We start from the raw sequence: 114608 nt of genomic DNA on the forward strand, positions 1-114608 counted from the left end.
TGGCCGTGCACGGCCAGGTGGGACACCCAGTGCGCGAGCAGGCTGGCGGCCCATAAACCGCCCGACGCCAAGGCGACGTCGAGGACGAGTTCCCATGCGTCGGTGTCGGCGTCTGCGTGGCGGGAGAGGACTGCCAGCGTCGCCAGGCATGAAATGGCACCGTAGAGCCGCTCCCGCAGAAGGACCACAACGTGCTCTACGGCGGCCGCGTCCACGGGCACGGGGTTGCCGGCCGTGTCCGCATCGCCGATTCCGGGCATCAGGTCTCCATCCAACCGCGGTACGACGAGGGTTGGTTCGTTAGTCGGCGCCGCGGACGTAATCCGCTAAGAAACAGTCGATTACCCACGTTTTAGCCGGATCTGCCATCGCACGAAACTGAGGTAAACCGCGCTAATTGCGGCCAACATTGCCGTGTCCAACAGCCACGCTGCGCTGGTGTGTTCCCAGTGGGAGTCCTTGGGGGTGAGTGGGCCCGGTACCAGATCGATCAGGTTCACTGTGGCGGCCGAGGCGGCGAATCCCCAGCGAGCTGGGGTGACCCACGACATCTGGTCGAGGACGGCGCGGTCGGTCACCGGAATCATCCCGCCGGAGAACACGAGTTGGGACATGATCGCCACGACGAGCAGCGGCATGATCTGCTCGCTGGATTGCGCGAGAGCCGACAGCGCAAGCCCGACGATCGCCGACGCAACGCAGGCGGCCGCGACCCCGACGAACAGTTCCAGCGAGGGTGATCCGAGAACCGCCCCACCCTGGGTGGGAGCACCCTTGCCCACGACGACGATGACGGTCACGATGGCCGCCTGGACGACGGCGAAGACCGTGTAGACACTGACCTTCGCCAGTAGATACGCCGTGGTCGAAAGACCGACAGCCTGCTCGCGTTGGAAGATGGCCCGCTCACCGATCAGGTCTCGGACGGTGAGTGCCGTGCCCATGAAGATGGCACCGACGTTGAGAAGCACCAGGATCTGACCGGGTTCGTTGGGGGCGTCCCCCCGCGGATCCGGGGTGCCCAACCCGGTCGTGCCGGGCACCGCCAAAGCCAAGACACCCATGATGAACGGCAGTGCGGCCAGGAAGGCGAAGTAGCCGCGGTCGGCGACGATCAGTCGAGTCTGGCGCCTGACGATCGTGGAGAACTGGCGTCGGATGCTGGTGCGCGCCGGCTTGCCGAGATCCGCGGGTTCACCGGCCGGGGGCTGGGGCGGTGGCGGTCCGTGCCGGCCCAGGAACCGGCGGTGTGCGCCTTCGGGATCGTCGGCGACGGTGCTGAAGATGTCAGCCCAGTTCGTGGTGCCCATCGCGGCGCCGATCTGGTTGGGCGCTCCGGTGAATGCGGTCTTGCCGCCAGGCGCGAGCAGCAGCACCTGGTCGCACACGTCGAGGTAGGTCAGCGAGTGTGTCACCACCAGGACGACGCGGCCCGCGTCGGCCAGTTGGCGCAGCATGGTCATGACCTGGCGATCCAGCGCCGGATCCAGACCGGAGGTGGGCTCGTCCAGGATCAACAGCGATGGGCCGGTGAGCAATTCGAGTGCCACCGACGCCCGCTTGCGCTGTCCACCCGAGAGTCTGTCGACCCGCGTTTCGGCATGCTGAGTCATCTCGAGCTCTTCGAGTGCCTGCGCGACGACGTGCTCACGGTCGTCGGGCGTGCTGTCCGGCGGAAGTCGCAACTCCGCGGCGTATAGCAGCGCCTGTCGCACCGTCAACTGACCGTGGACGACGTCGTCCTGGGGCACCATTCCGATCCGGCTCCGCAGGTTGGCGTACTCCGCGTGCACGTCGTGACCTTCGAAGGTCACGGTCCCGGCGGTGGGCTGAGTGTAGCCACCGACCAGTCGGGCGAACGTCGACTTTCCCGCCCCGGAGGGACCGATGATGGCGGTCAGCGTGCCGGGGCGCGCCGTCAGTGAGATGTTCTCGAGCAGAGTCTTGTTGGTCTCGATCGTCCATGTCACCCCGCGGACGTCCAGTCCACCGGTGCGGGTGGCTGATTCGGTCTCGGTGCGGCGGATGAGCGTGCCTGCGGTGAAGGTCAGGTCGACGTTGCCGATGGTGACCACGTCGCCGTCCCGCAGGGGGGCCTTCTCGACCCGCACTCCGTTGACGAACGTCCCGTTGATGCTGCGGGCGTCGCGGATCTCGGGTCCGGCCGCCGTGACGATGAGCGTCGCATGGTGACGGGAGGCGAGGACGTCTGGGACGACGACGTCGTTGTCCTGAGCGCGACCGATCGTGATCGACTCACCGCTCCCTGCCATCCCAGTTCGATTGGGGCGCGCGACGTTCATCATGCGCGTCGCCGCGTTCGATGACGGCGCCTCGGCTTGATCGTCGTTCGTCCCAACGACGGATTGCCCGGCACGGATCGGGGTCGTCGGGGGCGTCGGGCCCGAGAGCTCTTCTGGTCGGTCACTCTCGAACAGCAATCGAGGTCCGTCGGGCGCACCCAGGTCGATCGTTCTGACACCGCGGATCTCCGCGGAAGAGACCCGCCGACCGTCGACGAAGACCCCGTTGAGGCTCCGGTTGTCGAAGGCGATCCATCCGATGGCGTGCTCGAACCGCAGAACCAGATGTACCCGCGACACCAACGGGTCGACGACGCGAACGTCGGCGCGCAGGTCGCGCCCGACGAACACGTCCTGACCCGGCGTGAAGGTGCGGTCCGCACCACCGTGTCGAACGGTCAACGCGGAGGGGGACGGCCGGCTCATTGCGGTCACTTCTTCCTCTCGAGGCTTCCGCGGCCGTGGCACGGGTGCCACGACTAGCTGGAGTCCTTCAGTGACGCTGCGGCAAGCCGCGCACTGAGCTGAACCAGGGCGCGGCGACCCAGCAGGCGAGGAATGACCGTCGCCACCTTGTTGAGCCTGCCCACCGCCAGGCTTGGCGGGGGGCGTCGTGAATCAAGTGCCCGCAGGGCGTAGCCCGCAACGAATTCCGGCGTGTGGACACCGGCGCCGGGAGCCTTCGTACCGGAGACGTCGAAGAACTCGGTACGCGTGGCGCCGGGACACAGCGCCATCACGCGCAGTCCGGTGCCGAGGGATTCCTGCCACAGCGCTTCGGTGAAGTGCAGGACGAACGCCTTGCTGGCCGAATAGACCGCCATGCCCGGGAATGGTTGATAGGCAACGGCACTGGCAACGTTGACCAGTACTCCGACTCCCGCAGCCCGGAGCGGCTCGATGAACGCGTGGCTGATGTCGACCACCGCGGCAACGTCGACGGCGATCTCCCGCTGCAACGACTCGGGTTCCTCCAGGTGAAACAGGCCCGTGGTGGCGAACCCGGCGTTGTTGATGACACTGGTTACCGACACCCCACGGGCCGCGAGCTCGGCTGCGAGGTGGGTGCCGGGTGACCCCGTGGCCAGGTCCAGTGCCACGATGTCTATGGCGACCCCGTGGGCGGCGTCCAATTCTTCGGCGAGGGTGCACAGGCGGTCTGCTCGGCGGGCGACGAGGACGAGGTTGGAACCGCGGGCGGCGAGCTTGCGGGCGAAGGCGGCGCCAATGCCGGAGCTGGCGCCGGTGATGAGAGTGGTCTGGTTGGTGAAGTCGACGGCGTTCAAGGTGGTCTCCGCTTTCATGACGATGCGGCGCCTCGCGAGACCCGGTCGGGCCGGTAGGAGACGCCGCATCGAATGGGTGGTTACACGAGGTGGAGCAGTTTGAGATCGTTGATGTACTTGTCGATCAACGTCTTTGACATGTGCGGGGGTTCGAGGCCGACCGCGTGTAATGCCGCCTGGAATCGACCGCTGGGTACTGCACTGCCGGCAGCAACCTGTTGGGGATGGCGATAGGCGTCCATCACGTTGATCAGCGAATGCTGACGCTGCTGTTCGGACAGTCCCCGCATGGCGGTTTCGCAGCGGGTGACCCACTCGTCGTATTCATCGACGCGCTGAATCGGGAAGCCGGCTTCGATGACCCAGTCCACGATGGTGTCCAGGGAAATACCGTCGTCGTAGCCGCCATCGGTGTTGTACGTGCGGAACGTCCCTTCTGTCATGTCGACGCCGAGGTCGGCGATCGACTCGGCCAGGAAGTCCACGGTCAACCCCGAATAGTTGGCGCGCGGGCGCCCGTCGGCACCATTGGCGGCGTAGAACGTCTCGGGGGCGATCCCGGTGGAGACGACCGTCAGCAACAATCGGGTGAAGATGTCGGGAACGTTCAACAACCCCGCGTATTTCCGGTCGGCGAGGATCATCCCCGAGCGAAACACCGCGACCGGTAATCCACACCAGTCGTTGACCTCACGCATCAGGACCTCGCCCGCCCACTTCGTCAGGGCATACCCGTTGCCGTATCCGTCGTCGAGCTTGGCGACGGATACGGCCTCGCGGATGTCGGCGTCCTCGGCGATGACTTCGTTGTGCAGGGTGGTCACGCCCATCGAGGACACGTAGTTGATGGGCTTGAGCTTGACGGTCAACGCCAACCTGATCAGCTCGGCGGTGCCGACGACGTTCGCGTTGAAGAGTTGGTTGTATGGCAGGACGTGATTGACGTGCGCGGCGGGGTGCACGATCAGATCCACGGTGTGCGCCAATCGGTTCCAGGTGGCCTCGTCCAAGCCCAGCCGGGGTTCGCCGAGGTCACCCGCGAGCACCTCCAGGTTCTCGGAGGCCAGCGCTCGGAACGTGTCGATCAGCTCCGGATCGCTGTCCAACGCGGATTCGATGCGCTCGCGTGCCTGTGCAGCGTCGCTGCCACGGGCGATGCAGATCAGCGTGCCGCCGCAATCAGCCTGACGCTGTAGCCATTCCAGCGTCAACCGACTACCGAGGAATCCGGTGGAACCGGTGAGCAGGACGGTATCGGTGGTGCCGTCGGGAGCCGGCAGCGATCGAGCGGTCGTCAACGTGTCCGCGTCGATGAACTCGTCGAGGGTGATGTCGCGGGCGTATACCTCAGTACTGCCCGCGCCGTGCACCGACGCGAAGGTGGTTTGCGTGACGCCGGAGGAGCGTTGCGTCTCGATGTACTCGGCCAGTCGGGTCAAGTCGCTGGCCGGGTTGATGATGACCCCGACGGGCACCTCGATGCCATAGATGTCCTCCAAGAGGTTGGAGAAGCTCAACGCCGACAGGGAGTCACCGCCCAGGTCGCCGAACCGGGAATCGGCGTCGACGTCGGCGGCGGACAGGCCGAGCAGCGCCTGAACCGCGCGGGTGACCGTCTCGATGACGGGTCGGTCCGCACCACCGGTGCGCAGCGCCTTGGTCTCGTTGACCTGATCGTCGGCCAACTCGGAGTACACCGACTCGAGGCGATCCCCGTAGCGCGCCTTGAGGTTTGGTCGTTGCAGCTTGCCGATTCCGGTCAGCAGCCCGTTCTCCTGGCTGAACGGTTCGGTCTCGATGATTACCTTGCGTGGGACCTCGTAACCGTTGAGGCCGTTGTCGGCGGCGATCCGCTGTAGCGCCCGACTGATGACCGATTGCACGCGGTCGGCGTTCTCGTCATCGGTCAGCTGTGTGATCAGGTCGTCGCTGGGCACCACGACGGCGAGCAGGTAGGACCGTTCACCGCTGCCGTAGACGTAGATCTGGGCGATCTGTGGGCTCATCGTGTACAGCGACTCCAGCCGGGACACGGCGACGAACTCACCCTGGGCCAGTTTCACGACGTTGTTGCGACGGTCCACGAACACCAACTGGTCGGGGCCGATCTCGGCCATGATGTCGCTGGTCTTGTAGTAGCCGTCCTCGTCGAGCATCTCCGCGCTCAACTCCGGGCGCTTGTAGTAACCGTCCATGAATTGCTCTGTCTTGACCAGCAATTCGCCCCGGGGGTGGGGCTTGTCGGTGTTGAAGTAACCCAGTTCGGGGACGTCGACGAGTTTGTAGTCGATCACCGGCGGACGCTGCACCTGGCTGTCGATCAGGACGCTGCCGATCTCGGAGGCGCCGTACCCGATGGTCAGGTGCACGCCCAGGGTCGACTCCATGAAGGCTTCGGTCTCCTTGGGCAGGGGCGCGGATCCGCAGAACGCCGACAGCACCCGTCCACCGAGCACCTCCTCCCGCAACCTCGTCTTGACCTCCGCCTCGATGGCGGCCGGATCCGATTCGTTGCCGGCGTAGCGGTCCACGTCGCTGAGGTAGCGCTGGAACACGATCTCGCAAATGCGAGGCACCAGGCTCACCATCGTCGGGCGCACCAGCGTGAAATCGGCGAGCAGCGTCGACATGTCGCTGCGCGCGGTGAAGTAGACCGTGCCGCCGTTGGCGAGGGACGAGAACACCTGCGAGCGGCCGTAGGAATGGCTCATCGGCAGATAGCTCAGTGTGATCGACGGAATCGGTGATTGACCCAGCCACATGCCCCGGAAGGTGCGCTCGCTGCCCATCACGCCCTTCGGCGTGCCCGTGCTGCCGGACGTGTAGGTCAGTGTGGCAAGGGGATTCTCCCCTTCCTCCGGTACGAACAGCGGAGCCGCCGGTTGCTCCACGCCCTGGCGCACGACGGACTCGAACGTCTCGAGGCGCACCGGACTCTGGGCCTCGGCGAGACGCCGTGCAGCCTCGTCGAACCCGTCTCGTTGGTCGTCGATACGCGCGTCGTAGTCGAAGACCACCACCCGCGCCGGTGGCGTGGCAGCTTCCAGCACGACGTCCACGGCGCCGGCGAGGTAGTCGATGCCGACCGCGAGGATCTTCGGGAGCGTCTCGTCGACGATCGCGGCGCGCTGGGACACCGACGCGCTGGTCTGCAGGGGTACTGACACCGCGCCGGAGTGAATGCAGGCCAACTCGGCGGTGGTGTAGTCGATGCCGGTGAACCCGAGTAGTGCGACCACGTCTCCGCTCACGAGGGGATCGGTCGAGTCGTGATGCCACTGAGCAGCCAAGGCCGATGCTCGGGCCCATAGTTGGCCGTAGGTCACCGTCTCGAACTCCGACCGGAGCTCGAACGTCGTGCGCCCGGTGGCGTCGTCGGTGACTGGCGTGCGCACCCGCTGTCCGGCGGCGGGGCGGTCCGCATAACCCTCCATCACCGTGGCCAGCATCTTCGACACCGGCAGCCCCGGCTTGCTCACCGCCTCGACCACGGCAGGAAGCGGGAAGGCGTCGGCGAATTGCGCATCGGTGTTGCGGAGATCGTCGATGCGGCTCTTCGTGTCGGAGACGGCGTCGGTGGCCATGGTGAGTCCTTTCGAGAGTGTGTTGGGGGTGGCCAAGCGCTAGCTGAGTACCGTGTTGGGGATCAGTTCGTCGAGTTCCTCGAGCGTGTACGGGTCGTTCTCGTAGGGGTCGCCCTTGGTGATCGTGTTGCGATCCTCGTACTCCGACCAGACGCTGACCCGTCCGCCGCCTGAGTGAAAGACCTTGCCTGACACGGCCGCCGCCTCCTCTGTGCATAGCCACGTCACGATCGGCGGCACATGCTCCACCGGTCCCGGGCCCTTCTTCGCCGCGGCGAACATCTCATCGGACAGCCGACCCTCGGTGTGCGCCTTCTCCAATTCGGGCAGCATCATCTCGTAGGTCCGAGTGGAAGCGCCGGGCGCAAAGACGTTCGCCGTGACCCCGGTGCCGGCGAGTTCGGTCGCCAGACCCTTCATCATCGAGATCGTGCCGCCCATTGCTGCGGCGAAGATGGGGTTGCCCACACCGCCGCGGGCGCCCTCCGACGCGACGGAGACGAATCGGCCGTAGCCGCGCTCGACCATGCCGGGCACCGTCAGGCGGGCCAGCCAGAACTTCTGACCCAGAAACAAGTTCATCAGACCCTGGTACTTGTCGTCGTCGATCGTGATCTGGCCATCGAGCACCGCGCCGGCGATGGCGAGCACGACGTCGACGGGTCCGAACGCGTCCTCGGCGGTCTTGACCAGGTTGGCGCAACCCTGCGGTTCGGCGACCGAGTCGTAGTTGGCCACGGCTTGCCCGCCTGCGGCGATGATCTCGGCGACCGTGGCGTCAGCGGCTGCCGAACTCTTGCCGGTGCCGCCGGCGGTGGTGCCGAGGTCGTTGACCACCACGCGTGCACCCTGGGCGGCAAGTGACAGCGCGCATGCCTTGCCGACGCCGTTTCCTGCGCCGGTCACGATGGCGACGCGTCCGGTCAATCTCTCACCCATGTCTGCTCCTCACTCCAGGCGGTAGGACGTCTCGCCCGCGACACGGCGCGGGTGGACGTCGAAACCGTTGTGTCATCGACGTTCTGCGGTAGATCGACGGCTGAGCGGACGGGTCGCGTCCGGATGGCCGTCCGGATCTTTTAGTGGTAACACTCTGTAACCACTAATTCGACTGTAGGACGCGGTCCCGTCGTCGTCAACAATGGGTGGGCGTGATCACACGTCACGACACACCGAGACGGGCACGGCGCCGAACCGGCGTGGACGGCCGGGCTAGCCTGAGGGCGAAGGAGTTTGACTGTGAGAGCTGATAGCGGTGGCGTCGCCGGGACGGTGGGCTGAAAATGGACGCCCGCAGCGAGCGGTGGACTGGCTTCCGTGATCAGCAACGCGACGACATCGCGAAGGCAGTCATCGCCGCGGTCGCCAATGCGCACGGTGACCCACTGAACGTGACCGAAGTGGTCGAACTCGCGGGAATCAGCCGCAAGACGTTCTACAAGTACTTCGACACGCTGAGCGCAGCGCTGATGTACACCCAGGACCAGGTCCAGCGGCAGATGACCACCCTCGCCAGCGATTCGGTCACCGACGCACCCAACGGACGCGAACGATTCCTCGGGATGCTGTCCTACTTCGCCACGGTCGGCCGCCAAAACCCCGAGTTGATCCGCTTCGTCAACTACTTCGACTACACGTTCCGTCGCGCAGGACTGGGGCCCACGCAAGGCGAGCAGGGCTACGGCGCCGAAGAGATCGGAATGGCGTTCCGGGACGGCCAGTCCGATGGATCCGTGCGTCCGGAGTTGGACTTCGCCACCAATGTCTTCGCCGCGGGCAACTCGATCATCGGATTGGTTCAGCGATCGCAAGTCGTAGGCCGCCCCGATGACCCCGAACTGATCCAGGCATCCATCGATCTCATCGTCGACGTATGGCGTCGACACCTGACCCCCGCCCCGGACACCAAGACCCGTCCGCAACGGACTCGGGCAGGTAAGCGAACCGTGTGATCAGGGACTCCACTCACCCCTGCAACCGACTGGTAACACCGTGTAACCTGATGATGGACCGTCGTCTGCGCTGCCAGCAGCCGGATTCCCCGGCACACCGGCAGGCGGCATCGGAAAGGACTCCACCATGGCGAACTCGCCAGCATCGTCCCCCAAAGACGTGACCCGGTTGTTCGACGTCGTTTCCCGGGGATATGACACCCCATGGATCCAGCGTCGGTTCTACCAACCCGCACAGGACGCCATCCTCGAGGAATTGGCCAACCGCGGGTCGCGCCGAATCCTCGACGTCGGTTGCGGCACCGGAATTCTCACCGCGCGCATCCAATCCACGCTCTCGACCGACGACGTGTCCGGAATCGATCCGTCGGAGGGGATGCTGGCCAACGCGAGAAGGCGCTCCTCAGCCGTCAACTGGCTCAGCGGCGCCGCAGAGCACCTGCCGTTGCCCGATGGGTCGGTGGATGCCGTCACCTCCTCGACGGCGTTCCACTTCCTCGACCAGCCCGCCGCACTCGCGGAGTTTCATCGCGTGCTCGCACCCGGCGGCGCGGTCGTCATCGGGTCGATCATTCAACCCGCACCTCTGCCCCGGGACCCGTGCGGGATACTCGCGCGCTGCACACCAAGCGGTTACCGTGCCTCCGACCGGTTGCCGAACCTGCTCAGCGAGGCCGGGTTTCACACCGTCGAACGACGGTCCATCGACTCTCTCGCGAGCAGCTGGCCGCTCTTCTATCGAGTCACGGCGGCGCTCAAGTGAGGACCCCACGCTCGCCAGTCGACGACGTCGCGGCGACCGGCAGTCGCGTCCGCCATCCTCTACTACAATTGAGCTTCCTGGCTGGACGAAGCACACGACGCCTGCTCACCGACGCGGTGGTGGGCGATCGACGGCCCTTTCCGCGACGTGTCGAGGACCTCGATGCCAGCGCAATGTCGACCATCACGGGACGCCACGTGTCAGGAGTACGAATACTCGACGGCACGAAGGGAACCAGCTCGCGATCGCGGCTCGGCCTTACCGGCATCGACGTCCCAGAATCGGTGTTCGTCAAGATGGCTGCCGCCGACACGAACACCAGGATGCTCGGCGAACTCGCCCGACTCGGCGAGAACGAGGCACGGTTCTACCGCGATCTGGCCAGTGCCCTTCCCGGTGCGGTGCCGCAGTCCTTTGGTGCTGAATTCGACTCGTTGACCGGCAGATTCGTCATCGTCCTGGAAGACCTGACCGCCGGAGCGCCGTGCCGCTTCCCTGACGTCGTCCATCCTCACGACGAGAATGAGACACACCTGCTCGCGGAGCTTCTCGGACGCGTACACGGGACCTTCTTCGACAAGTTCTCGACGGGCGCCAGCCGCCGGCCCGAATGGTCGTGGTCGCCATCCGAGGATCCCAACAAGACACTGGTGCCCGCCATCATGAAGCTCTCCGCACGCAGGCTTACCCAGCGGACGGCGGTTCCGGTGATGTCGGGCCGCTTCATCTGGGAGAACCATCGCGCCGTCACCCACGTCATCGACCACGGGCCACAGACCCTCGTGCACGGCGACCCTCACCCGGGCAACACCTACTTTCGCAATGGCCAGGCGGGTCTGCTGGACTGGCAAGTCCTCCGTGTGAGCCATCCGGCGCGAGACCTTGCCTACGCCATGATCTTTGGCATGACCACGGCCGCACGCCGCGACCGCGAACGCGACGTACTCGAGGTCTACCGCCAATCCCTGGCGGCTGCAGGCGGTCCTGAGCTCCGACGTGACGACCTGTGGCTCCGATACCGCCAGGCCGCCGCGTATGCCTTCGTCTCCTCGCTGACCACCGCCGGCCTTGGCGGAATGCAATCCGAGGCGATCGCTCTCGAGGGACTTCGGCGAACCGTCGACGCCCTGGATGACCTCGACACCGTGACAGCCCTTCGGGCGGCCATGTGAACCCGGGGGCCGACCCGCGGGTTCAGATGTGGCGCCGAACGCTCGCCGCAACCGCCGACCACCTCTGGCCGCTGATGGACTTGTACAAACCGTACGTCGACGGATTGGACAACCTGCCCGCCGACGGTCGATTCCTTCTGGTGGGCAACCACACTCAGTTCGGTCTCAACGAGATCGTGTTGATTCCCTACTTCGTACGCAAGACCATTGGCACGCAGGTGCGCCCACTGGCCGATCGTCAGCTGGCGCGCAACGGGCGGCCGGCGCCCCTGTTCACTGCATACGGTGCAGTCGTCGGGTCACCCGAGAACGCGAGTGATTTGATGCGCGCCGATGAAACGATCCTGGTGTTCCCCGGTGGGGGTCGAGAGATGCCCAAATTCAAGGGCGAGGAATACACGCTTCGCTGGCACAACCGGTATGGCTTTGCGCGCTGCGCCGTCGAGCACGACTACCCCATCGTCCCCGCCGCGCTCGTCGGCGGTGACGATGTCCTGAGCAGCTTCGTCGCCCGCGACAGCCGGTGGGGTCAGGTCAGTGAATGGATGAGTGAACGCCTCACTGGCCGAAAGGACATGGCCTTCCCACCCCTGCACGGGATCGGCCCCACGCTGATCCCGCGACCGCGCCGCAGCTATCTGCGCTTCGGCGCGCCCATCGCCACCACCCGACCGGAACGCGCCTCCGAGCAGGAGTGGGTAGCCGCGGTCAAGGAGCGGGTGCAGACCGAACTGCAGAGCACGTTGTCGGACCTGCAAGGGATCCGCGACGACGATCCGTACCGAGAGCTCAATCCCCTGGCGTGGCGCTCGGCTGTAATGGCGCCAGACACGCGCAACGCGGGCTGAGCACGTATCGCTACCTAGGCGACGGCGCCGTGACGTCGACGACGGCGATGTCCGTGGTGACCGATGCACATCCCGGTGCGTTCACCGTGACGGTGATGTGTCCCGCGTTGCGGCCCGACCGCACCACGGCCAGCGCGCGCCCCTGGTAGGTCCGATGCCGGTGGGTGCTGAAGCCCTCTTCGGTGATGGGCTGTGCGCTACCGAAGCCCAGCAGGCTGCCCGCTCCGCTGACCTCGACCGTGACGTCGCGGTCGGCGAGCGGCCGCACGATCCCCTCGGCATCGGTCAGGCTGATCTGCAGATAGGTGAGATCTGTTCCGTCGGAGCGCAATTCTCTGTTCTCGCACAGCACTTGGAGACGCAGCCCGGAGCCTGCACTTCTCAACGCGTCGCGGCCGAGCTCCGCGCCGTCCGCGCCGTAGGCCACGGCGGTCAGTGTCCCGGGGCGGTAGGGCACGGTGAACGTCGCCTGGAAGCGGTGGCGTACGCCGACGGGTTTGGAACCGAGGAGTACACCGTCCAGTAGGAGTTCGACGCGGTGGGCATCGGCGTAAACCTCGACGACTGCCGGGCGTCCTTCGTATCCCTGCCAGCTCCAACTGCGGATCGAGTTGGTGGCGCGCCAGGCGTTTCCCTTCTGCGTCTTTCCGGCGTGGTTGACCGGCTGGACGGCGATGTACGGGTCGGCGCGCAGGTGCCAGACGATCTCGTTGACATAGGACTGGGTCTGGCGGTGGCCGGTGATGTCGACGACCGGCTCCCCCGCCAGCAGCGCCGGGTATGGCGCATACAGCTGCCGCCGCTTGCCGGGCTCGATGACGGCGATGCCGGCCTCGCCGATGTAATCCCATCCAGTCCAACTAAATTCGCCGATGACCTGGGGTAGCTTCTCGATCTCGGGCCAGACCGAGACGACGTCTGGGGGATTTGTCTCGCTGCCGACAATTACCCGGTGTGGATGTAGTCGCGCGTCTTTGAGGTATCGGCCGGACATGTAGTTGTAGCCGGCGACGTCGAGCGCGGCGTAGGCGTCGCGGGTGCGCTTGTCGACCAGTGGGAGTCGCACGATGTACTTCAGCGACTTCTCCAACGTGCCAATGAGGAGGTTCAGGGCCGCGATCAGGTTCTTGTTCGCGTCGTGCCCGCCTTCTTCTCGAGCGGCGGCGTGCTTCTTCGCCTGCTTCTCGTCGTTGGTGGGCGAGATCAGATTGAGAAAGCCGTTGATGCAGTTGGTGACCAGTCGCGTGGGATCCAGTTCACGGGCCCGGTCGGCGATCACCCCGTTGAGCCGAATGCCCTCGGCGGTGGCGGTTTCGGCGATCTCGTTGCCGATCGCATGCATGATCACCGACGGGTGGTTGGCGTTCTTCGCGACGAGGGCTTCGAGGTCGCGTTCCCACCACTGCTCGAATTCCGCGGAGTAGTCGAAGCGAGCCTTGGGTCGCCACCAGACGTCGGTCAACTCGTCCATTACCAGCACGCCGTGTCGGTCGCAGGCGCGCAGCGTTGCCCGCGAGGCCGGGTTGTGTGCGCTGCGGATCCCGTTGTATCCAGCGGCCTTGAGGATGCGGATGCGCCGGTCTTCGGCGGCATCCAGGGTGTGGGCACCGATCACGCCGTTGTCGTGGTGGATGCAGGAGCCGCGCAGCTTGACGGTCTGGCCGTTGATGCGCAGTCCATGGTGCGCGTCGACCGACAGTGTGCGGACACCGAATTCGGTGTGCGCCTCGTCTTCGACCTCGACGACGCCGGCCAATCGCGCAGTGACCGAATACATCTGGGGATCCTCCGGTGACCAGAGCTCGGCGTCGGGCACCGTCATCAGCTGACGGATGGTCCTGGTTTCACCCGGCTCCAGGAACAACTGCTCGGTGAGCGGTCCGACCGTGACTCCGCTCGGGCTGGTGAGTTCCGTAGCCAAGGTCAGCGTGACGCGCTCGGGCCCGTCGTGGGTCACCTCGGTGCTGACCTCGACGGTGGCGTCGTCGCCGTCCACCGCCGTCGTGACGATGCGCAGACCGTCGGCGGTGATGCGGGTGCGGCGGCCGACGAGCAGGTGCACGGGGCGGTAGATGCCGCTGCCGGTGTACCAGCGGCTGTTGGGCTGTTGGTCGTTGTGCGCGACGACCTCGACGACGTTGTCGGCGCCGTAGTTCAGGTACTCGTCGAGTGTCACCTGGAAGATCGCGTAGCCCGAGGGGCGGCCACCCGCCAGGCGACCGTTGATGAAGACCTCCGAGCGTAGGTAGACGCCCTCGAACTCGATCGCGACCGTGCGATCTCGCCACTCATCGGGGACGGCAACGGTTTTCGTGTAGCGGTACACCCCACCCGGAAAGAACCCAGTGTTGTGGCCGCCGGGTGCGTGCGGGTCGCGCGGCTCGTACAGCATGGCGTCGTAGGGAACCGTCACCGGTCCTAGCGACTCGTCCTGGCCTTCCTTGCGGACGTACCAGTCGGCGTTGAAGTCCTGACGGATCACGAGACCTCGACCGTGGGCAGGTAGACGCGTTCGGACGGCCGCAGGAAGCGCCGCTCACCGCGGACCTCGACGGAGCCCTCCAACCGGCGATCGTCGGAGGACGCGCCGACGAACAGGTCGACGGTCGCCGGCTCCACGGCCACCCGGTGATCCAGGCCGCTGAAGGCGAACTGGTCGGCCGAGACGGCGAACGTCACCCGGGCCGATTGACCTGGGTCGAGTTGCACCCGAGCGAACCCGGCGAGCTGCTGAGCGGGACGAGTAACCACGGCGGCATTGACCCGCGAATAGAGCTGCACCACTTCCGATCCCGCTGCTTCGCCGACGTTGGTCACCGTCAGCGCCGCCTCGACGACGCCGTCGGTGCCAACACTTGGGGTCACGTGCAGGTCAGTCAACTCGAAGTTGGTGTAGCTGCGACCGAAGCCGAATGGGTACTGCGGAGTGGCCGACATGTCGCGGTAGTGCATGCCCCGGATGACGGCCTCGCGGCGGTAGCCGCTGTCGGCGCGCTGGTAGTGGTAGATCGGGATCTGCCCACCGTGCCGCGGCATCGTATAGGGCAGCTTGCCGCCGGGGTTCACGTCGCCGTAGAGCACCCGCGCCAATGCCCGGGTGCCCGCCTGGCCTGCAAAGGACGCTACGACCAGCGCTGAGGACTCCAGCACCGACGCGGGCAGCGGGTAGGGCCGGCCCTGGATCAGGACGGTGACCCGTGCCGTCCCGGTCTCGGCGATCGCGTCGGCCAGGGCCCGCTGCACGGCAGGTAGGGCGATGTCCGCAGTGTCGGTGCCCTCGCCTTCGGTGCCGCCGCCGATCGCGGCGCTGTGCCCGCCGAGCGCGAGGATCACCACGTCGGCGTCACGGGCGGCGGCGACGGCCCGGTCGAAGGAGTTTCCGTCGAGGTGCTCGGTCAGTCCGCAGCCGGGTTCGACGACGACCCCGACGGCATGCTCGGCGATCTCCTCGGCCAGGGAACGAACTCCGTAGCGCAGCCGGACGTAGTCCTCGGCGTCCAGATCGGCGGTGTCCGGTCCCTCGGGTTCGGCCTTGAAGGAGTCGGTGCCCTCCAGGTTGCCGAGGCCTCCAGATGCCATGAAGCGGTACATCTCTCGGCCCACGGGATAGGTGTAGGTCGCGAACTGTTGATGGGCTTCGTGTCCGAGTGGCCCAATGACTGCTACCTTCGCCGACGTCCGTAGAGGCAGGACGCCGTCGTTCTCGAGCAGGACGACGCTGCGTTCGGCCAGTTCGTCGGCCAGGTCGGTTCCCTCGGCGGTCGTCGCCGTGACGGTGACCGGGCCCTCGGCTGCGTAGGGGTGCTCGAACAGGCCGAGCTCGAACTTGGCGGTCAACAGCCGCAGTACCGAGGTGTCCAGTTCGGCCATCGGGACGCGGCTGGCGTCGACTTCGGCGGCCAAGGTCTCCCCGTAGGCCCAGATGTAGGGCGCTTCCAGGTCCAGTCCAGCGTGCAACGCCATGCGGGCCACGTCGCCCTTGCCGGTGGCCACGCGCTGGCGGTCCAGCGCGTGCTGCATCGCCATGTAGTCGGCGATGACGAATCCGTCGAAGCCCATCTCCTCGCGCAGCAGATCGTGCAGCAACTCGCGGGAGACGCCGGCGGGAATTCCGTCCACGTCGCCGTAGGACGTCATCACCGATCGCAACCCGGCCGCGTTGATGGCCGCCTCGACGGGAAACGCCATGACCTCACGGGTGAATCGGCTACCCGCTTCGAAGGAGGAGGCGTTGAGACCGCCCTGGCCCAGCCCGAAACCGAGGAAGTGCTTGGCGGTGGCGAGCGCACCGCGAGTCAGGTCGTTCCCTTGGATGCCCTTGACGAACGCGATGCCGAACGCCGCGGTCAGCAGGGGGTCTTCGCCGTAGGTCTCGTGCACGCGTCCCCACCGGGGGTCGAAGGCGATGTCCAGTACCGGGGACAGTGCGTGGCGCAGGCCGAGGCGGACCATCTGTTCGCGTACGACGTCGGTCATCTGCTCCACCAGGTCCGGACTCCAGGTCGCAGCCAGCGCGATCGGGGTCGGGAAGACCGGATGCCGGGGCGCGACGACACCGTTGAGCGCCTCGACCTGGAATAGCGCCGGAATGCCGAGTCGGGTGCGCTCGACGAGGAACCGTTGAATGTCGTTGACGCCGCTGGCAATTCGGGATGGATCCTCGGTCTGCGGGCACACCATGCCACCGATTCCGGTGGGGAGCATCGTCGTCGCGGCGTCTTCGACCAGGTGTCCTTCGCTGAGCAGCAGCATCGACATCAGACACGTCAGTTGTCGTGCCTTCTCGGCAACCGTCATCTGCTCGAGGAGCAGACGTGCCCGCTCGTCGGGCGCGAGCGCGGCGTTGCGGTGGTCGTTGGCCATTGTCACGGTCTCGTCCTCCAGGTCCTTCGAGTTGGATGTGCGTGTCGGGTCTGACGATCAGTTCCCGAAGACTTAGTGGTAACACCTTGTTACCGATACCTCGAACCTAGGCAGGCATGCCCTGCTCGTCAACCAAGGGTGTCGACGATCACGCGGGCGTAGACCCCTCGTGCGAGCCATCGACCGCGGCGATGTTTGACGCAGAACGGGACCCGGCCTACCGTGAATATTACTAGTAACACTATGTAACCGGTTCGCCGAAAGGACCGTGAGGAGCAACATTGATGAGCCCCCAAATGCCCACCGGCCACCACCTCTATCAGGACCCGTCGGTCTCCATCGACGAGCGCGTCGAAGATCTGCTCGCGCGGATGCCACTCACCGACAAGGTCGGATTGTTCTTCCACACCCTCGTCGGCGTGGGCGACCCCGACCAACCCCACCCAATGTTCGGCTTCCCCGCCGTCACCGAACTCATCGACTCGGGCATCACGCACTTCAACATCCTCGGTTCCGCACCCGACGGTCGTCAATTTGCGAAGTGGCACAACCAGATCCAGCGCATTGCCCTGGAGCGTCCGCTGGGCATCCCGGTTACGTTCTCTACCGATCCCCGGCACCACTTCACCGACAACCCCCTGACGCAGATGATGGCGGGCCCCTTCTCCCAGTGGCCCGAGATGCTCGGCCTGGCGGCCATCGGCTCCGAGCAGCTCGTCGAGACCTTCGCCGACATCGCCCGCCAGGAGTATCTGGCCGCCGGCATTCGGGTCGCGCTGCACCCTCAGATCGACCTCGCCACCGAGCCTCGCTGGGCGCGCATCAGTGCCACGTTCGGCGAAGACGCCGACCTCACCTCGCGTCTCGTCGGGTCCTACATCCTGGGCTTTCAGCGCCGCGACTTCGGCGCCGACTCCGTCTCGACGATGACGAAACACTTCCCCGGCGGCGGGCCCCAGAAGGACGGCACCGACCCGCACTTCGCCACCGGCCGCGAACAGGTCTACCCCGGCAACAACTTCGGCTATCACCTACAGCCCTTCGAGGCCGCGATCGCCGCCGGAACCCGGCAGATGATGCCGTACTACGGGATGCCCGTAGGCACCGAGTACGAAGAGGTCGGCTTTGGATTCAACCAGGGGATCATCACCGGACTCCTACGCGAGCACCTCGGATTCGACGGCATCGTCTGCACCGACTGGGGGCTGATCGTCGACCACGCCGACGCCGGCGACATCGGGACGGCGCGCGCGTGGGGCGTCGAGCACCTCAGTGTGCCCGACCGCGTCCTCAAGGCCATCAACGCCGGGGTCGACCAATTCGGCGGAGAGGAGTGCGTCGATGTCCTCGTCGCACTCGTCGACGACGGCAAGGTCAGCGAGTCAAGGATCGATCAATCCGCCCGACGCCTGCTGCGCGAGAAGTTCCTGCTTGGACTCTTCGACCGTCCTTTCGTCGACGAGGACGCCGCCGCGGCGACCATCGGACGCAAAGACTTTCGCGCAGCCGGTCTGCAGGCTCAGAAGCACGCCGTGACATTGCTCGTCAACCGTCCGGCCGCCGACGGCGGCCCGACCCTGCCGCTACGTCGCGGGATCAAGGTCTACGCCGAGGGGATCTCACCGGAAGCACTGAGCGCGTATGCGACACCGGTGGCCGATCCGACCGACGCCGAGGTGGCCCTGGTGCGACTGCAGGCGCCCTACCAGGCGGGCGGCGACGGCTTCGCGGCGTTCTTCCACCAGGGCTCGCTGGAGTTCCCCGTCGAGCGCCTCGAGACGCTCGACGCCCTCTGCGCGACGGTACCGACCGTGATCGACGTCTACCTCGACCGGCCCGCCGTTCTCACCGAGATCGCCGGTACCGCAGCGGGTCTCGTCGCAAACTATGGTATCGCCGAAGCCGCGCTGCTGTCGGTTCTATTCGGTGAGTCCGACCCGCGAGGTCGGCTCCCGTTCGACCTCCCGCGCTCGGATGCCGCCGTTATCGCCAGCGATGGCGACGTCCCCTTCGCCACGGAGGATCCCGTGTTCCGGTTCGGTCACGGCCTGCGGTACGCGGCGACGTCGTGACCGCCATCCCCGACCCCAACGAGGCCGTACGAAACACCAGCCGGCAGAACCGCATTCAAGTCGCGAAAATTCGGTTGCTCGGACGTCTGCTTGGCAACGGCGAGTGGCTGGCCAAACTCGTGGTGAAGGCAGCCAAGCGGCCGAAACGCCGTGGGCGAGAGCCCGCCGAGGCCGCCCCGCCGCGGCGCGCGGTCCGCGGACTCGACGTGCGGCACAGCAAGCACGCCGGGTGGCCGGTCTGGTCATTGGTACCGTCCAAGCCGTCCACCCGGATCATCCTGTACTTCCATGGCGGCGGCTACGTCGGTCAGGCCAACAAGATGCAGTACACATGGTGCGCCGACGTCGCGCGCAACACGGGCGCGACCATCGTCGTGCCGATCTACCCGCTCGCCCCCACCGGGACCGCCGCCACCGTCGTCCCCGTCGCGGCGGACCTTATCGAGTCGCTGATCACCGCGTACGGAGCCGAAAATATCACCCTCACCGGTGATTCCGCCGGCGGCGGGCTCGCACTGGCCGCCGTGCAGGAATTGGTGCGGCGCGGGTCCACCATTCCCGGCCGCTTGGTACTGATCTCCCCGTGGCTCGACGTCACCATCGGCGACCCCGCCAGCATGGCAATCGACGTTCCCGCTGCCGGTGTCAAGATACTGCGCGCCGGTGGACGGCTCTGGGCCGGTGACGCCGATCCCACCGACCCGAGGGTCAGTCCTCTGTTCGGATCCATGGTGGGCTTGCCGCGAACCATCATTTTTGGCGGGACCTTCGACGTTCTGCACCCCGATACCGTGCGGCTGCAGCAGCGCGCTAGCGCCGAGGGCGTGCACGTGGAAACCGTCATCGCAGATGGCCTCGGACATGTCTGGCCGTTGTACCCATACTTGCCGGAAGCCATAAGGATTCAACCGCAACTTCGCGAGACACTCGTGGGCGGCCCCTAGCGGCGGGCGGTCCGAGTCCGAGAACCCGTCCGCTTCGAGAGTATTGGCTGTCAACATCCCGAAGGCGAGTCTGTCCGCGTGGACGGCGACCGACACAAACGACCTGTACTTCCGATTCCTAGTTGCGTCCCAGGATTCGGGAGCCGCGGCGTTCGTGTCGTTACTTGACTCGACATCGCCGTCGTCAATCAGAGCCCACACCCCTTGGTCACCGCCGTAGCCCTCAACGAACTCGCTAGTGAAGGAGTCTTTGCGATTTTCTTGAGTCGCTGTAAGTGCCCGACTGCATCACGCGAGATCGAGCACCTAGCTCTTGAACGCGGAAGTACGCGCCCGCGGCGCTTCCCTCTGTACGAGATCGCACACCTTACTGACGATCGACGTGCGAAACCCGCTGATCTCCAAGTCCTTTGACGCTTGGTCCAGCATGGAGAGTCGGCGGAGTTTGTCGGCAGTGCCGAGCATGGCTCCTTTTATAAGCAGCGACGTGCGACGAGACTCTGCCTTCAAGGCTTGATCGAGCGAGACCCGCTCCCCCTCCTGCTGACGCTTGAACGCACGCTCGTTCCTGAACTTGAAGTAGCCGACAATGGCGGTCGCGACGGCGAGGCAGCCGGCCAGGATGCGAACCCCGACGACCGAACTGCCCGGCGGGATGAGGCTGATGGCAAAGGTCGCCCCGGCAGTCAGAACAGAAAGCGCCGTCAGCCAGAGGTTGAAGGCGACTGCATGATCCTAAACAGCCTTCGTCTGCTCCGCCCCCACCGCGGCAGCATGTCACACAGCATCGGACCAAGCCCGGCAATCAAACACAGTATGCAGTGTGTCGGCGCAGGTCCCTCTCTCTTGGTGCAGGAGTTCGAGCCTCTTGGCACACTCTTGGCACAGCCGTGGGTTTCAGAATCGGACTTGTCGAAGCTGAAACGAGCTGACCTGCGTTGATAATGGTGGGCGCGGAGGGGATCGAACCCACGACCGCTGGTGTGTAAATGTGTGGCCACACGTCTAGGGAGTGTCTTGCCGTGACGCCTCGTCTGGGAAATGGCCACGTAACCAGCCCTTTTCGTCTACCCAGTCCAGTTTGGTGACGGCCCGTTTAGGCGCGTCTTGGTCACTTCTTGGCCACGCGGGGGTTTTGGTCGATCAGGTGTTCGACTGAACCTCCCGACGCGGTCACACCGCTGTGTCCGAGGCCTTTCCTAGACTCCGGCCCATGGGTAAGTACCGAGGTGGGCAAAAGCCGTGGGAGAAGGACGATCCAAAGGGCCGTCGGCTCGACCCTGGCCAATATGCAGAGCTGAATGCCGTGTTCTACACCGCCGACCCGGTGGAATTCATTAGGATGCGGATCGAGTCGCTATCGCTGATGGCCAGCACCGACGAGCAACTGGGATCGCTTTTCGAAGCAAACCGGATCGTCGGAGCGGCCCACTTTGGACCAATGCCGCCGCCGCCCTTAGACGCCCGCCAGCGGTACATCCGCATGGAGGCGGTGATGATCGCCAACCACGCCTCCGAGACACTGTTGCGGCTGTTCTTCGCCCACGTGGAGCACCCCGAGTGTCCCTGGCTGGGGATGTCGGCCTCAACTAACTTCGGTGAATACAAGGGCAAGGTGGCCACCGCGCTGGACCGCGGGTTCGACCGCGAGGCCATCGCAACGGTGTTCCTGGGCGGCGTTGGTCGAGTCGATTCCGTCGTTCAGCTCACCGACGCCGAGTTCGAAGACGCCATCGACGGCTTGCAACTGCTTCTGACCGATTGCGCGAACCGAGTGCTCGATGACGCCTTCCTCTACAACGCCGTCAAGCACGGCGTTAGCGCCGTCGCTGTCGACGACGATGAGGCCAAGATGACTTGGCAGCCGCTGAACGGGGAGCCGGAGATCATCCATGAAGGGCCCACTCACGTGTATCTCCACAAGGCGGCGTCGCACAATGCGGCAAAGACCGAAGCTCACTGGTGGCTCACCATGGAGGACTCGAATCCTGGACGGGAGCTCTCGGTCTCGGTGCTCATCACCAGGGCGCTCGGCTCGCTCTGGGACGTCGCCCGCCGCCGCTACCTTGGGGAGAGCGGCACTATCAACTACGTCAGCAACGGGGCCGTCGGGATGACGGTCTACGGCATAACCATGGGGGCAATGAACCGCCTCAAACGCGCGGTGCACGAACTTGTCAAGGCTAAATCTGACGGCACCGTGGACGGCAGCCAGCACCACGTCGTCCCCTACGACATCCCCCGGGAGTGGTCGCTGGCCGGTGCAGCGGCCGCCGTCGAAGAGCGGACGGTTGCGCTACCCGCCAGAGAGCGTGATCGGCAGGTGTATTCCACCGGTGAGCTGTCCTTCCTGCCGATCACGCCGCGTGGATTCCAACGGGGAGGGTGACGCTACGCCGTCTCGGTGAACCTTGGCTTCCACGCGTCGCAGCTCTCGCAGCTGGAGAAGCTGACCAGCGTCACCTGGCCGAGGGCGAACGCCACCGCGTCAGCGTTCGACACGTGACGTAACGCGGCCTGGGCTTCGAGGTCGGTCAGCGGCGGCGGCGGTGAACACCTAGGGCACTGGCAGCCGATCGGCTCGGCTCCTGGGGTGGTCATCTGTGCGCGGAGCTCCGCCCGACCCACCAGCGCCAACCGGCCGCCTGACGGGGCAGTGCGGCACGCCGTCGAGGTCGGCGCGGTCATCGGCCACCCACTCGTCGGGTCATCCACGCGGGCGGCGGCGACTTGCGACCCTCTCGCGCTCGACGGGCGGCGTCGAGTGGGCTGACGATGTGCATGCCCTGGCCGATGGAGTGCGCCAGGACGTCGTAGGCGACCACCGCTGCCGCCACTCGGTCGGGCTGGTGTTGACCGGCTTCCCAAGTCACCGCCTGGGCCTCGAAGTCGGGCAGGTACCCGGCCACCCTGGCCCGACCGGTCTCCAGCGCGGCGAGCAGGCCGGTGGCCCGTGTGACCGCATCGCCCTTGCCTCGGTCGGTGCCCTTCGGGGGCCAACCCGTGACGCGCACAGGGTGATTGAGGGTGTACTTCGGCAGAGACTCGGTGACCAGCCTGGTGTAGGTGGCCCTGGCACTGAACGCCTCGATGGCGATCTCACTGGCCCCGACGTCTCGGGCCAGCTCGACGGCCCGGCGGCTCCACTGGTCGCTGGTCATGTGGCCGCTGACGTCGGCGATCAGGGCCACCACGCCGTCGGCGCTGAGACTGGCGGCGATGATGCCGGTCTCGTCACCCTGACCCGAATCGGCGGGGTCGACGCCGACCACGATCTTGACCACGCCTGGCGGCGCTGCCGGTAGACGCCACTGCTCGATCCACGCCGTCTTAATCAGCCCGCCTTGTGGGGTGCTGGGTGCGCCGAGGTACATCGCGGCCCAGGCCCTTGAACCCACCTCGGCTTCGATCTCGCGGAACTGAGCGGCGGTGCGGCCCACGGCGCTGGTCATCGCGATGCCGGTTCGTTCACGCAACAGCGCGTCGGGCACCCCGGCGGTGCTTATGGCGGGGATGTTCACACACCGCCACCGACTGCCAGGTGCGTCGAGCAACCTGCCCGCGATGTCTTCGCTGTGCCATCTGGTGGTGACGACGATGGCCGACCCACCGGGCATCAGCCGTGTCATCAGGTCGGCGTTGAACCCCGCCGCCAGCCGCCGCCTGTATGCGTCGGAGTCAGCGTCAGCGGCCCCACGGATGGGGTCGTCGACGACGAGCACGGTAGCCCCGAATCCGGTGGTGCTGGACAGGATTCCGCCCGCCAACATGCCGCCGCGGTGCCCGGCCACCCGCCAGCGCCCGACACTCTTGCGGTCCGCTGCCAGCTCGATGCCGACCACCGCGGGGTTCTCGGCGATGAGACGCCGGGCGGCGGCGCTGTGTTCCTCGGCGAGCTGATCACCGTAGGACTTCACGATGATCTCGGCGTCGTGGTCACGGGCCAGCTGCCAGACCGGGAACACCTGGGAGGTGAGCACGCTCTTGCCGGTCCGCGGCGGCATGGTCACGATCAGCCTGGAGTCGGGCGTCTCGACGGCGCGGACCAATTCGTCGGAGAGCATCTGGATAGCCGGGGTGATCACGTAACCGGGGATCAGCCAACGAGCCAATTCGGCCGGCGAATCTGGGCGCCGACGGCCTCGCGCTGCGCCGAGAGCGCGAGCGGTCGTCAGGGTGGTCACCGTGGTCACGCGGCGCTCCTCACGGGAACGAAGCCCAGGTCTTCGGGGGTCCAGAGGTCGGCGCGCCGCCATTGATGGCCGCAACGGTCACAGGCGTACTCGCACACCAGGCGCTTGCCGCCGTTCCAGGTGACGGCGTCGGGCTCGTTGAGAGAGCACCGGCGAACGCAGCTGTCCGCGAAGTGGCCCGCCGGGTTGCAGGCCGGGCAATAATCACCAAGCCAGAAGTCATGAAATGGGCTGGGCTGGCGAGCGGTCAGGGCGGTCATGGTCACCTCTCGGTGGGGTGGTCGTTGGGGTAAGGCGCGTCTCCGTCGGGACTCGGTCGTGGTGGTCGGTGTGGGCGTGGTGGTCAATCAGGCCGGGGTGGGCGTCCTGGTGCCGAAGGCGGGAACCGTCCGGCCACCGCTGCGGAGGCTGGCTAACTGGACCGAGGTGTAGCCGCCGCCGTCGGTGATTCCCAAAGCTGAGCAGGCGTCGGCCTGGGTGGCCTCACCATCGCTGTACAGCTTCTTCGCAACAGCAAGGACCGCTGGCCAGCAGCGGTCCAGAAGCGGAACTACATCGGCACCGAGGTGGGTGCCACCAGCGAGGCCCAGCGTGGCGGCGTCCCGGCAGCCATTCCCCGCGAAGACGTCGAACAGGTCGCGCTGAGTGGGCCGACGACCGGCGCGGAAGCGGGCCTCGCTCCAGGGTCCGGCGTAACTAATCTCCATCTCGCGATGAGCCGGAATGGTGTCACTGAAATAGGTGGTCAGACCCTTGAAGCCGCCGGGCAAGTCGCCGACGATTGCCGTGATCACCTCTGCCCCCGCCACCACGGAGGCGATGAGATGTCCGCTCTCATGAACGGCCACGGCGAGCCGGTCGTGGTCGACGGGCACCGGCTCGCGGCGCGGCGGCTTCGGCGCGGGCGTGTTCAACGGCGTCGGTGTCTTCGGGCCACCACCGGCCGCCAGGGCCGCTCGCACGGAGGCGCTGGCCACGGTGGCGATTAGTTCCAGGTCATTCATGGTCGAGCCTTTCGGGTCTGGTCATCACCGTCATCACGAGATGTCGGATCAGCGTCGGGACGCCACCGTCCCGACGCTGATCACGGCACCCGCGAGGAGTCGGGCGTCTTCGAGGGGAAGGTATTGCGCGCCAAACGTTCTCGGTGTTTTCGGACCTTGGCGTCGGCGCGGGCCGCGGTGGCGTCGAGGTGGCGGGCGATGCACGCCGAGCAGGTGTAGCCGTGAACCGAACCCCGCCACTGCCAGGCAGGGCCACCGCAGCTCTGACACCGCGGGCCGCGGTACTCGCCGTCGGCGCTCACGACTCGATCACCACAGAGGCCACCACGGCCTCGCAACCCACCAGCACGGTGCGTTCGGCCACGGCCACGAACGTGTTGTGCTTCTCATCGATCGCCGTCCGGACCTGAGGCTGGTCGCGCCAGCCGAACAGCGGGGCGCTGGTGGCGATGAGGGTTTCACCGAGGCCGTCGGCGTACCCGCCGTCAACGACGAGGGTGTGCCCGCCGGGAGTGATCCACTTGGTGCCCAACCGGCTGACCAGGCGCACCGACACCAGGCCGGGAAGCATCGTCGGGGAGGCGTGAACCAGACCGACGACGTTGGCCTTGGCGAGCTGCGTTTCCAGCCAGGCCAGGGCCACCGCCGCGTCGTCGACCGTGGGGATGGTGGCCAGCTCGGCGGCGTCGAGCCTGAGCCGGTCGGCCAACTGGCGGGCCACCATGGCCGACTCCCGCAGCCGCAACGCCTGGCTGGCTCGGGATTCCACCTCGCGGCGGCTTGGCTCGGTCAGGTCGCAGCTGTCGAACGCCCACACCACCACCGGGTCGAACGGGTCGAGGACGCCACCGCGCTGCCCCTCCTTGCGGGGGCCGTCGAGGGCAGGCACCGAACACCACGGTGCATCCCAGATGCCGGTCTGGCTCGCGCCGGGGAAACTCGTCCCCCTGATCTCGACGCCGTTCAGGTGACGGGAAGGGCCGGTGACGTCGGTCCAGCTGACCTCGGCGTACAGCCCGCCGGGGGCGGGGTTCTGAGGCGGCGCGTCGAACACCGTCGGCAGCGGGGCCGAGTGCGTGGTGACCGGGAAGTCGGGCAACGAGCTCGGGGCGGTCACAGTGAAATTCCTAATTTGGCGAGTTCGGCGCGGGCATGATCAGCCGCGGTGATGTCCTGAGCACGTCTCGACCGGGGTTGGTCGTCACGGTCCAGACGGCGTTCCAGCGCGCGGGCGGCGTGGTCGACCCCGGCGAGAGCGCGTAGTAGGCGCTCGCTGACGACCCCGGTCAGAGCATTCCCTAGAAGCCGGTCCAGGTCGTGGTCATACATTGCCGCCGCCGCTGCCAAACGATGGCCCCAGAGCCCCTCCGCAACGCTCTCGGCATCGATCTCGGGCAGCTGAGGCCGCTGGACCAGCGTGCGCACCGCGGCCATCGCCCGTCCCCGCTCCTCCAAGCTCAGGTGCCGAGTCTGGTTCTGCGCCTTGGCCTCGGCTACCAGGCCTGAGGCGACGAAGATCAGCTCACCCGCCGCGTCGGCCAGATCCTCGACGTACCGGATGTAAGTCCTGGGGGCACCTCTCTCGGCAACGCGGTTGGCCAGCGAGACGCAGATGTCACAGGTCTCAACGGTGAGCGACCAGCCGCCCCTGAGATGGGACCCGAGTCCTTGCCGACGCCGCTCCCGCAGCTCGCCCTGGGTGAAGGTCGGCGCGGGCGCGGGCTGTTGACGGGCCAGCGCCGCGGGTGTGCGGTTGCGGGCCTTGACGGTCATCGCGCTACCCCCTGCCGAAGCCGAGATACCAGGGCATCGACGTGGCCGGGCGCGATCTGCCCGGCCTCGGCGTCAATGGCGCGGGCGACTCGATGGAACGCCAGACCTTCGCGGGCCGCGATCACCCGCGGGTCGTCGTCCGGCACCTGACGGGACTTGAGAGACGCCACCACTGCCGAGTAGCTGGCCGCTGACCGGACTGCCGGGTCGTCGGAAATTAGAACACCCATGACCACAACGTACACACGACGGTGCCACGGTGCGACGCCGAAACCTGTTGCGTAACAACAAGTTACCCGACTTAGTCGGTATATTCGAGGTCCTGTGGGCCTGGTCGGATTGGGCAGGGACGACGAAACCCCGATCCAAAATCGGATCGGGGTCGTGGGCGTGTCGGGCGTGTCTAGGCCTTCTCGGCCAGCACCCGGTACACCGTGGCGCGGCCGACGCCGAGCGTCTGGGCGATCTTCTCGACGGGCTCGCCGCTGGCGCGCAACGCTTCGGCCTGGCGCACCTGGTCGGCGTCGAGCGCCTTCGGGCGACCGATGGGCAGGCCGCGTGACTTGCGTGCCGACCGCGATGCTTCACGGCGCTCGCGGCCCAGTTCCAGCTCCAGCTCGGCCAGCGACGCCAACACGCCCGCGATCATTCGGCCGGTGGCGTTCGAGGTGTCGATGCCCTCCCGCAGCGACCGGAGCACGATGCCGCGCTCACCGAGATCGCGAATCGTCAGCATCACCTCGGCGGCGTTGCGGCCGAGCCGGTCGATGCCCACCACCACGATGGTGTCACCGTCCTGGGTATAGCTGAGCAGCGCGGAGAGGCCAGGGCGCTGCTCCTTGGTGGAGGTGCCGGTGAGGACGTCGGAGTACACCCGATCAAGATCAACCCCGGCCGTCTTCAGCGCATCGCGCTGCTGATCGAGCGATTGATGCCCGGTGCTCACCCGGGCGTATCCGAAGACCCGTCCGCCACCCATTAGGCCACCGCCTCGGCGGCCTCGTCGACCAGGATGCGGTCGTAGTAATCCCTCTCGAATGCGAGCCACTTCTCGGCCAGGTACTCGGGGCGGGCGCGGTCGGCGGCGTCGTCGGTGGCCCACTTGGCCTCCATCTTGGCCATGTAGACGGGGTCCCTGAGGCGGGCCGCCCTGGCGGCGTGGCGCTCGGTGTTGGTCATGTCGTTATCGTATCTCAAAAGTCGACACCACTTAATATTGATACGAGACGACTTATGAGATTTCTGACCTGGTGGAATGCCCCACCTGGAGGGTCGGAATCACCCGTTCCAAAACTAAAGAATTGAGACGCCCTAGTCGGCTCGGCTGGGCCGCCAGCCGGGAGCACCCGTGGTCGCGGGCGGGGTCACCACGGACACCGTGGTGGGCTTCACGCGCTGAGTGCCGTTACCGAGGCTGACGACGGGCATGGTCGCGACGGCGTTGTTCTCGGGGTGAACGCGCCAGTCGGGGCCACCGAGGTTCGTAATTTCCATGCTCCTAGGTTACCGGCGTCGAGTGCTGGAATCCGTTGTGCGAATTAGTGATAACCCAAAACTGTTCAACGCCGACGAGTCGCGCCGGGCCGCCAATGGGCCAGCGGATCGTATTCGCCGCTGGCCGCCCCGGCCTTGCGCACCGGCGTGACGACGGGCACAGGAACTGGCTCCGGCAGCGGCACGACCGCCGCCACCTCGGCGACGGACTCAGGGTCTACGGAATCGGGCTCCAGCGCCACGGTGAGCGTTGAAACCGGCTCCGGTGCAGTCTCGTCCACCTCGGGCTCGCTGATCAGCTCAGGGGCTTCCCGACGCGCCATCACCGCTGCCCACTCGCGGAGTTCGTCAACCGGGACGCCGCCGACGGCCAATACGCCGCGGGCGATCTCCACCTGGAGCGCGAACAACGGATCGTCGGGGCCGACGACGTTGCCGACCAGGGCGCGCAGCTCGGTTTCCAGTTGGGCCTCCATGTCGGCGGGCGTGAGTCTGCCGTCGGCCACGTCACGGGCGACGGATGACGCCGCCTTGATCGCGTCCTCAGGGGTGATGATCGTCATTCGGTGATCTCCTCGATCTCGGCGTCGATGATGTTGCCGGACAACTGGTGTTGCGGCTGTCGCTGAGCGACCAGGGTCAACAGCTCGGATTCGAGGCGGTCGATGACGGCGGTCACGTCGGTGCTGACGCTCACGTCCACTTCGGTGCGCTGCGGTGCATAAGCCCCTGCTAGCTTGGCGCGCTCGGTGACGGTCGCCCGAATCTCCTTGGCGTACGCCAAAGCGGTGTCGTCGTCGCCATCCTCGATCGCCAGGAGGTAGCGAGTGAACCCGTTCCGTTGGATGAGCTGGAGGGCGGCGTCGTGCTTCCGGCGGGCTTGCTCGATGGTCTCGGGCGGCGTGCGGTCTCGCAGTCGAAGCACCGCCTGACGCGCAGCCTGGCGGCTTCGGTAGTCCAGCGAGTCCGCGATCTCCTGCCACGTCGCGCCGGTGGCAGCCAGACGCTCGGCCTGCTCCGCTCGGTGCCGTGAGTCGAGTCGATTGGTCACGGTGAACAGTTTGACAACAGACCGTGCAGAGGTCGGCCGCCCGCGGGGGTGCCGCCGCCCCTGGCCGTCAACGGTCAACGGTCAATGGACGCGAGGGCGACGCGTGAGGATGCCGCCGCTCCTCGCGTGAGCATTCGTCGGCGGGCACGGTCAGTCTTTCGTCTCAGGTCCCCTACCCCCAAGTCCCCTATTTCATAGGGGGGACGACACTTGGGTGGGGTTGGGCTTGAGTTGGGTCTGCGGTTGGGTCCGGTTGGGTTTTCGCAGGTCAGGCCCGTTGGGTCGGTACTTGGGTGGGGGTGGGTCCCCACCTCACCGCGTGGAGGCCAGACCCAAGGCAGACCCAACCCCACCCGTACGGCGGAAAGTGCGCTGACCTGCACTTTTGGCGTTGGCGCGTTCGGCCAGACCCACTCCCCGGCGGGTCCCAGGTGGGTGGGGGTGGGTTTATGCAGCTCAGACGGCCTTTCGGCAGCTGCATGCGCACATCTGAGCGGCGGCCCCTGCACCATGGCTCCTCGAGCCTTCACGCCGCGGACGCCGCGCCCTGGCCGCTGCTGGCGTCACCGGAGAGCGCAGTCATGGCGGCGGGGTCCGGCGGCCGAACTTCCTTCGGCTCGTAGTACACGTGGGTCAGGTAGTCACGCTTGGCCACGACCAACCACCCGTGTTCGACCAAGAGCTTCACCGCCTCGGTAGCCGTGTGCCTACTGCACACCCGGCGCACCTTCCGCATGGCTCCCGTGGCGGTCCGCTCCTCGCCGATCACCTCGTTGGCCATCTCAGCCAGCCGCGTCTGTGTGAGCCCTTCACCGGGGATGCAAGCCTCCTGGGCGAGTTCGTATACCTGCTTGGCGTATGCCGCGCCCTTGCCGGTCCACTTCTCCATCGGGAGATCAGGGTCGAACTCACCGCTGAGCGGGTCAGCGCCCGGCCCGATCACCAAAGAGTCTTCGCCGCCGGGCAGTTCGACCTTGACCGCCGTCAGCGGATACGGCCCCTTGACCGCGTCGTCCTTCATCTTGCCGACCTCGATGGTGACCGACATCGCCTTCGGGTTGTCGCGCAGCGCGATCAATTGGACGTCGACCGCGTTCAACCACGCCACCGAGCCGCGCGCGTTGCGTGGGTCAGCCTTGGTGGTGTGGTGCAGCACCAGCACCGCAGCGTCGGTGTGCCGCATCAGCGTGTCGACCTGGGCCACGGCCCGCCCCTGATCGGTGGCCGAGTTCTCCTCCAGCCCAACGGTGCAGCGCGCCTGGGTGTCGAACACCACCAGCCGCGCGCCCGTCTCGACCACCTTGGCCGTGACGTCGTCCATGTCGCGTTGAGAGCCGAGCTGGGCTGCGCCCTCCAGCACGGTCAGCTTGTCCATCACCTGGCGACGGTCGACGCCGCGCTGTTTGCACCACGCCCTGACGCGCTTGGCGATGCCGCGCACGCCTTCGCCGACCACGTACAGCACCGGCACAGGCTCAACGACCCCAAACCGGGCCGACCCGGCGAACGGGGTGCCGCTGGCCAGTGACAGCGCCATGTCGAGGGCAATGAAGCTCTTCAGCGACTGAGACATCCCGATCAGGTGCACCAGCGACGAGGCCGGCAAAAACTCGGCCACCAGCCACTCGGTACCGGGCAGGTTCTCCAGGTCATCGAGGGTGCGCCAGCGGCGGCTCACCGGATTCTGGACGGCAGTACCACCCGACCTGTGCAGAATCCGCGCGTCGGCCAAATCGGCCCAGGCGGCGCTCATCTCGGCGGCCGTGGCCGCGGTGAGCGTCTTGACGGCCTCGGGGTCCACGCCCAATGATCCGACCAGCTCGGTGGCGCTGACCAGATAAGGGCGCTCGTCGCGGCGGGTCTTGCGGGCGGCGGCACCCATGTTCCACGTGTCGGTGTTGTGCTGCTCGATCATGCGTCGGGCGCGGTCGGCCACCCCAGTACCGCAGCCCCGTTCGATCTCCGCCAAGCCATAGGGCGTGTGCGGCGGCACACTGACCGCCTTGAGCGCCTGTTGCTGCTGCGACCGCTCACGCTTGCGGGCGTTGGCCCGCTCGGTCAGTTGCGCCAGCGCGGCCTCGGGGTCGACCATGTCGTAGAGCACCGACTCGGCAACGAACTCGGCCACCTCGGCGCGGGTGATGCCGTCGAGTTCGGGGCACAGCGCCGCCGCCAGCCCCGACGGAATCGCGTCCAGTTCCTCGAACCGGGTGCCCTCGCGGTCGGTCGCGGCGTTGGGCGCAACGACGCCGATCCCGTGCCGATTGCCGAAGTCTCGCAGGGCCTCCCACTGCGGCGCGCTGAGATACGGCTCGATCGCGTCGCCGGGCTCAGCGCCGAGGCGGTCAGCCACCATCAACATGGGGAGCGCCGTCGCGGGATCGGCCTTGCCGGGGTCCTCGGCCAGATCACGCGTCGGCCGATAGCCAGCCGGGTCGGCGACGTCGGCGAACGGATCGGCCTCACTGTGGCCGTTCATCGTCGAGCGGGCTTCGTCACCCGTGCGGGTATTCTGGGGCATGTCTCCTACTTCGCTGGTAAGGGGAATTCGTTGGGAGCGGTGCCGCACCGGCATTGCGAGTAGAAGCCACTTCTCGCGCCGGGGCGGCATCGCTGCGTTACGGGTCAGTGCGTTGTGGGGTCACGGTGTTCGCAGCCAGGTACTCGGCGAGATCGCTGGCCCGGTAGAGCACTCGGCGTCCGTCACGGATGAAGCGCGGCCCGGTGCCCGCGAACCGCTCCTGGGCCAGTGAGCCCTCGGTCTTGTGCCGGAACTCGGCTACGTCCTTCGGCAGGAACAGGGCATCGGGGTTGTCGAGGGTGACGGCCATCGTGGTTCCTCTCGATCAGCGTCAGTCAGTCGGTGTCACCGGAGATTACGTGCGCACCATGCAGACCTGCCTGCGCAACGGGTTGAGTTATCCGACTCGAACGGGGTTGTGCCGCTCGGATATTCACGTTCGGTCGCCGACGCCTGCGGGCGGGACAGACAACAGCGCCGACGCCGCCTCGGGCTTCGGGCAGGTCCGCGACCCGCACCACACCCGGGTGTCCGGCAACAGGATCAGCGACTGGCCGCAGCCCATGGGGCAGTGTCCGGCCACCACGCGGCTCATCGGCTACCGCCCCTCGGCCGGGTCGGCGGCCAGCACCCCGCCGGGAGCGTCGTAGCGGGCGTGAAATTTGGCGTGAACCTCGGGGAACGCCATCCGCAGCCGGGCCGCGTTCTGGGTGTCAGCCTTGCGGATTCCCGCCATGACGAGGGCGAAAAACGGTGGGTCATTGGCCCCGATCTGCTGCGACGCCCGATAGTCGAAGTGGCTCACGCGGCACCCCGGCGGTGTCGCTCTCCCCCGCCAGCAGGTTCAGCAGCTTGGCCGTCGGCACACGCTTCCGCTTCGCGCTCAAGTGGATCACGGGCAATCGGCCCGCTTTGGCCATCGAATAGGCGAAAGCCCTTGACACGCCGAGGTATTCAGCGGCGGTCTCGATGCTCACGGTGGGCGGCCCCTGGCGGAGCCGCTCGACTGATGGGTATGTCTTCGTGGTGTCGGTGAAATCAGGCATGTCTTTAGCGTGGCGTCTTTAGCGATAACTGTCTAGACATTTGGCTATCTTTAGAGTTATCGTCTTTTCGTGACTAGTGATAACCCCGCCTTCACACCCATCGCGGGCGACGTGATGGCCGACGACATCCGCCGCGTGAGCGGTAAGCGCGGCAGCGACGACGGCCTGATCGAAATCCCCCTGTACGGGCACGATTTTCACTACCAGGTGCGGATCGACCGCAGCAGCGGAACGCCGCGCCTGGTCGAGCTGCGGATGGTGTGCGGCGAGGGCGGTGACATCGACCCCGCCGCTGTGCGCAACGTGCCGGTGCGCCGACTCGCCAAGGCCGCTGCCAAATTCGTCTCGCTGACCGAGCATGGCATCGCGGACGCCGGTGACGACTACGACCCAACCGGCCCAGCCAGACCCGACCTCGAACCAGGCAAGCGCCGCCGCAACCTCGGCGACGAGCACTACCGCCAGGTCGCCGCGCAGATCGGATGGGCTCGGGAAATCGGCCTCGCACCACGGGATTACGCCGCCGACTACTTCGGGGTAGCCCTGCCGACCCTGGACCGCTGGATTGCCGAGGCCAAGAAGCGTGGCTTCCTGCGCCGTGACTGGGCCACCGCCACCACTGACACCAAGGGAACCGACCAGCCATGACCACCGACCCGCAGCCAGCCAAGCGCACCCGCCGGGCCGAACCGGTCACCAAGCACGTCGCCAAGAACGGCGCGGTGACGTACCGCTTCCGCGTCGACCTCGGCATCGGCCCCGACGGCACCCGTCTTCGCCAGCAGTTCACGTACCCAACGCTCGCCGAGGCCCGCAAGGAGTACCGCCGCATCACCACCGAGGTGGCGGCGGGCACATTCGTCCAGCGCGACAAGACCACCGTGGCGGCGTTCTTGACCGGATGGCTCGACGCCCGGCGGGACGTCCGACCCGGCACCCTGGCCGGGTACCGTCACGCCCTCAAGCCGGTGATCGACCACCTTGGCGGAATCCCGTTGCAGCACCTTCGAACTGCCGACCTCGATGCCTTGGTGACGCTGCGCATGGCGGGCCAGGCCGTCGCCCAGCGAGACAAGCGCGGGCGGCGGTCAGCTGAGGTGCTGGGCTGGTTGCGGGCGCGGCCCGACGGTTCCAGTTTCGGTCAGTTGTTCGCAGAGTTCGGCAGCCCTGGTGAGCGGGCACTGGCGCGCCTGGTGCGTTCGGGAGAGGTCATCAGGCCCGCTCGGGGTCGCTATGCCGCCGCCCGTCCCGCCGACCCCGAGCGCCCGAAGGTGGCCGGTGGCGTCACCGCCCGCACCGTCGTGACGATGCTGGTGGTGCTGTCATCGGCGCTCGATGACGCCATGGCCCAGGGTCTCGTCGCCCGCAACGTGGCCCGACTGGTGAAGCGACCCAAGGTGACCGCCGTCGAGATGGCCACGTGGTCGCCGGAGCAGGCCGTGACGTTCCGCGCGCACGTGGCCGAGGACCGCCTCGCGGCGTGCTGGCTTCTCACCCTGGCCGGGCTTCGCCGGTCTGAGGTTCTGGGCCTTCGGTGGGAAGACGTCGACCATGACGCCGGGACCATCACCGTGGCCCAAGGCCGGGTCGTGGTCGGCGGCGGCACCGTGACCGGCGCGCCGAAGTCCACCCGCTCAGCACGAACGCTCCCGATGCCGCGTGACGTGATGACCGCATTGCGGGCGTTCAAGACTCGGCAGGCCGAGGAGCACCTGGCCCTCGGCGCGGGCTGGCCCGACACCGACCTGGTGGCTGTCAACGCCGACGGCTCCCCCATCCGGCCCGAGACCTACTCCAAGGTATTTACCGCTCACTGCGCGGCGGCGGGGGTGCCTGTCATCCGTTTGCACGACGTCCGCCATACCGCCGCCACCATGCTGCTCGACGGCGGAACGACGCCCTCGGCCACCGCCAAGTGGCTAGGCCACGATCCGGCGATCACACTGCGCGTCTACGGCCACGTCTACGACGACGCGCTGGCGTCGGCGGGCGACGCGTTGCTCGGCAGATCGCGGGCGAATTCCAAATCCGCCACGCATCCTGCAAACACCACATCAGTCGTCCCGTAACGCTACTTTGTGTCCTGGGGTCCGTTGGGGAGGCTCCGATCACCGAAATCTCAGGAGCCCATGTTGACGCCCGATAAAGGTGAGAAGAACGAACAAGCCGAGTCCGAAGGGGGCGCAGTTCTGGACGACGTCCCTACCCCACCGGATGACCAGGAAGCCGACGACGGCACCAACAGCACCCAGGGCGGCGACGATAAACCCGAGGGCGATCAAGGAGACACCGCTAGCAGCTTCACCATTGGATTTGCGCAGGCCGCGTTCGACGGCCTCTATGCTCCAACTGAATTTGATGATGCATTGAGGAAGTCGTGGCGTGCCGGCACGGAAATCACGCGCTACGGCCGCCATTGGACACTTTCCAAGATGTTGTCCGAAGACAACGGCGGATATTACGGAAAAATCGGGTTCGTTAATTCTGACCAATTGGAAACGCTCGCATTTGATCAAGAGACACTAGATTTTGTTCGTGGCCAAGCGCCATCGGGCGTAGTGGTCCCCTTTGTCATCGCACAAGACGGATTAATCAGCTACCAGCTGATTAGCGGAATCGTGCGTGACAATTCTTTCATTGGCGCCCTGGAAGCACTCCTGAACGCGGGGGCCAATGTTCCGTACACGTGGACCATCACCCCGGTGGCCTTTCCGATTAACTATAACGAATGGCGTAAAAGCGTTGACCGCGTTAGTCGTTTTGACATTAAACTTGAGCGTCCAAACCCCCACTATCATGGCGACGTAATCGCCGAACAACTAGTCGAGGAGCTACGAACGGAATATGTGCGACTGTCGGGGGTCGAGCGCAACAGCGAAACGGGCGTAGACACCGACTCAGACGTATTTCGACAGGCACTCGACCACGTGCTACGGAACTACGGCGAGGCCACGCTGACCGGCGTAGACTCCGAAGGTGCACGATCGGTCTTCGTGAAGGTGCGCAATGCCGCATCCCGACTCTCAGCACGCGTGCGCGTCTCCGCCACAACTGAGGGACCTGAAGTCCCCGAGCAGGCGCTACGGGCAGCCAGAGCAAGCCTTCCGGTCGCTGTCACCACAAGTAAAACCGCGGAGGAAAGTGCAGACTAGGCCAAACAGCTCTTGGTGGCGGACGGCGTGCTCATGGGACGCCGCCCTCAGCTTGGCCGCTGGCTTAGCGATGTTCACGCTGCTCGCCCGCAGCGATCGGCCTCTCTTGGACGGCAAACCCTACCTAGCTGCCGCCATGGGCCTGGGCGGGACCATAGGCATCGGCTGGCTGGTCGGATCGCGCTGGTTGACCGATCACCTCAACAAAGACGAGTACGGCGAAATCGTTCGTGCGTTTGACGGCGACGCGAAGATGACGCAGCGCCCCTATTACCTCGTTGCGTTTGCAGCCTTCGTTTTGGTGCTGGGCTCGGTCGGTGTGATCGTCTCGTATGAAAATATGCCGCGCCTCGCTGTGGCTGGGTGTTACTCCGCGCTCTTCGGCCTAGCGGTCTATGCGGTGCTTGGGTCCGTCTCACTCGGGCTCATGACCTACCGACACAGCACCCGCGCCTCGCGCGTGCGCACCATCAAAGAGCAAGCAGCGCGTGACTCTCGCCTGCAAAAATCTGCGCGTGCATCCACTGGAGAACAGGGCGGATAGTCCATTGGCCAATTCTTGGCCACTTGGGGGGTTCAATAATGAGCCGGAGCGATACCCGACACCCTTCTGACCTGCACGAGTTGTTGGTGGGCGCGGAGGGGATCGAACCCACGACCGCTGGTGTGTAAAACCAGAGCTCTACCACTGAGCTACACGCCCGTGCTCGGACAAGCTACACGGCCGAGCGCCACGACGGGAAATCCCGTCAGCCGCCTCGGACCGCCGCCAAGGCCTCCGCCCAGACGGATTGGTCGCGCGTCTCCCCCGGCCCTTTCATCGCGGCGTACCGGACGACGCCGGCCCGGTCGACGGCGAAGGTGCCCCGGTTGGCGAATCCGGCGTCGTCGTTGAACACCCCGTAGGCCTGGGCGACCGCGCCGTGCGGCCAGAAGTCCGACAGCAACGGGAACGTGAAGCCGCTCTGCTTCGCCCACACCTTGTGGGTGGGCGGCGGCCCCACCGAGACCGCGAGGGCCTGGATGCCGTCGTGGTCGGCCAGGTGGGTCTGGATGTCGTCGAGCTCGCGCTGGCAGATGCCGGTGAAGGCAAGCGGAAAGAACACCAGCAGTACGTCCGTGACGTCACGGTGCTGCCGCAACGTCACGGGTCGACCGTCCTGGTCCTTCAGCGTGAAGTCGGGCGCTGGGGCGCCCACGTCCAGCACGTTCGTCAGCGCCGCCCCGTGGGGCCCGACTTCGGCTGGACCAGCCTGCTGGCGATCCAGTCTCCGAGGTTGGCCGAGGAGGTCTGCATGAGACCGGCCGTCGGCGCGGATTCGGCGATGTCGGACGGCTTGACGTGTCCTGGGTGTCCGGTCTTGGGCGTCACCACCCACACCACGCCGTCTTCGGCGAGGGGCGTGATGGCGTCCATCAGTCGGTCGACGAGGTCGCCGTCGTCGTTGCGCCACCACAGCAGCACCACGTCGATGACGTCTTCGGCGTCCTCATCCAGCAGTTCGGCACCGCATGCGTCTTCGATGTCGAACCGGATGTCGTCGTCGGTGTCCTCGTCCCAACCAAGCTCTTGGACGAGCTGATTCTTCTCGATGCCCAGCTTTCGGGCGTAGTTCGGCGAGTCCGCCGCAACCACCTGTTCCTCCTTCAGCCAGCGTGTCATCTTTTCCTATCGTCGCACGCCGCGGGCGTTCGCTCGACGCCTGGCACACGGAAAGTCTCAATATGCGGCCTCACAGGCGGTCCCCGCCGCGGTCTTCGCATCGTTGAGTTGGCGGATGCCGACGTTGAATTCGTCGGGTCCTGGATTGCCTGCCAGCACTCCGGCCATCTTCCGCGAGGAGTCCGCCCAGCCGTTCAGCGCGTCGGTCAGTTCTGGCGACAGCGGCCCGGACAAACTGCCCGTGACCTGGTCAGCGCTGCGGTTGAGCGCGTCAACGGCCGGTCCGGCCTTGCCCGGTGCGTCCGGCGCGTCGTTGTTGAAGGCGTCCACGTAGGCGTTGATGGCGTCGACGGCGGCCACGCTGCTGGAGCCGAACGCGTCGCAGGACGTGTGCACGGCAGCCTTGGTCACCGCGACCTGCCGTTCGGATTCCGATGCGGCAATCGAGGACGCGACGGACGCGCGGTACTCGGGTGCTTCGGCGGCGTCGTAGGTGGCGGTTCCCTGGGTGATCGACGTGCATCCGACGACGATCATCGCGAGCCCGGCGACGACCCCGGCGACGAGGCCAACGGCGCGTAGCCGCCCGGCCCGTCCCCATGTCGTCACGCCTTCAGACCGTACCGGTTGGCCGGATTGGTCGTCGGTTCCCAGTAGGCCCCACCCCGCCCGAGCATCTACGGCACGATAGGGGCACGATGGACACGTCGCTATAGAGGACGACGAAAATCACGTGTGACGGGGCCACGAGCCCCCGATCACGTCTACCGAGGAGTTGCAGTTGACCACCGAGTTCGCGCGCCAGGACCTGGCCCAAAACTCTGGCACCGCAAGCGAACCCGACCGGGTCCGCGTCATTCGCGAGGGCGTTGCCTCGTACTTGCCCGACATCGATCCGGAAGAGACCAGCGAGTGGCTGGAGTCCTTCGACGCTCTGGTCGAGCGGTCCGGACCGGCCCGCGCGCGGTACCTGATGTTGCGCCTGCTGGAGCGTTCTGGCGAACAGCGGGTCGCCATCCCGGCGCTCACGTCGACCGATTACGTCAACACGATCCCGACCGAGCTGGAGCCATGGTTCCCCGGTGACGAGGACGTCGAGCGGCGGTATCGCGCCTGGATCCGGTGGAACGCCGCGATCATGGTGCACCGCGCGCAACGCCCCGGAGTCGGTGTGGGCGGCCACATTTCGACCTACGCCTCGTCTGCCGCGCTCTACGAGGTCGGCTTCAACCACTTCTTCCGCGGCAAGTCCCACCCCGGTGGCGGCGACCAGGTGTTCATCCAGGGCCACGCGTCGCCCGGCATCTACGCGCGCGCGTTCCTCGAGGGCCGGCTAACTGCGGACAAGCTCGACGGGTTCCGCCAGGAGCACTCTCACCCCGGTGGCGGCATCCCGTCCTACCCCCACCCGCGGTTGATGCCCGACTTCTGGGAGTTCCCGACGGTGTCGATGGGCCTCGGCCCGATGAACGCCATCTACCAGGCGCGGTTCAACCACTACCTGAACGACCGCGGCATCAAGGACACCTCCGATCAGCACGTGTGGGCGTTCCTCGGCGACGGTGAGACCGACGAGCCGGAGAGCCGCGGATTGGCCCACGTCGCCGCCCTCGAGGGTCTCGACAACCTGACGTTCGTCATCAACTGCAACCTGCAGCGCCTCGACGGACCGGTGCGCGGCAACGGCAAGATCATCCAGGAGCTGGAGTCGTTCTTCCGCGGTGCGGGCTGGAACGTCATCAAGGTGGTGTGGGGCCGCGAGTGGGACGCCCTGCTGCACGCCGACAAGGACGGCGCCCTCGTCAATTTGATGAACACCACGCCCGACGGCGACTTCCAGACGTACAAGGCCAACGACGGCGCCTACGTCCGCGACCACTTCTTCGGCCGTGACCCGCGCACCAAGGCACTGGTCGAGCCCATGACCGACGCCGAGATCTGGAATCTCAAGCGCGGTGGGCACGACTACCGCAAGGTCTACGCCGCCTACCGGGCCGCGATGGAGCACAAGGGTCAGCCGACGGTGATCCTGGCCCACACCATCAAGGGCTACACGCTTGGCAAGCACTTCGAGGGCCGCAACGCGACCCACCAGATGAAGAAACTGGCCCTGCAGGATCTGAAGGACTTCCGCGAGGCGCAGCGCATTCCGATCACGGACGCTCAGCTCGAGGAGAACCCGTACCTGCCGCCGTACTACCACCCCGGGCCCGACGCCCCCGAGATCCGCTACCTGCTGGATCGGCGCAGGACCCTCGGCGGCTTCGTGCCTGCGCGACGCAACAAGACCAAGGCGTTGCCGTTGCCGAGCCGGGACGTCTACAAGTCGCTCAAGAAGGGGTCGGGCACGCAGTCCGTCGCGACCACCATGGCGATCGTCCGGACGTTCAAGGAGTTGTTGCGGGACAAGGAGATTGGCAAGCGCATCGTGCCGATCATCCCGGACGAGGCCCGTACGTTCGGCATGGACTCGTGGTTCCCGAGCCTGAAGATCTACAACCGCAACGGCCAGCTCTACACCTCGGTCGACGCGGAGTTGATGCTGGCCTACAAGGAGAGCGACCTCGGTCAGATCCTGCACGAGGGCATCAACGAGGCGGGGTCGACGGCGTCGTTCACCGCGGTGGGTACGTCGTACTCGACGCACAACGAGCCGATGATTCCGCTGTACATCTTCTATTCGATGTTCGGCTTCCAACGCACCGGTGACGGGCTGTGGGCGGCGACCGACCAGATGGCTCGCGGCTTCGTCCTCGGCGCCACCGCGGGTCGTACGACGCTGACCGGTGAGGGTCTGCAGCACGCGGACGGTCATTCGATGCTGCTGGCGGCCACCAATCCCGCCGTGGTCGCCTACGACCCGGCGTTCGCCTACGAGATCGCCTACATCGTGGAGAGCGGTCTGGCCCGGATGTACGGCGAGGACGCCGAGAACGTCTTCTTCTACATCACCATCTACAACGAGCCGTACGTCCAGCCGGCCGAGCCCGAGAACTTCGATCCTTCAGGCCTGCTCAAGGGCATCTACCGGTACCGGGCGGCGAAGGAGAAGCGCAGTAACGTCGCGCAGATCCTGACCTCCGGCGTCGCGATGCCCGAGGCACTGCGCGCCGCGGATCTGCTCGCGTCGGAATGGGACGTCGCGGCCGACGTGTGGTCGGTGACCAGCTGGGGTGAGCTCAACCGGGACGGGATCGCCGTGGAGAAGGAATTGCTCCGCCACCCGGACAGGAAGGCCCCGGTCCCGTACGTCACCAAGGTGCTGGAGTCCACCGCGGGCCCCGTCGTCGCGGTGTCGGACTGGATGCGTGCGGTTCCCGAGCAGATTCGGCCGTGGGTGCCCAACACGTATGTCACGCTCGGCACCGACGGTTTCGGCTTCTCCGACACCCGTCCTGCCGCGCGCCGGTACTTCAACACCGACGCCGAGTCGGTCGTGGTGGCGGTGCTGGAAGCCCTCGCGCGTGACGGCGAGATCGATCCGTCGGTGGCGATCGCCGCTGCGAAGCAGTACCAGATCGACGACGTGATGGCGGCTCCGGTGCAGACGTCGGACCCCGGACCGGGGGCGTAGCCCGCTCCGGCCCCGTCGAGTGTGCGGTGAGATCGCGGGTGGACGCGAAATCGCGATCTCACTGCACACTCGACAAAGAAGTGACCCGACGACTTAGAGGTTTCCACCAGTAATCGGGCGTATGTTTTAGAAGTGGCTGACAAGAAGGTCGACGATCCCCGGGCATCCTCACTCGAAGTGCTGGAATCCGTACCCGAATCGCTCGTCCGCCGCGTGAAGCAGTACTCGGGGCGACTGGCCACCGAGGCCGTCCACGTGATGGGTGAGCGGCTGCCGTTCTTCGCCGACCTGGAGGCGTCCCAGCGCGCCAGCGTCCAGCTGGTCGTGCAAACGGCGTTGGTCAACTTCGCCGAGTGGATGCGCAACCCGCGCGGCGACGTCGGCTACACGGCGGAGGCGTTCGCGCTGGTGCCCCAGGAGCTGACCCGCCGGATCGCGCTGCGACAGACCGTCGACATGGTGCGGGTCACGATGGAGCACTTCGAGGAAGCCGTGCCCATGCTGGCGCGCAACGAGGACCAGACCACGGCGCTGACCATCGGGATCCTGCGCTACAGCCGCAACCTGGCGTTCGCCGCGGCGTCCGGTTACGCCGACGCCGCCGAGGCCAGGGGGGCGTGGGACACCCGGATGGAGGCCAACGTCGTCGACGCGGTAGTCCGCGGCGACATCGGCCCGCAGCTCCAGTCCCAGGCCGCCGCCCTGAATTGGGACGCCACGGCACCGGCGACGGTGCTCGTCGGATTTCCCCAACCCGGCCGCGCCGAGTTCGCCAGCGAGGACGTCCACGAGATCGTCACCCGCAACGGGCGGGCGGCGCTGTCAGACGTGCACGGCACCTGGTTGGTGGCCATCGTCTCGGGCCACCTGACCCCGACCGACAAGTTCCTCGGCGAACTACTCGGGGTGTTCGCCGACGAACCGGTGGTCATCGGCCCGTTTGCGGCGTCACTGGTGGCCGCTCACTACAGCGCCGCCGAGGCCATCGCAGGCATGAACGCCGTCGCCGGCTGGAGCGGGGCGCCGCGACCGGTGTCGGCGCGCGAACTGTTGCCGGAACGGGCCCTGCTCGGTGACCCGTCGGCGATTGCCGCACTCGATTCCGACGTGATGCGACCGCTCGCCGAAGCCGGTCCGGCACTCACGGAGACCCTCGACGCCTACCTCGATTCCGGGGGTGCAATCGAAGCCTGTGCGCGCAAATTGTTCGTTCATCCAAACACCGTCCGCTACCGTCTCAAACGCATCGCGGACTTCACCGGGCGCGATCCCACACTGCCTCGCGACGCCTACATTCTGCGGGTGGCATCGACGGTCGGGAGGCTCGGTCGGCAGACGACGCACGCCAGCACGACAAACGCTTCGGTGGCCCAGGCAACACCCCGACCCGACCGTGATGTTGCTTCGTTTCTCGGATGACAGGTCGCAATCCGATCTCGTTGCAGTCCCATCACATGCACTTTTGTAGGTTCCCCACAAAAACATAAGACCAGGTTCATAATCTCTTACACCGCGCAAAACCGGTTTCACAGTGTTTTCTTAATCCGTGCCCCAAACACCCGTGCTTGCGCTGCTCGCTCCCGGACAGGGATCGCAGACTCCCGGCATGCTCTCGCCGTGGCTGGAGCTGCCCGGCGCGGACGAACGCATCGCATCATGGTCCGAGTCGATCAACCTCGACCTGGCCCGGCTCGGCACGACGGCAACCGCCGAGGAGATCACCGACACGTCGGTCACTCAACCCCTCGTCGTCGCAGCCACCCTGCTCGCACACCTCGAGATGACGAAGCGCGGCCTGTTGGCCGGAGCCGACACCGTCGTCGCGGGCCACTCGGTCGGCGAGATCGCGGCATACGCCATCGCCGGCGTACTGTCCGCCGACGACGCCGTCAGCCTGGCCGCGACCCGCGGATCCGAGATGGCGAAGGCCTGCGCGGTCGAGCCGACCGGAATGGCCGCGGTGCTCGGCGGTGACGAAGCCGAGGTGCTGGCCCGCCTCGACGCACTCGACCTGGTGCCCGCCAACCGCAACGCCGCCGGACAGATCGTCGCCGCAGGCGCCATCTCCGCCCTCGACAAGCTGGTCGAGGATCCGCCGGCCAAGGCTCGGGTGCGCAAGCTCGCCACGGCGGGTGCCTTCCACACGCACTTCATGGCATCGGCACTGGACGGCTACTCCGCGGCGGCCGACGCCGTCACCGCGAGTGAGCCCACCACCAGCCTGCTGTCCAACGCCGACGGCCAGCCGGTCGGTTCGGCGGCGGACGCCATCGCCAAGCTGGTCGCCCAGCTCACGCAGCCGGTGCGCTGGGACCTGTGCACCGAGACCATGCGCCAGCGCGAGGTCACCGCGATCATCGAGTTCCCGCCCGCGGGAACGCTGGTGGGCATCGCCAAACGAGAACTTCGGGGAGTACCGACGTACGCCGTCAAGACACCCGCGGACCTGGACGGGCTCTCCGAGCTCTAAGCCAGAAAAACTCATGTCGGCACTCCAGCAGGGGGTGTCGACCCACCGAGAAACACAGAATAGAAGGAGCCATAGTGGGCGCCAGCCAGCAGGAAATCATCTCGGGTCTCGCAGAGATCATCGAAGAGGTCACCGGCATCGAGCCGTCTGAGGTCACCCCCGAGAAGTCCTTCGTCGACGACCTGGACATCGACTCGCTGTCGATGGTCGAGATCGCCGTTCAGACCGAAGACAAGTACGGCGTGAAGATCCCGGACGAGGACCTCGCCGGTCTCCGCACCGTGGGTGACGTCGTCGCCTACATCCAGAAGCTCGAGGAAGAGAACCCCGAGGCTGCCGCCGCACTGCGCGACAAGTTCACTTCGTGACCCGCCCTTCCACTGCTAACGGGTCCTTCCCTAGCGTCGTCGTGACCGCCGTCACGGCGACCACTGCGCTCGCTCCGGACATCGAGAGCACGTGGAAGGGTCTGCTGGCGGGCGAGAGCGGCATCCGCGTGCTTGACGACGACTTCGTCGGCAAGTGGGATCTCCAGGTCAAGATCGGCGGGCACCTCGCGGAGCCCCTCGATCCCCTGATGTCCCGACTGGAACACCGACGCATGTCGTATGTCCAGCGGATGTCCAAGTACGTCGGCAATCAGTTGTGGGAAAACGCCGGTAGGCCCGAGGTCGATCCCGACCGTTTCTCGGTCGTGATCGGCACCGGACTCGGTGGCGGCGAGAAGATCGTCGAAATGTACGACGCGATGAACGAGGGTGGCCCCCGCAAGGTGTCCCCCCTCGCCGTCCAGATGGTCATGCCCAACGGTGCGGCCGCGGTGGTGGGCCTCGAACTTGGGGCCCGCGCCGGCGTCATCACGCCGGTCTCGGCATGCTCGTCCGGTTCGGAGGCCATCGCTCACGCATGGCGCCAGATCGTGATGGGTGACGCGGACTTCGCCGTCTGCGGTGGCGTCGAAGGCATGATCGAGGCGCTGCCGATCGCGGCGTTCTCGATGATGCGGGCGATGTCCACCAGGAACGACGACCCCGAGGGTGCGTCTCGACCGTTCGACAAGAATCGCGACGGCTTCGTCTTCGGCGAGGCGGGCGCGATGATGATCATCGAGACCGAGGAGCACGCCCTGGCACGCGGCGCCAAGCCGCTGGCCCGGCTGATGGGCGCCGGCATCTCGTCGGACGCCTTCCACATGGTGGCTCCTGCGCCAGACGGCCTCCGGGCCGGCCACGCGATGAAGCGGGCGATCGAGACGGCGGGCTTGTCCCCCAAGGACGTCGACCACGTCAACGCGCACGCCACGTCGACCTCGATCGGCGACGTCGCCGAGGCGAACGCCATCCGGTCCGCCGGTGTGGAACACGCCGCGGTGTACGCCCCGAAGTCGGCACTTGGCCACTCCATCGGTGCCGTCGGCGCCCTGGAGTCGATCCTGACGGTGCTGGCGTTGCGCGACGGCGTCATCCCGCCGACGCTCAACTACGAGACGCCCGACCCCGAGATCGATCTCGATGTCGTCGCGGGTGAGCCTCGATACGGTGACTACCAGTACGCCATCAACAACTCGTTCGGGTTTGGTGGACACAATGTCGCCCTGGCCTTTGGGCGCTATTAAGCACCCTGGGCACGGAGAGGATTGGCAGAGTTGACCCGTCTAGCCACGGGGAGCGGTCTCCCCAATGTGGTCGTCACCGGATGTGCGATGACGACCGCATTGGCGACCGACACCGAGGGCACGTGGAAGCGTCTGCAGGACGGCGAAAGTGGCATTCGCACACTCGACGACTACTTCGTCGACCTGTACGACCTTCCTGTTCGCATCGGTGGTCACTTGCTCGAGGACTTCGAGAGTGAGCTGACGCCAGACGAACTGGGTCGACTCTCCTATCTCCAGAAGATGTCGACCGTCGTGGGACGGCGCGCCTGGGAGGACGCGGGCTCGCCGAACGTCGACACCAAGCGTCTGATGGTCTCGATCGGGACCGGCATGGGCAGCACCGAGGAGCTGCTCTACGCCTACGACGACATGCAGGAGAAGGGCATCTCTGCCGTCTCCCCGATGGCCGTACAGAAGTACGTGGTCAACTCCCCCGCCGCCGCGGTCGCCCTCGACCGGCACGCCAAGGCAGGCGTCATCACTCCGGTGTCGGCGTGTGCCTCCGGCAGCGAGGGAATCGCCAACGCATGGCGCAGCATCGTCCTCGGTGAGGCCGACATCGCCATCTGCGGCGGTGTCGAAACCAGGATCGAAGCGGTTCCGATAGCGGGGTTCGCCCAGATGCGAATCGTGTTGTCCACCACCAACGACGACCCCGCCGGGGCCTGCAAGCCGTTCGACCAGAATCGCAACGGCTTCGTCTTCGGCGAGGGCGCCGGATTGATGATCATCGAGACCGAAGAGCACGCCAAGGCACGCGGCGCCAACATCATCGCGCGGCTGATGGGCGCCGGGATCACCTCCGACGGCTACCACATCGTCGCCCCCGACCCGACCGGCGACCGGGCCGGACAGGCCATCACGCGGGCCATCCAGCTCGCCGGCCTCCAGCCGGGCGACATCGACCACGTCAACGCCCATGCGACCGGCACGCAGGTCGGCGACGTCGCCGAGGGCAAGGCCATCAACAACGCGCTGGGCAGCAACCGGCCTGCGGTCTACGCACCGAAGTCGGCGCTCGGCCACTCCGTCGGCGCCACCGGCGCGGTGGAGTCGATCCTCACGGTGCTGGCATTGCGGGACGGCGTCGTCCCACCAACGCTCAACCTGGACCACCTCGATCCAGAGATCGATCTCGACGTGGTCGCCGGCGAACCACGCCGCGGCAATTACGAGTACGCAATCAACAACTCATTCGGATTCGGCGGACACAACGTCGCGATCGCCTTCGGGAAGTACTGAGATACAGGAGATTAGAGATGACGACGATGGCGCCCGAGACGGTAGACGAGTCCCTAGACCCGCGTGACCCCCTGCTCCGCCTGCGTACGTTCTTCGACGACGGCACGGTGGAACTCCTCCACGAGCGCGACCGCTCGGGGGTGCTGGCGGCGTCCGGCACGGTCAACGGCGTGCGTGCCATCGCATTCTGCACCGACGGCACCGTGATGGGCGGCGCCATGGGCGTCGAGGGCTGCGCCCACATCGTCAACGCCTACGACGCCGCCATCGAGGAGCAGAGCCCGATCGTCGGCATCTGGCACTCCGGTGGCGCGCGTCTGGCCGAGGGCGTCAAGGCCCTGCACGCCGTCGGTCTGGTCTTCGAGGCCATGATCCGGGCGTCGGGTTACATTCCGCAGATCTCCATCGTCGTCGGATTCGCCGCCGGCGGAGCGGCTTACGGGCCTGCGCTCACCGACGTCGTCATCATGGCGCCCGAGGGCCGCGTCTTCGTCACCGGACCCGACATCGTTCGCAGCGTCACCGGTGAGGACGTCGACATGGCGTCCCTCGGTGGACCGGACACCCACCACAAGAAGTCGGGCGTCTGCCACATCGTCGCCGACGACGAGGCCGACTCCTACGAGCGTGGCCGCCGGTTGATCGGATTGTTCTGCCAGCAGGGACATTTCGACCGCACCAAGGCCGAGGCGGGCGACTCCGACCTGCGTGCGCTGCTGCCGGATTCGGCCCGTCGCGCCTACGACGTGCACCCGCTCATCTCGGCGCTGCTCGACGAGGACGCCCCGTTCGACGAGTTCCAGTCCAAGTGGGCGCCGTCGATGGTGGTCGGCCTCGGCCGACTGGCCGGCCGCAGCGTCGGCGTGCTCGCCAACAACCCGCTGCGTCTCGGCGGCTGCCTGAACTCCGAAAGTGCCGAGAAGGCAGCTCGATTCGTTCGCCTGTGCGACGCGTTCGGCATCCCGATCGTCGTCATCGTCGACGTGCCCGGCTACCTGCCCGGCGTCGACCAGGAGTGGGGCGGCGTCGTCCGCCGCGGCGCGAAACTGCTGCACGCGTTCGGTGAGGCCACCGTTCCGCGCGTCACGCTGGTGACGCGAAAGATCTACGGCGGCGCCTACATCGCGATGAACTCGCGTTCGCTCGGCGCGACGAAGGTCTTCGCGTGGCCGAACGCCGAGGTCGCCGTCATGGGTGCCAAGCCCGCCGTCGGCATCCTGCACAAGCGCGCGCTTGCCGCCGCCGCGCCCGAGGACCGCGAGGCCCTGCACGAGCAGCTGGCGGCCGAGCACGAGCGGATCGCGGGCGGCGTGGACAGCGCCATCGAGATCGGTGTCGTCGACGCGAAGATCGACCCGCCGCACACCCGCAGCGTGCTCACCCAGGCGCTGGCCGAGGCTCCCGCACGTCGCGGTCGCCACAAGAACATCCCGCTGTAAGTCAGTCCAGCGCAAACGAACCGATGGTGACGGCACCTGCCGGACGGTAGGTGCCGATCACCACACCGGTCGTTGAGACCGAGCTCGTCACCAGCTCGAGGCTGGCGGGTACGACGCCGTCGGCGAACAGCCGTTTGCCGGTGCCGACGAGCACCGGGAAGATCCACAGCCGGTATTCGTCGATCAGGTCGTGGCGGATCAGCGTCTGAAGCAGGTCGGCGCTGCCGTGCACCTGCAATTCGGGTCCGTCGGTGTCCTTGAGCGCGGCGATCGCCGTCGGCACGTCGTCGTCGAGCAGCACCGAGTTGTGCCATTCCAAGGCGGGGCGCTGTCGCGAGGCGACGTACTTGGTGGCCTCGTTGAGGGGTTTGGCGCCGTCCTCATCGGTGGCGCGCGGCCAGTGCGCGGCGAAGATGTCGTAAGTGCGTCGGCCCAACACCAGGTCGAAGGGCACCCCCATGGTCTCTCCCATGGTCTGGTTCATGTGCTCGTCCCAGAAGTTCACCGACCAGCCACCCAGGTCGAATCCCCCGTCGTCGTCCTCATCGGGTCCGCCGGGGGCTTGCATGACGCCGTCGAGGGTCAGGAACGTGTTCGTGATCAGTCGTCTCATGGTCGTTGAGACACGCCGCGGCGGCGAAACTCATCGCAGTTCGGCGAGGAACTCCTCGGCAGCGTCGACGGCCCTGGCCCGGTCCGCGGCCACCAGCCCGATGCGGGTGCGGCGGTCGAGGACGTCGTCGACCGACAGTGCCCCCTCCTGGGTGACGGCGTACTCGAATTCCGCTCGGATGACGTCGATTCCGTCGGCCACCGCCTCGCCGGGTCGGTCGCAAGTGGCTTGCGTGACGACGTTGGGCGCCTCGGCGCCGTAACGCGCGAACAGCGACGACGGCAGCTCGAGCGATGCCCGCAGCGTCGACACCGGGTTGGCGGGCGCACCGACCAACGGCAGATTGCCCGTGCGGCACGGGCCCGCGGGCAGTCCGCGCAACGCCACCGCGCGGTCCAACACGTCTTGGGCCATGTAGCGGTACTCGGTGAGCTTGCCGCCGATCACGCTGAGCACCCCGTTGGCCGATTCCACCACTGCGTGCTCACGCGACACGTCGGCCGTGCGGCCGGCGCCGGTGTCGATCAGCGGCCTCAACCCGGCGTACGCGCCGACCACGTCGTCGGCCGTCAGCGCGGCGTCGAGTGCGGTGTTCACGGTGTCGAGCAGAAACGACACCTCGGCGGCCGTGGGTTCTGGCACGTCGGGGATTGGCCCCGGGGCATCCTCGTCGGTCAGGCCGAGGTAGACCCTTCCGAGCTGTTCTGGCATGGCGAAGACGAAGCGGTTGGTCTCGCCGGGGATCGGAACCGTCAGTGCCGCAGTCGGATTGCCGAACGCCGCAGCGTCGAACACCAGGTGCGTGCCGCGGCTGGGACGCAGCTTGATCGACGGGTCGACGTCGCCGGCCCACACCCCGCTGGCGTTGACCACCGCGCGGGCAGTCACGTCGACGGTCTCGCCGGTGAGCTGGTCGGTCAGGCGCACCGACGTGCCGGTGGCGTCCGACGCGGCGACCCGGGTGAGGATGCGTGCGCCGTGCTGGGCGGCGGTGCGGGCGACCGCGACGACCAGCCGGGCGTCGTCGATCAGCTGCCCGTCGTAGGCCAGGAAGGCGCCGTCGAGGCCGTCACGGCGCACGGTCGGCACCAGGTCGACGGCTCGCGCCGCGTCCACTCGCCGAGACCTCGGCAGGGTCGAGGCGGGCGTACCCGCCAGCTTGCGCAGCCCGTCGCCCGCGGCGAAGCCGAATCTGACCAGCGCCCGTGAGGCGCCGCTCATCGACGGCAGCAGCGGGACCAGCTGGGGCATCGCCGTGACGAGGTGAGGAGCGTTGCGCGTCATCAGGATTCCACGTTCGGCGGCGCTGCGGCGAGCGATTCCCACGTTGCCGGTCGCGAGGTATCGCAGGCCGCCGTGGACCAGTTTCGAACTCCACCGACTGGTCCCGAAGGCCAGGTCGTGTTTTTCGGCCAACACGACGGACAGCCCGCGGGAGGCCGCGTCCAGCGCGATGCCGGTTCCGGTGATGCCGCCGCCGATGACGACGACGTCGACCTGGGCGGTGTCGCCGAGCGCGCTGAGCTCAGCGGTGCGGCGGGCGGCGTTGAGGGCAGGACTCGTCATGGTGCGAGGTATCCGTTCAGGGCCAGGGTCAGCTGGGTGACCAGGTCGTCGGCGGGCAGGATCGCCTCGACCATCTGCGCCGCGAGAATCGTCGACTGAGTGATCAGCAGGCACATCACGGCCAGTTGCCTGACGTCGCCGGGCCGCACGCTGCCCTCGTCCTGTGCGGACTTGATCTCGCCGGCAACGGTGTCGAGGAGCATCTGCTGGCTGGTGCCGAGCCGCTCGGAGAGATAGGACATCGCGAGGTTGGGGTCCTGCCGAAGGACGGACATGACGACGTCGTCGCGGCGCACCAGCTGGGCGACGCCGACGACGCGGTCGACGAGCGGTTTGCGTCCGACGCCTGCGCTGGGTGCGGCGTCGAGGGCGTGGGTGATCCGCGCGGTGAGCAGGGCGGCGAGGATCGACCGGGTGTCGGGATGGCGGCGGTAGACCGTGGGTCTGCTGATGGCTGCGCGGCGGGCGATCTCGGCGAGGGTCACGCGGTCGACGCCGAAGGCCAGCACGCAGTCGGCGGCCGCGTCGAGGATGCGCTCCTCGACCGTTGCGGGCCGATCCTCGTTACTGATTGACATGATCTGTAATACTGTAACGCATGATCCGATCGCACGACCAGTCAACGCCTCCGATGAAGTGGAACGCCTGGGGCGACCCGGCAGCGGCCAAACCCCTCTCCGACGGCATCCGCACACTTCTCGTCCAGGCCCTCGGGATCACGACCGACCCCGCCGCCGAGCCAGCGGCCGACCAGGTGCACGTGCGCCCCTCGGCACTCTCGGACGCCGACCGCAACGCATTGTCGGCGGTCGTCGGCGAGACGCACTGCGTCACCGACGACTACGCCAGACTGTTGCGCGCCGGCGGTAAGTCCACCCTGGACCTGTTGCGCCGCAACGGCACCGGAGTCCAGGACGCGCCAGACGCGGTGCTGTTGCCTGCCGACGAGGACGAGATCGCCAAGATCCTTCGGCACTGCGCCAGGAGCAGCATCGCCGTCGTCCCCTTCGGGGGTGGCACCAGCGTCGTCGGCGGCCTCGATCCCGCCCGGGGTGACTTCAAGGCCGTGGTGTCACTGGACCTGCGTCGCCTCGACGCGTTGCACGGCGTCGACGAGGTGTCCGGTGAGGCCGAGCTCGGCGCCGGGGTCACCGGACCCGATGCCGAGAAACTGCTTGGCGCCCATGGCTTCTCCCTCGGCCACTACCCACAGAGCTTTCAATTCGCCACCATCGGCGGCTTCGCGGCGACCCGGTCGTCGGGACAGGACTCGGCAGGATACGGCCGGTTCGACGACATGGTCCGCGGCCTGCGCGTGGTGACCCCCGCGGGCGTGCTCGACCTGGGCCGCGCGCCGGCATCCGCCGCCGGACCGGACCTTCGGCAGCTGATGGTCGGCTCCGAGGGCGTGTTCGGAGTCATCACCAGGGTGCGGGTCAGGGTGCACCCCGTCCCCGAGACCACCCGCTACGAGGCGTGGTCGTTCCCCGACTTCGGCACCGGCGCAGCGGCATTGCGCGCGGTCGTGCAGAACGGCACCGGCCCCACCGTCATCCGGTTGTCCGACGAAGCCGAGACCGGCGTCAACCTCGCCACCACCGAGACCATCGGCGAACAGAGCGTCACCGGTGGGTGTTTGGCGATCACCGCGTTCGAGGGCACGGCCGCCCACACCGAGAGCAGGCATGCAGAGACCCGCGCGGTGCTGGCCGCGCACGGCGGCACCAGCCTCGGCGAGGAGCCCGCGAAGGCGTGGGAACACGGCAGGTTCGGCGCGCCGTACCTGCGAGATTCGCTGCTGGCGGCCGGGGCGCTGTGCGAGACGTTGGAGACGGCGACGAACTGGTCGAACCTGGCCACGCTGAAGGCCGCCGTCACCGACGCCCTGACGACCTCGCTCGCCGAAACCGGCACCCCGGCGTTGGTGCTGTGCCACATTTCCCACGTGTATCCGACCGGCGCCTCGCTGTACTTCACCGTCGTGGCTGGCCAGCGCGGCAACCCGATCGAGCAGTGGCGCACGGCGAAGACCGCGGCGTCCCAGGCGATCGTCGACTCGGGCGGAACCATCACCCATCACCACGCCGTCGGCGCCGACCACCGGCCGTGGATGCGCGACGAGATCGGCGATCTCGGCGTCGAGGTGCTGCGCGCCGTGAAGGCGGTGCTCGACCCCGCCGGAATCCTCAACCCTGGCAAGCTGATCCCGTGAGCCAGGCGCCGCTCGGCCGCATCACCGTGCTGACCAATCCGGCGTCCGGACACGGCGGCGCGACGCACGTGGCGGAAAGGGCGATCGCCCAGTTCCATCGCCGCGGGGTCGACGTGGTGGCCATCGCGGGCACGGACGCCGACCATGCGCGGCGCCTCGTCGAGGGTGCGCTGGAGCGCGGGATGGACGCCCTCGTCGTGGTGGGCGGTGACGGCATCGTCTCGCTGGCGCTGCAGACGCTGGCACAGAACGACATTCCGCTCGGCATCATCCCGGCAGGCACCGGCAACGACCATGCCCGCGAATTCGGCATCCCCACCAGGAAGCCCGAGGCCGCGGCGGACGTCGTCGTCGACGGGGTGGCCGAGACCGTCGACCTGGGCCGGATCACGGGCGCCGACGGCACCGTCCGCTGGTTCGGCACCGTGATGGCGGCGGGGTTCGACTCGCTGGTGACCGACCGCACCAACCGGATGACGTGGCCCCACGGCCGGATGCGCTACAACCTTGCGATGGTCGCCGAGATCTCGAAGCTGCGCCTGCTGCCGTTCCGACTGACCTTCGACGGCGAAGAGTTGGTGACGGACCTGACGCTGGCGGCGTTCGGCAACACCCGAAGCTACGGCGGCGGCATGCTGATCTGCCCGGACGCCGACCACTCCGACGGCCAACTCGACGTGACGATGGTGCAGTCCGCGTCGCGCGCCAAGCTGATCCGCCTGTTTCCCACGGTGTTCAAGGGCACCCACGTAGAGCTCGACCAGGTGCGGACGGCCAGGGCCAGGACGATCACCGTCGAGTGCACGGGAATCAACGCCTACGCCGACGGTGAGTTCGTCTGCCCGCTGCCGGTGGAGGTGACCGCGGTACCCGGCGCGCTGCGAATCTTGCGGCCAGCGGGGTGAGCCTCCCCGCGAGACATAAGCCGTGGCGACGACACGCCGTCAGCGGCCGCCACCAGTTATGCCTCGCGCCGCGAGAGCCGCGACGCGAGCGGCTAGCCGACCCCGCGGTTGAGCCAGGTGACTTCGCCCGTGTCGCCGCCGCCGCGGAACTCTTCGAGCGCCTCGTCCCATGCGGTGCCGAGCACGGTGTCCATCTCGGCGGCCATCGCGTCGGCGCCGGAGGCCATCAGCCCGCGCAGTCGCATCTCGCCGACCATGACGTCACCGTTGGCACTCATCACACCGTTCCACAGCCCAAGCTGCGGGGTGTGGCACCAGCGGTGGCCGTCGACTCCCTCACTGGGGTCCTCGGTGACTTCGAAACGAAGCACCGACCATGACCGCAGCGCATTGGCCAGGGCAGCTCCCGTACCTACGGGACCCACCCAGTTGGTGACGGCACGGAGCTGTCCAGGCATCGCGGGCTGCGGTGTCCACTTGAGGTTCGCCCTTGCCGACAGGGTCGACGAAAGAGCCCACTCCACATGTGGACATACCGCCGCGGGCGAGGCGTGGACGTACACCACACCGGTGGCCGTGTCGGCGAACTGGTTCGACGCACGCATCATCTGCTCCTTCGGCTCAATAGGGACGTCTTCCCCGACGACCTGCTGAGCGCCAAAAAGATGCAGTTGTTTCGTGCGTGTCTATTGTGCCCTGTGAGGCGGGTGTTGCGCTAGTGTGTCCCGAATTCTCTCAGCACTCCATCAGAGAGTGCCGGCCACAGCGGGTGCGCCCACTCGCCGAAATCGCGGTCCGTCTGTGCGACCAGGGCCAGGTCGGCGACGGGATCGACCCAGATGAAGGTGCCCGACTGGCCGAAGTGCCCGAACGTCGCGACGCTGTTCAGCGAACCGGTCCAGTGCGGCGACTTGCCGTCGCGAATCTCGAAACCGAGCCCCCAGTCGTTCGGCCGCTGACTGCCGTAACCGGGCAACACCCCCGCGAGACCGGGAAACTGCACCGCGACGGCGTCGGCGTGCATCTGCTCCGAGACCAGCGTCGGGCGCAGCAGGTCGACGGCGAACAGCGCGAGATCGGCGACCGACGACTCTCCCCCGAACCCGGCGGCCTCCGCGCCACCCACCAGCGCCGACGCGCCCATGCCGAGCGGCTCGAAGACGGCCTCGCCGAGGTAGCGGTCGAACGGGATCTCGGTGGCCTGCTCCAGCGCCGCGGCGAGGACGCCGAAGCCCGCGTTCGAGTAGATCCGGCGCTTGCCGGGTTCGGCGATGACGTCGGGCGACCGCATCGACAGGCCGGAGGTGTGGGCGAGCAGATGCCGCACGGTCGAGCCGGGCGGGCCGGCCGGGGTGTCGAGGTCGACGGCGCCCTCCTCCACCGCCACCTGCGCCGCGCGGGCGACGAGCAACTTCGTCACCGATGCCAGGGCGAACCCGCGGGCGACGTCTCCGTGGGACGCGAGAACACCGTGCGGACCAACCACGGCGGCCGCGGCGTTGGTGACCGGCCATTCGCTGATGACCTCGAGAGCTGACATGTCGAGGGAGCCTAGTGCGGCGCCAGTCGACGCCAGATCGCCGCCACGTGTCGGGTGTCCGTGCCGCAGCACCCACCAAACACCGTGGCCGCGGGCAGCCGTTCGCGCAGCGCCGCGAGTCCCTCGCCGAAGTCCTCGGGATCGCCCTCGTCGAGATCCTCGGCTTCGTCCAGCTCGGCATGGCTCCGTGTCGAGGCGTTCAGCCGCAGACCGACCACCCGGCGCAGCCAGTCACCGTCGTCGAAGGTCGTCGCCAAATGAGTCGGGTGGGCGCAGTTGACCATGAAGTAGACCGCGCGGGCTCCGGTGTCGGCGTCCACTTGCTCGACGGCCTCCCGCAGCGACTGTCCCGTGGCGAGCCGCCCGTCCGTCTCCACCGTGAACGACACGGCCGCGGGGACGTCGACGGCTACCGCGGCCTTGACGATGCCGACGGCCTCCGCGGCGTCGTTGATGGTGACCGCGGTGACCAGATCCGCGGTGGTCGCGGCGAAGGACGCGATCTGCGGGGCGTGGTAGTCCTGCGCCTCGGCCGCGGTCATCGCCTCCTCGCGGGGCCCGACGCAGCCGCTGACCACTGCGGTGATCCCTTCGGCGGCTGCCGTCGCGCGTACCTCTTCGGCGAGTTCGATCGCCTGCCTGTTGAGCCGGTCGAGCCGATCTGGTGAAATGCCAAGCCGGGCAGCCCAATCGGAGTTGGCACGCCACGTGGCCGACTCGACGACGAAGCCGGTCCGGTGCGACCGCGCGATGTCGAGGTAGCTCGCGTAGTAGCGGCGCAGCACCTCGCGGGTGTCGGCGTGCTCGAGGAGGGGAAACGCCGCGAAGTACGGCAGGTCGACGCCGTAGTGGGACAGCAGGTCGGTCTCGAGACCGCCGTCGGTGACGAACATCTGGTCACCGGCGAGCTGTGGCAGCAGTTGAGTGTCGATGTCGCTCAACATACCGATCAGACGAGCTGGACCGACCTCTTCGCCAGACCCATCCAGAAGCCGTCGACGACCTGGGTCGGAGTCTGTTCGGGATCCTGGGACGCCCCGAGTGCGACGAACAGCGGCGCGAAGTGCTCGATGGTCGGATGTGCGTACGGCATCCCCGGCGCCTTGGTGCGGAAGTCGAGCAGCGCGTCGAGGTCGCCCGCGGCGAACTGCTCGGCCGCCCAGGCGTCGAACTCCCGCGACCATCCCGGCGCCGCGGCGTTTGGGGTCGGATCGGTGAGGTACGGCAGGCCGTGCGTGGTGAACCCCGACCCGATGATCAGAACGCCTTCCTCGCGCAGGGGCCGCAGCCGCGCGCCGAGTTCGAGCAGTCGCAGCGGGTCGAGCGTCGGCATCGACATCTGGAGCACCGGGATGTCGGCTTGCGGGTACATCACCGTGAGCGGTACGTAGGCGCCGTGGTCGAGCCGACGGTTCGGGTCGTGGGCGACGGTCTCGCCGTCGGGCATCATCGCCTCGACGCGCCGGGCCAGTTCGGGCGCACCCGGCGCGTCGTAGGTGACGTCGTAGTAGCGCTGCGGGAAGCCCCAGAAGTCGTATGTCAGTGGGGTTTCGGTGGTGGTGGAGCCGATGGTCAGCGGGGCGGCCTCCCAGTGGGCGGACACCACCAGGATCGCCTCGGGTCGCGGCAGCTCCGCGGACCACCCGACCAGCTGCGACACCCACATGTCGTCGTCGACGAGGGGCGGTGCGCCGTGGGACAGAAAGAGAGCGGGGATCACCGACCAAGGATCGCACCTCGGCGGCTAGGTTGTAGGCCATGAGTCAGACGGTGCGCGGTGTCATTTCCCGGTCCAAGAAGCAGCCTGTCGAGTTGGTCGACATCGTCATCCCGGATCCGGGTCCCGGCGAGGTCGTCGTCGACGTCATCGCGTGCGGGGTCTGCCACACCGACCTGACCTACCGCGAAGGCGGCATCAACGACGAGTACCCCTTCCTGCTGGGCCACGAGGCCGCAGGCACGGTGGAGTCGATCGGCGAGGGCGTGACCAACGTCGAGGTCGGCGACTTCGTCGTCCTCAACTGGCGCGCGGTGTGCGGACAGTGCCGCGCCTGCAAGCGCGGTCGCCCCCAGTACTGCTTCAACACCCACAACGCCGCCCAGAAGATGACCCTGACCGACGGCACCGAACTCACCCCCGCGCTGGGGATCGGCGCGTTCGCCGACAAGACCCTCGTCCACGAAGGCCAGTGCACCAAGGTCGACCCCGAGGCCGACCCCGCCGTCGCCGGCCTGATCGGCTGCGGCGTGATGGCCGGCATCGGCGCGGCGATCAACACCGCGAACGTGCAGCGTGACGACACCGTCGCGGTCATCGGCTGCGGCGGCGTCGGCGATGCCGCGATCGCCGGGGCCGCCCTGGTCGGGGCGAAGATGATCATCGCCGTCGACATGGACGAGCAGAAGCTGAACTGGGCGCGCGACTTTGGCGCCACCCACACGATCAACGCCCGCGAATTCGACGTCGTCGAGACCATTCAGGACCTGACCGGCGGCAACGGTGCCGACGTCGTCATCGACGCGGTGGGTCGCCCGGAGACCTGGAAGCAGGCGTTCTACGCCCGCGACCTGGCGGGCACCGTCGTCCTGGTCGGCGTTCCGACGCCCGACATGACGCTGGAGATGCCACTGGTCGACTTCTTCTCCCGCGGCGGCTCGTTGAAGTCCTCCTGGTACGGCGACTGCCTGCCCGAGCGCGACTTCCCCACCCTGATCAGCCTCTACCGCCAGGGCCGTCTTCCCCTGGAGAAGTTCGTCTCCGAGCGCATCGGTCTGGACGGGATCGAGGACGCCTTCCACAAGATGCACGCCGGTGAGGTCCTGCGTTCGGTGGTGATCCTCTAGTGGGCAACATCCAACGCCTGGTCACCAGCGGCACCTTCGAACTCGACGGCGGCAGCTGGGACGTCGACAACAACATCTGGATCGTCGGTGACGACAAGGACGTGGTCGTCTTCGACGCCGCCCACAGCGCCGAGCCCATCGTCGAGGCCGTCGCAGGCCGCAACGTGGTCGCCGTGGTGTGCACCCACGGTCACAACGACCACGTGACCGTCGCCCCGGAACTCGGCAAGGCCCTCGACGCCCCGGTTCTGCTGCACCCGGCCGACGACGTGTTGTGGCGAATGACGCACCCCGACGAGGACTTTCGCGGTGTCGAGGACGGCCTGGTGCTGCGGGCCGGCGACGTGGAACTGCGGGCGCTGCACACCCCGGGTCACTCGCCGGGTTCGGTCTGCTGGTACGCCCCCGACCTCGGCGCGGTATTCAGCGGCGACACCCTCTTCAGCGGCGGCCCCGGTGCGACGGGCCGGTCCTACTCGGACTTCCCGACCATCCTGGCGTCGATCTCCGAGCGCCTCGGCAAGCTGCCCGCCGACACCGTGGTCTACACCGGCCACGGTGACACCACGGTGATCGGCGACGAGCTCGTCAACTACGACGAGTGGGTCAAGAACGGGAGTTAGTCGGCGTCGCGCTCGGTCGCGTCGACGATGGTCCGCGCACACAGTGCGGGATCGTCGATCATCGGGACGTGGCCGACGCCGCGGAGCATGACGAAGTGCGCGTGCGGGCCGATCCTCTCCGCGTCCGGCGACTAGCGGCCGTCCAGCACCCGCTTCTTCTCGGCGTCGTACTCGTCCTGCGTCAACGCGCCCGAATCGCGGAGCCGGGCAAGTGATTCCAGGGTCTGCACCCGAATGGCGTCCTCAGAGGACGCGTAGCTGGGGACCGCCCGAATCGGGGGCGGCACATTGTCGTCCGCCGCCCACTCCGCCTGCGTCATATCACGTCGCCGCATCCTGGCCGCCCACACCCGCACGACGATCAGGTCGACGACGGCGAAGCCGAAGATCGCCGCCAGAATCCACGGCAGGTGGCCGTAGTTGCTGCCATGGCCGAAGGCGATCGACGGGTTGAGGTAGGCGCTGACGTTGCCGTCCAACTTGACGTCGTAGGTGCCCGCGGTCGGGACGTGGACATACCCGATGCGAACGCGCGCGTCGTTGTTCACCGTCGTCATGCCGCCGTAGTCCTCGACGAGCTGCAGGTCCGCGCCGTCGGGCCCCGTCATCCGGTAGTTCAGCGGAGGGACTGGCAACCCGTTGCCGCTGGCCCCGACGAGCACCGTGTGGAAGGTCACCGTCACCTCGCCTGCGGGCAGCTCCAGGCTGCTCGACCCGGGGATCGGAACCTCGCCGTACGCGTCGTACTCGTCGAAGACGAAGGCGTTGAGGATCAGCGTCACGACGAACCCGATCCCGGCGGCGATCATCGTCAACACGGCGACCACGGTGAGGATGCGCGGCGCCGTCGAGCTCTTCATGGCACGCAGTCTGTCACGCTGGAGCGGCAGAGGCGTTACCGTTCACGGTATGCCCGAATCGAGTGCGGTGGTGCGGCCCGAGCCGATGACCAGTGCCTCCTACACCGCCACGTCACGACTGCAGGCGGCCGGGTTGCGCCGGGCGACAACTCTTTTCACTGACGCCGCCGCGATCGTCCCCCTGCCGCGGTCGCCGCGGCCCGTCGTAATCGCCGACTACGGTGCGGCGACCGGGCACAATTCGCTTCTGCCCGTCAGCGCGGCGATCGCGGTGCTACGCAAGCGGACCCGGCCAGAGCACTCGGTCCTGGTGACCCACACCGACATCCCCGACAACGACTTCCCCGAGCTCTTCCGCACCCTGAGCGACGATCCCGACAGCTACCTGAAGAAGGACAGGTCGACGTTCGCCTCCGCGGTCGGTCGCTCGTTCTACTCCCAGATCCTGCCGTCGAACAGCGTGAACCTGGCCTGGTCTGCGTGGTCGATCCAGTGGTTGTCGCGCGCTCCCATGCCGGTCCCCGACCATCTGCTGGCGGCGCACAGCCACGATGGGGAGGTGCGTGCCGCCTACGAGCGGCAGGCCGCCCGCGACTGGCACGAGTTCGTCGCGTTCCGCGGTCGTGAGCTCAGCCCTGGCGGACGTCTGGTGGTCATGACCATGGCGGTCGACGAGGACGGTGACGTCGGCTACCGGCCACTGTTCGACGCCACCTCGGAAACGCTCGCCGACCTGGTCGAGCGGAAGGTGCTCACGGCCGACGAGTCGAGGGCGATGTCGATCCCGATCACCGCGCGGCGCACCCGAGACTTCCTCTCACCCTTTGCGCCGTCTGGCACGTTCGAGAAGCTCACGGTCCAGCATCTCGAGGTGTTCGGCGGCGAGGACAGATTCTGGGCGCAGTATCGAATCGACAAGAACGCCAAGGAGTTCGGTCAGAGGTGGGCGGCCTTCCTCAGGATCATCGCGTTTCCGACCCTCGCCGCCGCCCTTCCCGTCGACCGCCGCCGCGGCTTCGTCGACCAGCTGCGCGCCGGTGTCGCCGAACGGCTGACCGCCGCCCCCACCGAGGTGCGCATTCCGCTGGCGGCGGTCGTCATCGAGAAGCAGCAGCGCGCCCACCACTGACGGTCGGTCAGGGCGTCATTTCGTAGGCGCCGTCGTAGGCCTTGACCCGCTCCCACACGCGGCCGAAACGCGTCGCGTCGGGTGCCGGCTTGCGGACGGCCCCCAGCGCCCAGTCCTGCTGCGCCTGGGTCGACGTCGGCTTTCCTTGTAGCGCAATGGCGTAGGAGTTGAAGTCGTCGACCTGGAACCCGAAGATCTGGTCGACGGTGTCGTCGTCAAGACCGGTGAGCGCCGCCTGCTCGAGGATCAGCTGCCCGTAGACGATCAACGAGAAGAGGTGTCCGACGTTGAGCATGAAGTCGAGGTCCTTGGCCTGATCGGCGTCGGGTGCGGCCGTGAGCAACAGGTCCCGGAAGGCATTGGCCTGCTCGTAGAACACGCCGACGTTGGGGACGTGCCGGTGCTGCTCGTATACCGGTGTCCAGTCGGCGAATTGGATGGCACCCGCGCCACGGGTCGGACCCTGGTTCCAGAAGAAGGTGTCGTCGGCAGCGTCGTTGCGCGTCGGAATCTCCGGGTAGGCACGGGGATTGAGCATGTAGTTGGGCATGAACTTCAGCACCAGGCCCACGTTGACGTGCACGGTGCCCTCCAGCCGCGGCAGGCACCCGATGAGCTGGGCAACCTCGCGGAACATGGTGTTCTTCTCGTATCCCTTGGCGGCGACGACGTCGTGGAGTGACCGCACGACGGTCTCCCCCTCCATCGTGACCTTCGCCTTCGTCATCGGGTTGAACAGCAAGTAGCGGCGGTCTTCCAGGCTGGCGCTGCGGAAGTAGTCGACCGCCCGCCGGCTGAAGGCCTTCATCGCGATCATCCGCGAGTATGCGTCGACGAAGTTGGCCCGCACGTGGCCGAAGTCGGTGACGGGGTTGCCGTACAGAATCCTGTTCTGCGCGTGGGTGATCGCCTCGTAGAAGGCGTGTTCGCACATTCCGATCGACGAGGAGCACAGGTTGAACTTGCCGACGTTGACGGTGTTGAGCGCGGCACTGAAGGCCTCCACCCCGGTGTGCAGGATGTCCTCGGCGCGCACCGGGTAGTTCTCGAGGCGGAACGTGCTGACGTAGATCTGCATGTGCACGACGTTGTCGACCAGGTGGTAGTTCTCGTGGCGGCTGTCGGCGGCGAAGAACACGTACCCGTCCTGGCCCTCGACGTCACCTCGGCGGCCGAACACCGACACCAGGCTCGCGACGTTGCCGTTGCCGATGTAGTACTTCTCCCCCGACGCCCGGTAGAGGATGCCGTTGGCGACGTCTTCCTCACTGGCCGGGGTCAGCACCATGTCGGTGCTGTAGACGTCGGCGCCGTGTTCGCGCTCGGACAGACCGAACGCCATCACCTCACCCGCGTCGAGGTCGTCGGCGGCCCGCAACTTCGCGTCCTTGTTCTCGCTCTGCCACACCGGTCCCAAACCGAGGATGGTGACCTGCTCGGTGTACCAGTAGGTCAGCCCGTAGAAGCCGAGGATCTCGGCAAGGGCGGCGTTGCGCGCGCCGTCCCACCGCTTGTCGGGGTTCCCGTCTGCGAACTCCGACGGCGTCAGGAACGTCGCAAACAGCTTCTCCCGCTTGACGAACTCGACGAAGTCGGCGGGCCACTGCGCCCTGAGGTCGTCGTCGAGGATGCGTTTCTTGCCCTGGCCCTCGAAGAAGTCGATCGTGGCGCGCAGTAGGCGGCGCGTCTCGGCGTCGAATTCGGACCCGTCGTAGTGGTGGGGGTTGAACAGCAAACCGTCGGTGCGCGGCGATGCAGCAGTCATGTCCCCGAGCCTAGGGCTGCTGCGGTTGGAACGGCGACGGAACGAATGGCAGACCGGGGATGGTCTCGTAGGGCAGCGTCGGGATGACCGGCGGCTGCGTGGTCGACGGCGGGGGTGGCTGAGTGGTCGTCGGCGGCGGCGCCTCGGTGGTGGTGGTCGGCGACGGGGTCTCGGTGGTCGCCGGCGGTGGCGGTGGCGTCTCGGAGGGGGGCGGAGCCTCCTGCGTCACCGTCACCGCTGGCGGCGGGGGCGCCTGCTGGACGACGGTCTGTTCCGGCGCGGGCGGCTCCGACGACACTTCAGAGGGCGGCGGGCTGACCTCGGGCGACGGCGACGGAGCTTGAGTGGTCGTCGTGGCCGGCGTGGACACCGGCGATTCGTCGTCTCGCAGCAGGAGGTAGCCGGCGGTACCGACGGCAAGCAGCACCGCGACCGCAGCCGCGGCGATGATCCCGGCGGGCGTGCGGTACCACGGCGTCGGAGTCTCGGCCGCGTCGTCTTCGTCGTCGACGAATGCGATCGGTGGCCGGGGGTCGGAGTATTCGACGTCGGGTTCCTGGCTCGGCGGCTCGGGTTCGGGGATGTGTTCGGCGTCCGACCAGGCCAAGGCCCGGAACGTCGACGACGCGGGTGCGCTCTGGTCGACGGGCGGGAGCGGCGCAATGGGGGCGATGGGGGCCATCGCGGTCGCGCCGTCGGGCACCAGACCGCGCGCCGCTGAGAGTCCGCCGCCGATCGCGGCGGACAACTCGGGCCGAGCCGACGTGACGACCGGAACCCGGAGATGTTCGGAGAGCGACGTGACGAGGACGGGAATCAGCGCACCGCCGCCGGCGGTGGCCACCGCGGCCAGGTCGCCCGGCCGTATTCCGCTGCGCTGCAACGTGTCCTGCACGGCGTCCAACAATCCGGCCAGCGGTTCGCGGACCGCTTCGTCGAGTTCGGCGCGGGTGATCCTCACCTCGGACTGCCGACCGGGCAGGTCCACGGTCACCGACGCGCTCGCCGACGTCGACAGGCGTTCCTTGGCCGCGCGGCATTGACCACGCAGCCTGTTGAGGTTCCCGATCGCCGAGGTCGACGACAGGTCGACCGATCCCGACGCCGCGAGGTCACCGACGATCCGCGTCAGCAGGGCCTGGTCGACGAGGTCACCGGAGAAGTCGGGGTGTCGGACGGTGGGCCCGATCGGGGCGAACCCGTTGGCGGCGTCGGCCAGGGTGATGCTGGTGCCCGTTCCCCCGACGTCGCAGAGCGCGATGACGCCTCGGCTCGGCACGCCGGGGTCGTCCCGAAGGGCGGTGAGTGCCGCGACGGCGTCGGAGCCGAGCGTCATGCCGTCCAGCTCACGGCGCAGCGCCTCGACGGCAGCCGGTCGCCAGTGCGCCGGGTGGGTGACCCCGACCGGTTCGGTGGGCGGCCGGCCGCCCGTCAGCGCGGCCAGCAGCGACCGCAATGCCTCGGCGAGGAGGCTCTCGGCTCGGTGCGAGGAGCCGTCGGGCGCCACGATGGGCACGGGGTCGCCGATGCGGTCGACGAAGTCGGTGATGATCAGTCCGCGCTCGGTGAGGTTGGGGTTCTCGCTGGGTACGCCCACTTCCGCGGGCCGGTGGGGATAGCGCGTCAGGACCGGCGATCGGGTCACCGCCGACCGGCCTATTGCCACCGCCCGCAAAGCGGTGGCGCCGATCGAGAGCCCTATTCCGTCTGCCACGTCATCGAATCGTGCCAGCTCCAGCTATGAGAGGTAAATCCAGTGGGGTCACCCAGCCCGGCGGCAGGTCGTTGACGGCGGGCACCGCGTTGAGCGCGCGCAGGCCGGTGGCGAGACAGCCCGCGGCTGCGGCGTCGCGTCCGGACCCGTCGGTGAACCGGAAGGCCGTCTCCTGGAAGATGCTCGGGGTGCCCTCGATGTCGACCCGGTAGACGTCGTTGTCGCTGCCCGACGGCCAGTCCGGGGCGGCGTCCTGCCCGATCCGGTTGACGTGCTCGAGCTGAATTCGCGTCTCGCCGTTGAATATTCCGTTGATGGTGAAGCGGACGGCGGCGACGTTGCCTGGCGCGATGACGCCCTTGACGGTCTTGCGCTCGTCGGGCGTCACCCACTTGTCCCAGGTGGTGGTGATCTCGTCGAGTTGGATGCCTGCCGCGTGGGCGATCATCGGAACCGTTGCGCCCCAAGCGAAGACCAGGATGTCCGGCGTTTCGAGAAGCGGCCGGTGCTCGGGCGGCCGCCCGATGCCCATCTCGAACTCGTAGTCACCTTCGTAGTTGGTGTAGTCGAGCAGCTCCGACGCCCGGACCGTGCGGATCTCCGAGCACAGTCCCATCAACGTCATCGGGAAGAGGTCGTTGGCGAAACCCGGGTCGATGCCGGTGGTGAAGCACGACGACCGGCCCTCCTCGCAGGCGTCGGTGATCGGCTGGATCCAGTTCGGCGGGTTCAGGTGCATCTTGGGCCACACCCACGGCGTCATCGACGTCGAACAAACGTCGACCCCGGCCCGGAGAAACCGCGTGATGAGCGCGATGTTGTCGTCGGCGTGCGCGGCCGTCGGGCCGTAGTGGACCACCGCGTCGGGCTTGAGCGCGATGAGTGCGTCGACGTCGTCGGTGGCGGTGAGGCCGATCGGGGCGCCGAGTCCGCAGATCTCGCCGACGTCGCGGCCGACCTTCTCGGGATTGCTGACACCGACGCCGACGAGGTCGAACGACGGGTGCTTCACGATCTCGGCGATCACCATCCTGCCAACGAAACCGGTGCCCCACACCACGATTCGCTTGCTCATGTCAGCGGCACCGCTTCAGGCCGGCCGGGTCGCAATACAGCGGATACCGGTCGACCGGGATGGGCAGCGGCCGCGCGAACGCCATGGTGAACGGCGAGACGACGATCTTCGGGCCGACCTGACCGTTGCACGCCGCACTGTTGGCCACCGAACGCGTACCGGCCATCGTCAGGTCGTCGAACTTGTAGGTCTCCACGACGGGCGCCCAGCCCCCGTCCGGGCACGGGAACCCCTCCTTGATGTTGGTGGAGAACGCCCACTGCCCGCCGGTCAGGCGGGCGTCGCCGCCGCTGACCCTCGGCGTGTTCGGCGAGACGTGCAGTCGGCAGGCCACCGGAAGCTCCAGGTTGTCCCGCAGGTCACCGACGGTGGGGACGCAGCTGGGGTAGATCGTCCATTCCGCCTTCAGGTCACCCTGGGTGTAGCTGTAGACGCCCTCCATCACCTGGTCTGCGCTGGCAGGACCGGCAAAGCCGAGCGTCGAGGTGAACAGAATTGCGGCAGCGGCGAACACCCGGGCGATCGTCATGACCCGAGTATCGCAGCGCGACCGCTCCGAAGTCAGCGGTTTGCCCGATGCGCGCCGGCGCACGCGGTGAGGCGTGAGAGGGTCCAAGCATGACTGATCTGACTGGCAAGGTCGCGCTGATCACCGGGGCGTCGGCGGGTTTGGGGGCCGCGACGGCCCGCGTGTTCGCCGAGCGGGGCGCAACGGTCTTCGGGATCGCCCGCGACGCCGACCGGATGGCCGAAGTGTTCGTCGACGTCCCCGACGGCAAGTTCTCGTCGGTGGACATCACCACGCCCGCTGCGTGCGCTCAGGCAGTCGCCGACTGCGTCGCGGCCTTCGGCAGGCTCGACGTCCTGGTCAACGTCGCGGGGTTCCACCAGATGCGCCACACGACGACGATGTCCGACGCGGACTGGGATCGTGACTTGGCGGTGAACCTGAACGGCCCGTTCTACTTGTCCCGCGCCGCCCTGCCGCACCTGCTGGAGGTGGGCGGCAACATCGTCAACGTGTCCTCCATCGCCGGGGTCGAGGGCGAGGTGTACTCCGCGGGGTACTGCGCCGCGAAGCACGCGCTGGTCGGTCTCACCCGGGCACTGGCCGTCGAGTTCACCAAGGACAAGCTGCGCGTCAACGTGGTGTGTCCCGGCGGCATGCCGACGGCCCAGGCCACCGAATTCGAGGCGCCGGAGAACGCCGACTGGGACCTGATCATGCGCATCGCCTCGCCGCGGGGGTTCATGGACACCGCCGACGTTGCCAAGGTCATCGCGTTCCTGGCCAGCGACGACGCTGCGGCGGTCCACGGCGCGGTGTACCGCGTCGACAACGGCAAGGGCGCGGGTTGAGCACCGGGCGTTCACCTGCGCGTCGGGTACTGCGAATGCGCCGTGCACGCGTAGCTGCCACAATCGCGCGGTGACCGACAGCGTGAGTACAGCAGCAGAAGAAGCCTCCCATCTCCGGTCCGGATTGGACGCCGCCGATCTGAGGGAGGCGATCACCGATCACCTTCGCTACACGATCGGGCGACCGGCCGCCGCCCTGCGGCCCGACCACTACTACCGGGCGCTCGCCCTGGCGGTCCGCGACCGCATGCAGGACAACCGCGTCGCCTCGACCCAACAGTCGCTCGACAGCGGCGCGAAGGTCACCTGCTACCTGTCGGCCGAGTTCCTGATGGGACCCCAGCTCGGAAACAATCTGCTGAACCTCGAGATCGAGGACGCCGCCCGCACGGCACTGGCCTCGCTGGGCCAGGACTACGACGAGGTGCTCGCCTGCGAGCCCGAGCCGGGTCTCGGCAACGGTGGTCTCGGCCGGTTGGCGGCGTGTTACCTCGACTCGCTGGCCACCCTGGAGCGTCCGGCCATCGGGTACGGCATCCGCTACGAGTTCGGCATCTTCCGGCAGGAGTTCTCCGACGGGTGGCAGGTCGAGCTGACCGACAACTGGCTGGCGAACGGAAACCCTTGGGAGATCGCCAAACCCGACGTGAACTACCCCGTCAACTGGGGCGGGCACACCGAGCACTACATCGACGACTCGGGTTTCGACCGGATCCGCTGGGTGCCCAAGCAGGTCATCAAGGGCGTCGCGTACGACACGCCGATTCAGGGCTACGGCGTGCACACCTGCAACGTGCTGACGCTGTGGAGCGCCCGCGCGGTCGAGTCGTTCGCGCTGGACGCGTTCAACACCGGCGACTACTACAAGGCGGTCGAGTCGGAGGTCACCTCCGAGACCGTCACCAAGGTGCTCTATCCGAACGACGAGCCCGAGGCGGGCAAGCGGCTGCGGCTGTTGCAGCAGTACTTCTTCGTGTCGTGCTCGCTACAGCACATCGTGCACATCATGGACGACCTGGCCGACGTGTCTCTGCACGAGCTACCGAAGCGATTCGCCATCCAGCTCAACGACACTCACCCGTCCATCGGCGTTGCCGAGCTGATGAGGATCCTGGTCGACGAACGTCGACTCGGCTGGGACGAAGCCTGGGCGATCACGGTGGCCACGTTCGGCTACACCAACCACACTCTGCTTCCCGAGGCCTTGGAGAAGTGGTCGCTCGGCCTGTTCGGCGAATCGCTGCCGCGGCATCTGGAGATCATCTACGAGATCAACAGCCGCTTCCTCGACGAGGTCAGGGCGAAGTTCCCCGGCGACGTCGAGCGGGTGCGCCGGATGTCGCTCATCGGTGAGGACGGCGGCCAGACCGTGAAGATGGCGTACCTCGCCACCGTGGGCAGCCACGCAATCAACGGTGTCGCGGCCCTGCACTCGGACCTGCTGAAGGCCAGCGTGCTCAAGGACTTCTACGAGTTGTGGCCGGAACGCTTCTCCAACAAGACCAATGGTGTGACGCCGCGGCGCTTCCTGGCCCTGTCCAACCCCGGTCTGCGTGGCCTGCTCGACAGCACCATCGGCGACGGCTGGTTGACCGATCTCGACCGGCTGCGTGGACTGGAGGGCTTCGTGGACGACCCCGCGTTCCGTCAGCAGTGGCGAGAGGTCAAGCGGGCCAACAAGGCTCGGCTGTCCAACTTCCTACAGACCGCGACGGGCGTGCAGTTGGACCCCAGCTGGATGTTCGACATCCAGGTCAAACGCATCCACGAGTACAAGCGCCAGCACCTGTCGGTCCTGCACATCATCAGGCAGTACTTCCGGCTGAAGATGGATCCGACGCTGGAGGTCGCGCCGCGCGCATACGTGTTCGGCGGCAAGGCCGCCCCGGGTTACTTCATGGCCAAGCGAATCATCAAGCTGATCAACGCCGTCGGTGAGACGGTCAACAACGACCCGGACGTCAACAAGTTCATGAAGGTGGTGTTCGTCCCCAACTTCAACGTCCAGAACGCGCACCTCATCTACCCGGCGGCGAACCTCTCGGAGCAGATCTCGACGGCAGGCAAGGAGGCGTCGGGCACCGGCAACATGAAGTTCATGATGAACGGCGCCTTGACCATCGGCACGCTGGACGGCGCGAACGTCGAGATCCGCGAGGAGGCCGGGCCGGAGAACTTCTTCCTGTTCGGCCTGACCGAGGACGAGGTCGAGACGGTCAAGCGCGACGGATACCGTCCTTCGAGCTACGTCGACGGCAACGACGAGCTGAAGACGGTGCTCGGGCTGATCTCCTCGGGACAGTTCTCCCACGGCGACGTCGAGGTGTTCCGGCCGCTGGTGGACAACCTCCTCCACGACGACCCGTTCCTCGTCCTGGCCGACTACGCCGCGTACGTGAACTGTCAGGACGAGGTGGCCGCGGCGTGGCAGGACCGCGACACCTGGTCACGGATGTCGATCCTCAACACCGCGCGCAGTGGCAAGTTCTCGTCGGACCGCGCGATCGCGCAGTACTGCGACGACATTTGGCACGTGCGGCCGGTGACCGTCGAGATCTGACGGTCAGGAGCAGCTCGGCGTCAGCCCGGAGTAGTGGACTGCGGGCATGCCGTCCACCGTCACGAAGTCGGTGCCGGTGTCCCACGTGGTGCCGGGCTTGATCCACGGCGGCGCGGCCTTGGGGTAGGCGATGGACATGTCGGCGAAGAACTGCACCCCCGGCGGGCAACCCGGCGTCGTCGGGTTCCAGGCGTGCACCACGATCGGGTTGACCAGTCGGGTGCCCTGCGCGCAGTTGGGTTGGCATTCGACGGCGTTGTCGAAGCCGGTGCCGCGGGCTCCGTCGCTACCCCAGGAGGACCACGTCATGTCCTGCATGACGCCGGTCTCGTCGCAGTTGTAGGCGAATCGGGAAGGCTGGACCACCGGCACGTCACCGGCTGCGAAGCACTTGCCGATCGCGTACGCCGTCCCGTCGGCCGGAGCCGCGGCGACTTGGCCTGCAGTGGCGAGGGTTACGGCAGCCCCGACCACGGCGGAAACGAGTCCGGTACGCAGCAGGGCCGTCATAGCCGGATCCTAGCCGGGCGTGGCCGCTAGCTGCCGGGCGTAGCCTCGCCTGCGGCCTGGACCATCGGTGCCGCAGGAGCTGCCCCGCCGAGGCGAGCGGCGACGAAATCGGCTGCCTGGTCGGCCATTCCGTTGGACTTGTACGAGCTGTGGGCGGAGCGGTCCAGGCCTCCGGGGAAGCACACCGGGTCACCGGTGGCACACAGCTGGATGGTCTTCGCCGTGTACTGGTCACCGATGACGATCGGGGGTGCGTCGCGATCCGCCAGTCCGAGGAACCAGTCGTCGGGGGTGCCGAACAGGGCGACGGCCGAGACGTGGGACGCGACCGAGGCAGGCATCGGACCGGAAAGCCCCGGTGGCAGGGTGAACCCGGTGGGCACGACGCTGGAGGTGGTGTACCCGGCAACCGCGGCACCTTGGGAGTAGCCGCCGAGCACGATCTTGGTGGCCGGGCACTGCGCGGCAACCGACTGAATCCTGTTGCTGGCGTCGGTGATTCCGTCGACGGCCTGTCCGAAGTTCAGCGACGCCGGGTAGTTGACGCCGTACACGTCGACTGCCTTGCCGGGGAGCCGGGCGGTGAGGGCGTCGACGAAGGCCTGCCCGGTGGCACCGACGCCTGGGGCCTCGAAGGTGCCGCGGGCAAAGACCACCTCGACGGCGGCGCAGGAGTCGTCGGTGGCGTTCGCGGTCGCGGTGGGCCCGGCGATCGAGCCGACGGCAACGGCGCCCATGGCGGCGATGCCGAACGTCACGGTCTTCGCCGCCTTCGCGACGACCGCCGCCGTACGTGCCAGTTGTGGTGTGGTCATGAGCTCGTCCCCTGCCCTGCCTGCGCCATCGCATCTTCGCTGAGGTGGCTACTGGCTGCTACAAGTGCCAGGCGGCGAGCTTCCATACCCGAGCCGTCGGGTGATGTACGTCACGGGTCGTGGCGGCGGTGGTGTACCGAGAGTTGGGTGATGACGTAACGTGGTTATGCCGACTAAGTATTCGACCGCCGCGATCAGGAGCCACGCCGATGACCTCAATGAAAACCACGCTGTCAGCCCTCGCGGTGACGGCCGGCCTGGCCTCGGCGGCGCTGGGCCTGGGCACGGCCGTCGCCATCGCCGACCCGCCTCCGCCGGTGCCTGCTCAGGGCGAGGTGCCGCCTCCCAATGCACCGCGGAAGACGGCGGAATTCTGGAACGGGGAGCCCGTGGTGTGGACGTCCATGTGGGGCGGCCGTTGGGGCGTCTGGAAGAACGGCCAGTTCATCACGTTGTCGTCGAACATCAACACCGGCGGCGGATAGCCGACTGGCGGCCGCCGCCGGCCGGGTAGGGCGTCCTCAGCCCTGCTCGGCGGGCAGCGGTGCACCGACAGGAGGGTTGGCGGCCTGCGGCTGTCCCGCCAGGCTGTCGACCACCGGCCGCTGATCGGGGCAGTAGTAGTTGATCCCCGCCGACATGAACTGGTAGATCGCCTGCTCCGAGGTCCCGCGGGGAAGGTTCGTCTTCAAGAACACCGCCGCCTCGGCGGCATTGGCGTCCAATCCCGTGCGCAACCGCTTGCACTCGATCTTGCCGATCCAGGCGTTGTAGTCCTTGGGTCCGTAGATCCCGTACACGTGCAATTCGTTGGCGAAGTCGGTGTCCGGATCGGCACTCGCCGGCGCCACCGCAGCCAACGCCATCGAGCACGCGGCAATGGCGGAAACGAGTCCAGTACGCAGCAGGGTCTTCATAGCCGGATCCTATTCATTGAGCTCAAATACGTTGCAGCACAGCATGTTTCAAGTTAGCCAGATCACACGGGCGAGCCGTTGTGCGTCACCTCACGCGCGCGTGACGTTTTACCGCACGTCGCGATTCTCCACCATACAGTTATATAGGCTAATCTCTCATTTCAATCTCAGAAACGTTCGGGGCAGGGGTCATGACCAAGGTTTTACGTCGAGCGTGGATTCCGATCGTGATCGTCATCGTCATCGTGATCGCCGGATTCACCGTTCATCGCGTGCGCACCTTCTTCGGGATGAACCCCATTCTCGTCACCCCGAAGAACTTCGCCGACGACGCCGAACCGTTCAACCCCAAGGTCGTCAAGTACGAGATCTTCGGCACCGGCTCCTACGCCGACATCAACTACCTCGACCTGGACTCCAAGCCAGTTCGGATCGACGGCGCCGCTCTTCCGTGGTCACTGACGTTGAGCACCACCGCCCCCTCCGTCCTCCCGAACGTGGTGGCCCAGGGCGACGGTAGCTCCATCTCGTGCCGGATCACCGTTGACGACGAGGTCAAGGACGAGAGGACGACGAACGGCGTGAACGCCCAGACCTTCTGCCTGGCGAAGAACGCATGACCGAGCCGCACAACCGCTCGGCCGAAAACGAGCCGACCACGGACGCCATCCCGACGTCGTCGGGCCCCGCGGTGAACCCCACCCGCCACCGGCTCCCGCGCTTCATCCGCACCTTCGCCCTGCCGATCATCCTCGGCTGGATCGTCGTCATCGCCCTTGGCAACGTGCTGGTCCCCCAGCTCGAAGAGGTCGGCAAGCTGCGGTCGGTGTCGATGAGCCCGGACGACGCGCCATCGGTCATCGCCATGAAGCACGTCGGCGAAACGTTCAAGGAATTCAAGTCCAACAGCTCCGTCATGATCGTGCTGGAGGGCCAGGACAAGCTCGGCCAGTCCGCGCACGACTTCTACGACGGCATGGTCAAGGACCTCGAAGCCGACACCAAGCACGTCGAACACGTCAACGACATGTGGAGCGACCCACTGTCGGCGGCGGGCTCCCAAAGCAACGACGGCAAGGCCATGTACGTCCAGGTCTACCTGGCGGGCAACCAGGGCGAGGCGCTGGCCAACGACTCCGTCGAGGCCGTGCAGAAGATCGTCGGCAACCTCAAGCCACCGGACGGCATCAAGGCCTACGTCACCGGCCCCGCGGCGCTGTCCGCCGACCAGAACATCGCCAGCGACAAGAGCCTCCGGCTGATCGAGGCCGTGACGTTCACCGTCATCATCGTCATGCTGTTGCTCGTCTACCGATCCATCGTCACGGTGCTGATAACGCTGGTGATGGTGGTCCTCGAGCTGGCCGCCGCGCGAGGAATCGTGGCGTTCCTCGGCTATCACAACATCATCGGCCTCTCGACCTTCGCGACCAACCTGCTGGTCACCCTCGCGATAGCCGCGGCGACGGACTATGCGATCTTCCTGCTCGGCCGATATCAGGAAGCGCGAAGTCTTGGCGAGGACAAGGAAGACGCCTACTACACGATGTTCAACGGCACGGCGCACGTCGTGCTCGGCTCGGGTCTGACCATCGCGGGTGCCACCTTCTGCCTCAGCTTCACCCGACTCCCCTACTTCCAGACCCTCGGCGTACCCCTGGCGATCGGCATGATGATCGTGGTCGGGTGCGCGCTGACGCTTGGCCCCGCGGTGGTCACCATCGCCAGCAGGTTCGGCCTGCTCGAACCCAAGCGTGCGATGCAGACCCGCGGCTGGCGCAAGATCGGCGCCATGGTCGTCCGCTGGCCGGGTCCCATCCTGGTCGCGACGATCGCATTGTCGCTGGTCGGCCTGCTCACGCTGCCGGGGTACAAGACCAATTACAACGACCGCAACTACCTCCCGCCCGACCTGCCTGCCAACGAGGGCTACACGGCAGCCGACCGGCACTTCTCCCAGGCGCGGCTCAACCCCGAGCTGCTGATGATCGAGAGTGATCACGACCTGCGGAACTCGGCGGACTTCCTGGTCGTGGACAAGATCGCCAAGGCGGTCTTCAAGACCCCCGGCATCGGGCGGGTCCAGGCGATCACCCGGCCGCTGGGAACGCCGATCGAGCACACCTCGATCCCGTTCCAGATCAGCATGCAGGGCACCACGCAGCAGATGAACCTGAAGTACCAACAGGATTCGTTCGCCAGCATGCTCAAGCAGGCCGACGAGATGCAGGGCATGATCGAGAACCTCGAGCACATGCTGGTCCTGATGAAGCAGCTCAACGACGTCACCCACGACTTGACGCTGAAGACCAAGGACATGGTCGCGACGACCAACGAGCTGCGCGACAACATCGCGAACTTCGACGACTTCTTCCGGCCGATCCGCTCCTACCTGTACTGGGAGCCGCACTGCTACGACATCCCGCTGTGCTGGGCGACGCGTTCGGTGTTCGACACCTTGGACGGCATCGACGCACTCAGTGACCAGCTGGGCGGCCTCGTCACCAACCTCGACGCGCTCGACAGGTTGATGCCGCAGCTGATGGCGTCGCTGCCGCCGATGCTCGCGACCATGAAGTCGATGAAGACCATGATGCTGACGATGTACCAGACCCAAAAGGGCATGTCGGATCAGATGGCGGCGATGCAGGAGAACCAGTCCGCGATGGGCGAGGCGTTCGACGCGTCGAAGAACGACGACTCGTTCTATCTGCCGCCGGAGATCTTCGACAACGCCGAGTTCAAGAAGGGCATGAAGAACTTCATTTCGCCCGACGGCCACTCGGTGCGGTTCATCATCAGCCACGAGGGCGACCCGATGAGCGAAGAGGGCATCTCGCACATCGACGCGATCAAGCAGGCGGCCAAGGAAGCCATCAAGGGCACGCCGCTGGAGGGGTCGAGGATCTACCTCGCAGGCACCGCGGCGACGTTCAAGGACATGTCCGACGCCAACACCTACGACCTGTTGATCGCCGGTATCGCGTCGCTGGCCCTGATCTTCATCATCATGTTGCTCATCACCAGGGCGGTGATCGCGTCCGCCGTGATCGTGGGCACGGTGGTGCTGTCCCTCGGCGCGTCCTTCGGTCTGTCGGTCCTCATCTGGCAGCACTTCCTCGGCATCGAGCTGCACTGGATGGTGATGGCAATGTCCGTGATCATCTTGTTGGCGGTCGGCGCGGACTACAACCTGCTGCTGGTGTCTCGATTCAAGGAAGAGATACACGCCGGCCTGAATACGGGCATCATCAGATCGATGGGCGGTACCGGCTCCGTGGTCACCTCGGCCGGTCTGGTGTTCGCGTTCACCATGATGTCCATGGCGGTGAGCAGTTTGACCGTCATCGGCCAGGTCGGCACGACGATCGGTCTCGGCTTGCTGTTCGACACCCTGGTGGTCCGGTCGTTCATGACGCCGGCCATCGCGGCGATGCTCGGCAAGTGGTTCTGGTGGCCGACCCACGTTCGGCAGCGACCCAAGCCGGAACCATGGCCCAGCGTTACCACCCGATCCGAACCCGCTCCAACAGTCTGAGGAGAGAAAACATGATGAAGCGCCTGCGCAAGATCGCGCTCCGCACCACCCTCGCGGCCGCCTCGTGTGGCATCGCCGCGACGACGTTGGCGGGGCCGGCGTCCGCCGACGCCACCGACGACTTCCCGATCCCGCACCGGATGATCATCACCACCTGCGACACCGAGCAGTACATGGCCGCCGCGCGCGACACCAGCCCGGTGTACTTCGAGCGGTACATGATCGACCGGAGCAACCGCCCCGCCGACGTCCAGCAGCAGGCCTTCGACCGCATCCACTGGTTCTTCTCGCTGGACCCGGTGGCCCGCCGCCAGTACTCCGAGGACACCGCCACCAACGTCTACTACGAGAACGTGGCGACGCACTGGGGCAACTGGGCCAAGCTGTTCTTCAACAACAAGGGCGTCGTCGCCAAGGCCACCGACGTCTGCATGAACTACCCCCGCGGCGACATGTCCGTGTGGAATTGGGCAGTCACCCCCTAGCGTCTCGACTCTGCGGCTACTGCGACCGGTACTCGTACTTCGTCGCAGTAACCGCAGAGTCGAGAATGGCCGCCGAGTCGCAAGACTCGGCGGCCATTCTTCGTCTGGGGCCTAGTGCTGCGGACGCCGCCTGCGGCCCATGAACACCGCGAGCACCACCGCCCCGATGCTCAGCGCACCGCACGCCACGGCCACCGCGATCAGGTAGACGTCGCGCTTGTTCATCCCCGACGGCGACTCGTCCGAGGCCAGCGTCAGCTGGTAGTCCCCGGGCAACGGTCCCGGCCGCGGATCGTCCAGACCGGGGAACTGCTGGGTCTTGTGCACCTCGAAACTGCGCTCGCCCGTTGGCGTTTGCTTCCATTCACCCCACGCCGGGGTCACACCGTCGAGAAGAACCTTCTGCTCGCCGAACTGCCGGTCCGGCCCCACGTCGACGATCTTCGCGACCCGGAAGGGCTGATAGGTGGCGTCGGGATAGCGCACCTGGACGGGCACGTTGGCGAAGTTCACCAACGCCGGCGGAGGCGGCGGCAGCGGCAGCCCGACTCCCGGGAAGAAGCCGCCACCGAAGAAGCTGCCCACCGCCACGTTGACGGCCTGGTTGATCGTGTTGGTGACCACGGCCGTGAAGCTGTACGCGGCGTACTGGGCCACCTCGAGGACGATCCGGCCCAGCGGCGGGATCCACGCCACGCGCGGCGCATTCTGATAGACGTAGACGATCCGCACCGGATCGCGGTACGGGTTGCTCAGCACCGGGCGGTAGTACTCGTCGTACTCGACCCAGTCCGGCCGCCACTGCCGCACGTTGCGGTCCCAGCCGCCGGCGAGCCTCACCTGGTCGTCGTCGAACCGGTTGTTCCCGTTGAACGGGTTGAAGTCGCGGTTCGGCAGGTCGACGATGCGGGCGACGTTCTGGATGTCGAGCGGAGCGGCCGCGGCGGGCTTCTCCTCGACCACCTTGGCGGTCTTGGCGATCTGGACGTCGGCTTCGGGAGCCTCGAGCGTCTGCGGTGCGACCTTTTCGATGACCTTCGGGAAGGCCTCGGCCGACGAGCTCGACGAATTCGACGAGGAGGATTCGCGCTCGCTGCTGGTGCCAGCCGACTCGGACGTCGACGAGGGCGAGCCGGACGTGGACGATTCCGACGTGTCCTCGGACCGCCTCGGCTCGTCGGACGACGAGGACTCCGTCGAGGACTCGCTCGACGACTCGGTCGAGGTCTCCGTCGACGACTCGGCCGGGCTCGAGGTGGACGTCGAGGATTCGCTCTTCGGCGCGGCCGAGCTGGTCGTGGTCTCCGACGGGCTCGACGACGTCGGTGAGGGCGCGGCGCTGGTCGTGACGGGAGTGGACGTCGTCGGGCTCTTGGTCGCCGACGTCACGGGTGCCTCACGCTGCGGTGTCGGCGCAGCGCTGGTCACCGCGGGCTCGGGCTCGGATGCCGGCGCGACGGGCTCGGGGGCTCGCGTCTGCTTCGGTGCCTCGGCGGTCGGTTCGACGACCGGTGCCGGTGCTTCCACCGTCGGCACGACGACCGGCGCAGGCTCGGGCGCAGGCGCGACGGGGGACGGGATGTCGGCGACCGTTGGCTTCTCTGCGGGCTTCTCGGCGGGCTTCTCCGCGGGGGCCTCGGACGCGGCGGCCGGCGGCTCCGGCACGACCGTCGTGGTGGGAGCCGACGTCTCGTCGCCCGGTTTGGCGAAGGCGGGGGCGACCCCTCCGGTCAACGCCGTCAAGGAGATCACCACACCGGACGCCAATACGGCGCAGACGGTCCTCTTGCGGCAAATCTTCAATGGCGTCTTCGCTGGTGCACCCATCGTGCATTGACTCCTTACGGTCTTCGCCCCCGACGCTGGTCACGGACCAGTGGCCGGTGCGTCATCACTCACCAAAGACATCGCTGAGCCGACGGATTCGTTACACCCGGGGACGGGCCGGCGGCACCGCGTCCAGCAGCGCGCGGGTGTACTCGTCACGCGGTGCGGCGAACAGCTCCGCGGCGGGCCGGTACTCGACGGCGGCCCCGGCGCGCATGACGAGTACGTCGTGGCTGACCTGCTGGATGACGGCCAGGTCGTGCCCGATGAACAGGAACGTCAGCGCGAGGCGTCGTTGCAGGTCAGCCAGCAGTTCGAGCACCTTGGCCTGCACGGAGACGTCGAGGGAGGCGGTGGATTCGTCGAGGATCAGCAGGTCGGGCTCCAGTGCCAATGCCCGTGCGACGCTGACCCGCTGCCGTTGCCCACCGGACAGCTCGTGCGGATACCGCGTTGCGAAGGCGGTCGGCAGGCCGACCAGGTCGAGCAGCTCGTCGACGCGCGCGCGGCGGCCGGATTTGCCGTCGGCCAGTCCGTGCACGACAAGGGGTTCGCCCACCGACGCTCCGACCGGCATTCGCGGGTTGAGCGACGCGAACGGATCCTGGAGCACGAGTCCGATGCGTCGCCGCAGAGCCTTCTCGTCCCTTCGCCGCACGCCGAGCACGTCGGCGCCGTCGAGCGTCACCCGTCCGGCGTCGGGGCGCACCAATCCGGTGAGCGCGGCGGCGACCGTGGACTTGCCGGAGCCGGACTCCCCCACCAGCCCCAACGTGCATCCGCGGCGGATGTGAAACGACAGGTCTTGGACCGCGTGGACGGTGGATCGCCCGACCGGGGTGGTCACCGGGAACCGGACGTCGAGGCCCGACACGTCGAGCAGGACGGCGGCGTCGTCGGCGACCGGCGCCGGGCCGGTTGACCCGATCAGCGGCCGGGCCTCCAGAAGGCGACGGGTGTAGTCCTGCTGAGGGTGGTCGAACACGTCCAGGACGGGTGCCTGCTCGACGGCCTCGCCGTCGTGGAGCACGGTGACGTCGTCGGCGACCTGCCCGATCACGCCGAGATCGTGACTGATCCACACCACGGCCGTCCCGAAGTCGCGCTGCAGGTTCCGAACCAAGTCGACGATCTGGGCCTGGGTGGTGACGTCGAGCGAGGTGGTCGGTTCGTCGGCGACGAGCAGTTCGGGGTCGCAGGCCAAGGCGATCGCGATCATCACTCGCTGTCGCTGTCCGCCGGACAACTGGTGCGGATAGGACCCCAACCGGTTCTCCGGGGTCGGCAACCCCACTGCCTCGAGGAGTTCCAGAGCCCTGGAACGCGCCTCCCGACGCGTGGGGTGGCGATGCGCCTCCAGCGATTCGGTGATCTGACGCTCGAGGGTCAGCAACGGGTTGAGCGAGGTTCCGGGGTCTTGGAAGACGAACCCGATCCGGCCGCCGTGCACGCCGCGCAGCGTCCGCGGCGTCGCCCCGACGAGCTCGATTGATTCATCTTGACCAGCAAGGACACTGGAGCCCGACACCACGGCACCCGGCGCGTCGAGCAGCCCGGTCGCGGCGAGCACCGTCATCGACTTCCCCGACCCCGACTCACCGACGATGCCGAGGATCTGTTCGCGGCGCACCGCGAGTGACACGCCACGCACGATCTCCCTGCGGCCCACGCGGACCTGCAGATCGGCGACCTCCAAGACAGGTGGGTTCACTGCTTCCTCCGCACTTCGGCCATCGTGCGTTGCTTGGGGTCGAGCACGTCGCGCAGACCGTCTCCGACGAGGTTGAAGGCGAGCACGATGACGAAGATCGCCGCGCCGGGGAACACCGCCATCCACCACGCCAGGGTGACGAAACCCTGCGAGTCGAAGATCATCCGACCCAGCGACGGCTCGGGCGGCTGAATGCCGAGCCCGAGGAACGACAGGGCCGCCTCGGAGAGGATGGCGAACGCCAGCGACAGCGACGTCTGAACGATCAAGGGCCCCGCGATGTTTGGCAACACGTGCCGCACCAGGATGTACCGGTGCCCGGTGCCCATGGTGCGTGACACCTGCACGAACGGTTCCACCCTGACGCCGAGGGTGCTGGCCCGGGCGACGCGGGCGAAGATCGGTGTGTAGACCACGCCGATCGCCAACATCGTGGTGGTGACGCCTGGGCCGAGGACCGCCACGATGGCCAGCGCGAGCAGCAGCACCGGGAACGCGAACATGACGTCGACCACGCGCATGAACACCGTGTCCACCCAGCCGCCGCGATAACCCGCCACGACGCCGACGGTGACGCCGACCACGACGGCGAACAGCACACTGACGACGGCGACCTGCATCGACGCCTGGATCGCGACGAGCACCCGCGACAACACGTCGCGGCCGAGTTCGTCGGTGCCGAACCAGTGTGCGCCGCTGGGGCCGCGCAACGCATTTGGCACGTCGACGTCGTTGATCCCGTACGGGGCGATCCACGTCGCACCGACCGCGACGACGAGCACCACGACCAGGACGGTCGCACTCACGGCCGTGACGGGGTTGCGCAGCAGTAGCCGCAGCGAGCCGACCCGCCCGGTCTGCGTCTCGTCCACGTCGGGTTCGGTCATGACAGCCTGATCCTCGGGTCGACCACCGCGTAGAGCATGTCCACCACCAGGTTGACGACGAGGAACAGCACCGCGATCAGCAGCACGGCACCCTGAATCACCGGATAGTCACGGGAGGCAACGGAATTGAACACCAAACGGCCTAGACCCGGCCAGGCGAACACGACCTCGACGACGATGACGCCACCGAGGATCGTGGCGAGCTGGATGCCGGTGATGGTGAGGATCGGCACCAGCGCGTTGCGCACGGTGTGGCGGAACGTGACCACCTTGGGCGGCAATCCCTTCGAACGCGCCGTGCGCACGTAGCCCATCGCGGCGACTTCGAGTACGGCCGAGCGCACGTAGCGCGTCAGGATGGCCGCCGCGACGAGGCCGACGGTCAACCCCGGCAGGACGAGGTGGCGCAACCACCCGGCCGGGTCTTCCAAGAGTGGACGGTACCCGGAGGTTGGCAGCCAGCCGAGCGTGCTGGAGAACAGGGCGATCAACAGGATGCCCATCCAGAAGTCGGGGATCGAGACGCCGAACTGGCTGGTGACGCGCACGATGACGTCGCCGATCCGGCCCTCGCGCAGTGCCGAGTAGATGCCGGCGGGCAGGGCGATCAGGAGCGCCACGACGATGCCGAACGCGGCGAGGGACGCGGTGGCGGGCAGCCGATCGAGCAGAATCCCCGCAACCGGGTCGCCGTTGCGGAAGCTGACTCCGAGATTCCCGGTCAGTGCCGAGCCGACGTAGCCGAAGAACTGTTGCAGCAACGGGCGATCCAGCCCGCTCGCCGCCCGCAGGGCGTCGTAGGCCTCGGGGGTGTAGCGCGTTCCCAACGCGATGCGCACGGGGTCGCCAGGGACGAGTTGGACGAGCGCGAACACGACGATCAGGACGCCGAACAACACCACCAGTGAGTAGGCGAGGCGACGGACCAGGAACCGTACGATCGGGTGCGTCACCGATCCTCACCCCCACTCAGGCTCGCCGTCCTGAACCGGATCGCGCCGTCGCGGCGGGCCTCGTACCCCGACAATCTCGTCGTCCACGCTTGGATGACCGACGGGTTGTACAGATAGAGGTAGCTCACCTGGTCGGCGATGATGGTCGCCGCCTTGGCGTAATCCTGTTGGCGCACAGCCCTGTCGGTCTCCGTGCGGCCGGCGTCCAGCAGCCGGTCCACGTCGGGATTGGAGAACTTCTGGGCGTTGTTGGCACCGTCGGTGTGATGCTGGGCGTAGTAGAAGTCGTCGGGGTCGATGTTGCCGAGCCAGCCCATCATCAGCATGTCGAAGTTGCCCGAATTCTGTTCGTCGAGCCACGTGGCGAAGTCGACGGTGCGAATGTTCACCGTGATGCCAAGGGGCGCAAGGTTGTCGGCGATCACCTGTGCGGCGGTGACGGTCTCCGGATACTCGCTGGTAACCAGCAGGTCCATTCGGTCGGGGTGGACGCCGGCCTCATCGAGAAGTCGCCGTGCCTCGTCGGTGTCGTAGCGATATTTGTCGTACGGCGTGTACCAGGGGTTGCCCTCGGGAATCGCCAGTTGGTTCGCGGTGGCGCTGCCGTAACTGGTGGCCTGCACGATGGACTTCCGGTCGACGCCGTAGGCAATCGCCTGGCGCACTCTCGGGTCGTTCCAGGGCGCCTTGGCCTCGTTGAGCGCGAGGTACCAGTAGTCGTTGCTCGGCGTCACCGCGAGGTGAATCGAGTCGTCGTCCTTGAGCTGCGAGATACGTTGGGTGGGAACCGAATCGGTCCAGTCGATCTCGCCTGCCTGCAGCGCCGACAGGGCCGTCGACGGTTCGGTGATGAACTCGAACGTCACCCCGGGGATCTTGGGTGGACCGCCCCAGTAGGCGGGGTTGGCCTTCAGGACGATCGAGTCCCCGCTCTTCTGCGAGACGAACGAGAAGGGCCCCGTCCCGATCGGGTGGGTGGCGATCTGACCGCTCTCGACGTTCTTGCGCGACACGATCGCCATGCCCTTGAAACCGCCGATGTTGGTGAGCAGGTTCGGCGTGGGCCTCGTCACCCTGATGACGACGGTGCCGTCGTCGGGCGCCGTGACGTCGGCGACGCTGCTGAACTTGTCGACGTTGGAGAGTTTCTCGTCGATGATCCGCCGGTAGGAGTACACGACGTCGGCCGCGGTGAACGGACTGCCGTCGTGAAACCTCACGCCCTTGCGCAGCCGAAAGGTCCACGCGAGTTGATCTGGCGAGACGGTCCACGACTCGGCGAGCGCGGGTTTCATCTCGAGGTCGGCGTCGGGTTCGACGAGGGTATCGAACACGTTTTCCAGCACCTCGAAGGAGAAGTACGCGCTGGTCTTTTGGGGGTCCAGTTGGTCGGGTTCGCCTGCGATGGCGGCGATCAGGTTGCCCGAGCCTTGGCCGAGGTCGACGCGCTGCGCCGGTGCGCACGACACCGCCAACACAGCGGCCACGACGACGGAGACGACTGTCCGCAGTGGTCGCATCAGCCTCGACTACCCACTGCCGCGCGATCGCACACGTCGGCCATTCGTCGCACACCCTCGGAGACGCCGCACTACCGTAGGCGGATGGGGGTGACCTGGCGCGTCGGCTGGCTCGACATCCCGGTCCACGGCGTGTTCGTCGGCCTTGGCGTCCTCGTCGCCAGCGTGGTGTTCGTCCTCGAGGCACGGCGGCGGGGCGCGTTGGGCGAGGAGTCGCTCGTCGCGGTCACCGGCGCCCTGGTTGGCGGGGCGCTGGGAATGCGGCTCTCCGGACTCGTCGAGCACCTCGACCCGCGGCTCAACCCCAGCCTCGCCGAGGCGTGGGCATTCGGCTCCCGCAGCATCTTGGGTGGGCTGCTCGGCGCGTACGTCGGGGTGCTCGTCGCCAAGCGGATCATCGGGTACCGCGGCAAGACCGGTGACCTGTTTGCCCCCGCCGTCGCACTGGGCATGGCCGTGGGTCGCATCGGGTGCCTGCTGACCGAGGCACCCGGGCGACCGACCAGCCTTCCGTGGGGCGTTCACGCCCCGGCCACCACCCCGGAGTGCCCTGGCTGCCTGACGGGGCAGGCGATGCATCCGTCGTTCGCCTACGAAATCGTCTTCCAGCTCGCCGCATTCGCCGTGCTGCTGTGGTTGCGCTCGCGCATTACCCACCCCGGCGAGCTCTTCGTCCTCTATGTCGCGGCGTACGCGGTGTTCCGATTCCTGGTCGAGTTCACCCGCGCCAACGAGACGGTGTGGCTGAATCTGACTCGGCCCCAATGGTTCCTGCTCGTCAGCATGGTCGTCGTCGGGTTCCGGTTGCACCGCGGCTACCGTCGCGGCTACTACGAGGCACTCGTAGGAAGGCAGAGGGTGGCGTCATGACCGTTCCTCCGTTCCAGCCACCTCCTCCACCGCCGCCGCCGGGCTGGTATCCACCACCTCCTCCTCCGCCGAACAACACCGGGACGGTCGTCGGCCTCGCCGTCGTCGGCGTCATGGCGTTCGGCGCGGTCAACCTGCTCGTCGGGCTGGTCGTACTGGCCATCGCCGCGGAGCACGGCGGTGCCGTCGTGGGAGTGGGCGCGGTGATCCTCGCCCTCATCGCGTTTGGCGGCGGCGCGGGTCTCATCGCGCTTCGACGGCCGTGGACCAAGGGCCTCGGAATCGGGCTGATGATCGGCTGGGCGTTGCTCTCCATCACCAGCGTCGGCTTTTGTACCGGCCTCAACCCCGAGATGTACACCGGAGGAATCTGATTCATGGGCATGCCGCTGCGCGACGATCGAATCCTCCGCTACGTCAACGCGTTCTGTCCGCACTGCCACGGCGAGCAACCGAATCGGCCGCTCGCCGACGTCGCCCGGTTGTCGGGCTGGCTCGCCGCCCGCGACGGCAGGGTCTTGCTTGAACGGGCCTGCGCCACTCACGGTCTGGTGCGGACGATGTACGACGAAGACCCCGAGATCCTCGCCTACCTCGAGGAATGGACGGCCCCGACCAAGACCCACACACCCGACGTGGCAGGCAACTTCGATCCCATTCCTTCGGCGTACCTGCGTGGCCTGCCCGAGATGCAGACCCAGCACACGTGCATCCTGTTGGCCGACGTCACCGAGTCGTGCAACCTGCGCTGTCCGACGTGTTTCACCGAGTCGGGTCCGGATCTGCACGGCGTCGTCCCGGTCGCCGAGATCCTGGCCAACGTCGACCAGAGACTGGCGCGTGAGAACGGCAAGCTCGACGTCGTGATGCTCAGCGGCGGTGAACCCACCGTCCACCCCGGCCTCGCCGAGCTGCTCGACGAGCTGGTCCGTCGCCCCGTCACGCGAATACTGTTCAACAGCAACGGACTTCTCATCGCGCGCGACGACGAGCTGCTCGACCTGCTGACCCGCCACCGCGAACGGGTGGAGGTCTACCTGCAGTTCGACGGCGTGTCGGCCGAAGCGTCCCGCCACCACCGCGGGGGCGATCTGCGCGTGCTCAAGGCGGCCGCGGTGCGGCGTCTCTCCGAACGCGAGATCTTCACGACCCTGGTGATGACGGCGGCGCTCGGCGTCAACGACGGCGAGATCGGCGACGTCGTGAAGATCGCCCTCGAAACTCCCTACGTCAGTGGGGTGTCCCTGCAGCCGCAGTTCGGCTCGGGGCGCTCCGGGGTCATCGACCCGATGGACCGGCTCACCCACACCGGCGTGCTCAAGCGCCTCGGACCGCAGACCGACGGGCTGGTGAGCTGGCGGGACCTGACCGCCCTGCCGTGCTCGCACCCGCACTGCTGTTCGGTCGGGTACATGATCCGCGACGACTCCGACCAGTGGCGGTCCCTGACCGCCCTGATGGGGCACGATCGGCTCAAGGAGAATCTCGGGCTGGTGTCCAACCGGATCGCCGACACCGAGGTGCCACGCGAGATGCGTCTGGCCGTCCGCGAGTCGCTGCTCGGGCTGCTCTCCGAGCAGTCGTCGCTGTCGCATCCTCAGATGGGCGAGGTCTGGCGAAGCATCTGTGAGAGCTGCGACCTGGGCGCGTCGACGCTTCTGACGCTGGCAGCCTCGGGACTGCCGGGTCGGCGTCGGCGGCTGCGGCGGATGTTGGGCGAGCGGGTCGTGCGGATCACCGTCAAGCCCTTCATGGACATGTCGACGATGATCGAGGAGCGTCTCACCCAGTGCTGCGTGCACGTGGGCACCCGATCCGATCAGGACCAGTGCGCACCCTTCTGCGCGGTGCAGGCGTGGAATCCACTTGGGCGCCAGCGCCTCTCGGCCGCCGTCCGGTCCAACTCGCTCGCCCCGCTGCCGTTGGTGGAGATCGGCTGACCGATCAGGCGGATAGCAGCCCCGCCCGTGCCGCGTTGAGTGCGACGTGGACGGCGTTGGTGATCAAGGCGTCGTCGATGGGGTCGCCCGTGGTGACCATGCGGTAGAACAGCGGCGCCCGGAACGTGGTGAGAAGCGCGTTGGCGTCGCATGTTTCGGGAAGTTCGCCGCGGTCGACGGCCCGTCGGACGATCGGGGCGGCGCGCTGGGCTTGGTGGTCGAAGTACTGCCGGGTCGCCTCGGTGAGCCGATCCGACCGTAGGCCGGCCGTCAGGACGAACGCCGCGATCTGGCGCCCGGCACCGTCGTTGAGCACCTCGGCGAGCTGGCGTCCGAGCGCCAAGAGGTCGGAGTCGACGCTGCCGGCGTCGGGGACCGGTACCGCGTCCTGAGACCACGCCACCAGCGCGTCGAGCAGAAGGTCGTCGAGGGTCGGCCAACGCCGGTAGACGGTGGTCTTGTGGACGCCGGCCCGGGTCGCCACCGCCTCCATGCTCAGCGCGGCGTATCCGGAGTCGACGAGCTCGTCGAACGTCGCGGCGAGGATCGCCTCGCGCACCCGCGCGCTGCGTCCGCCGGTGCGGACCCCGCGGTTGACCTGCTGATTCACGTTTAATCGCTCCCGACCGTTGCTTTAATGACGAGGAGGTGGCACCGTGACTTTATCGCGACAACGAGTTGCGATAGAGGAGGTCGGCATGCACGTCGTATTCGAAACCGACGAATCCTTCTCGTTCGAGACCCTGCGCGCCCTCGGCTACGCCGTCTACGGCGGCGCCGACGTCGGCGAGATCCTCACCGCCGCGCACCGCATCACGCCGGGCGACGGGGAGTCGTGGTACCGCGAATGGCGGGCGCTGGCCGATCGAGTGGCCGACACCGCCGACGCCTGCGTGGCGGCCGGGCATCTGGTCAGCGCCAACAGCGCCTACCTGCGCGCGTCCAACTACTACCGCACCGCGGAGTTCTTCCTGCGCGACGATCCCACGCACGACCCCCGCGTCGCGGACACCTCGGCCCGCGCGATCGAGACCTTTCGCAGCGCACCCGACGTCCAGACGCAGTGGGCGCGGGTTCGGATCCCTTACGAGGGCGTCGATCTCGACGGCTACTACCTCCACGTCAGTGGCGACGAGCCAGGGTCTACCCTGCTCGCACACGGCGGGTTCGACTCGACCGTCGAGGAGATGTTCTTCGCGGTCGGGGAGGCCGCCCGGCGCCACGGGTGGAACTGCCTGATCTTCGAGGGGCCCGGCCAGGGCAGCGCGCTGCGACACCACGGTTTGACGTTCCGCTACGACTGGGAGGCCGTCGTCACGCCGGTGGTGGACTTCGCCCTCACCCTGCCGGGGGTCGACCCCGATCGCCTGGCCCTGCTCGGCATGAGCATGGGCGGCTACCTCGCACCGCGGGCGGCCGCCTTCGAACACCGACTCGCGGCGTGCATCGCCTTCGACGGCGTGATGAGCATGGCCGATGCCATGCCGAAGACCGCTGCGCCCGACAGTGATCCGGTACGGCGGGCGGCGGAGATGGACGCCATGATCGCCCACCGGGCGCAGGCGCCGACGTCGTTGCGCTGGGTGCTGTCGAACGCGTTGTGGGTGTTCGGCGTGACCACGGGGAGGGAACTGCTCGACGAGGCCGCCAAGTACGATCTCGCCGAGGTCGCCGGCCGGATCTCGTGTCCCACGCTGGTCTGCGAGGCGGAGAACGACCAGTTCTTCCAGGGGCAGCCCGCCAGACTCTACGAGGCCCTGGACTGCCCGAAGACGTTCCTGGCCTTTACGTCTGCCGAAGGTGCGGGCGAACACTGCCACGAAGGTGCGTTGACGTTGTTCCATCAGAGGATGTTCGACTGGCTCGACGACACGGTGAGGTGACGACCATGACCACGATGAACGCGATCCGACTGCACGAGTTCGGTGGACCCGACGTGCTGCGCTATGAGACGGTGCCGATGCCGGAGCCAGCACGGGGCGAGGTGCTGGTCCGCGTGCATGCGGTGGGCGTCAATCCCCCCGACTGGTACCTCCGCGACGGCTATCGGCACCAACGGCTTCCCGCTGATCTGATGCCGTCGATACCGCTACCCGCCATTCCGGGCTCGGACGTGTCGGGAGTGGTGGTGGCCGTCGCGCCGGGCGTCGACGGTTTCGCCGTCGGCGACGACGTCTTCGGCATGCTTCGCTTTCCCAGCTTCGGCGACAGCGCCGCGTACGCCGAATTCGTCTGCGCGCCAGTGTCGGACATCGCACTCGTACCGCCCGGTGTCGACCACGTGCACGCCGCGGGCGCACCGATGTCGGGGCTGACGGCGTGGCAGTTCCTGGTCGAGGTGGGCCACGACGTGGCGAATCCGCTTCAGCCGCAGCGGCATCGGCCGGTTCCGCTCGACGGAAGGACGGTGTTGGTCAACGGCGCCGCGGGCGGCGTCGGACACGTCGTCGTGCAGCTGGCGAAGTGGCGGGGCGCGCGCGTGATCGCGGTCGCCTCGGGCGGCCACGAAGCATTCCTGCGCGAGCTCGGCGCCGACGACGTCGTCGACTACACCACGGTTCGTCCGCAGGACGTGGTTCGCGATCTCGATCTCGTCGTCGACACGCTCGGCGGTCCCACCACGGGTCGCTTCCTGCCGACGCTGAAGCGGGGCGGGGCGTTGTTCCCGGTGTTCCCCGGCTTCGCCGACCACGACGAAGCCGCCAAGCGCGGCGTCACCGTCTCGATGACCCAGGTGCGTTCGGACGGAGCACAACTCGCCGAATTCGGGCGGCTGCTCGCCGACGGCACCGTGCGCGTCGCGATCGACGACACGTTCCCACTCGCGCAGGCTCGGGCCGCACACGAACGCGCCGCCGAAGGACACCTGAGGGGAAAGATCGTGCTCACCGTCAGCTAGCCGAGGCGGCCTCGCATCGCCTCGAAGGTCGGCAGCCGGTCGCGCTCGATGTGGGCGTACGCCACCGATTCGGCGACGCGCTCGTTGCCCGAGGCGATGGCGTCGCGCAGCTGCACGTGGTCATGGAAGGCCTCGTCGGCGGGCAGCCCGCTGGTGAGGTAGAACAGCCAGGTGATGCGACCCGAGATGTTCTTCATCAACGTCGTCATGAGGTCGTTGCGCGAGGTCTCGATCACCGCTTCGTGAAAGGCGGTGCTAGTCCTGGCGATTGCGTAGGCGTCGCCGCCGGCGACCGTCCGCTGGGCATGCTCCAACGCCTCGTTCAGCGATTCGAGGGGGCCACCGTTGGCGACCTCACGCGCCGCAAGGCGGGCGGCCCCGACTTCGAGGGACAGCCGTACGTCGAAGAGGTCGTCGACGGCCTTCGCGTCCCACTGGACCACCACGGCGCCCCGGCGCGGCCGCGACCTCACGAAGCCGTCGCGCTCGAGCCAGGGCACCGCTTCCCGCAGCGGCACGCGGGACACGTTCAGTTCCTCCCCGATGCGCTGCTCGGGAAGCCGGCTCCCCTGCGGGTATTGGCCGAGGATGATCCGTTCGCGGACGGTCGAGTAGACCAGCCGCGACAACGACTGCGCCGGTTCCTCGGGCTCGGTAGTGGCTACCCCCCGATGCCGAGCAACGAGAAGTTCAGCTCGTTCGCCCCGACGTTCTGACTCTCCGCCACCCCGGTCAGCCACTTCTGCGCCACCACCCAATCCTTGTTGTAGGACAAGTTCAGGAAGCATCCGGTCTGCCCGTACAGCTCGCCGGCCTTGACGTAGGTGGCGGTGTCGCCGGTGCCCAACGCCTGGTTAAGCAAGTCGTTGACTTCCGTTGACTGGCAACCGAAGTAGTTTATCCCGCCAGAGGCATCCCAGAAGACGTGGCCCCACATGTACGGGTCACCGCCGTCGGGTCCGTTGTTGCCGTCGATGAAGGCGTCGGGTCCGCTGGGCGGGTCGTTGATCCAGCCGAACACCGTCGAGGTGTCGTATCCCTGCGCCGACGCGGTGATGCCGGCGGTCTGCAGGTTCGCGACCACCAGGTTGGCCATCGACTGCGCGTTGACGTTGCCGTTGGCGTACCCGATCACCAGCGTCTTGGGTGCATTCGGCGGCAGTGCGGCGACATAGGCCTTGAGCGCACCCGCATCGTACGAGATGGCTTGCTTGTCAGCACCGTTCGGGATCATCCCCTTGGCGTACATCGTGGTGGCCACCTCGGAGCGCTTGCCGAGCACCTGGTTCACCAGGGTGGTCTGGTCGATCGACTTGAGGAAGGCCACCCGGGCTTCCGGGTTCTTGAAGAACTCGTGGCTGGAGTTCACCGTCACCAGCGCGCCCTGCAACGTCGGCAGGAAGTAGTTGGCGACCCCGTCCTTGGACGCGTACTTGTCCAGGCTGGAGGACGGCAGCGCCGCCACGATGGTGTCGACTGTGCCGTTGTCGAATGCCAACTCGAGCGCGGATTCGTCGGTGTAGACCGGCAATTCGATCTTCTTGAACGGCGACTTCTGCCCCCAATACCCGTCGTACTGCGTCATCTCGTACTTGACGCCGGTCTGTGCGGTGGTCAACTGGTACGGGCCGGTGCCCAGGTCGTGGGAGGACAGGTAGGTCTGAGCGTCGTCGGAGCCCGCGTTGGCCTTCAGTCCCTCTGGCGACTCCATCTTCGGGCCGAACGGCGAGGCGAGGTAGCTGAGGAACGCGGTGTTCGGCTTGTTCAGCGTGATCACCGCGGTGTAGTCGTCCGGGGTCGTCACACTCTTCACCGCCTCCACCATGTACGCCGCGCCACCCTTGACGGCGATCCGACGCTTGAACGCGACGTCGACCGCGGCGGAGGTGAAGGGGGTCCCGTCGTGAAAGGTCACGCCCTTGCGCAGATGGAAGGTGTAGACGTCGTTGGTCGGGTTGACGTCCCATTTCTCGGCCAGACGGGGCGCGATCTTCACGGTGTCGGTGTTGTTCTCGTACTGCACCAGACCCTCGTAGGCGTTGATCATGATGGCGGTGCCGTTGTTGGCGTAGTAGATGTCGGGGTCGGGCGGCTGACCGATGTCGCCGAGCAGCCCGACCGTGAGGGTGCCGTCGGTCGGTGCGGCGCCACCGCCGCCACCACCACCGCCACCGGTGGGGGTGCCGGAGCTACAGCCGGCGACGACGAGAGTGGTTGCGGCACAGGCGGCGAGAATCCCCTTGACGCCTCTGATGCCCATGCGGACGGGTACTCGATCGGACACGGCGGTGCTCCTTCTCATTCGGCGGCTATGCGGGGGTCGGCGATTGCTTGGAGCAGGTCGACGACGACGTTTGACAGGACGTAGATCGCTCCCAGCACCAACGTGACCCCGGCGATCGCCGGGAAGTCGGCGACCGGGATGGACGCGGCGAGGTAGTTGCCGATGCCGGGCCAGGAGAAGATCTGTTCGACGACGACCACGCCGGCGAACATGAACCCGAGCTGCAAACCGGCCATGGACAGCGCAGGGCCGATCGCGTTGCGGACGACGTGGTGCACGACGACGCGGGTCTCACTGAGCCCCTTCGAGCGGGCCGTTCGGACGTAGTCGACGCCGAGCACGCCCTGCAGTGACGACCGGAACACCCGCCCGATGGCGACGGCCGGCGCAATGGCCAGCACGACCGCGGGAAGGATCAGGTGTTTCAGCGCGTCGACGAAGGCGTCGGCCTGACCGTGCAGCAGCGTGTCGACGAGTTGCATGCCCAACGGGCCGGGGTCCTGGAAGTCGCCGACCCCCCTGGCAGGCAACCAGCCGAGTTGGCCGAAGAACACGATGATGCCGACCAGCGCGAGCAAGAACGGTGGCGCCGTGGCCAGGACCAACAGGACACCGCGGCCCACCGAGGCACCCGGCCAGCGCAGCGCCCCCGACAGGGCGTACAGCGCGGCCAACGCCAAAGCGATCAGGAACGCGACCACGACGAGCTCCGCGGTGGCGGGCAGATAGGTGGCGATGTCGGCCGTCACGGGCTGGCGCGTGCGTAGCGAGCGGCCGAGGTCACCACTGAAGAGGCCGCCGACGAACCGCGTGAACTGTTCCAGCATCGGGTCGTTGAGCCCCAGGCGCTGCCGCTCGGCGGCGACCATCTCGGGGGACGCGTTGGCGCCGACGTAGGCGCGGGCGGGGTCGCCGGGTGACACCGACTGCAGCAGGAAGATGACGAACGACAGGATCAGCAGGATCAGCACGGCCGTCGAGAACCTGCGGGCGAGGAATGAGGTCATCGCCGCTACCTCCGCACCGGGATGAGACTGCGGATGGCGTCGCCACCGAGGTTGGCGATCAGGGTCAACAGCAGCACCGCCAGTCCGGGGATGCCGGGCACCCACCACTGGCTCAGCAGCTGCGACAGCGTGCGGGCGGTGTCGGCGCCGAGTTCCGGTGCGGGCGCCTGCTGCCCGAGCCCCAGGAAGGACAGCGCCGCCAGCAGCAGCACGACGTTGCCGATGTCGAGGCTGGCGGTGATCACCGCCGTCGGGACGACGCCGGGCAGCAGGTGCCGGGTGAGGATGCGGGTCCGGCCGGCCTTGGCCAGTCGGGCGGCCTCGACGTGTGGACGGGCGGCCAGCGCCTTGACCTCACCGCGCACGATGCGGGCGTAATACGGCCACCACACCAGGGCCACGCCGACCAGGGTGTTGGTGAGCCCCGAGCCAAGGGCGGCGACGATGGCGATCGCCACCAGTGCCCCGGGTAGGGCCAGGAACAGGTCGGTGATCCGCATCAGCACCAGGGAGTCGACCCAGCCGCCGGTCGCACCGGCGATCAGGCCGACGGTGCCGCCGATGAGCAGCCCGCTGGCCACCACGACCAGTGCACTGAGCCAGCTCACCTGGATGCCGATCAGGGTGCGGGACAACAGGTCTCGGCCGATGCCGTCGGTGCCAAGCAGGTGGCCAGGACTGAGCGGCGGCAAATTGAGCGCACCGACGGGTTGAATGGGGTCGTACGGCGCGAGCGTCTTGGCGAACAGCGCCACCAGCGTCACCACGACCAGCAGGCCGACGACGCCCCACGCGACCGGCCGGGCCAGGTGCGCACCCCCGATCGCGACGGGCTTGAGCCGCCAGCGCGGTGTCAACGTGGTCATGACGCGATCTCCGGGACGGCGGCCAGCAGGGTACGGGTGTAGGGGTCGCGGGGATCGGAGACCACCTGCTCGGCGGGACCCAACTCCACGACGCGGCCCGACTGCATCACCGCGATGCGGTCGCCCATCAGGCGCGCGACGGCAAGGTCGTGGGTGACGAAGAGGACCGTCATCCCGATCCTGGCCCGCAGGTCCCGGATGAGGGCGAGCACGCTCTTGGCGAGCGACGCGTCCAGCGCACTGGTGGGCTCGTCGCACAGCAGCACCGCGGGCGGGATCATCGTCGCGCGGGCCAACCCGACCCGCTGACGCTGACCGCCGGACAACTCGCCGGGCCGGACCTTGGCGACCTCGGGCGGCAGGTCGACCGCCGCCAACGCGTCGGTGACCCGTTCTCGAACCTCGCCGCGGGACAGCTTGAGCGGACGCAACCGCTCCCCGAGCGTCTCGCCGATGCTGAGCCACGGCGTCAGCGACGAGCCCGCGTCCTGGAACACCATCTGCGGCCCGCCGTCGCCGGCCAGCTCCACCACTCCCGAAGTCGGCTTCTCCAGGCCCGCGACCATCCGCAGCAGCGTCGACTTGCCAGAGCCGCTCTCCCCGACGATCGCCAGGGCCTCGCCGGCCCCGATCTCCAGGTCGACGCCGCCGACGGCGGTGATCTCGTGCCTGCGGCGGCCGCGGCCCACGCCGAACGTCTTGGTCAGTGCGCGGATCGAAACGGCTGATTCGGTTGTGGTGGAGCCTGATTCGGTGGCGAACCGCTCGTCGCGCGGCGTCGTCAGCGTCAGCCGGGAGGCCAGCAGCGACCGCGTGTAGTCGTGTTGCGGTCGGCGCACGACGTCCGCGGCGGCGCCGATCTCCACCAATTCGCCGTGGTGCAGCACCGCGAGCCGGTCGGCGATCTGGTCGGCCACGCCGAGGTCGTGGGTGATCAGCAGCACCGAGCAGCCGAAGTCGTCGCGCAACTCGCGCAGCAGATCCAGCAGCTGCGCCTGCACGGTGACGTCCAATGCCGTGGTCGGTTCGTCAGCCACGATCAGGCGGGGGCGGCCCGCGACGGCGATGGCCGCCATCACGCGCTGCCGCAGTCCGCCGGAGAGCTCGTGTGGATAGACGCGCAGCCGCAGTTCGGCGTCGCGGACGCCGACGGTCTCCAGCAGCCGCACCGACTCGGCGTCGTCACCGGTGGCCTCGCCGATCTGCCTGCCGATCCGCATGGTCGGGTTCAGCGACGTCATCGGATCCTGGAAGATCGCGCCGAGCACCTCGCGCCGGACGCGCCTGAGCTCGTCGCGTCCGGCGTGCAGCAGGTCGACCCCGTCGACGGTGATCCGGCCCTCGGTGACCGGGTGCGACTCCGGGGGGAGCAGCCCGAGCAGACCGAGCGCGAGAACGCTCTTCCCAGAACCGGATTCACCGACCAGGCCGAGGATCTCCCCCGGCCGGATCCGTAGGTCGACGTGGTGCAGCACCTGGCTGCGGACGCCGTTGCGCACCAGTGACAGTGAGAAGTCCTCGACCTCCGCAACGGGGCCCGCCACGGTATCCGCCACCGACTCACTCACCGAACAGCTCCGGACACTCGACGACGGCACGGTGGATCTGACGCGGCGTGGTGAGCCACACGCCCTCGGCCGCGGCGATGCGCTCCAGGGCGCGACCGACCGCCCGCAACCGGAACGGCACACCGCTGATGAACGAGTGCAGCACCACGCTCATCACCAACGGGGTGTGCGCCGCAGCGGCGTGCAGTTCGGCGAATTCGTCGTCGACCATGTCGGCGAAGTCGCGGGCGAGCACGCTGCGGCCGACCATCGTCGAGGAGTCGTTGAGCTCCGCCGCGTACGGAATGGCAAGCAGTGGACCCGATTCGGTGCGCAACCACACGGGCTGGTCGTCGAGCCGCAGGTCGAGGAGATAGTCGTATCCGCTGTCGACCAACAGGTTCAGCGTGGCCGGGGTATGGCTCAGCCACGGACTCGACCAGCCGCCGGGCGCCTCGCCCTCTTCGGCGCGGATGCGGTCGGCGACGTCGGCAAGGTACGCCCGTTCCGCGTCCGGGGCCATGCCGGGCAGCGAGTCGGAGTTGGACCGGCCGTGGCCGACGATCTCGGCGGAGACCTTGCGGGCCGCCTCGAGCACGTCGGGCGCCTCGTCGTAGACGTCGGTGTTCAGCAACACAGTCGGCGGAATGCCAAGACGGCCAAGCAGATCGAAGAGCCGGAACGCGCCAACCCGGTTGCCGTAGTCCCGCCAGGCGGTGTTCACCAGATCTGGCGCGGGCACGTCGGCCAGCACGTCCTCGGTGTGACCGTCGCCAAACCGGTAGGACTCGACGCCGACGCAGACGACGACGGCCAGCTTCGCGCCGTTGGGCCACGTACCGCGCGGGCGGGCGGGCAGCGGGGTGTAGGAATAGCCGGCCGGGTTCATGGCACCAACCAGCGGCTGAAGCCGACGTCGGTGGCCGCCGCGCGGCGCACGATGTGCTGGTAGGCGGGCAGCAGGTCGGCCGCCTCGCCCCTGGCCCGTTGAATGGCAGGCAGTTTCGCGGCGAAGAGCTCACGCGCCTCGTCGAGCAGCGCGGCCTCGTCCACGCTGGTGACGTGGCCGCCCTCGGCGACGACGCGGCCCGCGACCATGGTCAGCACGACGCTTCGGCCGTCCTCGCAGTGCACCAGTTGCTCCCGTAGGTCGTTGAGTGGGGTGAACGCGATCGAGTGCAGGTCGACGAGCGCGAGGTCGGCCAGGCGGCCGGGGGCCACCACGCCGAGGTCGTCGGGCCGCCGCGTCGCGCGGGCGCCGCCAAACCAGAGCGCGGCGAGTACCTCGGCGGCAGTGGGCCAGTCGTCGCTGTCGAGGCCAGCGACGTTGTGGATCAGACCGGCGGTCTTCGCGACGGTCCACACGTTGACCGAGTCGTCGCAGATGGCCTCGTCGGTGCCCAGAGCGACGGGGATGCCGCGAGCGATCATCGCCCGCCACGGCAGCACCCCGCTGCCCAGCCTCAGGTTGCTGACCGGGTTGTGCACCACCGTCGACCCGGCGTCGGCGATCGTGTCGAGGTCGTCGTCGTCGACCCAGACGGCGTGAATCACGTTGGTGTGCGGCTTGAGTAGACCCGCGGCGGCGGTGTAGCCGACCAGGGATCGGCCGCCGAATCGCGACTGCTCGGTCATCAGGGTGCGCTGCACCTTGGTCTCCAGCATGTGGGCGTACAGCGGCAGGCCGTGGCGCTCGGCGAGGTCGTCGAGGGCGGCGAAGTAGTCCAGGCTGACCCGCTGCGGCGCGGAGATCGACACCGCGGCGCGGATCCGGTCGTCGGCCGCGCCGTGCCAGGTGCCGATCAGGTGGTCGTAGGCCTCGAGGAGTTCGGCAGCCGGTGCCGGGGCCGGGGCACCGAAGGCGCGGCGGGTGGCGGGGTCCAGCTCGTCGACGAAGGGAAGCTTCTCGGCCTCGGTCAGCTCCGGCTGGTCCAGGGCGAGGAACGCGCGAATCCCGCTGTCGCGGTACGCCGATGCCACCGCGTCGACGACGTCCGGATCCGGAAACGGCATCAGGAAGGCGTCGTCCTGCACGCAGGTGATGCCCCGCTGCAACATCTCGACGGCGCCGAGCATCGTCCGCAGGTACGCCTCGCGCGGCGTTGGCGCCAGCGCCGGGTCCGACGGCGACTCGAACAGCATGAACAGCTCGAGCGGAAGGCTGCGAACGGAGCCCTTGAGGTGGTTGGCCGGCGAGTGGAAGTGCGCGTTGATCAGCCCCGGCAGCAACAGGTGTCGACCACCGCCGTCGACGATCCTGGTTCCGGCTGGGGCCGACAGCTCCTCGCCGATCGCGCCGATGCGGTCACCGTCGACCAGCACGTCGACTGGTCCGGTCATCCCCGCCGGGGCGTCGGCGTCGTAGACGAGTACGCGACGGAAGAGCACGCTCATGGCAGCTCCACGGCGGCAAAGGTGTTGGCGCGCGACGTGTTCAGACCCATCGCGACCAGACCGGTCGCGATGCCGACGGCGGCCGCGACCCCGTCGACCACCGGAACGCCGAGGGCGCGTGACAGCGGACCGACGAGGTCCGCGAGACCGGCGCAACCGAGCACGACGGCCTCGGCGCCGTCCTCGGCCATGGCGGTGCGGGCGGCGGCGGTGAAGGCGGCGAGCAGATGGGTCGAGCCACCCACGAGTTCGGCGACCGGCACGTCGACTGCGACGACGCTGCAACGGTGTTCGAGGCCCAGCGCCCGGACCACGCGGTCGCTGTGGGCGACGGTGCGGGCGGGCAGGGTGATCACGACGAACCGGTGGGACACTAAGCAGGCGGTCTGCAGCGCCGCCTCGGTCATGCCGACCACCGGACACGTCGCGACCTCGCGGGCGGCCTGGACACCGGTGTCGCCGAAGCAGGCGACGACGTACGCGTCGGTGTCGGCTTGATGCTCTCGGACTTGGGCGAGCACGCCGACTGCGGCGATCGCCTCCTCGGCGTGGCTCTCCACGCTCGGCACCCCGTCGGCCGGGTGGACGCCGCGAACCGTTACGTCGGGCCCCGAGACCTCCCGTGCCGCAAGGGCAATGGCGTCCGTCAGTTCGTCGGAGGTGTTGGGGTTGATCACGGTGATCCGGGTCATCGCACGACTCCGCTGCTCGCGTCGACTGCGGCGAGCAGCGCGCTGATGCCGGGCCCGCCGACTGCGATGCGCGCCGTCGCAGCGCCGATCCGGGCCGCGGCGTTGGCGTCACCGCTGCGGAGGTACTCGACGGCGAAGGCGCCGCAGAAGGCGTCACCGGCACCGGTGCTGTCCACCGGGACGACGACGTCGGCGGGGACGACGACGGGTTCGGGGCGTTCCCTGGTGGCGACCAGACAGCCCGCCTCGGCGCGCTTGACGACGACCACCCGGGGTCCGAGGTCGAGGAAGGCGGCGGCGGCGACCTCCAGGTCCGCCGTGCCGGCCAGTGCGGTGGCCTCGATCTCGCTGGGCAGGAACACGTCGCATGCGCGCACGGCGTCGGTCAACGCGGCCTGGTGGCCGGCGACGTAGTCCTCCTGCGGGTCGAAGAAGATGGTGGCGGCGGTCCGGGTGCGCAGCCACGCGGCCAGTTCCAGCTGGGGGCGAAGGGCCATCGCGGACAGCAGCACCCCGGCGGCAGTCAGGGCCTCGGCCGGGACGTCCTCTGGCGACACCGAGAGGGCTTCGAAGTGCTCTTCGCCGCGAACCAGTTCCCACACCCGGCCGCCGGCGTCGTCGTAGCGAATCACGTTGCGGATCAACGGAAGATCGCGCGAAGGGAGCGACTCCGGATCGGTACCCGACGAGCGGATCGCGGCCAGCAGCGCGGGAGGTGCGTCTGTTCCCAGTGGGGCGAGGAGCACGGGGTGTCCGCCGGCCACCCGGGCGGCCAGGGCGGCGAAGAGCGCGTCCCCGCCGACCGACTCGACGCGCTCCCCCGTCGGGGACACGGCCTCGTCGACTGTCAGGTTGCCGACGCAGACCAGGGTGGGCGACTCGGTCATCGCGCCGCCGCGGCGTAGCAGCTCAGCCCCAGGTGGTAGCCGACCAACTGGGCAACCACCAGGTAGAGCAGGGGCGAGAGGGGCTCCGGCACCGAAGGCATGCTGATGACCGTGGCGTCGAATTCGTCGAACGCCTGCTCGCCGTCGGTGGTGGCGACGTAGAGCCGCCCGCCCCAGCGCAACGCGTCCCTGGCGGTGTCGACCGCCCGCGGCACCGACGGCCCCGACGGCGCGAAGAGGAAGAGCGGCTCGCCCGCCTTCTGAGAGTTGTAGTGGTGGTATTCCTCGACCTGGATCTCCACCGCGTGCAGCGTCGTGCACTCCTTGACCTTGGCCGCGCCGACGATCGCGGTGGCCAGGTTCGGTCCGGCACCAGAGAACAGCACGTTGCGCACGCCCGCCGCGACCTCGGATTCGGCGATGTCGGCGATCACCGAGTCGACCCGGGTCAGCAGGCCAGCCATGAGGTCCGGCAGACCGTCGAGGGCAGCCCGCAGCGTCAGGGCCCGTTCGGGCACCCGGCGTTCACCGATTCGGACGGCGAGCTCGATCAGCAGTGCCAGTGCTGCCGTTGACGACTGGGTCGGCCATCCGACGCGGGTCGCCTCGATCTTCAGCGAGGTGCTGGCCTCGGTCTGCAGCGTCGAACCGGCGGTGTTGGTGATGGCAACGGTATACGATCCGCGATGCTGGGCCATCAGGAGGGCTTCGACCGTGCGTGTCGTCTCCCCCGAACTGGACAACGCGATCACCGCCGTGCGCTCGTCGACCAGATTGGCCTGGTAGTACGCGAATTCAAGGCTCTGCACCGGTTCGCACGGCACGCCGAGCATGGTCTCCAGTGCCTGTCTGGCGGCCACCATCACGGCGAGCGAGTCACCACAGCCAACCAGGACGACGCGGTTGACGGCGGCGACCAGATGTTCGGCGATGGAGTCGAGTCCGGAAGCGTTGAGCGTCAACGTCTCTCGGATCGCCTGCGGCTGGCCGAACAGCTCCGGGCCGGTCGCCTCAACGCGAAGACGCAGCTTGGCGTCCAGTGGGTCGTTGCTGGGCAGGGCCAGGATGTGGGCGCGTTCGGCGTCGGACACTCGCTGCACGACAGCGCGTTGGCGCTGGTCGAGCGCACTGGAGCGGGGATCGAGCAGCGGACTCGCCGGGGTGTTCATGAGAGGCGACGACTCCCGTCCTTCGGTCACGACGCCAAGCGACCATCACCCGGCAATGAGCAAACGGTATACCGTTTGTGTTTCTTGGGTGTGACGATCGAAGACGTTCGTGTTACCTAGTTCCGGACCGGCCGATGCGCCTCGACGGCGTCGGCGCTGCGCTCGTCGCCCTCGGATCGCAGACCCACGACCACACCGTCCACGTCTGCCTCGGGCCGGTTCTGGCTGAGCTTGAACTTGGCCTCGACCCGGGAGATCGCCACCTCGACGCCGACGATCGCACGCAGCTGACCGTCGACGAACTTGGGAGGCGCGTCGTCGACGGACCAGGGGCTCGGGCGTCGACCCTCGTGATGGTCGGTGAGTCGACGGACCAGATCGTCGAGCCAGTCGGTGTCGTCGTGGATGGTCACCGTGCCGTGGACGTGGGCGACGACGTAGTTCCAGGTCGGCACCACCCGGCCGTGTTCGGCCTTGGAGGCATACCAACTCGGCGTGACGTAGGAGTCGGGACCGCGGACGATGACCAATGCCTCCCGGCCGTCGGCGTGCCGCCAGTGGTCGTTGTTGCGCGCGAAATGACCCTGCAGAGTGGCCCGTTCGCGGTCGTAGAGGAACGGCATCATCGTGGCCTCGAGACCGTCGGGCCCCGCGGTGACCAGGTCCGCCGCCTGATTCCGCGACAGCAGTTCGTGAACCGAGTCGTCGTCGGCCGAGAAGTGAGCGGGCACGTACATGGCTCAATCCTCCCAGAGGAATATGCTCGCGACGGTGGCTCGGAACGACTGACACGGGATGGTGAGATGGCCGACCAGACGCAGGCAGAACGGATGACCGCCGGGCGGGGCTTCATCGCCGCGCTCGACCAGAGCGGCGGTTCGACGCCCAAGGCACTGAAGCTCTACGGCGTCGGCGAAGACGAATACTCCGGCGACGCCGAGATGTTCGACCTGATCCACCGCATGCGTGAGCGGATCATCACCTCACCCGCCTTCGGCAGTGACCGGATCCTCGCGGCCATCCTGTTCGAACAGACCATGGATCGCGACGTCGAGGGCACGCCGTCGGCGACGTACCTGTGGAACGACAAGGGCGTCGTCCCGTTCCTCAAGATCGACAAGGGGCTGTCGGACGCCGAGCACGGGGTCCAGTTGATGAAGCCGATACCGGATCTCGACGACCTGCTCGACCGCGCGACGGCCAAGGGCATCTTCGGCACCAAGGAACGCTCGGTGATCGGCGCCGCGGACGCCGCAGGGATCGAGGCGATCGTGGCGCAGCAGTTCGACGTCGCCGCCCGGGTGCTCTCGCACGGGTTGGTGCCGATCCTGGAGCCCGAGGTCACGGTGACGATCGCCGACAAGGCCGACGCCGAGGCCATCCTGCTGGACCAGATCGAGTCCCGCCTCGACGGCATCCCCGACGGCCAGCAGGTGATGTTGAAGGTCTCGATACCGACCGTGCCCAACCTGTACCGGCCGCTGATCGAGCATCCGAAGGTGATGCGCGTGGTGGCCCTGTCCGGCGGCTACTCCCGCGACGAAGCTGACGAGCTGCTCGCGCGGAACATCGGCCTGATCGCGAGCTTCAGCCGGGCGTTGACCGAGGGCTTGTCGGCCAAGCAGTCCGACGACGAGTTCAACGCCACCCTCGACGCGTCGATCCAGGCCATCTACGACGCCTCGACGGCGGGTGCCTGAGTCGACGAATCGGCTCCAGACGACCCCTACCAGTACGCTTCCTCGGTGACCGAGATAGACCCGGAGAAGCTCAGGGCGTGCCTGGAGGTGCTGTCCGACGTCAGATCGCTGCCTCCCGAACACCCCGACGCGGTGGCGGTGCGCCGCGCGACGGCGGGTGTCTTCAAGGCCGTCAAGCAGGCCCGCCGCCACGCCAGGCGCGACGCCGTCGCCGAGGCCGACCGCGCGGTCATCGCCGCCACTGCCACGGGAGCTCCCGGCCGCATCGACGACGAAACGCAGGGCTTGCCGCTGGTCTCGACCGCGGCAGGCGCCACGGCGGGCACGCTGCTGCGGTCGCGGGCCTGCTACGCCTGCAAGAACCACTACACCCAGGTCGACGCGTTCTACCACCAGCTGTGTCCCCCGTGCGCGGCGTTCAACCGCGCCAAGCGCGAGGCCCGCACCGACCTCAGTGGACGACGGGCGCTGCTGACCGGCGGTCGCGCCAAGATCGGCATGTACATCGCGCTGCGGCTGCTGCGCGACGGCGCCCACACGACCATCACCACCCGCTTCCCCAACGACGCCGTCCGCCGCTTCGCCGCGATGCCGGACAGCGCCGACTGGCTGCACCGCCTGCGGGTGGTCGGCATCGACCTACGGGACCCCGCCCAGGTCGTCGCGCTCGCCGACGCGGTCGCCGAGCAGGGTCCGCTGGACATCCTGATCAACAACGCCGCGCAGACGGTCCGCCGCTCCCCCGGTTCCTACGCAGCGCTCGTCGAGGCGGAGCGCGCCGCCCCACCCGAGCTGGCATCGGGGGTAGACGTCATCACCTTCGACCACGTCAGCGACGCCCATCCGGCCGCCCTCGCCGGCAGCCTGGCCGAGCACCAAACACCGCACGCGGTAACGGAATTGGCGTTGGTCGCCCGCAGTGCGTCGCCCGAGCGGATCGCCGCGGGCACGGCCATCGACGCCGGCGGGCTGCTTCCCGACACCGCGTCGGTCAACAGTTGGACCCAGCGGGTGCACGAGGTCGACGCGATGGAGCTTCTCGAAGTGCAGCTGTGCAACCAGACCGCGCCGTTCATCCTGGTCAGTCGACTGCGTCCGGCGATGGCCGCGGCGTCCGCCCGCCGCAAGTACGTAGTCAACGTCTCCGCGATGGAGGGCCAGTTCAGCCGTGCCTACAAGGGGCCGGGGCACCCGCATACGAACATGGCGAAGGCCGCGCTGAACATGCTCACTCGCACCAGCGCAGGCGAGATGCTGGAGCAGGACGGCATTCTGATGACCGCGGTCGACACGGGGTGGATCACCGACGAGCGCCCGCACCCCACCAAGATGCGGCTCGCCGACGAGGGCTTCCACGCGCCGCTGGATCTCGTCGACGGTGCCGCCCGCGTCTACGACCCGATCGTGCGGGGTGAGGCCGGCGAGGACGTGCACGGCTGCTTCTTGAAGGACTATTCGCCGAGCAACTGGTAACGCGACGCCGTGTCCGACGCCGACGCCGACGCTCCCGTGCCCGCCACCAGGCGGAGCCACGTCATCCGGCTAGCCCTGTTCGTCGCGTTCCTCCTCGGGCTGTTCTACGTAGTCGGCGTCGCCAGGATCGTCGACGTCGACGACGTCCGTCGCGTGGTGATGGCGACCGGTCCGGCCGCACCGTTGGCCTACGTCGCGGTGTCGGCGGTGCTCGGCGCCATCTTCGTGCCTGGGCCCATCTTGGCGGCCGGCAGCGGCGTGCTGTTCGGCCCCGCGCTCGGCACGTTCGTCACGCTGTTCTCCGCCATCGGCACCGCGTGCATCGCCAGTCTCGTCGGACGCCGGGCCGGACGCGACGGCGCACGCTCACTGATGGGAGCCGAGCGCGCCGACCGCTTGGACGCCCAGGTTCAGCGGCGCGGATTGTGGGCCGTCGTCGGCCAGCGCTTCGTACCTGGCATCTCCGACGCGCTCGCGTCATACGCCTTCGGCGCCTTCGGAGTTCCGTTGTGGCAGATGGCCGTTGGTGCGTTCATCGGCTCGGCGCCGCGCGCCTTCGTCTACACCGCGCTCGGCGCGTCGATCGGTGACTTGTCGGCACCGTTGGCGTACACCGCGATCGGCGTGTGGTGCGTGACGGCGGTGGCCGGCGCCTTCGTCGCGCGGAGCGGGTTCCGGGCGTGGCGGGGCCGCGGCCGCGAGGAGTCCGACGGCTGACGGCTCGTCGACCGCACGGTTTTGTTTACGGGGTCACTCGGGCGATGTGTACGACAACCGTGCACTCGGCGAGGTGGGGTCTACCTCAGGCCTGCCCGAGCACTCCGGTCAGCTGTTGAATCGCCTTGACCTCGGCATCGCGATAGGCACTTCCGTCCGGTCGCAGCAGATCACTGAACCAAACCTTGGGTTCGGACGGGTCGGGCTTGTCCCAGGTGTCCCACGGCAGGTACGTCTGGGTCTTGCCGGCGACCAGGCCCCAGTTGTAGGCGGCGACGTTGCGGCGCTTGGCAATTGGCAGGATGCCTTCGACGGTGCTGCCCTGAGGCCGCGCGAGGTATTCGGTGCACAGGATGGGGCGGCCAAGCGGGGCGAGTTCGTCGATCCTAGCTTCGAACTCCGTCGGCGACGCATACGAGTGAAAGCTGACGACGTCGGAGTTGTCGAGCTGGATGCCGGCGATCTTGCTGCGATTGCCCGTACCCCAACTGCCCTGCCACACTCCGCTTGTCAGCGGCTGTCCTGGGTTCGCGGCCCTGGCCCACCCGAACACCTGCGGAAGCAACCCCGCCACCAGCTCCAGCTTGTCGCCCCGTTCCACCTTGCGGTACACCTTGGCCGGGTTGTCGGGTTCGTTCCAGATGTCCCATGCCAAAACCCTTGGGTCGCTGCGGAACTGGCTGACGACGTCCGTGACGTAGTCACGCAGCGTGGCGACGTACTGAGGGTCACCGAGGCGATCGGCACCCGGGCCCTGCACCCATCCCGAGTTGTGAACGCCGACGACGGGTGCGTGCTGCGGCCCCAGCTTCGGATGCGGGTCCCAGCACGAGTCGAACAGGACGAACATCGGCTTGATGCCACGGCTGGCCGCGATGCCGACGAACTGGGCGAGACGCCGTTGGAACCCCTGGCGGTCCTGCGCCCACAGCAGATCGTGGAGGAAGACCCGCATCGTGTTGAACCCGAGCTGGCGGGCGATCGCGAACTCGGCGTCGATGCGCCGCGGATCGTAGGTGCCCTGCTGGAACATCTCGATTTGGTTGATTGCGGTTGCCGGCACGTAGTTGGCGCCGACCAGCCAGCCCTGCCCCTGATACCAGGCGTTGGCGCGCTCCGCGGTCCACCGCACCGGGTCGGCCGAGGCCAGGGGAACACGGGTCAGAGCGGCACCTGCTGCCATCATCAGCGGAAGCTTCAGGGCAGTTCTGCGGCGCACCAGGCCCACCGTAGGTTCCATGGCGGCCGGGTCGGCCTCGCGGGACGAATCGCAATCGTTCGGGTTCGCAATCGTTATCCGACTGGTTCCCTACCGCCGAGTGTGGAGCCCACACTCGGCGGTAGGAGGGCGGGAGGAGGGGCAGTGATCAGCCGCCCGATGACGACTCCCAGAATGTCGTCGGTAGCATAGGCAATCCTTGCAGGGGGCGGATGGAAAGGCCTTTTCGCGTGATGAAGACCCGCATCGCCGCAGTGACGTCGACCATGGGCGCACTGGCCCTCCTGCTTGCCCCTACTGCCGCCGCCGACTTCGACAGGGCGGGCTATCTGCGGTGCATGGTGTCCGACGCAATGTCGGTCGGCGGTCTGACCATCGACTCCAGTACCGCGGCCAAGATCGGCGCCGAGGCGTACGACTCGATGGGTGGCGGGTCGAGCAAGGCCGCCCAGCAGGAGGCATCCGCCGCCCTGGTCAAGAAGCACGGATTGTCCGAGCCGCTGGCCGCACTCATCGTGCAGTGCGCAAGCAACCCCCACAGCTGACGACCGGCGATTCGGTCACGGCGAACCGCGGCTGACCGCCTCGTCGAGGAGTGTCTGGGCGGCCTTCCTGGCCTGCGCCCATGGCGAGGGGTCGTCGAGGGAGGTGGACATCGCCGCCGCACCCTCGAAGAGGATGGCGAGTTGGTTGCCCAGCAGCTTCGGGTTGGCCGCGCCCGCGGCCTGCGCCAGCGCAACCACGCCGTCGACGTAGCTCCGTTTGTGCGCCTCGACGATGTCGTGAACCTCGGGCATGCCGCCGGCGGCTTCGACGGCCGCGTTGTGGAACGGGCAACCGCGCAACGGCCCCTCGCCGCCTGGCGGCACCTCGAAGAGCGCCAGGATGCGCGACCTGGGGCTGCGCTTGCTCGCCGCCGAATCGGGGTGCACGGGATCGCCGATGCCCTTTCGGATGTGGCGTAGATACTCCTCGACCACGGCCTCCTTGCTCGGGAAGTGTTGGTAGAGGGTGCGTTTGGATACCGACGCCTCGGCTGCCAAGCGTTCCACGCCGGTGGCGTTGATGCCGTCCGCGTAGAACAGCTTGACCGCGGCGTCGAGGATCCGTTGGCGTGCGCCTCGGCCGCCGCGCTGCGGCTCGACCTGCGTGTTCATCACCGAAGTATACCGCTTGGTTTACTTCGTGGACAGCGCGGTGTAGCGTCGCCGAAGTACACCAATCGGTGTACTTCGAGTCGCCGCACAGCAGGAGATCCACATGACCACACTCAAGGACCAGACCGTCCTCGTCACCGGAGCCAACCGAGGAATGGGGCGCCACTACGTGACCCAGCTGCTCGACCGCGGGGTGACCAAGGTCTACGCCGCCGCCCGAGACTCCTCGCAGGTCGACGCGTCCGATCCTCGCGTGGTGGCCCTGACCCTCGACGTAACCGACCCCCAGTCGGTCGCAGCGGCGGCCGAGACGGCATCCGACGTCAGCGTCCTGATCAACAACGCGGGCATTGCACGGATCGCGTCCGTGCTCGAGCCCGGCGCTCCGACACTACGAGAAGAGCTGGAAACCAACCTGTTTGGACCGCTCGCCTTGGCGTCCTCATTCGCCGACCGGATCGCCGACCGGGGCGGCGCGATCGTCAACGTCGCCTCGGTGTTGTCGTGGCTGCCCGTCGCCGGCAGCTACGGGGTGTCCAAGGCCGCGGTGTGGAGCGCCACCGATTCGATCCGCCTGGAGCTCGCACCGCGCGGCGTTCAGGTCGTCGGGGTCTACGTGGGATACGTCGACACCGACATGGCGTCGTTCACCGACGCCCCCAAGACCGACCCCGCCGAGGTGGTGCGCCAGGTCCTCGACGGCGTGGAATCCGGCGCCGACGAGGTGCTCGCCGACGAACTGACCCGCAACGTGCGCGCGCAGCTGAGCGAGCCGATCGGGGCACGCGCGCTGGGCTGAGCGACGACGGATGTGCCAGGCTGGACGCCATGATCGTCGCGTTCAGCCTCAGCCCATCCGCCGGTGACGACACGGGAGGCGTCCACGAGGCGGTGGCCGAGGCCGTTCGCGTCGTACGCGCGTCCGGGCTGCCCAACGAGACCAACGCGATGTTCACCAACATCGAAGGCGAATGGGACGAGGTGATGGCCGTCGTCAAGCAGGCCGTCGACGCCGTCGCCGCCGCCTCGCCCCGGGTGAGCCTGGTGCTCAAGGCCGACATCCGCCCCGGTTACACCGGGCAGCTCAGCGCGAAGGTGCAGCGGGTGGAGGAAGCGCTCCAAGACTGACTGCAGCTGCCGAGCCGTATCCCACCCGGTTGAACCGCTTGGCCCTGGCGATCATTCGCATGTCCCCGTCCTGGGCGATCAGCTCGGCGAGTTCTCGATGCAGGGCTGCGCCCACCCGTTCGCAGAACTGCTGTGCCTCCTCGGCCGCGTCGGGACGCTCGGGGATGATCAGGTCGACGATTCCGGCCCGCCGTAGATCCACCGATCGGATTCCCTGCCGGTCTGCCATCTCGGCGGCGTGGGCGACGTCGCGGTGGACGATGGCACTGGCGCCCTCCGGCGGAAGTGGGGAAAGCCACGCGTGCTGGGCCGCCAGCACGCGGTCGGCAGGCACCAGCGCGAGTGCCCCTCCCCCGGTGCCCTGCCCAAGCAGCAGTGACACCGTCGGGGTGTCGAGGTCCACCATGTCGGCGATGCACCGCGCGATCTCGCCGGCGAGCCCGCCCTCCTCGGCGTCCTTGGACAGCGCCGCGCCCGCGGTGTCGATCACGGTGACCAGCGGCAGTTGCAGGTCCTGCGCCAGGCGCATCCCGCGGCGCGCCTCCCGCAAGGCGGCGGGTCCGAGCGGGGTGGTCGGCGTCTGACCGCGCCGGTCCTGGCCTAGCAGCACACACGGCACGTCCCCGAAGCGCACCAGCGCCAGGATCAGCCCCGGATCCGATTCGCCCTGCCCGGTTCCGTTGAGCGGCAACACGTCTGCGGCGGCGTTGAAGAGGAGTTCGCGGACGCCAGGACGGTCGCTGCGCCGCGACGCCAGCACCGACGTCCACGCGGGCACGTCCTCGACGTCCCAGTCTGGCGGGTCGGCCACCAGCCGGCGGCACCGCGGCGCGTCGGTCATGATGCGCAGCGCGCGGTCGACGATCTCGCCGAGTTGCTCGGGCGGCCGGACCGCATCGATGAGACCGTGAGCCTGCAGATTCTCCGACGTCTGCACGCCACGGGGGAACTGGTCGTCGTAGAGCGCCTCGTACACGCGCGGTCCCAGGAACCCGATCAGCGCGCTGGGTTCGGCGACGGTCAGGTGTCCGAGTGATCCCCACGACGCGAACACCCCGCCGGTGGTCGGGTGGCGCAGATACACGAGGTACGGCAGGTGAGCCGCCTTGTGCGCGGTGATCGCGGCGGTGATCTTGACCATTTGGAGGAAGGCGACGGTGCCCTCCTGCATCCGGGTTCCCCCGGAGGTGGGCAGCGCCAACAGCGGCAGCCCCTCGGCGGTCGCCCGGTTGATGGCCGTGACCAGTCGGTCGCCAGCCGCCACGCCGATCGAGCCGGCCAGGAAGGCGAACTCGCTCAACAGGATTGCGACCCGCCGGCCGCGGATGCTCACCGCCCCGGTGAGGACCGATTCGTCGAGGCCGGTCTTGGCTCGGGCAGCCGCCAGCTCGTCGGCGTAGGCCTGGTCGACCGGATACTCCACGGCTGGCGAGTCCCAGCATTCGAAGCTGTCGGCGTCGGCGACGACCTCGAGCAGCTCGGCCGCACTCAGCCGGGTCGTCACACCGCCTCCTTCAGCCAGGCCCGTACCAGCTCGTCGTCGCCGCCCAGCACCGGCGGCGAAAGGTGGTGCGTCTCGGTGACTTCGGTGCCGTCGGCGTCGAAGAAGCGCAGCGGGGGGCCGGGCAGGGTGACCCGGCCCAGCGTCGGATGGTCGACGTCGACGAGCAGCCCTTGAGACTTGGTTTGCTCCCACTCGTACACCTCTTGCACGTTGCGCACCTTGCCCGCCGGAACGCCCATCCCGTCGAGCAGTTTTAGCAGCGGCTCGGTTTCCCAGCCGCCGAACAGCTCGGAAACCAACTCGATCACCGCCAGACGATTGCCGACCCGCTGCGGGTTGGTGGCCATTCCGTCGCGGTCGGGGTCGACGCCGAAACCCTCGCAGAAGCGGTGCCACAGACCTTCGCTGCCCACCGAGATCTGCACTGCCCCATCGGCGGTCGGGAACAGGCCGTACGGGCAGATCGACGGATGGTGGTTGCCTTGGGCTTCGCCGACCTCGCCGGCCACGGTCCACTTGGTGCCCTGAAAGGCGTGCACGCCGACGACGCTGGCCAGCAACGACGTTCGCACCACCCGGCCGCGGCCGGTGCGGTCGCGCTCGCGCAATGCGGCGAGGACGCCGAACGCGCCGTACATGCCTGCGAGCAGGTCGGCGATCGGAACACCCACGCGCTGAACGTCATCGGGTCCCGAACCGGTGAACGACATGAGGCCGGCCTCACCCTGGGCGATCTGGTCGTAGCCCGACCGGCCGCCTTCCGGGCCGTCGTGACCGAACCCGCTGATGGACAGGACGACCAGTCCGGGGTTGAGTTCGGCGAGCCGTTCGGTCGAGAAGCCCAGGCGGTCCAGCACGCCGGTCCGGAAGTTCTCGAGCAGGACGTCGGCCCGGCGCACCATCTCCTCGAGGGCCTCCCTGCCCTCGTCGGTCTTGAGGTCCAGCGCAATCGACCGCTTGTTGCGATTCGCCGACAGGAAGTAGGTGGATTCGCGTTCGGCGTCCTTGGGTTGCACGAAGGGCGGGCCCCAGGACCGGGTGTCGTCCCCGCCCTTGGGGCTCTCCACCTTGATGACGTCGGCGCCGAGGTCGCCCAGCATCATGGCCGCGTGCGGGCCGGCGAGCGCCCGCGTCAGATCGACGACCACGGTCCCGCTCAGCGGACCCGTTCTCCCTGAGTTGAGTGGCATGACGCGATCCTCCCGTTGGATTGGTGACCTAGTGGCCTAGCCAATTATCAACGTAGCGGTAGCCGGTGTCAATGCCAAGATTCCCAGCTCAACGGCCATTTCGACGCACGAAACGGCGGCACGCGTTACCGCGTGCCGCCGTCGTGATCATGGGATCAGAGCCAGCCGGGGACCACCAGGATCGCCCACGCGACGGCCGGTCCGATGACGACCACCAGCGCGCTGTACTTGAGGATCTGCTTGTAGAACACGTCTCGGTCGACGCCCTGGGCGTTCGCCAGCACCAGCGCGCCGTTGGTCGAGAACGGGCTGACGTCGACGATGGTCGAAGCAATGGACAGTGCCACGATGACGCCGATGGCACCGACGTCGCCGGCCAGCAGGAACGGGACCGCGAGCGGGATGGTGACGCCGAGGATCGCGGTCGACGAGGCGAAGGCCGAGACGATGGCGCCGATGTAGCACAGCAGCAGGGCCACCAGAAGCGGAACACCAAGGCTTGCAACGCCGTTGCCCACCCATTCCACGGTGCCCGCCTCTTGCAGAACCCCGACGAAGGTGAGGACGCCGCCGATGAGGAGAACCGTCGACCAGCTGATCTGGTTGATGGCACCCTTCTGAGCCTTTGGCGACGCGAGCGCCAGGATCACCGCGACGGTCATGGAGACGAACCCGACGTCGAGGTCGAGAATCAGCGAGAACACCGCCAGGGACACGAGTCCGACCAGGGTGAGGATCTGCTCGAACGTGATGGCCTTGACGGCGGTGGCCAGCGGCGGCGCCTTCTCGGCGGTGACCGCCTGTGAGGGGGACTTGGTGGTGGTCGTGCCGAACCCGCGCATAACCGTCGTCGGCGTCTTGCCGCCGCCCACCGACCCGGTGTCGTCGATCGCACGGGTGCCGTCCTCGTCGTGCACGCTGCGGCCGATCAGCGAGCGACCGCCGAGGAAGACGAACAGCAGGACACCGATGGCGGCGTTGAACAGCAGGCTGCCGAGGAAGAGGGTGAGCGGGCTGTTCTCCAGCCCGGCCTTGGACGCGATGTTGTTGACGGTGACGCCGTAGATGCTGATCGGCGAGAAGCCGCCGGCCTGGGCGCCGTGGACGACCATCATGCCCATCAGCAGCGCGTTGATCTTGTACCGAGCCGCGAAGCCGAGGGCGATGGGGGCGACGATGGCGACCGCGGCGGGTCCGAGTGCCCCGATCGAGGTCAGGACGCCGGTGATGCCGAACATCACCCACGGGATGAGCGCGACCCGTCCTCCGACGAGGCGGACCGCTCCCCTCACCAGGAGGTCGACCGTGCCGTTGTTCTGCGCGATCGCGAAGAGATAGGTGATGCCGACCAGGGTCAGGAACAGGCTGCTGGGAAAGCCGCCGATGATCTGGTCGGCGTCCATTCCGACCGCGACGGTGCCGACGAAGAACGCCGCCACGAAGCCAAGGGCGCCCATGTTCACCGGCAACACGGTGGCCGCGATGAACATGACGGCCAGCGCCAAGATCGGTATCAGTTCGGTGGGCATCTCGATCTCCGCGTCGTCGGGTGGCTAATTGGCCTAGCCACTGGGTCACTTGCAGTGAAGCAGTGAAGCAGGTCACTGTCAATCCCGGGTGTGGCGGCCATCATGTCAAACGGCGGGCTATCGTGTGGTCCAGAGGAACAGAGAGTGAGTGACACAGTGGCTGAGCAAATCCGTCCCGTGGCCCGGCCCCGGCTGTACGAAGTCATCGTCGAACAGCTCTGCGAGCACATGGCCAACCGCGACATGCAGGCCGGCGAACGCCTGCCCCCCGAACGTGAACTCGCGGCTCAACTCGGCGTCAGCCGGGCGTCACTGAGTCAGGCCCTGGTGGCGCTCGAGGTGCAGGGCATCCTCTCGGTGCGACACGGCGACGGTGCGGTCCTGATCCGCCGCCCGGTCGGCGACTCGGCCATCCGCGCGCTGCGCGAACACGCCGACCGGCTTCCGGAGGTGATCGAGGCCCGTGAGGCGCTCGAGGTGAAACTGGCCGAGTTGGCCGCCGAGCGTCGCAGCGACGCCGAGATGGCCGCCATCGACGACGCCCTGGCGATCATGGACATGGAGATCACCGAGGGTGAGCGCGGCGTGTCCGGTGACGAACACTTCCACCGGGCGATCACCGCTGCCGCGCACTCACCGCTGCTGGCCCGACTCATGGGCGAGATCGCCGAGCTCGTTCGCGAGACGCGCATCGAGTCGCTGTCACAGTCGCAGCGACCGCGCGCGTCACTAGAGGGTCACCGACGCATCGCCGAGGCGGTGCGCAGGCGCGATTCGATGGAAGCCGGTCGCGCCATGGCCGAACACATCCGCCTGGTCTCCGACGTCGCCTTGCTCCGCGACGGCGACGGCCGCGGCGCCTGAGGATCACTCCCGAACGGGTTGCCGCCCTTGGCGTCTCGCGCGAATTGCGACGAGGCCTCCCCCGATCACCAAGGCCATTCCGCCATAGGTGACCAGGGTGGGCGGATGGTTCCAGAAGATCCAGTCGGCGACCGCGGTGAAGACGATGACCGAGTAGATGAACGGGCCCAGCTTCTCGGCGGGGGCGTAGCGGTAGGCCAGCACGATGAGGGTCTGCGACGACAGCTGCGCCAACCCGAGCCCGATCAACCAGGGCCAGGCCGCGGGCGGGATGGGCCGCCAGTCGAGCGCCGCGATGGGCACCGACAGCAGCGTCGAGAGCAGGAAGAAGTAGAACAGCACCCGGAGGATGGGCTCGGTCGCGCCGAGCCACCGCACCGACATCATCGCGACGGCCAGCAGGAGCGCACCGGCGAACGCCGCCAATTCGCCGACGTCCACGCGGTGGCCTTGGGGTTGCAACACCAGCACCACGCCGGCGAAACCGACGACCGCCCCGACCCACGTCGCGGTCGCCACCCGTTGGCGCGTCACCACCCAGGCGATCAACGGCATCCACAGCGGGGCGCTGTAGGTCAGCAGGGTCGCATTGGCCAGCGGAATCCGCGCGATCGCGAAGAACAGCGCGTACCAGCAGGCGGTGCCGGCGACCGCCCGCAGCACGTGCAGACCGATCTTGTCGGTGCGCATCGACGTCCAGCCACCGCGCATCACCACCGGAATCACGAACAGCAGACAGATCGCGTTCTGGAAGAGCAGCAGCACCCCCGTCGAGGTGTACTGGCCGGCCACCTTCGCCAGCGTGCCGACCATCGCCACGCAGAAGAAGGCCGCCGTCGTCAAAAGTGCGCCGAGAGCCAGGTTTTCGGGTCGTCGACCCACGCTGGTCTCGGCGTCCGTCACCGGCGAGCCGCCTGCAGCGCAGCCTCGACGTCGGCCTGGGTCTCGGCAAGGAAGGCCTGGAACTCCTCGCCCACCATGAACGTCGTGGTGAACTGGCTGCGCGCCGCGGTGTCCTTCCACGTCGCGGTGTCCACCATCTTGGCCAGTGCCTGCTGCCAGTACTCGACCGCGTACGCCGGCATGTCCGGCGGACCGTAGAGACCGCGCCAATTCGACAGCGTGACGTCGAGCCCCTGTTCCCTGGCGGTGGGCACGTCCAGTCCGGGCAGCCGGTCCTCGGCCAGGACGCCAAGTCCCTTGAGCTCCTTGGTCTTCACCTGGCCGATGAACTCGCTGACCCCGCCGATGGCGATGCCGATCTCGCCGCCGGCCAGCGCGGCACTCTGGTCGCCGCCACCCTCGTGGGTGACGTAGTGGATGGACGACGGATCGCCGCCGGCCGCGGATACCAGCAGGTCGAACGGAGCCTGGTCGTCGAGGGCGGCACCGACCGCGACGCGGGACGGATCGGACTTGATGGCCGACATGACGTCGCCGAGGTCTTGGTATGGGGCGTCGGGTCGGGTGACGACCATGAAGTACTCGGTCATCAGCCGGGCGATCATCGTGACGTCCGCGTAGCCGTACTTGGACGTGCCGCTGAGCTGGTTGGTCATCATCGACAGCGACGTCACCGAGATCTGGTCGTCGGCACCGCGGTACTGGTCGACCATGGTCGCCAGGAAGTCCGCCCCGCTGTTGCCCGGTCGGTTCTGCACGGGAAGTGGCACGTCGACGATGCCCTCCTTCTGCACCGAATCGACGACCGCGCGAATGGTCAGGTCGAAGCCGCTCCCCGGCGAGGCGCCCGCCGTCATCGTCACAGGTCCCGCGGGATAACCGTCAGCGGATGCGGAACCCTGGCAACCCGTCATGAGCAGACACGCGGCGAGCACGGCGAAGAGGGCGGATCTTGGCGTCAACGGTGTTCTCCTGATGTGGGATTGGCAACCTCGGCCGGTTGGGCTCTGGCGTTCATGCGGTCGGTCTCGCGTTCCAGGACGGCGTTGAGCATCCGGGGTGCGACGACGTCGAGGGCGCGCAGCGCGAGGGCCTTGCGGGGCGCAATGCGGATCGGCCGGGTCTTGGCGGCGGTCACCAGCCACTGTGCGGCCTCCTCTGCCGAGAGCGCGGCGATGCCGTCGTACACCCGGGTGGGGGCGATCATCGGGGTGGCCACCAGGGGGTAGTAGACCGTCGTGGAATGCACGCCCGCGTGCCCCCACTCGGTGTCGACCACGCGGCTCACCGCGCTCAACGCGGCCTTGGAAGCGTTGTAGGCGGCGAACATTGGTGACGATTCGGGCAGCACGCGCCACGTCGCGACGTTGACGATGTGGCCGTCGCCGCGTTCCAACATCCCGGGGGCGACCCCGCGAATGAGCCTCAGCGGCGCGTAGTAGTTGAGCGCCATGACCCGTTCGACGTCATGCCACCGTTCCAGGGACTCGATCAGCGGCCTCCGAATGGACCTCGCCGCGTTGTTGATCAAGATGTCAACGGGCCCAGCGGCGTTCACGACGGCGTCGACCTGGTCCAAATCGGACAGGTCGGCCGCCATTGCGGTGGCGTTCCCGCCACCGGCGGTGATCTTCTCGACGACGTCGGCCAACACGTCCGCTCGACGGGCGACCGCCACGACCGTGGCACCCTCGGCGGCGAACAGCTGCGCGGCAACCGCACCGATTCCCGACGACGCGCCGGTCAAGAGCACCCGTTTGCCGCGCAGATCGATCGACGTACGCGAGGGCCAGCGCGGCACCGGACGCATGCCTGCCAACCGCATGGCCCTCTTGAACTCGGGGATCACGGGGCGACGACTGCGAACGCGTTGTCCCGTGTCATCCAGATGTCCGATCCCCCGCGGTGGCTACTGTTGGGAAACAGTAGATGACGCGCCGCGGCAATTTGCGGTTGCGTGAAAATCGGTGCGGGTCAGATGCATTCCGCGGCGGGCAGCAGGGTGGCCGCCATGTTCTGCTCCATCATCTTCAAGGCGGCCTTGCCGAGCTCGGTGTCGATGTGCGCCACCGCATCCGGGGGAATCACCACGTCGAAGTGCCGCACGTAGGCGTCCAGGGCGGTGTAGAGAATGCACTGCTCGGTCACCTGCCCGGTGATGACCACCCGCTCGGTTCCGAGCCTGCCAAGCAGGTACCCCAGCGGCGTCGAGTAGAACGCGCTGTGACGCACCTTGGTCAGCATCCTGGTGTCCGGCGCCGGCACGATCGGCCCGACCAAGTCCGGCCGTCGTCCGGCAAGCGCCGCGTTGACGAGGTCGCGGTGGTCGGCGGTGAAGTCGCCGTAGTTGTCGTTGACGTACACCACGTCGACGTCGTCGGAGTCGTTGGCGCGCTTCAACAACGTCGACAACGGCTCGATGGTCGGCTCCACGTTCGGAATCAGGAGATCGGCGTCGGGATGCTCGTAGGCGTTGAGCACGTCGACGACGAGAACGACTGTGCCACTCATGATCTAGCGCTTACCCCGACGCGTCGGGCACAAACGGCGACCCGAGGGGTCGGCGATCATTCCTCCGTGGCGGTCGGGCTCTGCGCGGACTCCCACTTGGACTCCATCGACCGCTGCACGACCGTGTCACCGGGCAACTCGACGTCGAATGTCTGCCCGTCGTC

The 114608-nt window shown here is 67.5% G+C and carries 111 protein-coding genes, 1 tRNA gene and 1 pseudogene (1 of these 113 running past the window's edge); 42 read left to right on the forward strand and 71 right to left on the reverse strand.

The window, feature by feature from the left end:
* From B1790_RS03170 to B1790_RS03190, 5 genes and pseudogenes are all read right to left on the reverse strand, one after another.
* A pseudogene (locus tag B1790_RS03170) lies at nt 1–260 on the reverse strand (hypothetical protein); the annotation flags it as partial.
* An 81-nt stretch (nt 261–341) separates the two neighbouring features.
* On the reverse strand, nt 342–2729 hold the full coding sequence (locus B1790_RS03175; protein WP_079921766.1) for an ATP-binding cassette domain-containing protein: 2388 nt from the start codon (nt 2727–2729) through the stop codon (nt 342–344).
* Nucleotides 2730–2782: 53 nt separating this feature from the next.
* Entirely contained in the window at nt 2783–3607 is an 825-nt protein-coding gene (locus B1790_RS03180) for an SDR family oxidoreductase (protein WP_079921767.1), read from the reverse strand.
* A gap of 62 nt (nt 3608–3669) precedes the next feature.
* Entirely contained in the window at nt 3670–7173 is a 3504-nt protein-coding gene (car, locus tag B1790_RS03185) for a carboxylic acid reductase (RefSeq protein WP_079921768.1), read from the reverse strand.
* A 39-nt stretch (nt 7174–7212) separates the two neighbouring features.
* Nucleotides 7213–8112 carry an SDR family NAD(P)-dependent oxidoreductase gene (locus tag B1790_RS03190; protein ID WP_079921769.1) on the reverse strand — a complete coding sequence of 300 codons (900 nt, stop codon included), beginning with the start codon at nt 8110–8112 and terminating at the stop codon, nt 7213–7215.
* Nucleotides 8113–8456: 344 nt separating this feature from the next.
* On the opposite strand from B1790_RS03190, the gene B1790_RS03195 reads away from it, so the two are divergent.
* The 4 genes from B1790_RS03195 (at nt 8457) to B1790_RS03210 (ending at nt 11908) form a co-directional block, all read left to right on the forward strand.
* A complete protein-coding gene (locus B1790_RS03195) occupies nt 8457–9125 on the forward strand; it encodes a TetR/AcrR family transcriptional regulator (RefSeq protein ID WP_079921770.1) in 669 nt (222 codons plus the stop codon).
* A 127-nt stretch (nt 9126–9252) separates the two neighbouring features.
* Nucleotides 9253–9888 (forward strand): class I SAM-dependent methyltransferase, encoded by a 636-nt coding sequence (locus B1790_RS03200; protein WP_079921771.1) that lies wholly within the window; start codon nt 9253–9255, stop codon nt 9886–9888.
* Nucleotides 9889–10085: 197 nt separating this feature from the next.
* Complete coding sequence (locus tag B1790_RS03205; protein WP_233164909.1) at nt 10086–11060, forward strand: phosphotransferase family protein; 975 nt, start codon at nt 10086–10088, stop codon at nt 11058–11060.
* Nucleotides 11061–11134: 74 nt separating this feature from the next.
* A complete protein-coding gene (locus B1790_RS03210; protein WP_369832276.1) occupies nt 11135–11908 on the forward strand; it encodes a lysophospholipid acyltransferase family protein in 774 nt (257 codons plus the stop codon).
* A 10-nt stretch (nt 11909–11918) separates the two neighbouring features.
* Here the strand turns inward: B1790_RS03210 and B1790_RS03215 are convergent, their stop codons facing one another.
* Together B1790_RS03215 and B1790_RS03220 are read right to left on the reverse strand one after the other, a co-directional pair.
* Nucleotides 11919–14390 (reverse strand): glycoside hydrolase family 2 TIM barrel-domain containing protein, encoded by a 2472-nt coding sequence (locus B1790_RS03215; RefSeq protein ID WP_079921773.1) that lies wholly within the window; start codon nt 14388–14390, stop codon nt 11919–11921.
* On the reverse strand, nt 14387–16771 hold the full coding sequence (locus B1790_RS03220) for a glycoside hydrolase family 3 N-terminal domain-containing protein (RefSeq protein ID WP_079921774.1): 2385 nt from the start codon (nt 16769–16771) through the stop codon (nt 14387–14389). The genes B1790_RS03215 and B1790_RS03220 overlap by 4 nt, the downstream gene beginning before the upstream one ends.
* A 284-nt stretch (nt 16772–17055) precedes the next feature.
* On the opposite strand from B1790_RS03220, the gene B1790_RS03225 reads away from it, so the two are divergent.
* From B1790_RS03225 to B1790_RS03240, 3 genes are all read left to right on the forward strand, one after another.
* Nucleotides 17056–18843: a glycoside hydrolase family 3 protein gene (locus B1790_RS03225; RefSeq protein WP_079921775.1), complete on the forward strand. Its 1788-nt coding sequence runs from the start codon at nt 17056–17058 to the stop codon at nt 18841–18843.
* Complete coding sequence (locus B1790_RS03230; protein ID WP_079921776.1) at nt 18840–19787, forward strand: alpha/beta hydrolase fold domain-containing protein; 948 nt, start codon at nt 18840–18842, stop codon at nt 19785–19787. Before B1790_RS03225 ends, B1790_RS03230 begins: the two co-directional genes overlap by 4 nt.
* Nucleotides 19788–21000: 1213 nt before the next feature.
* On the forward strand, nt 21001–22176 hold the full coding sequence (locus tag B1790_RS03240) for a hypothetical protein (RefSeq protein ID WP_142271004.1): 1176 nt from the start codon (nt 21001–21003) through the stop codon (nt 22174–22176).
* A gap of 2 nt (nt 22177–22178) precedes the next feature.
* Here B1790_RS03240 and B1790_RS03245 read toward each other — a convergent pair whose 3' ends face one another.
* From B1790_RS03245 to B1790_RS35600, 18 genes are all read right to left on the reverse strand, one after another.
* Nucleotides 22179–22475: a hypothetical protein gene (locus B1790_RS03245; RefSeq protein WP_079921778.1), complete on the reverse strand. Its 297-nt coding sequence runs from the start codon at nt 22473–22475 to the stop codon at nt 22179–22181.
* On the reverse strand, nt 22472–23980 hold the full coding sequence (locus tag B1790_RS03250; protein WP_233164910.1) for a hypothetical protein: 1509 nt from the start codon (nt 23978–23980) through the stop codon (nt 22472–22474). Before B1790_RS03250 ends, B1790_RS03245 begins: the two co-directional genes overlap by 4 nt.
* Nucleotides 23977–24240 (reverse strand): hypothetical protein, encoded by a 264-nt coding sequence (locus B1790_RS03255; protein WP_079921873.1) that lies wholly within the window; start codon nt 24238–24240, stop codon nt 23977–23979. The genes B1790_RS03250 and B1790_RS03255 overlap by 4 nt, the downstream gene beginning before the upstream one ends.
* 87 nt (nt 24241–24327) lie before the next feature.
* Entirely contained in the window at nt 24328–24984 is a 657-nt protein-coding gene (locus tag B1790_RS03260) for a hypothetical protein (RefSeq protein WP_079921780.1), read from the reverse strand.
* Nucleotides 24985–25064: 80 nt separating this feature from the next.
* Nucleotides 25065–25286, reverse strand: a complete 222-nt coding sequence (locus B1790_RS34090; protein ID WP_142271005.1) for a hypothetical protein — start codon at nt 25284–25286, stop codon at nt 25065–25067.
* Entirely contained in the window at nt 25283–26101 is an 819-nt protein-coding gene (locus B1790_RS03265; RefSeq protein WP_079921781.1) for a hypothetical protein, read from the reverse strand. Before B1790_RS03265 ends, B1790_RS34090 begins: the two co-directional genes overlap by 4 nt.
* Nucleotides 26098–26757: a hypothetical protein gene (locus tag B1790_RS03270; RefSeq protein WP_079921782.1), complete on the reverse strand. Its 660-nt coding sequence runs from the start codon at nt 26755–26757 to the stop codon at nt 26098–26100. The genes B1790_RS03265 and B1790_RS03270 overlap by 4 nt, the downstream gene beginning before the upstream one ends.
* Nucleotides 26754–26987 carry a hypothetical protein gene (locus B1790_RS03275; RefSeq protein ID WP_079921874.1) on the reverse strand — a complete coding sequence of 78 codons (234 nt, stop codon included), beginning with the start codon at nt 26985–26987 and terminating at the stop codon, nt 26754–26756. Before B1790_RS03275 ends, B1790_RS03270 begins: the two co-directional genes overlap by 4 nt.
* A 173-nt stretch (nt 26988–27160) precedes the next feature.
* Nucleotides 27161–27736, reverse strand: coding sequence for a recombinase family protein (locus tag B1790_RS03280; RefSeq protein ID WP_079921783.1), 576 nt, complete (start codon nt 27734–27736; stop codon nt 27161–27163).
* Nucleotides 27736–27936 (reverse strand): hypothetical protein, encoded by a 201-nt coding sequence (locus tag B1790_RS03285; protein WP_079921784.1) that lies wholly within the window; start codon nt 27934–27936, stop codon nt 27736–27738. Before B1790_RS03285 ends, B1790_RS03280 begins: the two co-directional genes overlap by 1 nt.
* A 132-nt stretch (nt 27937–28068) precedes the next feature.
* Nucleotides 28069–28251 (reverse strand): hypothetical protein, encoded by a 183-nt coding sequence (locus tag B1790_RS03290; protein WP_079921785.1) that lies wholly within the window; start codon nt 28249–28251, stop codon nt 28069–28071.
* Between the two features lie 65 nt (nt 28252–28316).
* Nucleotides 28317–28814: a hypothetical protein gene (locus tag B1790_RS03295; RefSeq protein ID WP_079921786.1), complete on the reverse strand. Its 498-nt coding sequence runs from the start codon at nt 28812–28814 to the stop codon at nt 28317–28319.
* On the reverse strand, nt 28811–29302 hold the full coding sequence (locus B1790_RS03300; protein WP_233164911.1) for a hypothetical protein: 492 nt from the start codon (nt 29300–29302) through the stop codon (nt 28811–28813). Before B1790_RS03300 ends, B1790_RS03295 begins: the two co-directional genes overlap by 4 nt.
* A gap of 526 nt (nt 29303–29828) precedes the next feature.
* Entirely contained in the window at nt 29829–31823 is a 1995-nt protein-coding gene (locus B1790_RS03305; RefSeq protein ID WP_158083742.1) for an AAA family ATPase, read from the reverse strand.
* A 97-nt stretch (nt 31824–31920) separates the two neighbouring features.
* Nucleotides 31921–32133 carry a hypothetical protein gene (locus B1790_RS03310; protein ID WP_079921788.1) on the reverse strand — a complete coding sequence of 71 codons (213 nt, stop codon included), beginning with the start codon at nt 32131–32133 and terminating at the stop codon, nt 31921–31923.
* A 123-nt stretch (nt 32134–32256) separates the two neighbouring features.
* The gene (locus B1790_RS34580) at nt 32257–32418 is read right to left on the reverse strand and encodes a DUF6085 family protein (RefSeq protein WP_158083743.1); all 162 of its coding nucleotides are present in this window, start codon (nt 32416–32418) and stop codon (nt 32257–32259) included.
* Between the two features lie 3 nt (nt 32419–32421).
* On the reverse strand, nt 32422–32628 hold the full coding sequence (locus B1790_RS34095; protein ID WP_142271006.1) for a hypothetical protein: 207 nt from the start codon (nt 32626–32628) through the stop codon (nt 32422–32424).
* Nucleotides 32582–32869, reverse strand: coding sequence for a helix-turn-helix domain-containing protein (locus B1790_RS35600; RefSeq protein WP_079921789.1), 288 nt, complete (start codon nt 32867–32869; stop codon nt 32582–32584). The genes B1790_RS34095 and B1790_RS35600 overlap by 47 nt, the downstream gene beginning before the upstream one ends.
* A gap of 69 nt (nt 32870–32938) precedes the next feature.
* On the opposite strand from B1790_RS35600, the gene B1790_RS03320 reads away from it, so the two are divergent.
* The 4 genes from B1790_RS03320 (at nt 32939) to B1790_RS03335 (ending at nt 36565) form a co-directional block, all read left to right on the forward strand.
* Nucleotides 32939–33517, forward strand: coding sequence for a hypothetical protein (locus B1790_RS03320; protein WP_142271007.1), 579 nt, complete (start codon nt 32939–32941; stop codon nt 33515–33517).
* Nucleotides 33514–34938 carry a tyrosine recombinase XerC gene (gene xerC / locus B1790_RS03325; RefSeq protein WP_079921791.1) on the forward strand — a complete coding sequence of 475 codons (1425 nt, stop codon included), beginning with the start codon at nt 33514–33516 and terminating at the stop codon, nt 34936–34938. The genes B1790_RS03320 and xerC overlap by 4 nt, the downstream gene beginning before the upstream one ends.
* Nucleotides 34939–34998: 60 nt before the next feature.
* Nucleotides 34999–36021, forward strand: coding sequence for a hypothetical protein (locus tag B1790_RS34100; RefSeq protein ID WP_142271008.1), 1023 nt, complete (start codon nt 34999–35001; stop codon nt 36019–36021).
* A 70-nt stretch (nt 36022–36091) separates the two neighbouring features.
* Nucleotides 36092–36565 (forward strand): hypothetical protein, encoded by a 474-nt coding sequence (locus B1790_RS03335; protein WP_079921793.1) that lies wholly within the window; start codon nt 36092–36094, stop codon nt 36563–36565.
* 84 nt (nt 36566–36649) lie between these two features.
* Here B1790_RS03335 and B1790_RS03340 read toward each other — a convergent pair.
* From B1790_RS03340 to B1790_RS03355, 4 genes are all read right to left on the reverse strand, one after another.
* A tRNA-Val gene (locus tag B1790_RS03340) sits at nt 36650–36724 on the reverse strand.
* 46 nt (nt 36725–36770) lie between these two features.
* Complete coding sequence (locus tag B1790_RS03345) at nt 36771–37229, reverse strand: peroxiredoxin (RefSeq protein ID WP_079921794.1); 459 nt, start codon at nt 37227–37229, stop codon at nt 36771–36773.
* Between the two features lie 5 nt (nt 37230–37234).
* Nucleotides 37235–37684 (reverse strand): DUF3052 domain-containing protein, encoded by a 450-nt coding sequence (locus B1790_RS03350; RefSeq protein ID WP_079921795.1) that lies wholly within the window; start codon nt 37682–37684, stop codon nt 37235–37237.
* Between the two features lie 57 nt (nt 37685–37741).
* Complete coding sequence (locus B1790_RS03355; protein WP_198951901.1) at nt 37742–38293, reverse strand: hypothetical protein; 552 nt, start codon at nt 38291–38293, stop codon at nt 37742–37744.
* 172 nt (nt 38294–38465) lie between these two features.
* On the opposite strand from B1790_RS03355, the gene aceE reads away from it, so the two are divergent.
* From aceE to B1790_RS03390, 7 genes are all read left to right on the forward strand, one after another.
* Nucleotides 38466–41258: a pyruvate dehydrogenase (acetyl-transferring), homodimeric type gene (aceE, locus tag B1790_RS03360; RefSeq protein WP_079921877.1), complete on the forward strand. Its 2793-nt coding sequence runs from the start codon at nt 38466–38468 to the stop codon at nt 41256–41258.
* A gap of 132 nt (nt 41259–41390) precedes the next feature.
* Entirely contained in the window at nt 41391–42677 is a 1287-nt protein-coding gene (locus B1790_RS03365; RefSeq protein WP_079921796.1) for a CdaR family transcriptional regulator, read from the forward strand.
* 142 nt (nt 42678–42819) lie between these two features.
* A complete protein-coding gene (locus B1790_RS03370) occupies nt 42820–43728 on the forward strand; it encodes an ACP S-malonyltransferase (RefSeq protein WP_198951905.1) in 909 nt (302 codons plus the stop codon).
* 74 nt (nt 43729–43802) lie between these two features.
* Nucleotides 43803–44096 (forward strand): meromycolate extension acyl carrier protein AcpM, encoded by a 294-nt coding sequence (acpM, locus tag B1790_RS03375; protein ID WP_056554110.1) that lies wholly within the window; start codon nt 43803–43805, stop codon nt 44094–44096.
* Nucleotides 44093–45343 (forward strand): 3-oxoacyl-ACP synthase KasA, encoded by a 1251-nt coding sequence (kasA, locus tag B1790_RS03380; protein WP_079921798.1) that lies wholly within the window; start codon nt 44093–44095, stop codon nt 45341–45343. The genes acpM and kasA overlap by 4 nt, the downstream gene beginning before the upstream one ends.
* A gap of 21 nt (nt 45344–45364) precedes the next feature.
* Entirely contained in the window at nt 45365–46627 is a 1263-nt protein-coding gene (gene kasB / locus B1790_RS03385; protein WP_079921799.1) for a 3-oxoacyl-ACP synthase KasB, read from the forward strand.
* A 17-nt stretch (nt 46628–46644) separates the two neighbouring features.
* Nucleotides 46645–48066 (forward strand): acyl-CoA carboxylase subunit beta, encoded by a 1422-nt coding sequence (locus B1790_RS03390; RefSeq protein ID WP_079921800.1) that lies wholly within the window; start codon nt 46645–46647, stop codon nt 48064–48066.
* A gap of 1 nt (nt 48067) precedes the next feature.
* Here B1790_RS03390 and B1790_RS03395 read toward each other — a convergent pair whose 3' ends face one another.
* The 3 genes from B1790_RS03395 to B1790_RS03405 are packed head-to-tail and all read right to left on the reverse strand — an operon-like array spanning nt 48068 to nt 50826.
* Nucleotides 48068–48679 carry a dihydrofolate reductase family protein gene (locus tag B1790_RS03395; RefSeq protein ID WP_079921801.1) on the reverse strand — a complete coding sequence of 204 codons (612 nt, stop codon included), beginning with the start codon at nt 48677–48679 and terminating at the stop codon, nt 48068–48070.
* 30 nt (nt 48680–48709) lie between these two features.
* Complete coding sequence (locus tag B1790_RS03400) at nt 48710–50245, reverse strand: glycerol-3-phosphate dehydrogenase/oxidase (protein WP_079921802.1); 1536 nt, start codon at nt 50243–50245, stop codon at nt 48710–48712.
* Nucleotides 50242–50826 carry a TetR/AcrR family transcriptional regulator gene (locus B1790_RS03405; protein WP_142271015.1) on the reverse strand — a complete coding sequence of 195 codons (585 nt, stop codon included), beginning with the start codon at nt 50824–50826 and terminating at the stop codon, nt 50242–50244. The genes B1790_RS03400 and B1790_RS03405 overlap by 4 nt, the downstream gene beginning before the upstream one ends.
* A gap of 50 nt (nt 50827–50876) precedes the next feature.
* Here B1790_RS03405 and B1790_RS03410 point away from each other — a divergent pair, with 50 nt between their 5' ends.
* Together B1790_RS03410 and B1790_RS03415 are read left to right on the forward strand one after the other, a co-directional pair.
* Nucleotides 50877–52457, forward strand: a complete 1581-nt coding sequence (locus B1790_RS03410) for an FAD-binding oxidoreductase (protein ID WP_079921878.1) — start codon at nt 50877–50879, stop codon at nt 52455–52457.
* Nucleotides 52454–53362: a diacylglycerol kinase gene (locus B1790_RS03415; RefSeq protein ID WP_079921804.1), complete on the forward strand. Its 909-nt coding sequence runs from the start codon at nt 52454–52456 to the stop codon at nt 53360–53362. The genes B1790_RS03410 and B1790_RS03415 overlap by 4 nt, the downstream gene beginning before the upstream one ends.
* A gap of 92 nt (nt 53363–53454) precedes the next feature.
* On the opposite strand, the gene B1790_RS03420 is transcribed toward B1790_RS03415, so the two are convergent.
* The 4 genes from B1790_RS03420 to B1790_RS03435 all read right to left on the reverse strand — a co-directional run bounded on the left by B1790_RS03420 (nt 53455) and on the right by B1790_RS03435 (nt 56568).
* Nucleotides 53455–53967 carry a DUF3145 domain-containing protein gene (locus B1790_RS03420; RefSeq protein ID WP_056555382.1) on the reverse strand — a complete coding sequence of 171 codons (513 nt, stop codon included), beginning with the start codon at nt 53965–53967 and terminating at the stop codon, nt 53455–53457.
* Between the two features lie 110 nt (nt 53968–54077).
* Nucleotides 54078–54902, reverse strand: a complete 825-nt coding sequence (locus tag B1790_RS03425) for a serine hydrolase (protein ID WP_079921805.1) — start codon at nt 54900–54902, stop codon at nt 54078–54080.
* An 11-nt stretch (nt 54903–54913) separates the two neighbouring features.
* Nucleotides 54914–55846 carry a homocysteine S-methyltransferase family protein gene (locus tag B1790_RS03430; protein ID WP_079921806.1) on the reverse strand — a complete coding sequence of 311 codons (933 nt, stop codon included), beginning with the start codon at nt 55844–55846 and terminating at the stop codon, nt 54914–54916.
* Nucleotides 55847–55851: 5 nt separating this feature from the next.
* The gene (locus B1790_RS03435; protein WP_079921879.1) at nt 55852–56568 is read right to left on the reverse strand and encodes a dioxygenase; all 717 of its coding nucleotides are present in this window, start codon (nt 56566–56568) and stop codon (nt 55852–55854) included.
* A gap of 92 nt (nt 56569–56660) precedes the next feature.
* Here B1790_RS03435 and B1790_RS03440 point away from each other — a divergent pair, with 92 nt between their 5' ends.
* Both B1790_RS03440 and B1790_RS03445 read left to right on the forward strand, forming a co-directional pair.
* Entirely contained in the window at nt 56661–57746 is a 1086-nt protein-coding gene (locus B1790_RS03440; protein WP_056554142.1) for an S-(hydroxymethyl)mycothiol dehydrogenase, read from the forward strand.
* A complete protein-coding gene (locus B1790_RS03445) occupies nt 57746–58369 on the forward strand; it encodes an MBL fold metallo-hydrolase (protein ID WP_079921807.1) in 624 nt (207 codons plus the stop codon). Before B1790_RS03440 ends, B1790_RS03445 begins: the two co-directional genes overlap by 1 nt.
* Nucleotides 58370–58500: 131 nt before the next feature.
* Here B1790_RS03445 and B1790_RS03450 read toward each other — a convergent pair whose 3' ends face one another.
* Nucleotides 58501–59229 (reverse strand): SHOCT domain-containing protein, encoded by a 729-nt coding sequence (locus tag B1790_RS03450; RefSeq protein ID WP_079921808.1) that lies wholly within the window; start codon nt 59227–59229, stop codon nt 58501–58503.
* 49 nt (nt 59230–59278) lie between these two features.
* Between B1790_RS03450 and B1790_RS03455 the strand changes: the two genes are divergently transcribed.
* On the forward strand, nt 59279–60358 hold the full coding sequence (locus B1790_RS03455; protein ID WP_079921809.1) for an SAM-dependent methyltransferase: 1080 nt from the start codon (nt 59279–59281) through the stop codon (nt 60356–60358).
* 7 nt (nt 60359–60365) lie between these two features.
* Here the strand turns inward: B1790_RS03455 and B1790_RS03460 are convergent, their stop codons facing one another.
* From B1790_RS03460 to B1790_RS03475, 4 genes are read right to left on the reverse strand one after another with little or no spacing between them, the layout of a single operon-like run.
* On the reverse strand, nt 60366–62123 hold the full coding sequence (locus B1790_RS03460; RefSeq protein ID WP_079921810.1) for an acyl-CoA dehydrogenase family protein: 1758 nt from the start codon (nt 62121–62123) through the stop codon (nt 60366–60368).
* 10 nt (nt 62124–62133) lie between these two features.
* Nucleotides 62134–63837 carry an Hsp70 family protein gene (locus B1790_RS03465; RefSeq protein WP_079921811.1) on the reverse strand — a complete coding sequence of 568 codons (1704 nt, stop codon included), beginning with the start codon at nt 63835–63837 and terminating at the stop codon, nt 62134–62136.
* Between the two features lies 1 nt (nt 63838).
* Nucleotides 63839–64912: a dihydrodipicolinate reductase gene (locus B1790_RS03470; protein ID WP_079921812.1), complete on the reverse strand. Its 1074-nt coding sequence runs from the start codon at nt 64910–64912 to the stop codon at nt 63839–63841.
* Nucleotide 64913: 1 nt separating this feature from the next.
* Nucleotides 64914–65441, reverse strand: a complete 528-nt coding sequence (locus B1790_RS03475; RefSeq protein WP_079921813.1) for a hypothetical protein — start codon at nt 65439–65441, stop codon at nt 64914–64916.
* Nucleotides 65442–65530: 89 nt separating this feature from the next.
* Here B1790_RS03475 and B1790_RS03480 point away from each other — a divergent pair, with 89 nt between their 5' ends.
* Both B1790_RS03480 and B1790_RS03485 read left to right on the forward strand, forming a co-directional pair.
* A complete protein-coding gene (locus B1790_RS03480; protein ID WP_079921814.1) occupies nt 65531–66271 on the forward strand; it encodes an SDR family NAD(P)-dependent oxidoreductase in 741 nt (246 codons plus the stop codon).
* Between the two features lie 70 nt (nt 66272–66341).
* Nucleotides 66342–68831: a glycogen/starch/alpha-glucan phosphorylase gene (locus B1790_RS03485; protein WP_079921815.1), complete on the forward strand. Its 2490-nt coding sequence runs from the start codon at nt 66342–66344 to the stop codon at nt 68829–68831.
* A gap of 3 nt (nt 68832–68834) precedes the next feature.
* Here B1790_RS03485 and B1790_RS03490 read toward each other — a convergent pair whose 3' ends face one another.
* Together B1790_RS03490 and B1790_RS03495 are read right to left on the reverse strand one after the other, a co-directional pair.
* Entirely contained in the window at nt 68835–69341 is a 507-nt protein-coding gene (locus tag B1790_RS03490) for a hypothetical protein (protein ID WP_079921816.1), read from the reverse strand.
* 26 nt (nt 69342–69367) lie between these two features.
* Nucleotides 69368–70156, reverse strand: coding sequence for a cutinase family protein (locus tag B1790_RS03495; RefSeq protein ID WP_079921817.1), 789 nt, complete (start codon nt 70154–70156; stop codon nt 69368–69370).
* Between the two features lie 209 nt (nt 70157–70365).
* On the opposite strand from B1790_RS03495, the gene B1790_RS03500 reads away from it, so the two are divergent.
* Complete coding sequence (locus B1790_RS03500; protein WP_198951903.1) at nt 70366–70641, forward strand: hypothetical protein; 276 nt, start codon at nt 70366–70368, stop codon at nt 70639–70641.
* A gap of 36 nt (nt 70642–70677) precedes the next feature.
* Here B1790_RS03500 and B1790_RS03505 read toward each other — a convergent pair whose 3' ends face one another.
* On the reverse strand, nt 70678–71073 hold the full coding sequence (locus B1790_RS03505) for a DUF732 domain-containing protein (protein WP_142271009.1): 396 nt from the start codon (nt 71071–71073) through the stop codon (nt 70678–70680).
* A gap of 191 nt (nt 71074–71264) precedes the next feature.
* Between B1790_RS03505 and B1790_RS03510 the strand changes: the two genes are divergently transcribed.
* Genes B1790_RS03510 through B1790_RS03520 form a run of 3 tightly spaced genes read left to right on the forward strand, consistent with a single transcriptional unit; the run spans nt 71265 to nt 75096 of the window.
* Entirely contained in the window at nt 71265–71693 is a 429-nt protein-coding gene (locus tag B1790_RS03510; protein WP_079921819.1) for an MmpS family transport accessory protein, read from the forward strand.
* Nucleotides 71690–74611, forward strand: a complete 2922-nt coding sequence (locus tag B1790_RS03515) for an RND family transporter (RefSeq protein WP_079921820.1) — start codon at nt 71690–71692, stop codon at nt 74609–74611. The genes B1790_RS03510 and B1790_RS03515 overlap by 4 nt, the downstream gene beginning before the upstream one ends.
* A gap of 14 nt (nt 74612–74625) precedes the next feature.
* Nucleotides 74626–75096, forward strand: a complete 471-nt coding sequence (locus B1790_RS03520; protein ID WP_142271017.1) for a DUF5078 domain-containing protein — start codon at nt 74626–74628, stop codon at nt 75094–75096.
* 111 nt (nt 75097–75207) lie between these two features.
* On the opposite strand, the gene B1790_RS35175 is transcribed toward B1790_RS03520, so the two are convergent.
* Nucleotides 75208–76059: a hypothetical protein gene (locus B1790_RS35175; protein ID WP_233164912.1), complete on the reverse strand. Its 852-nt coding sequence runs from the start codon at nt 76057–76059 to the stop codon at nt 75208–75210.
* Nucleotides 76060–76126: 67 nt separating this feature from the next.
* Here B1790_RS35175 and B1790_RS35180 point away from each other — a divergent pair, with 67 nt between their 5' ends.
* The gene (locus tag B1790_RS35180) at nt 76127–76933 is read left to right on the forward strand and encodes a hypothetical protein (RefSeq protein WP_233164913.1); all 807 of its coding nucleotides are present in this window, start codon (nt 76127–76129) and stop codon (nt 76931–76933) included.
* Between the two features lie 90 nt (nt 76934–77023).
* Here B1790_RS35180 and B1790_RS03530 read toward each other — a convergent pair whose 3' ends face one another.
* The 4 genes from B1790_RS03530 to B1790_RS03545 are packed head-to-tail and all read right to left on the reverse strand — an operon-like array spanning nt 77024 to nt 81994.
* Entirely contained in the window at nt 77024–78634 is a 1611-nt protein-coding gene (locus B1790_RS03530) for an ABC transporter ATP-binding protein (RefSeq protein ID WP_079921822.1), read from the reverse strand.
* The gene (locus tag B1790_RS03535; protein WP_079921823.1) at nt 78631–79521 is read right to left on the reverse strand and encodes an ABC transporter permease; all 891 of its coding nucleotides are present in this window, start codon (nt 79519–79521) and stop codon (nt 78631–78633) included. Before B1790_RS03535 ends, B1790_RS03530 begins: the two co-directional genes overlap by 4 nt.
* Complete coding sequence (locus B1790_RS03540) at nt 79518–80474, reverse strand: ABC transporter permease (RefSeq protein ID WP_079921824.1); 957 nt, start codon at nt 80472–80474, stop codon at nt 79518–79520. The genes B1790_RS03535 and B1790_RS03540 overlap by 4 nt, the downstream gene beginning before the upstream one ends.
* On the reverse strand, nt 80471–81994 hold the full coding sequence (locus B1790_RS03545) for an ABC transporter substrate-binding protein (RefSeq protein ID WP_079921825.1): 1524 nt from the start codon (nt 81992–81994) through the stop codon (nt 80471–80473). The genes B1790_RS03540 and B1790_RS03545 overlap by 4 nt, the downstream gene beginning before the upstream one ends.
* An 84-nt stretch (nt 81995–82078) precedes the next feature.
* On the opposite strand from B1790_RS03545, the gene B1790_RS03550 reads away from it, so the two are divergent.
* From B1790_RS03550 to B1790_RS03565, 3 genes are read left to right on the forward strand one after another with little or no spacing between them, the layout of a single operon-like run.
* Nucleotides 82079–82864, forward strand: a complete 786-nt coding sequence (locus B1790_RS03550; protein ID WP_079921826.1) for a prolipoprotein diacylglyceryl transferase — start codon at nt 82079–82081, stop codon at nt 82862–82864.
* Nucleotides 82861–83238 (forward strand): hypothetical protein, encoded by a 378-nt coding sequence (locus tag B1790_RS03560; protein ID WP_233164914.1) that lies wholly within the window; start codon nt 82861–82863, stop codon nt 83236–83238. The genes B1790_RS03550 and B1790_RS03560 overlap by 4 nt, the downstream gene beginning before the upstream one ends.
* A gap of 9 nt (nt 83239–83247) precedes the next feature.
* The gene (locus B1790_RS03565; RefSeq protein ID WP_079921882.1) at nt 83248–84804 is read left to right on the forward strand and encodes a radical SAM protein; all 1557 of its coding nucleotides are present in this window, start codon (nt 83248–83250) and stop codon (nt 84802–84804) included.
* Between the two features lie 4 nt (nt 84805–84808).
* On the opposite strand, the gene B1790_RS03570 is transcribed toward B1790_RS03565, so the two are convergent.
* Nucleotides 84809–85414: a TetR/AcrR family transcriptional regulator gene (locus tag B1790_RS03570; protein WP_079921829.1), complete on the reverse strand. Its 606-nt coding sequence runs from the start codon at nt 85412–85414 to the stop codon at nt 84809–84811.
* A gap of 88 nt (nt 85415–85502) precedes the next feature.
* Here B1790_RS03570 and B1790_RS03575 point away from each other — a divergent pair, with 88 nt between their 5' ends.
* Both B1790_RS03575 and B1790_RS03580 read left to right on the forward strand, forming a co-directional pair.
* Nucleotides 85503–86687 (forward strand): S9 family peptidase, encoded by a 1185-nt coding sequence (locus tag B1790_RS03575; protein WP_079921830.1) that lies wholly within the window; start codon nt 85503–85505, stop codon nt 86685–86687.
* 5 nt (nt 86688–86692) lie between these two features.
* Nucleotides 86693–87703, forward strand: a complete 1011-nt coding sequence (locus B1790_RS03580; protein WP_233164915.1) for an NADP-dependent oxidoreductase — start codon at nt 86693–86695, stop codon at nt 87701–87703.
* On the opposite strand, the gene B1790_RS03585 is transcribed toward B1790_RS03580, so the two are convergent.
* From B1790_RS03585 to B1790_RS03635, 11 genes are all read right to left on the reverse strand, one after another.
* The gene (locus tag B1790_RS03585) at nt 87700–88332 is read right to left on the reverse strand and encodes a GntR family transcriptional regulator (RefSeq protein WP_158083745.1); all 633 of its coding nucleotides are present in this window, start codon (nt 88330–88332) and stop codon (nt 87700–87702) included. The two genes, B1790_RS03580 and B1790_RS03585, sit on opposite strands and share 4 nt — an antisense overlap.
* Before the next feature lie 32 nt (nt 88333–88364).
* Entirely contained in the window at nt 88365–89987 is a 1623-nt protein-coding gene (locus B1790_RS03590) for an ABC transporter substrate-binding protein (protein ID WP_142271010.1), read from the reverse strand.
* Between the two features lie 14 nt (nt 89988–90001).
* The gene (locus tag B1790_RS03595; protein WP_079921833.1) at nt 90002–90994 is read right to left on the reverse strand and encodes an ABC transporter permease; all 993 of its coding nucleotides are present in this window, start codon (nt 90992–90994) and stop codon (nt 90002–90004) included.
* Between the two features lie 5 nt (nt 90995–90999).
* Entirely contained in the window at nt 91000–91860 is an 861-nt protein-coding gene (locus B1790_RS03600; RefSeq protein ID WP_079921834.1) for an ABC transporter permease, read from the reverse strand.
* The gene (locus B1790_RS03605; RefSeq protein ID WP_158083746.1) at nt 91857–93428 is read right to left on the reverse strand and encodes an ABC transporter ATP-binding protein; all 1572 of its coding nucleotides are present in this window, start codon (nt 93426–93428) and stop codon (nt 91857–91859) included. The genes B1790_RS03600 and B1790_RS03605 overlap by 4 nt, the downstream gene beginning before the upstream one ends.
* Nucleotides 93421–94296, reverse strand: coding sequence for a polysaccharide deacetylase family protein (locus tag B1790_RS03610; protein ID WP_079921836.1), 876 nt, complete (start codon nt 94294–94296; stop codon nt 93421–93423). Before B1790_RS03610 ends, B1790_RS03605 begins: the two co-directional genes overlap by 8 nt.
* A complete protein-coding gene (locus tag B1790_RS03615; protein WP_079921837.1) occupies nt 94293–95801 on the reverse strand; it encodes an amidohydrolase family protein in 1509 nt (502 codons plus the stop codon). The genes B1790_RS03610 and B1790_RS03615 overlap by 4 nt, the downstream gene beginning before the upstream one ends.
* The gene (locus B1790_RS03620; RefSeq protein ID WP_079921838.1) at nt 95798–96493 is read right to left on the reverse strand and encodes an aspartate/glutamate racemase family protein; all 696 of its coding nucleotides are present in this window, start codon (nt 96491–96493) and stop codon (nt 95798–95800) included. The genes B1790_RS03615 and B1790_RS03620 overlap by 4 nt, the downstream gene beginning before the upstream one ends.
* Nucleotides 96490–97380 carry a carbohydrate kinase family protein gene (locus B1790_RS03625; RefSeq protein WP_079921839.1) on the reverse strand — a complete coding sequence of 297 codons (891 nt, stop codon included), beginning with the start codon at nt 97378–97380 and terminating at the stop codon, nt 96490–96492. Before B1790_RS03625 ends, B1790_RS03620 begins: the two co-directional genes overlap by 4 nt.
* On the reverse strand, nt 97377–98579 hold the full coding sequence (locus tag B1790_RS03630; RefSeq protein ID WP_198951904.1) for an SIS domain-containing protein: 1203 nt from the start codon (nt 98577–98579) through the stop codon (nt 97377–97379). The genes B1790_RS03625 and B1790_RS03630 overlap by 4 nt, the downstream gene beginning before the upstream one ends.
* Nucleotides 98580–98665: 86 nt before the next feature.
* Nucleotides 98666–99286 (reverse strand): FMN-binding negative transcriptional regulator, encoded by a 621-nt coding sequence (locus B1790_RS03635; RefSeq protein WP_079921841.1) that lies wholly within the window; start codon nt 99284–99286, stop codon nt 98666–98668.
* Between the two features lie 66 nt (nt 99287–99352).
* Here B1790_RS03635 and B1790_RS03640 point away from each other — a divergent pair, with 66 nt between their 5' ends.
* From B1790_RS03640 to B1790_RS03650, 3 genes are read left to right on the forward strand one after another with little or no spacing between them, the layout of a single operon-like run.
* Nucleotides 99353–100249 (forward strand): fructose bisphosphate aldolase, encoded by an 897-nt coding sequence (locus B1790_RS03640; protein WP_079921842.1) that lies wholly within the window; start codon nt 99353–99355, stop codon nt 100247–100249.
* A gap of 45 nt (nt 100250–100294) precedes the next feature.
* Entirely contained in the window at nt 100295–101722 is a 1428-nt protein-coding gene (locus B1790_RS03645; protein ID WP_079921843.1) for an SDR family NAD(P)-dependent oxidoreductase, read from the forward strand.
* Between the two features lie 9 nt (nt 101723–101731).
* Nucleotides 101732–102439 carry a TVP38/TMEM64 family protein gene (locus B1790_RS03650; protein WP_079921844.1) on the forward strand — a complete coding sequence of 236 codons (708 nt, stop codon included), beginning with the start codon at nt 101732–101734 and terminating at the stop codon, nt 102437–102439.
* Between the two features lie 85 nt (nt 102440–102524).
* Here the strand turns inward: B1790_RS03650 and B1790_RS03655 are convergent, their stop codons facing one another.
* Nucleotides 102525–103658 carry a cellulase family glycosylhydrolase gene (locus tag B1790_RS03655; protein WP_079921884.1) on the reverse strand — a complete coding sequence of 378 codons (1134 nt, stop codon included), beginning with the start codon at nt 103656–103658 and terminating at the stop codon, nt 102525–102527.
* Nucleotides 103659–103888: 230 nt separating this feature from the next.
* Between B1790_RS03655 and B1790_RS03660 the strand changes: the two genes are divergently transcribed.
* Entirely contained in the window at nt 103889–104203 is a 315-nt protein-coding gene (locus B1790_RS03660) for a hypothetical protein (RefSeq protein ID WP_142271012.1), read from the forward strand.
* A gap of 15 nt (nt 104204–104218) precedes the next feature.
* On the opposite strand, the gene B1790_RS03665 is transcribed toward B1790_RS03660, so the two are convergent.
* Entirely contained in the window at nt 104219–104815 is a 597-nt protein-coding gene (locus B1790_RS03665; RefSeq protein ID WP_079921846.1) for a TetR/AcrR family transcriptional regulator, read from the reverse strand.
* A 103-nt stretch (nt 104816–104918) separates the two neighbouring features.
* Between B1790_RS03665 and B1790_RS03670 the strand changes: the two genes are divergently transcribed.
* Both B1790_RS03670 and B1790_RS03675 read left to right on the forward strand, forming a co-directional pair.
* Entirely contained in the window at nt 104919–105614 is a 696-nt protein-coding gene (locus tag B1790_RS03670) for an SDR family oxidoreductase (RefSeq protein WP_079921847.1), read from the forward strand.
* Between the two features lie 29 nt (nt 105615–105643).
* Nucleotides 105644–105943: a thiamine-binding protein gene (locus B1790_RS03675; protein WP_056554259.1), complete on the forward strand. Its 300-nt coding sequence runs from the start codon at nt 105644–105646 to the stop codon at nt 105941–105943.
* On the opposite strand, the gene B1790_RS03680 is transcribed toward B1790_RS03675, so the two are convergent.
* From B1790_RS03680 to B1790_RS03690, 3 genes are all read right to left on the reverse strand, one after another.
* Entirely contained in the window at nt 105900–107447 is a 1548-nt protein-coding gene (locus B1790_RS03680; RefSeq protein WP_079921848.1) for a carboxyl transferase domain-containing protein, read from the reverse strand. The two genes, B1790_RS03675 and B1790_RS03680, sit on opposite strands and share 44 nt — an antisense overlap.
* Nucleotides 107444–108637 (reverse strand): CaiB/BaiF CoA-transferase family protein, encoded by a 1194-nt coding sequence (locus B1790_RS03685; RefSeq protein WP_079921849.1) that lies wholly within the window; start codon nt 108635–108637, stop codon nt 107444–107446. The genes B1790_RS03680 and B1790_RS03685 overlap by 4 nt, the downstream gene beginning before the upstream one ends.
* 155 nt (nt 108638–108792) lie before the next feature.
* The gene (locus tag B1790_RS03690) at nt 108793–110166 is read right to left on the reverse strand and encodes an SLC13 family permease (RefSeq protein ID WP_079921850.1); all 1374 of its coding nucleotides are present in this window, start codon (nt 110164–110166) and stop codon (nt 108793–108795) included.
* 156 nt (nt 110167–110322) lie between these two features.
* Between B1790_RS03690 and B1790_RS03695 the strand changes: the two genes are divergently transcribed.
* The gene (locus tag B1790_RS03695; protein WP_079921851.1) at nt 110323–111030 is read left to right on the forward strand and encodes a FadR/GntR family transcriptional regulator; all 708 of its coding nucleotides are present in this window, start codon (nt 110323–110325) and stop codon (nt 111028–111030) included.
* 3 nt (nt 111031–111033) lie between these two features.
* On the opposite strand, the gene B1790_RS03700 is transcribed toward B1790_RS03695, so the two are convergent.
* The 5 genes from B1790_RS03700 to B1790_RS03720 all read right to left on the reverse strand — a co-directional run.
* The gene (locus B1790_RS03700; protein ID WP_079921852.1) at nt 111034–111933 is read right to left on the reverse strand and encodes a DMT family transporter; all 900 of its coding nucleotides are present in this window, start codon (nt 111931–111933) and stop codon (nt 111034–111036) included.
* Entirely contained in the window at nt 111930–112895 is a 966-nt protein-coding gene (locus tag B1790_RS03705; protein ID WP_233164916.1) for a tripartite tricarboxylate transporter substrate binding protein, read from the reverse strand. The genes B1790_RS03700 and B1790_RS03705 overlap by 4 nt, the downstream gene beginning before the upstream one ends.
* Nucleotides 112892–113782, reverse strand: coding sequence for an SDR family oxidoreductase (locus tag B1790_RS03710; RefSeq protein ID WP_079921853.1), 891 nt, complete (start codon nt 113780–113782; stop codon nt 112892–112894). Before B1790_RS03710 ends, B1790_RS03705 begins: the two co-directional genes overlap by 4 nt.
* A gap of 125 nt (nt 113783–113907) precedes the next feature.
* The gene (locus tag B1790_RS03715) at nt 113908–114444 is read right to left on the reverse strand and encodes a cysteine hydrolase family protein (protein WP_079921854.1); all 537 of its coding nucleotides are present in this window, start codon (nt 114442–114444) and stop codon (nt 113908–113910) included.
* Between the two features lie 56 nt (nt 114445–114500).
* Nucleotides 114501–114608 carry the 3' end of a hypothetical protein gene (locus B1790_RS03720; RefSeq protein ID WP_079921855.1) on the reverse strand. 168 nt of this gene lie beyond the right edge of the window, so 108 of the gene's 276 nt are visible here — the last part of the coding sequence; the start codon falls outside the window, past its right edge — the gene reads right to left on this strand; its stop codon occupies nt 114501–114503.

The organism is Mycobacterium sp. AT1 (assembly GCF_002043095.1).
Lineage (GTDB): Bacteria > Actinomycetota > Actinomycetes > Mycobacteriales > Mycobacteriaceae > Mycobacterium.

Coding starts and splice junctions, on each gene's coding strand:
- B1790_RS03175 (WP_079921766.1), bottom strand. CDS start 2,729: ATGAGCCGGCCGTCCCCCTCCGCGTTGACCGTTCGACACGGTGGTGCG.
- B1790_RS03180 (WP_079921767.1), bottom strand. CDS start 3,607: ATGAAAGCGGAGACCACCTTGAACGCCGTCGACTTCACCAACCAGACC.
- car (WP_079921768.1), bottom strand. CDS start 7,173: ATGGCCACCGACGCCGTCTCCGACACGAAGAGCCGCATCGACGATCTC.
- B1790_RS03190 (WP_079921769.1), bottom strand. CDS start 8,112: ATGGGTGAGAGATTGACCGGACGCGTCGCCATCGTGACCGGCGCAGGA.
- B1790_RS03195 (WP_079921770.1), top strand. CDS start 8,457: ATGGACGCCCGCAGCGAGCGGTGGACTGGCTTCCGTGATCAGCAACGC.
- B1790_RS03200 (WP_079921771.1), top strand. CDS start 9,253: ATGGCGAACTCGCCAGCATCGTCCCCCAAAGACGTGACCCGGTTGTTC.
- B1790_RS03210 (WP_369832276.1), top strand. CDS start 11,135: ATGGACTTGTACAAACCGTACGTCGACGGATTGGACAACCTGCCCGCC.
- B1790_RS03220 (WP_079921774.1), bottom strand. CDS start 16,771: ATGGCCAACGACCACCGCAACGCCGCGCTCGCGCCCGACGAGCGGGCA.
- B1790_RS03225 (WP_079921775.1), top strand. CDS start 17,056: ATGAGCCCCCAAATGCCCACCGGCCACCACCTCTATCAGGACCCGTCG.
- B1790_RS03240 (WP_142271004.1), top strand. CDS start 21,001: ATGGGTAAGTACCGAGGTGGGCAAAAGCCGTGGGAGAAGGACGATCCA.
- B1790_RS03245 (WP_079921778.1), bottom strand. CDS start 22,475: ATGACCGCGCCGACCTCGACGGCGTGCCGCACTGCCCCGTCAGGCGGC.
- B1790_RS03255 (WP_079921873.1), bottom strand. CDS start 24,240: ATGACCGCCCTGACCGCTCGCCAGCCCAGCCCATTTCATGACTTCTGG.
- B1790_RS03260 (WP_079921780.1), bottom strand. CDS start 24,984: ATGAATGACCTGGAACTAATCGCCACCGTGGCCAGCGCCTCCGTGCGA.
- B1790_RS03270 (WP_079921782.1), bottom strand. CDS start 26,757: ATGACCGTCAAGGCCCGCAACCGCACACCCGCGGCGCTGGCCCGTCAA.
- B1790_RS03275 (WP_079921874.1), bottom strand. CDS start 26,987: ATGGGTGTTCTAATTTCCGACGACCCGGCAGTCCGGTCAGCGGCCAGC.
- B1790_RS03280 (WP_079921783.1), bottom strand. CDS start 27,736: ATGGGTGGCGGACGGGTCTTCGGATACGCCCGGGTGAGCACCGGGCAT.
- B1790_RS03285 (WP_079921784.1), bottom strand. CDS start 27,936: ATGACCAACACCGAGCGCCACGCCGCCAGGGCGGCCCGCCTCAGGGAC.
- B1790_RS03290 (WP_079921785.1), bottom strand. CDS start 28,251: ATGGAAATTACGAACCTCGGTGGCCCCGACTGGCGCGTTCACCCCGAG.
- B1790_RS03295 (WP_079921786.1), bottom strand. CDS start 28,814: ATGACGATCATCACCCCTGAGGACGCGATCAAGGCGGCGTCATCCGTC.
- B1790_RS03305 (WP_158083742.1), bottom strand. CDS start 31,823: ATGCCCCAGAATACCCGCACGGGTGACGAAGCCCGCTCGACGATGAAC.
- B1790_RS03310 (WP_079921788.1), bottom strand. CDS start 32,133: ATGGCCGTCACCCTCGACAACCCCGATGCCCTGTTCCTGCCGAAGGAC.
- B1790_RS34580 (WP_158083743.1), bottom strand. CDS start 32,418: ATGAGCCGCGTGGTGGCCGGACACTGCCCCATGGGCTGCGGCCAGTCG.
- B1790_RS35600 (WP_079921789.1), bottom strand. CDS start 32,869: ATGCCTGATTTCACCGACACCACGAAGACATACCCATCAGTCGAGCGG.
- xerC (WP_079921791.1), top strand. CDS start 33,514: ATGACCACCGACCCGCAGCCAGCCAAGCGCACCCGCCGGGCCGAACCG.
- B1790_RS34100 (WP_142271008.1), top strand. CDS start 34,999: ATGTTGACGCCCGATAAAGGTGAGAAGAACGAACAAGCCGAGTCCGAA.
- B1790_RS03335 (WP_079921793.1), top strand. CDS start 36,092: ATGTTCACGCTGCTCGCCCGCAGCGATCGGCCTCTCTTGGACGGCAAA.
- B1790_RS03350 (WP_079921795.1), bottom strand. CDS start 37,684: ATGACACGCTGGCTGAAGGAGGAACAGGTGGTTGCGGCGGACTCGCCG.
- B1790_RS03390 (WP_079921800.1), top strand. CDS start 46,645: ATGACGACGATGGCGCCCGAGACGGTAGACGAGTCCCTAGACCCGCGT.
- B1790_RS03395 (WP_079921801.1), bottom strand. CDS start 48,679: ATGAGACGACTGATCACGAACACGTTCCTGACCCTCGACGGCGTCATG.
- B1790_RS03400 (WP_079921802.1), bottom strand. CDS start 50,245: ATGACGAGTCCTGCCCTCAACGCCGCCCGCCGCACCGCTGAGCTCAGC.
- B1790_RS03410 (WP_079921878.1), top strand. CDS start 50,877: ATGAAGTGGAACGCCTGGGGCGACCCGGCAGCGGCCAAACCCCTCTCC.
- B1790_RS03420 (WP_056555382.1), bottom strand. CDS start 53,967: ATGCGTGCGTCGAACCAGTTCGCCGACACGGCCACCGGTGTGGTGTAC.
- B1790_RS03425 (WP_079921805.1), bottom strand. CDS start 54,902: ATGTCAGCTCTCGAGGTCATCAGCGAATGGCCGGTCACCAACGCCGCG.
- B1790_RS03430 (WP_079921806.1), bottom strand. CDS start 55,846: ATGTTGAGCGACATCGACACTCAACTGCTGCCACAGCTCGCCGGTGAC.
- B1790_RS03435 (WP_079921879.1), bottom strand. CDS start 56,568: ATGTGGGTGTCGCAGCTGGTCGGGTGGTCCGCGGAGCTGCCGCGACCC.
- B1790_RS03440 (WP_056554142.1), top strand. CDS start 56,661: ATGAGTCAGACGGTGCGCGGTGTCATTTCCCGGTCCAAGAAGCAGCCT.
- B1790_RS03450 (WP_079921808.1), bottom strand. CDS start 59,229: ATGAAGAGCTCGACGGCGCCGCGCATCCTCACCGTGGTCGCCGTGTTG.
- B1790_RS03455 (WP_079921809.1), top strand. CDS start 59,279: ATGCCCGAATCGAGTGCGGTGGTGCGGCCCGAGCCGATGACCAGTGCC.
- B1790_RS03460 (WP_079921810.1), bottom strand. CDS start 62,123: ATGACTGCTGCATCGCCGCGCACCGACGGTTTGCTGTTCAACCCCCAC.
- B1790_RS03470 (WP_079921812.1), bottom strand. CDS start 64,912: ATGAGCAAGCGAATCGTGGTGTGGGGCACCGGTTTCGTTGGCAGGATG.
- B1790_RS03475 (WP_079921813.1), bottom strand. CDS start 65,441: ATGACGATCGCCCGGGTGTTCGCCGCTGCCGCAATTCTGTTCACCTCG.
- B1790_RS03480 (WP_079921814.1), top strand. CDS start 65,531: ATGACTGATCTGACTGGCAAGGTCGCGCTGATCACCGGGGCGTCGGCG.
- B1790_RS03490 (WP_079921816.1), bottom strand. CDS start 69,341: ATGACGGCCCTGCTGCGTACCGGACTCGTTTCCGCCGTGGTCGGGGCT.
- B1790_RS03495 (WP_079921817.1), bottom strand. CDS start 70,156: ATGACCACACCACAACTGGCACGTACGGCGGCGGTCGTCGCGAAGGCG.
- B1790_RS03500 (WP_198951903.1), top strand. CDS start 70,366: ATGACCTCAATGAAAACCACGCTGTCAGCCCTCGCGGTGACGGCCGGC.
- B1790_RS03505 (WP_142271009.1), bottom strand. CDS start 71,073: ATGAAGACCCTGCTGCGTACTGGACTCGTTTCCGCCATTGCCGCGTGC.
- B1790_RS03510 (WP_079921819.1), top strand. CDS start 71,265: ATGACCAAGGTTTTACGTCGAGCGTGGATTCCGATCGTGATCGTCATC.
- B1790_RS03515 (WP_079921820.1), top strand. CDS start 71,690: ATGACCGAGCCGCACAACCGCTCGGCCGAAAACGAGCCGACCACGGAC.
- B1790_RS03520 (WP_142271017.1), top strand. CDS start 74,626: ATGAAGCGCCTGCGCAAGATCGCGCTCCGCACCACCCTCGCGGCCGCC.
- B1790_RS35180 (WP_233164913.1), top strand. CDS start 76,127: ATGACCTTCGGGAAGGCCTCGGCCGACGAGCTCGACGAATTCGACGAG.
- B1790_RS03535 (WP_079921823.1), bottom strand. CDS start 79,521: ATGACCGAACCCGACGTGGACGAGACGCAGACCGGGCGGGTCGGCTCG.
- B1790_RS03545 (WP_079921825.1), bottom strand. CDS start 81,994: ATGCGACCACTGCGGACAGTCGTCTCCGTCGTCGTGGCCGCTGTGTTG.
- B1790_RS03550 (WP_079921826.1), top strand. CDS start 82,079: ATGGGGGTGACCTGGCGCGTCGGCTGGCTCGACATCCCGGTCCACGGC.
- B1790_RS03560 (WP_233164914.1), top strand. CDS start 82,861: ATGACCGTTCCTCCGTTCCAGCCACCTCCTCCACCGCCGCCGCCGGGC.
- B1790_RS03565 (WP_079921882.1), top strand. CDS start 83,248: ATGCCGCTGCGCGACGATCGAATCCTCCGCTACGTCAACGCGTTCTGT.
- B1790_RS03575 (WP_079921830.1), top strand. CDS start 85,503: ATGCACGTCGTATTCGAAACCGACGAATCCTTCTCGTTCGAGACCCTG.
- B1790_RS03580 (WP_233164915.1), top strand. CDS start 86,693: ATGACCACGATGAACGCGATCCGACTGCACGAGTTCGGTGGACCCGAC.
- B1790_RS03595 (WP_079921833.1), bottom strand. CDS start 90,994: ATGACCTCATTCCTCGCCCGCAGGTTCTCGACGGCCGTGCTGATCCTG.
- B1790_RS03600 (WP_079921834.1), bottom strand. CDS start 91,860: ATGACCACGTTGACACCGCGCTGGCGGCTCAAGCCCGTCGCGATCGGG.
- B1790_RS03610 (WP_079921836.1), bottom strand. CDS start 94,296: ATGAACCCGGCCGGCTATTCCTACACCCCGCTGCCCGCCCGCCCGCGC.
- B1790_RS03615 (WP_079921837.1), bottom strand. CDS start 95,801: ATGAGCGTGCTCTTCCGTCGCGTACTCGTCTACGACGCCGACGCCCCG.
- B1790_RS03620 (WP_079921838.1), bottom strand. CDS start 96,493: ATGACCCGGATCACCGTGATCAACCCCAACACCTCCGACGAACTGACG.
- B1790_RS03625 (WP_079921839.1), bottom strand. CDS start 97,380: ATGACCGAGTCGCCCACCCTGGTCTGCGTCGGCAACCTGACAGTCGAC.
- B1790_RS03635 (WP_079921841.1), bottom strand. CDS start 99,286: ATGTACGTGCCCGCTCACTTCTCGGCCGACGACGACTCGGTTCACGAA.
- B1790_RS03640 (WP_079921842.1), top strand. CDS start 99,353: ATGGCCGACCAGACGCAGGCAGAACGGATGACCGCCGGGCGGGGCTTC.
- B1790_RS03665 (WP_079921846.1), bottom strand. CDS start 104,815: ATGAACACGCAGGTCGAGCCGCAGCGCGGCGGCCGAGGCGCACGCCAA.
- B1790_RS03670 (WP_079921847.1), top strand. CDS start 104,919: ATGACCACACTCAAGGACCAGACCGTCCTCGTCACCGGAGCCAACCGA.
- B1790_RS03675 (WP_056554259.1), top strand. CDS start 105,644: ATGATCGTCGCGTTCAGCCTCAGCCCATCCGCCGGTGACGACACGGGA.
- B1790_RS03685 (WP_079921849.1), bottom strand. CDS start 108,637: ATGCCACTCAACTCAGGGAGAACGGGTCCGCTGAGCGGGACCGTGGTC.
- B1790_RS03690 (WP_079921850.1), bottom strand. CDS start 110,166: ATGCCCACCGAACTGATACCGATCTTGGCGCTGGCCGTCATGTTCATC.
- B1790_RS03715 (WP_079921854.1), bottom strand. CDS start 114,444: ATGAGTGGCACAGTCGTTCTCGTCGTCGACGTGCTCAACGCCTACGAG.